Below are 109,748 nucleotides of genomic sequence, written 5' to 3' on the forward strand. Positions count from 1 at the left end.
GCGACCTGGAAGATCGGCGCGTCCTCATCCTTGTTGATGGCGATGATGGTCTTGGAGTCCTTCATCCCGGCGAGGTGCTGGATCGCGCCGGAGATGCCGATCGCGATATAGACTTCCGGTGCGACGATCTTGCCCGTCTGGCCGACCTGGTAGTCGTTGGGGACATAGCCCGCATCGACCGCCGCGCGGCTCGCACCCACGCCCGCGCCGAGCTTGTCGGCGAGCGGCATGATATATTCCTCGAAGGTCGCTGCGTCCTTGAGCGCGCGGCCGCCCGAGACGATCACCTTGGCGCTGGTCAGCTCGGGACGCTCGCTCTTGGCGAGCTCCTGGCCGACGAAGCTCGAGATTCCCGCATCGCCGGCGCCGGAGACCGCCTCGACCGTGCCCGAACCGCCTTCGGCGCCGGCCTTGTCGAAAGCCGTGCCGCGCACGGTGATGACCAGCTTGGGATCGCTCGATTCGACCGTCGCGATCGCGTTGCCGGCATAGATCGGACGAGTGAAGGTCTTCTCCCCCTCGATCGACAGGATGTCGGAGATCTGCATCACGTCGAGCAATGCGGCAACGCGCGGGGCGATGTTCTTGCCGGTGGTCGTGGCAGGAGCGAGAAAGGCGTCGTGGTCCTTCATCAGCTCGGCCGCGAGCGGCGCGACGTTCTCGGCCAGCTGGTGCTCGTAGGCGGGATCGTCGGCGACGTGGACCTTGCCCACCCCTTCGATCTTCGCGGCCGCCTCGGCCGCCGCGCTGCAGCCGCTGCCGGCAACCAGCAGGTGCACTTCGCCGAGCTTGGCGGCGGCGGTGACCGCGGACAGCGTTGCGTCCTTTACCGAAGCGTTGTCGTGTTCGACCAGAACCAGCGTTTTCATCGTCTCTTCCCTAAATTCCGTTGTCCCGCAGCGCTCGAGGTGGTGAGCGGCCCTTCGATCCTTCGGCGTGGCTCAGGATCCGGGGCGAACGGGAGCAGACCTGCTAAGCTCAAGCGATCCCAAGCGCCTTGATCTTGGCGACCAGCTCGTCGACGTCGGCGACCTTCACACCCGCCTGCCGCACCGGCGGTTCGGAGACATTGGTCGTCTTGAGACGCGGCGCAGTGTCGACGCCGTAATCGGCGGGGCTTTTGGTATCGAGCGGCTTCTGCTTCGCCTTCATGATGTTCGGCAGCGAAGCATAGCGCGGCTCGTTCAGGCGCAGGTCGGTGGTGACGATCGCCGGAAGCGTGAGCTTGACTGTCTCGAGGCCGCCGTCGATCTCGCGCTTCACGGTGACGCTCTCGCCGTCGATCTCGACGTCGTTGGCGAAGGTGCCCTGCGGCCGGCCGGTCAGCGCGGCCAGCATCTGGCCGGTCTGGTTCGAATCGTCGTCGATCGCCTGCTTGCCCAGGATCACCAGGCCTGGCTGCTCCGCCTCGTAGATCGCCTTGAGGATCTTGGCGACCGCCAACGGCTCGACCTCGTCATCGGTCTGGACCAGGATCGCACGGTCGGCGCCCATCGCGAGCGCGGTGCGCAGCGTTTCCTGGGCCTTGGCCGGACCGATCGAAACCGCGACCACTTCCTCGGCCTTGCCGGCTTCCTTGATTCGCAGCGCTTCCTCGACCGCGATCTCGTCGAACGGGTTCATGCTCATCTTGACGTTCGCAAGATCGACACCCGTACCGTCCGCCTTCACCCGAGGCTTCACGTTGTAGTCGATCACCCGTTTCACGGGCACGAGGATCTTCATGGGGGGTCCTTCCTCTCGATTGGCGCGGGGTCCGCGTAGCTTGCGTTTACGTAAGCGTCAAGCACGGGACTCACCGGCCGCTGATCCAACTTCGCCTCTCCCTTGCGTTCCACGTCGGCGTGGTCAACCCCATTCCCGTGCGCTTTACCGGCGACGCGGGTAGGCGTAGTCTGGCACTTGCCCGTTCAGGGAAGGGGCAAGCCATGCTTCGACACAGTCTGTTTCTGCTTATCGCTACACTGGCTGCTCCGCTGGCGGCCCAGGAAACGCGCGTTGCGGCGGACGCCCATGTGCCGCCACCAGCCACGATCGACGAGGCGGCCTGGCTTATCGGTCATTGGGTGGGCACCGGCATCGATGGTGCCCCGACGGCCGAGACCTGGCTACCGCCGATGGGCGGCACGATGGTCGGGCTGTTCGCGCAGGAAAATCCTCGGGGCGGGCTGATGTTCACCGAGCATATGTATCTGCTCGAAGAGGAGGGGAGCCTCGCCCTCAAGCTCAAGCACTTCAATGCAGATCTGACGGGCTGGGAGGAAAAGGACGAGATGGTCCGCTTCCCATTGATCTCGATCGAGCCCTGCGCAGCCTACTTCAGTGCGCTGACATATCGCTGCGACGGAGAAAACGGACTGCTGGTTGCCGTCCGGATGAAGAGCGAAGGAGACGAGGTGGAAGAACTCGTCTTCCGCCTTACGCGCCGCGAACAGGCGGCACGAGCGGAGCCGACGCCCTAGCGCCGGCTCCGTACACGATTCAGGCCGCCTGCTTGACCTCGGCGACGATCTTCCTCGCCGCGTCGCCAAGATCGTCTGCGCTGACGATCGGCAGACCCGAGTTGTCGAGGATTTCCTTGCCCTGCTCGACGTTGGTGCCTTCGAGACGGACGACCAGCGGGACGGAAAGGTTCACGTCCTTGGCCGCGGCGACGATGCCGTCGGCGATCACGTCGCACTTCATGATCCCGCCGAAGATGTTGACCAGGATGCCCTCGACCGCCGGGTCCTTGAGGATGATCTTGAACGCCGCGGTCACCTTCTCGCGGTTCGCGCCGCCGCCGACATCGAGGAAGTTCGCCGGGAAGGCGCCGTTGAGCTTGATGATGTCCATCGTCGCCATGGCGAGGCCGGCGCCGTTGACCATGCAGCCGATGCTGCCGTCGAGCTTGATGTAGGCAAGATCGTACTCGCTCGCCTCCACCTCGGCCGGGTCCTCTTCGGTCACGTCGCGCAGCGCCTCGACGTCCTTGTGCCGGTAGAGCGCGTTCGAATCGAAGCTCATCTTGGTGTCGAGCACCAGCAGTTTGCCGTCTTCGGTCTCGACCAGCGGATTGATCTCGAGCATTTCGCAGTCGAGATCCATGAACGCGGTGTAGAGCTGGCGGCTCAGCTTCTGAGCCTGCTTGTTGAGGTCGCCCGTCAGGTTGAGCGCGAAGGCGACTGCGCGGCCGTGGTGCGGCATGAAGCCCTGTGCCGGATCGATCGTGATGGTGGTGATCTTCTCGGGCGTGTCGTGCGCGACCTGCTCGATGTCCATCCCGCCTTCGGTGGAGACGATCATCGCGACCCGGCCGCTGGCGCGGTCAACCAGCATCGAGAGGTAGTATTCGGATGCGATGTCGACGCCATCAGTCACATAGAGCCGGTTCACTTGCTTGCCCGCCTCGCCGGTCTGCACGGTCACCAGCGTGTTGCCGAGCATCTCCTTGGCGTTGGCCTCGACCTCCTCGACCGATTTGGCGAGCCGCACGCCGCCCTTGGCGTCCGGACCGAGCTCCTTGAACTTGCCCTTGCCGCGCCCACCGGCGTGGATCTGCGCCTTCACCACGTAAAGCGGCCCCGGAAGCTGCTTCGCCCCTGCGACCGCTTCCTCCACCGTCAGAGCGGCGTAGCCGGCGGGAATCCCGATCCCGTACTTCGCGAGCAGTTCCTTGGCCTGGTATTCGTGGATGTTCATGGTGGTGCGCTTTCCGCTTGTTGTTCGGGAGGGATCGGAGGTTTGCGTCCGCGCCTAAGCATGGATTCCCGCGCTTGAAAAGTGTCGCGTCCGCTCCCAACGGTGTTGGACGATGATAGACCGTTCCCGTCTGGAGAGTATCGTCCGCGAAGCCGGGCGAATTGCGCTCGCCGCATGGCCGGGGGCGGGGCACACGGTCGAGACCTGGGAGAAGACGCCCGGCAACCCGGTCTGCGCAGCCGATCTCGCCGTCGACACCTTTCTCAAGCGCGAACTCGGCCGCCTGCTGCCCGCGGCCGGCTGGCTGTCGGAGGAAACCGCCGACGATCCCGCGCGACTCGGCAAGGGCCTGATCTGGCTGGTCGACCCGATCGACGGCACGCGCGATTTCATTCGCGGGCGCACCGGATGGGCGGTCTCGGTGGCGCTGATCAGCGAGCGGCGGCCCCTGATCGGCATGCTCGCGGCGCCGGCGCGCGAAGAGGACTGGATCGGGATTTCCGGCCAGGGCTCCTGGCGCAACGGCGAACGGCTTCGGGTTTCGAACCGCACGGAGTTTGCGAGCGCGCGCGTGCCGGCCGATTCGCTGCCGAAGGAGGATCGCGACCTGCAGATGGTCGACAAGCCAAACTCGATCGCTCTACGCGCAGCAATGGTCGCGGCCGACGAGGCGGACCTGCTAGCCACGCTGCGCTGGGGCTTCGAATGGGACATCGCCGCCGCCGCTCTCATCGCGCGCGAGGCGGGAGCGGCGATTAGCGACGCGTTCGGGCAGCCGCTGAATTACAACAAGCGCGATCCGCGCGCTTTCGGCCTGCTGATCAGCGCACCGGGCATCCATGCCGCTGCAGTAGAGCGGCTGGCGGAACGCGCGGCAAAGCTCGCCCGCTGATACAAAAAGGGGCCGATCCGAAGACCGACCCCTCTTTCCGCCCGGGTGGACGGAAGCCGTAAGCGCCTTACTGGTTCCGAGCGGCGTCGATCTCTTCCTGACTGAGCGGAATGATCTTGATCTCGACCCGGCGGTTGAGACGGCGGCCGTCCTCGGTCGAGTTGTCGGCGACCGGCATCGTCTCGCCGAAACCCTGCCAGCGGATACGCGCCGTGTTGACGCCCTGGCTGGTCAGGTAATTGGCGACGGTCTGTGCGCGGCGTTCCGAAAGACCCTGGTTGAACGAATCCGAACCGGTCGAATCGGTGTGGCCGTAAACGTCGATCAGGCTGTTGGGATACTGCTTGAGGCTCGCCGCCACGTCGTTGAGCGTCGAGCGGAAAGCCGGCTTCAACGTGGCGCTGCCGACATCGAACGTCACACCGTCGGGCAGGTTGACGAGAATCGCCTGGCCGTTGTCGACTTCGGTCACGTCCACGCCCGAACCAGCGGTCGATTCGCGCAGTTCCTTGATCTGCTGGTCCATCTTGTAGCCGACCACGCCGCCGATCGCGCCGCCGCCGACCGCGCCGATGATGCGCCCGGTCTTACCGCCGATCAGTCCGCCGAGCAGCGCGCCCGCGGCTGCGCCGCCGACCCCGCCGATCGCCGTGCGCGAAATCTTCCGTTCACCGGTGTTGGGGTCGGTCACGCAGGCGGAAACGCTCACCAGCGAAAGCGCGGCAAAGCTGGCAACGATCATTCTCGACTTTTTCATGGGATTTCCCCTCTTGCTGCAAACTCGTCGTGCCCCACGCAAAAGGGGCCGGCGCGCAGACCTGCGCCATATCACGCTAAAACACCATAACGCCTCACCCGTTCCCCGGCGAATGGCAATCGGCATGCGACAGGCTGGCGCGGACCCGCATTTATGCTAGCGGAAGGGCGTGACACCCTTCCCCTGGCCAGACCTGTTGATCATCGCGGGACTTATCGTGCTCAACGGCGTGTTCGCCATGTCCGAGCTCGCCATCGTCTCGGCCAAGACCGCGCGGCTTCAGGGGGCAGCCGACAAGGGCAGCCGCGCCGCGCAGACCGCGCTCGCGCTGGCGGCCGATCCGGGCAAGTTCCTCTCCACGGTGCAGATCGGGATCACTCTGGTCGGGATCGTCGCCGGTGCCTATTCGGGCGCCAGCCTGGGCGGGCCCGTGGGCGAGCGGCTCGAGGCGCTGGGGCTGCCCGCCCGGTACGCCGACGAGGCCGGTTTCGCAGTGGTGATCGCGCTGACGACCTATGCCAGCCTGGTGGTCGGCGAGCTGGTGCCCAAGCAGGTCGCGCTGCGCGCCGCCGTGCCGATCGCTCTGACCATGGCGCGGCCGATGGCGGTAATCGCGCGGATCGCGGCGCCGCTCGTCTGGTTGCTCGACACGTCCTCCGGCCTGCTCATACGCATCCTTGGGGTGCGGTTGGGCGGTCAATCGAGCGTAACGGCGGAGGAACTGCATATGATCTTCGCCGAAGCCACGCGCTCGGGTGTGCTCGAGGTCAAGCAGCACCATATCCTCGCGGGCGTTGTTCGCCTCACCGATCGCCCCGTGCGGGAAGTGATGACGCCTCGGACCGAACTCGACTGGGTTGACGCCGATGCGGGTGAGACCGAGATACGCGCCGCCATCGAGGCCAGCCCCCATTCGCTACTGCCGGTCGCCGAAGGTTCGCCCGACCGCGTGATCGGCGTGATCAAGGTCCGTGACGTGCTTGCGCGGCTCGTCGCGGGCGAGACGATCTCCTTGCGCGCGATTATGCGGCAGGCCGAAGTCGTGCCCGATCAGCTCGACGCGATGGACGCGCTGCGCGTGCTGCAGCGATCGGAAGTCGCGATGGCGATGGTGCACGACGAGTACGGCCATCTCGACGGGATCGTGACTCCGGCCGATCTGCTGACGGCGATTGCGGGCCACTTCGCGAGCGACCGCGATGACGGCGATCGTCCGGGCATGGTCGAGCGGTCCGACGGCTCGCTGCTCGTCTCGGGCGCGCTGTCGGCCGACGACCTCGCCGACCGGCTGCGGATCGAATACGGCGAGGACCGCGAGTTCGCGACCGTCGCCGGCTATGTCCTGTCGGTGCTCAAGAACCTGCCGCGGGAAGGGGAGAGCTTCACCGACCAGGGCTGGTGCTTCGAGGTCGTCGACATGGATGGCCGCAAGATCGACAAGGTGCTGGTGAGCCGGGAGGAGTAGGAGTCTCTGTTTCCGCACAGGCATCCGCCTGTGCGATGTCCTCGGCCCTGCCGGGCCTGCGGGGGCGCAGTCGCGCTTGCGGTCGGCTGGCGCCGACCGGACCTTTCCCAGCCATGGCTGTCAGGCGATGTTCGGTCCCGCAGGAACCGCAAGGCCGACCGGCCGCCCGCAGCGACCGAAGGGAGCGAGGATATCGCACGCGCGGATGCGCGTGCGGAAAAACACAAACCCTTATCCCTGCGGGATCACCGCTTGCGCGAACTGGCCGTCACCCTCGGGGGCGGCGACGATGTCGCGGGTGACGCTACCCTTGGCGACCGTGTTGGTCTCCGGATCGCCGACTTCGGTGCGGATGCTCGGTTCGGCCGTCCCGGCACGGTCGAGCATGCTGGTTTCGACCGCGCTGCGCGGGGCAGGGCCGCCGAACAGAGCCTCGAGCGCCTGTTCGCCGGCGGTTTCCTCGGACGGGCGGGGCGCGCCGGGAGCGGGCGGGACCAGATTGAAATCGGGCGGCACGACCAGCGGGGCCTGGCGCTGCACGGCGAACTCGTCGGGCCGCTCGCGGCCGAGGATGCCTCCGGTGCTGCCGCAGGCGCCGAGCATTGCGCCCGCACCGGCGAGAAGGACGAAGGTGGCCGATTTACGCCCAGGGGTAAAAGTCATCTCAGCTCTCCGCGGCGCCAGGCGCCGACTTGTGTTCGGGTGTTGCCTCCTTGTCGCGCACGAAGAAGGCACGGGCAAGGATTATCAGGACGCCGATCGTAATCGCGGCATCGGCGATGTTGAAGATCAGGAACGGGCGGAACTCGCCGAAGTGCAGATCGGCATAGTCGATCACGTAGCCGAGCTCGTAGCGGTCCTTGATGTTGCCCAGCGCGCCGCCGAGGATCAGCGAAAGGCCGGCGATCTCGCCCAGCGCCTTCTCGCGCAGCATCCACACGGTCACGACGAGCGCGATCAGGCTGGTCACGCCAACGAGAATCCAGCGCATTTCCATCGAATCGGCCTGGAACATGCCGAGCGAAACGCCGAAGTTGTAGGTCAGCCGGAAATCGAAGAACGGCAGCAGTTCGACCACGTCGCCGCGCTCCATCGCGAGCGTTTGGGTGACGTAGCCCTTCATCGCCTGGTCCACCAGGAACAGGACGATCGCCCCCGCGAAGCCGATCAGGCGGTATCGGACAAGCTTGCTCATGCGGCGGCATCCAGTTCCGCGACGGCTTCGCCGCACCGTTCGCACAGCGCGCCGTCTTCCGCCACTTCGGGCAGGAGGCGCCAGCAGCGGCCGCACTTGTGATCGGTGGTGCGTGTCACGGTCACCGCGTCGCCCTGCCCGCGCACGACTGACGCGGTGATGAACAGCTCGGCCAGATCGGCGTCGGTGAAGCCGCTGGGCACGGCCTCGGCGGGCACCGCGACTTCGGCTTCGAGGCCGGAGCGGATCACTTTCTCCCGCCGCAGCGGTTCGATCGCTTCCATTACCCGCTCGCGCAATACGCGCAGGCTTTCGAAGCGCGCCGCGAGGTTCGCGTTCACCCATTCGCCGGGCAGCGGATGCAGTTCCTGCAGATGGACGCTGCCGCGTTCGGGGAAGCGCGTGGTCCAGGCTTCCTCGGCGGTAAAGACCAGCACCGGGGCGGCATAGCGGACGAGCGCGTGGAACAGGATGTCGAGCGTAGTGCGGTAGGCGCGGCGGCGCAGGTCGCCGGGCGCGTCGCAATAGAGGCTGTCCTTGCGGATATCGAAGAAGAAGGCCGACAGGTCCTCGTTCGCGAAGTCCACCAGCACGCGGGTATATTCGTTGAAGTCGAAGTCCGCGATCGCCTGCCGCAGCGTGGTATCGAGCGCGTGCAACTGACCCAGCACGTAGCGTTCGAGCTCCGGCATCTCCGCCGGTTCCACACCTTCGGCCTCGTAATCGAACCCCTCCAGCGCGCCGAGCATGTAGCGGAAGGTGTTGCGCAGCTTGCGGTACTGGTCGGCGACCCCTTTCAGGATCTCGTCGCCGATCCGGTGGTCCTCGGTAAAGTCGACCGACAGCGCCCACAGGCGGATGATGTCGGCCCCGTACTGCTCCATCACCTTGATCGGGTCGACCGTGTTGCCGAGCGACTTGGACATTTTCTTGCCGTCGCTCGCCATCGTGAACCCGTGGGTCAGCACGGCGTCGTACGGCGCGCGGCCGCGGGTGGCGCAGGATTCGAGCAGCGAGGACTGGAACCAGCCGCGGTGCTGGTCGGAGCCTTCGAGGTAGAGGTCCGCCGGCCACTTGAGGTCCGGCCAGCGGCCGCTCTCGAGCACGAAGGCGTGCGTGCAGCCCGAATCGAACCACACGTCGAGAATGTCGGTCACGCGCTCGTAGTCGGCCGGAGCGTAGCTCGGGCCGAGCAGGTCGGGCGCCGCTTCGTCGGCCCAGGCATCGACGCCCTTCTCCCGCACCGCGGCGACGATCCGGGCGTTGACCGCCGGATCGACGAGATATTCGCCGGTCTTGCGATCGACGAACAGCGTGATCGGCACGCCCCAGGCGCGCTGGCGGCTGAGCACCCAGTCGGGCCGCCCCTCGACCATCGAGCCGATGCGGTTGCGGCCTTTCTCGGGCACGAAGCGCGTGTCGGCGATCGCCTGCATCGCAAGCTGTCGCAGCGTCTCGAGCGGCTCCTGCGTACCGCCTTCATTCTCCCAGCGCTGCTCGGCGCCGGTATCGAGATGCTCGAGGATCGCCCGGTCCATCGGCACGAACCACTGCGGCGTGCAGCGGAAGATCACCTTGGCCTTGGAACGCCACGAATGCGGGTAGGAGTGGGTGTAGTCGGCACTGGCCGAAAGCAGCGCGCCCGCCTCCCGCAGGTCGGAGCAGATCGGGCCGTCAGGCGCGTTGAACTTCGGATTGATGACCGACATGCGCCGCTCGTCCTCGCCGCCGAGCCACAGCCAATCGTCGCGATAGCGCCCATCGGCCTCGACCACGAACTTGGGCCCGATGCCGTACGCCTTGGACAGCTCGAAATCGTCCTCGCCGTGATCGGGCGCCATATGGACGAGGCCCGTGCCGCTGTCGGTGGTGACGAAGTTGCCGGGCAGGAACGGCCGAGGCTCCGCGAAGAACCCGCCGAGGTGGTGCATCGGGTGGTGGGCGACGGTGCCGGCGAGGTCGGAGCCCCTGCCGGTCCATACTAGCGTCCAGCCACTACCGTCAGATAGCCACGGAGTCGTACCGGCGCGATGCGCGAAATCGTCCCAGAGATCAGTGGCAGTGAGAATGACGCGGCCGTTAACGCGCCACGCAGAATAGGAGATCTCAGGCCCATAAGCCAAAGCCTGGTTCACCGGAATCGTCCACGGCGTCGTGGTCCAGATCACCGCATGCGCGCCGACCAGCTCGGGGATCGGGCACTCGACAATCTCGAACGCCACGTCGATCTGGGTGGAGACGATATCCTCGTATTCGACCTCGGCCTCGGCCAGTGCGGTCTTCTCCACCGGGCTCCACATCACCGGCTTGGCGCCGCGGTAGACATTGCCGGATTCGGCGAACTTGAGCAGCTCCGACACGATCGTCGCTTCGGCCGCGAAGTCCATCGTCAGGTAGGGGTTGTCCCAGTCCCCATTCACGCCGAGGCGCTTCAACTGCTCGCGCTGTACGTCGACCCAGCGCTGGGCATAGGCGCGGCATTCGGCGCGGAACTCGGCTGCGGGGACCTCGTCCTTGTTCAGCTTCTTCTTGCGGTACTGCTCCTCGACCTTCCACTCGATCGGCAGGCCGTGGCAATCCCAGCCGGGCACGTAGGGCGCATCCTTGCCGAGCAGGCTCTGCGTGCGCACCACCATGTCCTTGAGCACGTGGTTGAGCGCGTGCCCGATATGCATGTCGCCGTTGGCGTAAGGCGGGCCGTCGTGGAGCACGAACTTCTCGCGACCGGCGCGCTCTTCGCGAAGCTTGCGGTAGAGGTTCTCCTCCTGCCAGCGCGCGAGAATGCCCGGCTCCTTCTGCGGAAGGCCGGCTTTCATCGGGAAATCGGTCTTCGGCAGAAAGACCGTGTCCTTGTAGTCGCGTTGCGGTTTCTGGGCGTCGTTCATGGAACAAGCGCCGCTAGAGGAAAGAAGGCGTGTAGGAAAGTGTTTCGGCCCGAAATAGGGTTGCGTCTGCCGATACCCCACGCCTCCCGGATCGCGGGCGCGGCGAATCGTGCCGCCGCGACGCGAATCGGTGCGAATCAGCGCGATTCGCGGCGGCGTTGCAGCGCGGCTTGCGCGGCGTCGATCTCGGCCTGGCTGCGGTCGTCGAAGCGGTTGATGAGAGCAGGGATCACGGTGAAGCCGTCCTCCACCATGGCATAGCCGTTGAAGCTCGCGGGAATCTCGCCGAGCTGTTCGGGAAGGTCGAGGCCGCCGAGCCGCCCGTCCTCGTGCGGGGTGACGATCACCACATGCGCGCCCGCTTCCTCCATCCGCGCGATCAGGCGGTTGGGCCAGCCGGCGAAGGTCCACTGGCGGTCGAGCGGAACCAGAAGCGTGCCGTTCTCGCATGCCTCCGGCACCAGGCCGAACCAGCCCCATGTGCGATAGGCGGCGCTGCAGGCCGCGGCGCTTTCCTCCGAAAACGCCCAGGCGCCGGGAAAATGCTCCGCGATGCGCGCGACGTGCGCCGGATCGCCCCGGAAGCCGTCGCGCGCGGCGACCGGATCGCGCCCGGCCTTGCGCAGCGCAGCCGCGAGCCGATCGGCCTCGGCCGGGTCCGCGCCGGTGAAATCGTAGAGCAGCCGCGCGCGGCGCGCGGCCCGGATCGCCTCGGCCAGCGTCGGGATCGCGCCGACACCCTCGCCGCGGAAGGGATAGGTCCTTCCGCCATCGATAGTGTAGCCGTAACCCGCATCGAGCGCCTTGAGCTGTGCCATCGTCAGGTCGCGGACCTTGCCCGTGCCATTGGTGCGGCAATCGACCATCGGGCCGTCGAACACGGCGATCTCGCCATCGGCGGTCGACGCGACGCCGATCGCGATCACATGCGCGCCGAGCTTGGCCGCACGCGCGATCGAACGCGCGGTGTTTCCGAGATAGTCGTGCACCGGCGGCTCGATCCCGCCGGCGGCACAAGTCTCGCGGCCGTTGGCGGCACGGTCGGGGAGCTGATGGATTCCGCGATGCGCTATCAGCTTGACCGCGCCCTTGGGCTCCGGCGCAAGCCAGCTCGCGTTGACGACGGTCAGCACGAGGAAAGCGAGGGCAAGGGCGAAAGCCAGGTAACGCAGCCAGCGCTTCACCTGAGCAGTTCCCGTGCCCTGTCGCAGTCGCGTTCCATCTGCGCCACGAGCGCCTTGAGCGAATCGAACTTCGCCTCCGGCCGCAGGAAGTGGTGGAACGCGACTTCGATCTCCTGCCCGTAGAGATCGCCCGAGAAATCGAAGAAATGCGGCTCCAGCAGCTCCTTGGGCGGCTCGAACTGCGGGCGCATGCCGATGTTGGCCGCGCCTTGGAGCACCTGGCCGGTGGCGAGCACGCGGCCGGTCACCGCGTAGATGCCGAACCGGGGCCGCAGGTAGTTCTCGATCGCGAGATTCGCGGTCGGATAGCCGATATCGCGCCCACGCTTGTCACCGTGCTCGACCACGCCGCGAATCGCGAACGGGCGTGTGAGGAGCGTGGCGGCGCCCTGCGGGTCACCCTCGCGCAGCGCCTCGCGGATGCGGCTGGAGGATATGGGCGCGCCGCCTTCCATCACCGGTTGCACCGCACGCGCGGCGATGCCGGCCTCGCGCCCGAGCTCGGCCAGCCGCGTGCGATCGCCCGCGCGCCCTTTGCCGAAGGTGAAGTCCTCCCCCGTCACCACGCCGGCGACGCCGAGCCTGTCGGCGAGCAGCACGCGCACGAAGTCCTCGGCCGTGGTGTTCGCCAGCTCGGCGTCGAAGTGGAACACCAGCATCGCCGTCGCTCCGGCAGCGAGATAGAGCTCCTGCCGCTGCTCCAGCGTGGTCAGGCGGAAAGGGGGCACTTCGGGCTTGAAGAAGCGCACCGGGTGCGGATCGAACGTGGCGATGATCGCCGGGCGGCCCTCGGCCCGTGCCCACTCGATCGCCTCGTGCGCGACGGCCTGGTGGCCCTTGTGGAAGCCGTCGAAGTTGCCCAGCGCGATGATCGCGCCGCGCAAGGGCTCGGGAATCCGCTCGCGATGGTCGAGCCACCTCATGGCGCGGGTTCCTGCGGTGCAATCCCCGCGCGCAGCACGCGCAGAGCATTGCCGCCCATGGCAGCGTGGATCTCGTCGGGGGTGAAGCCTTCGTCGAGCAGCGCCTGCGTCACCTGCACGAGCTGCGAGGTGTCGAAGCGCACGGTAGTCGCGCCGTCGTAATCACTGCCGAGCGCGACATGCTCGATCCCGACGAGATCGCGCACGTGCTTCATCGCGCGGGCGGCATCGCGAGGGCTGGTGCCGCAGACCGCCGCGTCCCAGTAGCCCACGCCGACCACGCCGCCGGTGCGCGCGACGCCGCGGATTTCCTCGTCCGAAAGGTTGCGGTTGACCTGGCAGGTCGCCTGCACGCCGCCGTGACTGGAAACGACCGGGCGCTGCGCCATAGCAAGGATGTCGGCGACGCAGGCATGGCTGCAGTGCGCGATGTCGACGACCATCCCAATAGCTTCCATCCGGCGGATCGCCTGGCGCCCTTTGGCGGTCAGGCCGCCTTTCTCGATCCCGTGCATCGATCCGGCGAGATCGTTGTCGAAGAAATGCGTCAGCCCCGCCATGCGGAAGCCCGCCGCGTGGAGCCGGTCGAGATTGCCGAGATCGCCCTCGAGGTTCTGCAGTCCCTCGATGCTGAGCATGGCGCCGACCGGTGTCGGCTGACCGGCGCGCCGTGCGAGCAGCGTCTGCACGTCCTGCGGTTGCGCGACTTTCATCAGGCGACCGTCCGATCCGGCCACCGCCCGGTCGAGCTTCTCGCCGTGATAGAGCGACCGCTGGAGTAGCGAGGTCCAGGTGCGGACCGGCTGGAGCTGGGCGATCGTCAGCGCGGTGATATTGTCGGTCTCGGCGCTGTTGGCGTCGTAGTTCTGGCCCTTGGGCGTCTTGGTAACGCTGGAAAAGACCTGCAGCGCGACGTTGCCGTCCTCCATTCGCGGCAGGTCCTCGTGCCCCCGGTCGGCGCGGTCGAGCAGGTCGCGGTCCCACAGCAGCGTATCCGAATGGAGATCGACGATCGTCAGCGTCGCATGAAGCGCCTTCGCCTCTTCGGAGACGGGAATCAGCGGCTGGCCGTCGACCTTGTTCATGTCGCGCTCGATCATTCCCGGCGCGAAGACGAAGAACCCGATCGCCGCGAGCACGACGAGCGCCAGCGCGCCCCACGCGATCTTGCGTTTCATTCCCCCGGTTCCCCTCTCCGCAACGTAACGAAATCGAACGCGGGCAGATCGCCCTCCGCCGCATGGGTCTCGCGCGCCGTTTCCGTCCACTCGGGCCCGAGCGGCGGCATGATGGTATCGCCGGCGTAATCGGCTTGAATCTCGGTAAGCTCGACCCGATCGCACAGCGGCAGGAACACGTCGAAAATCGCCGCCCCGCCGATCACCGCGATTTCCCCTTCGCCCGCCAGCGAAATCGCTTCTTCGGGCGTGGTTACGATTTCTGCGCCGGTGCTGTCCCAATCCTCGCGGCGGGTCAGCACGATATGGCGGCGGCCCGGCAGCAGGCCGGGCAGGCTCTCGAAGGTCTTGCGGCCCATGATCATGGGCTTGCCGATGGTCAGCGCCTTGAAGCGCTTGAGATCCGCCGGAATGTGCCAGGGCAGAGCGCCGCGATGGCCGATCACCCCGTTCGCCGCACGCGCGTAGATGCAGAACAGGCTCTGCGTCACGTCCGCATTACCGCTGGCCGATCCGCGTGATGTGGCCCATCTTGCGGCCCTCGCGCGCCTGGCGCTTGCCGTAGAGGTGCAGGTGCGCGCCCGGTTCGGCGAGGCATTCGTGCGCGCCGTCCGCGTCGCCGCCGATCACATTGGTCATGACGACCTGCGCCGCGGTGGTCGCGGTGTCGCCCAGCGGCAGACCGCAGATCGCGCGCACATGGTTTTCGAACTGGCTCGTCGCTGCGCCCTCGATCGTCCAGTGCCCCGAATTGTGCACGCGCGGCGCCATCTCGTTGAACACCGGGCCTTCCGGTGTGGCAAAGAATTCGAGCGTCAGCACGCCGACGTAGCCGAGCGCTTCGGCCACCTGTGCGGCAAGCTCGCGCGCTGGCGCGACCTGCGCTGCGATCGCCTCGTTCGCGGGGAGGGCCGAGGTCGCGAGGATGCCGCCGACGTGGGTGTTCTCGGCACTGTCCCAGAAGCGCACCTCGCCGTCGTGCCCGCGCACGAGGATCACCGAGAACTCGGCGGTAAACTCGACGAAGCCTTCGTAGATCGTCGGTGCGCCCGGCAGGCGGATCGCGTTGGCATCGCGCGCCGTCTGGATGCGCCACTGGCCCTTGCCATCGTAGCCGTCGCGCCGGGTCTTGAGGATGCCCGGCGCGCCGATCCGGTCGACCGCGGCGGCGAGCTCCTCGGCCGTGTCGACCGGCGCATAGGCCGCCGGCGTGCCGCCGAGGCTTTCGACGAAGCGCTTTTCCTTGAGCCGGTCCTGCGCCGTTTCCAGCGCGCGGGGGTGCGGTGCGAGCACGGTCTCGATGGCGGCGAGCGGGCCGACCGGCACGTTCTCGAACTCCCAGGTCACCACGTCGCAACTGGCAGCGAAATCGGCGAGCGCGGTCGCGTCGGTCCATGGAGCACACGTGAAGTCGGCGCTGACCTCGGCGGCGACGCTCTCGCGGCCGGGCGCGAAGACATGGCAGCGGTAGCCCAGTTGCGCGGCCGCGATGGCGATCATCCGGCCGAGCTGGCCGCCCCCGAGAATACCGATTGTCGCGCCTGGCAGGATCAAACTCTCACTTCCCTCATCCGTTTGCGCCCGGGCTCGCCGGAGCGGTGCTTGCGTGGTGGTGGTGCGCTAAAGGAAGAAGCGTCCCTTCGACAAGCGCGGGCCGAACGGAAATGAGGCGTGCCTCAATCCACCGGCCTTTCGCCCACCGCGGCACTGCGCGCGGCGCGCCAGTCCTGCAGGCGCTGCGAGAGAGCCTCGTCCGCCAGCGCAAGGATCGCGGCGGCGAGCAGCCCCGCGTTGGTCGCGCCCGCCTTGCCGATCGCCAGCGTCCCGGTCGGCACCCCGGCGGGCATCTGGACGATCGAGAGCAGGCTGTCCTGCCCCGACAGCGCTTTCGATTCGACCGGCACGCCGAGCACCGGCAGGTGCGTCAGCGCGCTCAGCATGCCCGGGAGGTGCGCCGCACCGCCCGCGCCGGCGACGATCACCTGGAAGCCCTGATCGGCCGCGCCCTTGCCGAATTCGTACATGCGATCGGGCGTGCGGTGCGCGGAAACGATCAGCGTCTCGTACGCCACGTCGAGCTCGTCCAGCACGTCCGCGGCGCACTTCATGGTCGGCCAGTCGGACTGGCTGCCCATGACGATAGCGACTTTGGCTCCCCCTGCGGTCATCTCAGCGGTCCTTCAGGTAGTGGCGCTCGCCGGGCTTCATCGCGGCGTCGAATTCATAAACGATCGGCTCGCCGGTCGGAATCTCGAGCCCGGTGATGTCCTCGTCCGAAATGTTCGAGAGGTGCTTGACCAGCGCGCGCAGCGAATTGCCGTGGGCGGAGACGATCACCGTCTCGCCGCTCGTGAGAACGGGCAGGATCTCGCCCTCCCAATAGGGCAGCACGCGTTCGATCGTGAGCTTGAGGCTCTCGGTCCGCGGCACCGCGATCCCGGCATAGCGCGGATCGGCGGCGAGGTCGTAGTCGGTCCCTTCTTCCATCACCGGCGGCGGAGTGTCGAAGCTGCGGCGCCAGATATGAACCTGTTCGTCGCCATGCCGCTCGCGCGTCTCCTGCTTGTCGAGCCCGGTGAGGCCGCCGTAATGCCGCTCGTTCAGGCGCCAGTCCTTGGTCTCGGGGATCCACAGCCGTCCGCAGGCCTCGAGCGCCAGATGCAGCGTCTTGATCGCGCGGATCTGGAGCGAGGTGAACGCGCAGGTCGGCAGCAGGCCCTTTTCCGCCAGCAGTTCGCCCGCCGCGATCGCTTCGGCCACGCCCTTCTCGGTCAGGTCGACGTCCCACCAGCCGGTGAAGCGATTTTCGAGGTTCCACTGGCTCTGGCCATGGCGGACGAGAATGAGCGTCGGCAAGGAAAGGCTCCTCATGCGTTCGGGAGCGAGTGCGGTTAGCTTTTCGTATCCGGCTTGGAAAGCCCGCTCTGGTCCGATTCGCCCGGCGGGGCGGTGCGCAATTCGCGCGACTGCGCCTTGCGGCGGCGCAGGTTCTCGCGCAGCTTGGCCGCGAGACGCTCCTCACGCGACAGATTCTTGCCGGCTTCCTCGGTCATGCGAAACGCCTTGCCGCCAATTGCACGCGGGCTCAAGCTTGGCTTGACTTTCCCCAAGGGGACGACAATAGCGCGCCCGCTTCTCCGAACGCTGCTGTAGCTCAGTGGTAGAGCGCACCCTTGGTAAGGGTGAGGTCGGGAGTTCAATCCTCCCCAGCAGCACCATATCTTCCAGTCCAAACGGGGCCTGTTAGTTTTTCGGCGAAGTGCCAGGCCAACGTCCTGTCCGTGAACAGCTTGGCCTCAAGCTGTCATTTTAACTTCTCGCAGATCAAAAAATCCGGGGCTGCGATCGGCATAGTAATCCCCACGCCTCAGGCGCAGTGTGTTGGTGACACAGCCAAGTCGCTGAAGGATGGTCCGCTTGCCTTTCTTGGCCCTTTGACATCACGTACCAGAGCGAGGTTAGGCGGCGGCTGCTTCGGCGCGAGCGACTTGAACTGTAAGTTGGAGTGGCCAAAAGAGTGTATCCGTATCCGGCGCTAGGCAGGTTCCCGCTCTTTCGTCCTGCTTTGCTGTGAATAAGGCGCTATTCACCGCACGCTTTGCGATGAATGTTGCGTGTGCGGCGATTGGAGCCTATAATCGCCGCAGGAGATGCGGCGATTATGTCCTTTATTCACGAGAATGCGAACTGGCCGCAGTTCGGCTGGAACAGTGATGTCCTGTCACCTGTGCTTGCCGCCCTGCGGTATCGCGAAGGGCAACTGATAGGCCGAATGCAAAGCCTGGGCTTCGCTTTTAGGCAGGAGGCAAGTCTAAAGACTTTGACCGACGATGTGGTCAAATCGTCCGCGATCGAAGGAGAAAACTTGAACCCTGAGGAAGTTCGGTCGTCTATCGCGCGTCGCCTGGGGTTGGATATAGGCGGGCTCGTTGAATCGAGCCGAAACGTTGACGGCATCGTTGAGATGATGCTCGATGCCACCCAAAGGTTCGCAGAGCCATTAACCCGCGAACGTCTCTTCGGCTGGCATGCCGCACTGTTTCCTACCGGGCGGAGCGGAATGCAAAGAATAACCGTCGGTGACTGGCGGCCTGAAGAAGCCGGGGCAATGCAGGTGATCTCTGGTCCCTACGGACGGGAGAAGGTTCATTTTGAAGCGCCCACAGCTGACAGGCTTCAGTCCGAAATGGCCAGATTTCTGGAGTGGTTCAACGCTCCCTTCTCAACTGACCCCGTCCTGCGAGCCGGGATCGCGCATTTCTGGTTCGTCACTATTCATCCCTTCGAAGATGGCAATGGACGCATCGCGCGTGCCATCGCCGACATGTCGCTTGCGCGCGCCGATGGCAGCAAGGACCGCTTTTACAGTATGTCCGCTCAGATCGAGGCCGAGAGGAGAGATTATTACGATCGGCTCGAAACGCAGCAAAGGAATGGGCTGGATATAACGCCGTGGCTGAACTGGTTCCTCGATTGCCTAGGCCGCGCCCTCGACAGGGCCGAGGCGATTCTGGAAGCGGTACTCTACAAGGCTAAGCTCTGGGACAAGGTCAACCATCACCCGGTGAATCAGCGGCAACGACTGGTCATCGATCGGATGCTCGAAGATGGCTGGGAAGGCCATCTGAACACGTCGAAGTATGCTAAGCTCGCAAAATGCTCGACCGACACTGCCTTGCGAGACATTCGAGACCTCCTTCAAGCTGGCGTTCTGTTCCAGAATGTAGGCGGAGGCCGGAGTACGAGTTACAGACTGGCTGGCGCCGGGGACCTCTAGCTCTGCTGATCTGATCCCCCCTCATCGTCCTAGCTAAACCATAATTCGGCCCTGAGCGGCGCTCATCATAGGGAAGCACGCCCTCCTTCTACCCGCTAGCGCAACAAACCCTTGCTGCGCCAAGCCGTCTTAGCCATGTAAGGCACCATGGACGAAAGCGACGCGCTGACCCCGCTGCATCCGAACCACGTCAAAGTGATGCGGGTGGCGACGCTGCTCGCCGCGGTTCCGTTCGTGATTGGCGCGCTCGTGCTCGAGGTCGCCGACGTCTTGCCGACCGGCGTGTTCATCGTGCCCGTGCTGCTCGCCGCTGCATTCATCGTGATCCGCGTGCCGCTGCGGCGCTATGCGGCGCGGGGCTTTGTGATGAGTGAGGACCGGCTGCGCGTCGTGCGGGGGCTGTGGTTCCGCTCGGACAGCGTGGTACCGTTCGGGCGGGTGCAGCATATCGACGTTCACCAGGGGCCGCTGGAGCGTGCCTATGGCCTGGCGACGCTGACGCTGCATACGGCTGGATCGCACAACGCCTCGGTCTCGCTGCCGGGGCTTGCCGACGCGGACGCGCGGGCCATGCGCGAGACGATCCGGGCGCAGATCAGGCGCGACACGATGTGACCGAGTCGGCCGACACTCCCGGCAGCGGTGAACGGCGAACCGAACCGGTAGGCCTGGTCCTCAGCGCGATCTCGGGCCTGCGGCAGACTGTCCCCGCCGTGCTCGCGATGATCTTCGTACTGCGCGATCAGGGTCACTGGCTGCTCGCCGCAGTGCCGCTCGCGCTCGTGCTGCTGGGGGTGAGCGTGTTCGTGGCTTGGCTCCAGTGGCACCGGCTGACCTACCGCGTCGGCGCGGAGGACATTCGTGTCGAGAGCGGAGTGCTCAGCCGCGCGGCGCGTTCGGTGCCTTACGAGCGGATCCAGGACGTCAGCCTCGAGCAGGGGCTGCTCGCGCGGATGGCCGGTCTGGTCGAGGTGCGCTTCGAGACCGGCGCCGGCGGTAAGGACGAGCTCAAGCTTGCCTATCTCAAGGAAGCCGAAGGCGAGCGGCTGCGCGAAGTCGTCCGCGAACGCAAAGATGGCGCAGCCGTCGAAGCGGGCGAGGCCGAAGCCGGCGCAGGCGAACTCGCCCCCGAAGTCCTGTTCGCAATGACACCGCGCCGGCTGGTTACCTTCGGGCTGTTCGAATTCTCGCTCGCGGTCGTTGCGGTCGTCGCCGGTGCGGTGCAGCAGTTCGATTTCCTCCTGCCGTTCGATCCGTGGGACTTCGACGAATGGCAGGAACGGCTGGCGGGCCCAGGGTCGTGGCTGGCGGGCCTTGGGAGAACCGCGCAGATCGTCGGCGGGATCATCGCTGCCGGGTCGCTGCTCCTGCTCGGCTTCGCGACGGGGCTGGTCCGCACCGTGCTGCGCGACTGGGGCTTCACGCTGGAGCGGACCGCCAAGGGCTTCCGCCGCCGCCGCGGACTGCTCACCCGCACCGATGTGGTTATGCCCGCCCACCGCGTGCAGGCGCTCGCATTCCGCACGGGAATCGTCCGCCGCCGATTCGGTTGGCACGGGCTCAAGTTCGTCAGCCTCGCGCAGGATGCCGGCGCGTCGAGCCACGATGTCGCGCCCTTCGCCCGGTGGCACGAACTCGAACCGATCGCGCGCGCCGCGGGCTTTGCCATGCCGACCGAGGACCTCGACTGGCATCGGGCGGCATTGCGCTACCGCATCGATTCCGCGCTGCTGGCAGGCGTAATCACCGGAGGAATCGCACTTGCGGTGCTGGTCGCGCTCTCGACGACGGACGCCGCCAGCCCGCTCTTCGCGCTGATCCCGCTCGGCATCGCGCTGCCGCTGGCGGCCTGGCAGTGGTTCCTCTGGCGGTTCGAACGGCACACGCTCGACGATGCGCAAGTCTATGCACGCCACGGCTGGCTAGCGCCGCGCACCGATGTCGCCTCGCGCGTCAAGCTGCACTCGGCCGAGATCGCGCAGGGGCCGATCGCGCGCCGGCGCGGCTATGCCACGCTGCACCTCGGGCTGGCTGGCGGGAAGCTGGCGATCGAGGGCATGCCGCTCGCCCGGGCGCGGGAACTGCGCGCGGCGATCCTGCACAGCATTACCGCGCAGGACTTTTCGCGCATCAACTAGCGGTCGGGGCGCGCAAGGCAGCCCATTCGGGATGGCGGCGGAACTGCGCCTCGACGTAGGAGCATTGCGGCTCGATCGTGAAGCCTTCCGCCTTCGCATCGGCGATCAGGGCCTCGACCAGCGCCGCTGCGACGCCGCGCCCGCCGATTTCGGGCGGGACCAGCGTATGGTCGGCGATCCGTGCATTGCCGCGTGCCTTCCATGTCAGCCGCCCGACATGGTCGCTGCCCGGCACGTGCGCGCGATACTCGCCGTGCACCGGTGCGTCGCCCGGGCCGGGATGGCGGGTAATCTCGAGACCTTCGATGGCCATGAATGTCGCTCCTCTTGCGCTGAACGCTGCGGCGGCTAGACGCGTTCCGCTATGTCCAGCGCCAAGCAGTTCCTCTCCGATAACGCCGCCGCGGTCCACCCGAAGGTGTGGGACGCGATGCGCGCGGCCGATGTGCCCGATTCGCCTTACGATGGCGATGCGCTTTCCCAGCGGCTCGACGAGGCGTTTTCGGCCCTGTTCGGGCGCGACTGCGCGGCGATCTGGGCCGCGACGGGAACGGCGGCCAACTGCCTCGCGCTCGCGACGCTGGTCCAGCCGCACGGCGGTGTCGTCTGTCACCGCGAGGCGCATATCGAAATGGACGAGGGCGGTGCGCCCGGTTTCTACCTCCACGGCGCCAAGCTGCTGCTCGCCGACGGAGAGGCGGCCAAGCTCACGCCCGAAGCGATTCGCACGGTGATCGACCCGATCCGCGACGACGTCCACCAGGTACAGCCGCATGCGATTTCGGTCACCCAGGCGAGCGAATACGGCTGCTGCTACCTACCGGACGAGCTTCGGGCGATTGCCGCGTTGGCGAAGGAGCGCGGCCTCGGTCTGCACGTCGATGGTGCGCGCTTCGGCAACGCGGTCGCCTTCCTCGGCTGCTCGCCGGCGGAAGCCGTCGGCCCTGCGGATGCGCTGAGCTTCGGCTGCATCAAGAACGGCGCGATGAGCGCGGAGGCGATCGTGTTCTTCGATCCCGCCGCCGCCGATCTCGCGCGCTATCGCCGCAAGCGGGCGGGGCATTTGCAGTCGAAGGGGCGGTTCCTCGCGGCGCAATTGCTGGCCATGCTCGAAGGCGACTTGTGGCTCGACAACGCGCGCGCGGCCAACGCAGCCGCGCGCGAGATCGCCTCTGCCTGCGGCGAGCGGCTGATGCACCCGGTCGAGGCAAACGAGCTGTTCGTCCGTCTCACCCCGGCCGAGCGCGAGGCGCTGCGCGCGCAGGGCTTCGCCTTCTACGACTGGGGCGCCGATGCCGCGCGCTTCGTTACCGCCTGGAACAGCGATCCCGCCGCCGCGGCGGCGCTGGCGCGCGCGATCGGCGGCCTGTGAGCGAAACCACGGAGGGAGCGAAGCCGCACGCGCTGCTGCGCCTGCGCATCGCGCTGCCTTTCGCTCTCGTCGCGCTGATCTGGGGATCGACCTGGTACGTCATCACCGGGCAGATCGATGCCGTGCCGGCGAGCTGGTCGGTCGCATATCGCTTCGCGCTTGCGACACCCGCGATGTTTGCCGTGGCGCTGCTGATGCGGCGGAGCCTGCGCGTGAGTCGTGCCGGACACATGCTCGCAGTGCTGATCGGTCTGACGCAGTTCTGCGGCAACTTCAATTTCGTCTATCGGGCGGAGCTGCACCTGACCTCGGGCGTGGTCGCGGTGATGTTCGGCATGCTCATGGTCCCCAACGCGCTGCTCGGCCGCTGGCTGCTCGGGCAGCGGGTGACGGGGCGGTTCCTGCTCGGCAGCGCGATCGCGATCGCGGGCATCGCGCTGCTCCTGCTGCACGAGGGACGGATCTCGCCGCTGGGCGGCAACGTGCTCCTCGGCGTGCTGCTCGCGGTGGGCGGTATCCTCTCGGCGTCGATCGCCAACGTCGTCCAGGCGAACGAGACCGGACGGGCGCTGCCGATGGCCAGCCTGCTCGCCTGGTCGATGCTCTACGGTACGGCGTTTGATGTCCTGATCGCCTGGACCACCGCCGGGCCACCGGTCTTCCCCACAGCCCCCGCGTTCTGGGCCGGGACCGCCTGGCTCGCGCTGGCGGGATCGGTGGTGACGTTCCCGCTCTACTACACGATCGTGCGTCAGATCGGTGCCGGGCGGGCGGCTTACAACGGGGTGCTGGTGATCGTCATCGCCATGCTGATCTCGACCGTGGTGGAAGGCTACCAGTGGTCGCTGCTGGCCGGTGCCGGTGCGGTTCTGGGCATGGCGGGGATGATCCTGGCCCTGCGCGCGCGGCAGGTTTGATTCACGCCAGGCTCGCAAGCCCCTCTCGATAGGTCGGATAGCGCGGCTGCCACCCCAGCACGCGTTTGGCCTTGCCGTTCGCGACGCGGCGGTTCTCAGCGTAAAAGGCACGAGCAGGGGCTGACAGGCCCGCCTCGTCCAGCGATCGGAGCGGCGGCGGTTCCTGCCCGAGCAGTCGGCAGGCTTCCTCGATCACCGCATTCTGGCTCGCGGGCAGATCGTCGGCGAGGTTGTAGGCGCCCGGCGGTGCGTCGAGCGCGGCGAGCACGCCCGAGACGATGTCGTCGACATGGATGCGGCTGAAGACCTGGCCCGGCATGTCGATCCGGTGCGCCTTGCTCTCGCGCACGCGGTCGAGGGCGCTGCGCACCGGGCCGTAGATGCCGGGCAGGCGGAACACCCGCGCGCCGCGGACCAGCCATGCCGCGTCGGCCTCCGCGCGGGCGGTGCGCCGGCCGGACCCGACAGGTGCACTCTCGTCGACCCACGCCCCTCCGGTGTTCCCGTAGACTCCTGTGGAGGACAGGTAACCCAACCACTGTCCGCCGAGCGCATCGGCATAGCGCGTCAGCACCGGATCGGCCTCGTCAGCCGGGGGGACCGACGAGAGAACATGCGTCGCCCCCGTCAGCGCCGCGCGGACTGCCGCCTCGTCGTCGAAGGCAACCGCGCCGCCGCGCCCGGTGCCGGTCACCGCCCATCCGCGGCTTTCCAGCGCACTGGCGACACGGCTGGCGGTGTAGCCGAGGCCGAAAATGAACATCCTATCCATCCCTGCGTTCTAGCCGATGACGCCCGCAGCGAAACCGCCTAGGAGGATCGCCATGGACATCGCACGCACACCCTCGACGCCCGACGGAAATCCGCAGCTCGCCGACGCCGCGCCCGAGCCAAAGGAGCCGCCACTGATCCGGCGCGAGGATTACCGGCCGTTTCCCTGGCTGGTGCCTGAAATCGCGCTCGATTTCGATCTCGGGCTCGAGGCGACCAGGGTGACCGCGACGCTCACTGTCGCGCGCAATGCCCGCGCCGATGCATCGCAGATCATCCGTCTCAACGGCGACGGGCTGCAGCCCCTCTCGGTCGCGGTCGACGGTGAACTGGTGAACGACTGGACCATGGACGGCGGCGACCTCATGCTCCCTCTGCCGGGCGAGGCGCACGAGGTCGCGATCGTCACCGAGATCGATCCGTCCGCCAACTCGCAGCTCATGGGTCTCTACGCTTCGAACGGCATGCTCTGCACGCAGTGCGAGGCGGAGGGTTTTCGCCGCATCACGTTCTTCCCCGATCGGCCCGACGTGCTTTCGATCTACCGCGTGCGGATGGAAGGTTCGAAGGCGCAGTTCCCGGTCCTCCTGTCGAACGGCAACAAGGTCGCCGAAGGAGAAGGCGAGGGCGACCGGCACTGGGCCGAGTGGCATGATCCCTGGCCCAAGCCGAGCTATCTCTTCGCGCTGGTCGCGGGCGATCTCGTCGCCCGTTCGGACAGCTTCGCCACGATGAGCGGGCGCGAGGTCGCACTCAACGTCTGGGTTCGCGCCGAGGACCTGCCGCGCACCGGGCATGCGATGGAATCGCTCAAGAAATCGATGAAATGGGACGAGGAGACGTTCGGGCGCGAATACGATCTCGACCTGTTCAACATCGTCGCCGTCGGCGATTTCAACATGGGAGCGATGGAGAACAAGGGCCTCAACGTCTTCAACACGAAGTACGTGCTGGCCGACCCCGAAACCGCGACCGACGGCGATTTCGACGCGATCGAGGGGGTGATCGCGCACGAGTACTTCCACAATTGGTCGGGCAACCGCGTGACCTGCCGCGACTGGTTCCAGCTCTCGCTCAAGGAAGGCTTCACGGTCCTGCGCGACCAGCTCTTCAGCCAGGACATGCAGGGCGAGGCGGTCAAGCGGATCGAGGATGTGCGCGTGCTGCGCTCGGTCCAGTTTCCCGAGGATTCGGGGCCGCTGGCGCATCCGATCCGGCCGGACAGTTTTCGCGAGATCTCCAACTTCTACACCGCGACCATCTACAACAAGGGCGCCGAGGTCATCCGCATGATGCGGACCATGGCCGGTCCACAGGCGTTCCGGCAGGGCACCGACCTCTACTTCGACCGCCACGACGGCGAGGCGGCGACCTGCGAGGATTTCGTCAAAGCGATGGAAGACGGCGCGGGGCTCGATCTGGCGAAGTTCCGCCTGTGGTATTCGCAGGCGGGCACGCCGAAGGTGAGCGCCGTCGTCTCGCACGACGGAGACGTCGCAACGCTTACGCTGCGCCAGCAGGTGCCGCCGACCCCGGGCCAGCCGGCCAAGCACCCGATGCCGATCCCGCTCAAGCTCGCGCTGTTCGACCGCGAGAGCGCCACGCACGGGGGCGAGCGGCTCGTCATGCTCGACGGGGCCGAGAAGACCATCGCGTTCGAGGGCTTTGCGCAGCCGCCCGTGCTGTCGATCAACCGCGGCTTCTCCGCCCCGGTGTCGATCGAGCGGCACGTTCCGCGGGAGGATCTCGTGTTCCTCGCCGCGCGCGACGACGACGCCTTTGCGCGTTCGGAAGCGATGCAGGAACTGGTCGTCGGCCATCTCGTGGCGGCTGCTGGCGAAGGGCTCGACGAGGGCGAGCGGGGCGAGGGCCGCGCGGCAATCCGCGAGGCATTGGCTGCGATCCTTACGGATCCTGCGCTCGACGATCTCATGCGCGGCGAGCTGATGGTACTGCCGGGCGAGACCTACCTGGCCGAGCAGATGCTGGTCGCCGATCCCGGCCGCATCCATGCCGAGCGCGAGAGCCTCAAGGCATGGCTGGCGAGCGAGCTGGGACGCGAGCTGCGCGACATCCACGCGCGGGCGAGCAGCGTGCCCTACAGTCTCGACAGGGACGCCCGCGGTGCGCGCAAGGTGAAGACGCTGGCGCTATCGCTCCTTGCTGCGGGTGACCCGGAGCAGACGGCGGATCTCGCGGCGGACCAGTACGACGCGGCCGACAACATGACCGACCGGCAGGGTGCACTCATGGTCCTCGCCGGCCTTCCCAGCGCCGCGCGGACCGATCGGTTGATCGACTTCTATCGCCGCTACCGCGAGAACCCGCTGGTAATCGACAAGTGGTTCAGCCTTCAGGCGATGTCGCTCCACCCGGACGCGATCGAGCATGTCAGGGCGCTGCGCCAGCACGAGGACTTCACGCTGCGCAACCCGAACCGGGTGCGCGCGCTCTACATGGCCTTTGCCGGCAATCCGCACGCGTTCCACGCGGCGAGCGGGGAGGGCTATCGCATGATAGCGGACCTGATCCTCGAACTCGACCCGATCAACGCGCAGACGGCGGCACGCTTCGTACCCCCGCTCGGCCGCTGGCGGCGCATGGAGCCGGGACGTGCGGCATTGATGCGGGCCGAACTCGAACGAATCGCGGCCGCGCCGCAGCTCTCGCGCGATACCCACGAGCAGGTAACCCGGTCGCTTGGCTGAGGCGTTGCGATCGGAGCTGCTCGGCGAGGTGCCGCACGGGTTCATGACCCGCAGCGGCGGCGTTTCGAAGGGGCCGGCCGCGGGGCTGCAATGCGGCTTCGGTGCGGACGACGATCCGCAGGCGGTGCGCGAGAACCGCCGGCTGGCGGTCGAGACCGTCCTGCCCGGCGCCGACCTCGTCAGCGTCCACCAGATTCACTCGTCCGGTGTCGTGGTGGTCGAGGAGCCGTGGGGCGACGACCAGCGGCCCCGGGCCGATGCACTGGTCACGCGGCGGCCGGGGACGCTGCTCGGCATCGTCACCGCGGACTGCGCACCGGTTCTGCTGGCGGATCACGCCGCGGGCGTGGTCGGCGCGGCACATGCGGGCTGGCGCGGGGCCCATGCCGGCGTGATCGAGAACACGGTCGACGCAATGGTCGCACTCGGGGCCCAGCGTACGCGGATCGCGGCGGCAGTGGGGCCGTGCATCGCGCAGGCCAGCTACGAGGTCGACGAGAGTTTCCGCGCGCAGTTCGGGGATGAGGACGCCCGCTTCTTCGCGCCCGGCGAGGCGGGCCGCTGGCAGTTCGACTTGCCCGGCTACGTCGTCACGCGGTTGCAAGCGGCGGGGGTCGGCACGGCCGAAGCCCTTGGTCTCGATACGTACGCCGATCCCGCGCGCTTCTACTCCTATCGCCGCGCGACGCACCAGGGAGAAGCGACCTACGGGCGGCTGATCTCGCTCGTGGGGATAGCGCGCTGAGAGCATTCCGCATTTCCAAAAAGGCGGTTGGCAGCGCTGGCTTTCGAGTCTACAGGCCGCGCAAACCGGCACCGCAGGGGGCCTCGCCTGCTCTTGCGCAGGTTGCGGCCGCATGGGGGTTCTCTCCATCGGCAGCGGGGTCGGATCCGGGCAAGACACGTCTGAATCAAGGCAGGGCTAATGGCTGATACGACTGGCGCCGCGACACCCGATATAGTCGCCGAACCCCAGGTTGAGGGGGGCGATGACGGGGTCCGCCGGCGCGACTTCATCAATATCGCGGCGGTCAGCGCCGCGGGTTTCGGCGGGGTGGCGGTGCTCTATCCGCTGATCAGCCAGATGGCGCCTTCGGCCGACGTCCTCGCGGAAAGCAGCACCGAAGTCGACGTGTCGGCGATCGAGCCGGGCCAGGCGATCAAGGCCATCTTCCGCAAGCAGCCGCTGTTCGTGCGCCGCCTGACGGACAAGGAAATCGCGGAAGCGAACGCGGTCAACATATCGTCGCTGCGCGATCCGCAGACGCTCGCCGAGCGGACCAAGGAAGGGCATCAGGACCTGCTCGTCACGATGGGCGTGTGCACCCACCTCGGCTGCGTGCCGCTGGGTGCCGCCGAAGGTGAGAACAAGGGCGAGTTCGGCGGTTATTTCTGCCCGTGCCACGGCTCCCACTACGACACGGCCGCGCGCATCCGCAAAGGCCCGGCACCGCTCAACCTCCAGGTGCCGGAGTATGAATTCACTTCCGACACCGTGATCACGGTCGGCTGAGGAGCGAGAGACAGAACATGAGCTTCCCCTGGGCCAAGGAATACACTCCGGCCAATCCGGTCATGAAATTCCTCGACGAGAAGCTGCCCCTGCCGCGGCTCGTCTACAACGCGGTGGGCGCCGGCTATCCGGTGCCGCGCAATCTCAACTACATGTGGAATTTCGGCGTCCTCGCCGGGTTCTTCCTGGTGCTGCAGATCGTCACCGGCGTGGTGCTGGCGATGCACTATGCAGCCGATGCGACGGTCGCCTTCGGCAAAGTCGAGCACATCATGCGCGACGTGAACTGGGGCTGGCTGATGCGCTATTCCCACGCCAACGGCGCCAGCTTCTTCTTCATCGTCATCTACCTGCACATCTTCCGCGGGTTCTACTACTCCTCCTACAAGGCGCCGCGCGAGATGGTGTGGCTGCTGGGCGTGGTGATCTTCCTGCTGATGATGGCGACCGCGTTCATGGGCTACGTCCTGCCGTGGGGCCAGATGAGCTTCTGGGGCGCGAAGGTCATCACCGGCCTGTTCGGCGCGATCCCGGTGGTCGGCGAGCCGCTGCAGGTCTGGCTGCTGGGCGGCTTCGCGCCCGACGACGCGGCGCTCAATCGCTTCTTCAGCCTGCACTTCCTGCTGCCCTTCGTGATCGCCGGCGTGGTGATCCTGCACATCTGGGCGCTGCACATCCCCGGCTCCTCCAACCCGACCGGCGTGGAAGTTAAGGGCGAGAGCGACACCGTGCCGTTCCACCCGTACTACACGGCGAAGGACGGCTTCGGGCTCGGCGTGGTTCTGGTCCTGTTCGCGGTGATGCTCTTCTTCCTGCCGAACTACCTCGGTCACCCGGACAACTACATCGAGGCGAACCCGCTCTCGACCCCGGCGCACATCGTGCCCGAATGGTACTTCTGGCCGTTCTACGCGATCCTGCGCGCTTTCACCTTCGACTTCATCCTGCCGGCGAAGCTGTGGGGCGTGCTGGCGATGTTCGCAGCGATCCTGATGTGGTTCTTCCTGCCCTGGCTCGACCGTTCGCCGGTGCGCAGCGGTCACTATCGTCCGCTGTTCCGCAAGTTCTTCTGGTTCGGTCTGATCCCGGTGATGGCGGTGCTGTTCTACTGCGGCGGCGCCCCGGCCGAAGAACCCTACGTGATGCTGAGCCAGATCGCGACGGCCTACTACTTCCTCCACTTCCTGGTGATCCTGCCGCTGGTCTCCTCGTTCGAGAAGCCCGAGCCGCTGCCCTATTCGATCACCGAAGCGGTGCTGGGATCGGACAAGAAGGCCGTGCTCGGCGAAAACACGACGCCTGCGACCTGAGTTGAGGACGAGAGAAAGAGAAACGCAATGATCCGGCCTATCGCAATCCTCGTCGGTCTCGGCTTCAGCTTCGTCGTGCTGCTGGCGTTCGTCACCGGCGCCTACACCTGGGCGACCGAAGAGGCGCAGCACACCGCGGAGCACGAGTTCCACCTCGCACCGCACAGCCCGGAGGGCGGCTTCGCGCATGACGGTCCGCTCGGAACCTGGGACGTGGCGCAGCTCCAGCGCGGCTACCAGGTCTACAAGGAAGTCTGCGCCGCCTGCCACAGCCTCAAGTACGTCGCCTTCCGCGATCTCGCGGGGCTCGGCTACGACGAAGGGCAGATCAAGGCCGAGGCGGCGAGCTACCAGGTGCCGGGCATCGATCCGAACACCGGCGAAGCGACGTTCCGCCCGGGCCTGCCGACCGACTACTTTCCCTCGCCCTATCCGAACGCGGTCGCGGCGGCGGCGGCGAACAACAATGCGGTTCCGCCCGACCTCTCGCTGATGACCAAGGCGCGTCATCACGGGCCGGAGTACGTCTACTCCCTGTTGACCGGCTTCGGCCCGATCCCGGCGGAGCTGAAGCAGGAGTTCCCCGACTTCACGACGCCGACGGGCCTCCACTTCAACCGCTACTTCCCGAACCTCAACCTGGCGATGGCGCCGCCGCTGACCGCCGATGGTCAGGTGACCTACGCCGAAGGCAATCCGGAGCCGACCATCCGTCAGATGGCCGCCGACGTGGCTGCCTTCCTGACCTGGACCGCCGAGCCGAAGCTGGTCGAGCGGCGTCAGACCGGCTGGCCGGTGCTGGGCTTCCTGATCTTCGCGACGATCCTCGCCTTCCTCGCCAAGAAGCAGGTCTGGTCGAGCATGACGCCCGGGCGCAAGGACGACTGATCTCCTCGCCCGCGAAACGCGATTGCGCCCCTCCATCCCGGCGATGCGAGGGGCGCTTTCATTTCGGGAGGACCGGATGAGCCCCGACGACCTCAAGGCGCTGGTCCGCACGGTGCCGGACTTCCCCGCGCGCGGCGTCCAATTTCGCGACGTGACCACGCTGATCGCGCACGGCGAAGGTTTCGCTGCGGCGGTCGAGCATCTGGCGGAGCGCGCACGGGCGGCTGGTGCGGAGGCAATCGCGGGGATGGAAGCGCGCGGCTTCATCTTCGGGGCCGCCGTAGCCGTCCGGCTGGGGATCGGCTTCGTGCCGGTGCGCAAGCCGGGCAAGCTGCCGGTCGCCACGATCGGCATCGACTACGCACTCGAATACGGCAGCGACCGGTTGGAGATCGATCCGGGCGCGATCGCTCCGGGCCAGAATGTCGTCATCGTCGACGATTTGATCGCCACCGGCGGCACCGCGCTCGCGGCCGCGGAACTGCTGCGCGGGGCCGGCGCGCGGGTCGAGCACGCGCTGTTCGCGATCGATCTTCGCGAGCTGGGCGGGGCCGCGAAGTTGCGCGCGGCGGGCGTCGCCGTCGAGGCGCTGATGGACTTCGCGGGCAAATAGCGGGATAGAACGGCGAGCCCGCGCATTGCTAGTGCGAGGCCGGCCCACACGATCACCCGGGGGGTAATGGAAGAACAGGCATTCGTCATCGCGCTCGTCGGCGTGCTCGGCATTGGCGCGCAGTGGATTGCCTGGCGCACGGGCTGGCCTGCGATCGTGTTGATGCTCGCGGCCGGCTTCCTCGCCGGGCCGATCCTGGACCTGTTCGATCCGGAAGCCGCATTCGGAGAGCTGCTTGAGCCGATGGTCGCCATCGGTGTTGCGCTTATCCTGTTCGAAGGCGGTCTCAATCTCGACCTGCGCGAGCTGCGCCACGCGGGCGACGGCGTCTGGCGGCTGGTGCTGTTCGGCGTACCGATCGGCTGGCTGCTCGGAAGTCTTGCGGGATACTATGTGGCGGGACTGGTCTGGCCCGTCGCGATCCTGTTCGGCGGTATTCTCGTGGTCACCGGCCCCACGGTCGTCCTGCCCCTGCTCCGCCAGTCGAAGATCCAGCCGCGCCCCGCCGCCACGCTCAAGTGGGAGGCGATCGTCAACGATCCGCTCGGCGCGTTGTGCGCGGTGATCGCCTACGAATACTTCCGCCTGACCGCCGCCGCCCCCGACGCGACGCTTTTCGAGGTCGTCCCGCCGATGATCATCGCCGTCCTTCTGGCGGGCGGGATCGGCTATGCCGCAGCCCGGGTCGTCGCCTGGACGTTCCCTCGGGGGCTGGTTCCCGAGTATCTCAAGGCGCCGGTGCTCCTGACGCTCGTCATCGGCGTGTTCGTGCTGTCGAACGCGATCGAGCACGAAGCGGGGCTGATGGCGGTCACCGTGATGGGCGTGGCGCTTGCCAACATGAACGTCACCAGCCTGCGCTCGATCCATCACTTCAAGGAGAACATTGCGCTCATCCTGGTTTCGGGCATCTTCATCGTGCTGTCCGCTTCGCTCGACTATCAGGAACTGAGCTACCTCAACTGGCGCTTCGGGCTGTTCCTGCTCGCGCTGCTGTTCCTCGTGCGCCCGTTGACCATTCTCATCAGCCTGCTGTTCAGCTCGGTGCCGTGGAACGAGCGGCTGCTGCTTGCATGGATTGCGCCGCGCGGCATCGTCATGGTCGCGATTTCCGGCCTCTTCGCCCTGCGCCTGTCGGAGCTCGGCTACGCCGACGGTGAAGTCCTGATCGGCCTCAGCTTCGCGGTGGTGGTGGTGACGATCGTGGCACACGGTTTTACGATCGACCTCGTGGCGCGCTGGCTGGGGGTAAAGGGCAGTTCGCGCCCGGGCCTCCTGATCGTGGGGAGCACGCCCTGGACGATCGCCCTCGCGCAGGAGATGCACACGCTCAAGACCCCGGTGATGGTGGTCGATTCGAGCTGGCAGCGGCTTGCCCCCGCGCGGCGTGCGGGCCTGCCGTTCTATCACGGCGAGATCCTCAACGAAGCGACCGAGCACAATCTCGATCTCACCCCGTTTCAGGTGCTCGTCGCCGCGACCGAGAACGAAGCCTACAACACGCTCGTGTGCAACGAGTTCGCCTACGAGATCGGCCGCGACACGGTGTACCAGCTCGGCGAGGCGGTGAGCGAAGACGACCGCCACGCCATTCCGCCGTCGCTGCGGGGCCGCGCGCTGTTCGAATCGGGTTTCGGCGTGGCCGACGTCAACGAGCGCCAGGCGCAAGGCTGGATCTTCCGCAAGACCAAGCTGTCCGACGAGTTCAAGTTCGAGGATGCGCGCGAACTTCTGCCGGAATCCGGCCACCTGCTGCTCCTGCTGCGCAAGGACGGCACGCTGCGCTTCTTCACCCACGCTTCGCGTCCCGAGCCCCGCCCTGGCGACACCGTCATATCCTTCACCCCGCCCAAGAGCCGGACGGCGGGTGATCAGGCGGAGCGGCCGGGAAAAGGCGAGGGGGGGACGCAACCGGCATGATGATGAGGACCGACATGATGAGACCATTGGTCGCGATGACGGCGGCGATCGCTCTGGCGGGCTGCGACCGGGGCGAACCGCCTCCGCCGCCCGAGCCGACCCCCGAGGTGCCGCCGACCCCGGCGTCGATCATCCGGCCCGACGTCGAGATCGAACGGCCGGAGCCGGAGCTCAAGCCTCTGGAAGCGAGCGTCACCTTCGCCGAAGCCGGCGGCGAACTGTCGGCAGCGGCACTGGAAGATCTCGAAACGATCCTCGAATCGCCGCAGATGGCGGAAGGCGGCGCAATCGTGCTGCGCGGCCATACCGATTCGAGCGGAGACGACGAGGCCAACCTGCGTGTGTCCCGCAAGCGTGCGGAAATGGTGCGCGATTGGCTGGTCGAGCACGGCGTGGCCGAGGAGCGTATCACCGTGATTGCCATCGGCGAGCAGCGCCCGATCGCGCCCAATGCCAAGCTCGACGGAACGCCGGACGAGGCAGGCCGCGCGGCCAACCGGCGCGTCGATGTCTCGATTGCGCTGCCCGATGTTGTGGCTGAAGAAGCGGACGAAGGCGAAGCGGCGCAATCCCACGCGACCTCGCAGGTCGACTAGGGTCAGCCGATCCGGCGCACTTCCTCGAGCACCCGTTCGGTCCATTGTGTTCTGCAGATGAGGAGGTCTGGGAGTTCGGTGTCTGGTTGGTTGTAGAGGAGGGGTGAGCCGTCGATGCGTGAGCAGTGGAGGCCGTGAGCTTTGGCGACGGCGACGGGTGCGCAGTTGTCCCACTGGTACTGTCCGCCGGAGTGGAGGTAGATTTCGGCCTGGCCGCGCACGACGGCCATGGCCTTGGCGCCGGCGGAGCCCATGGCGATGAGTTCGCCGCCGATCGCCTCGGCGACGGCGAGCGCTTCCTTGGCAGGCCGGGTGCGGCTGACCACGAGGCGCGGTGTGGCGGCGGGTTCGGGGAGCGGAGCGACCCGGTCGCTGCGCAGCACGACGCCGCCGTTCAGGCCGGGCAGCGCGACCGCGCCCACTTTGGCTTCGCCGTCGATGGAGAGCCCGACATGGACCGCCCAGTCGTCGCGCTTCTCGCCGTACTCGCGGGTCCCGTCGACCGGGTCGATTATCCATACCCGCGACTTCTCGCGCCGGAGCAGCGTATCGCGGCTTTCTTCCGACAGCACGCCATCGTCGGGCCGCTGGGCATGCAAGGCGTGCAGCAGGAAGCGGTTCGAGACCTCGTCGCCCGCGCTGCCGAGCGCCTTGCCTTCGAACAGCCCGTTCTCGCGCACTTCGATCAGGATGCGCCCGGCGGCAGCGGCGATCTGCGCGGCGAGTTCGGCGTCCGTCATGGTCATTGCGCCCTCGATCACTTCAGGGGGAGGATCCTGGAGACGATGTAGTCGGCCGCTTCCTCGACGCTCATGTCGACGGTGTTGACGCGGATCTCGGCGTTCTCGGGCTCTTCGTAAGGGCTATCGATCCCGGTGAAGTTCTTCAGCGTGCCCTCGCGCGCCTTCTTGTACAGGCCCTTCACGTCGCGTGCTTCGGCGACATCGAGCGGGGTGTCGACGAAGATCTCGATGAACTCGCCGTCCTCCATCATCTCGCGGACCATGCGCCGCTCGGCGCGGAACGGGCTGATGAACGCGGTGAGGACGATCAGGCCGGCATCGGTCATCAGCCGGGCGACCTCGCCCACCCGGCGGATGTTCTCGATCCGGTCGGCTTCGGTAAAGCCGAGGTCCTTGTTGAGCCCGTGACGCACGTTGTCGCCATCGAGCAGGAACGTGTGCCGGTTCATCAGGTTGAGCTTCTGCTCGACCGCATTGGCGATGGTCGACTTGCCCGATCCCGAAAGCCCGGTGAACCACAGCACGCGCGGGCGCTGGTTCTTCAGGCCTGCGTGATCCTCACGATCGATCGTGACCGGCTGCCAGTGGACGTTCTGCGCACGCCGCAGGCTGAAGTGCAGCATGCCGGCGCCCACGGTCGCATTGGTCATCTTGTCGATCAGGATGAACCCGCCCAGCGCTCGGCTGTCGGCATAGGGCTCGAACACGATCGGCCGCTCGGTGCGCAGCTCGGCGACACCGATGGCGTTGAGGCCGAGCGTCCTGGCCGCGAGATGCTCCCCCGGACTTCCGACGGCGTTGACGTTGATCTCGTACTTGGGCTCCTGCACCGTGGCGGTCACGGTCTGGGCGGCCAGCTTGAGCCAGTAGCCGCGCCCGGGCTTCAATGCCTCGTCGCTCATCCACACGATCGTCGCTTCGAACTGGTCGGAGGCCTGCGGCGGATCGCCCGCCGCGGCGATGACATCGCCGCGCGAGCAGTCGATCTCGTCGGCGAGGGTCAAGGTCACCGACTGGCCGGCGACCGCTTCCTCGCGCTCGCCGTCAAAGGTGACAATCGACTTGATCGTGCTGGTCTTGCCGGAAGGCACGATGCGCACCGTATCGCCCGGCTTCACCGTGCCGCCGGCGATCAGTCCGGAGAAGCCGCGGAAGTCGAGGTTGGGGCGGTTGACCCATTGCACCGGCATGCGAAAGCCGCGCGCCTGCGCTGCGGCATTGGCGATCTCGACCGTCTCGAGATGCTCGACCAGGCTCGGCCCTTCGTACCAGGGCGTATTGGGCGAGGGGGCGGCGGTGATGTTGTCGCCCTTGAAGCCCGAGATCGGGATCGCGGTGAAATCCTCGATGCCGATCTCCTCGGCAAAGGCGCGGTAATCGGCGACGATCGCCTCGAAGGTGTCCCGGTCGTAGTCCACCAGGTCCATCTTGTTCACCGCCAGCACCAGGTGGCGGATGCCGATCAGGTGCGCGAGGTACGAGTGGCGCCGGGTCTGGACCAGCACGCCCTTGCGCGCATCGACCAGGATCACCGCGAGATCGGCGGTCGAGGCGCCGGTGACCATGTTGCGCGTGTACTGCTCATGGCCCGGCGTGTCGGCGACGATGAACTTGCGCTTCTCGGTCGCGAAAAAGCGGTAGGCGACATCGATCGTGATGCCCTGTTCGCGCTCGGCGGCGAGGCCGTCGACCAGCAGCGCGAAGTCGAGTTCCTGCCCCTGGGTGCCGACCCTCTTCGAATCCGACTCCAGACTGGCGAGCTGGTCCTCGAAGATCATCTTCGAATCGTACAGCAGCCGTCCGATCAGGGTCGACTTGCCGTCGTCCACGCTGCCGCAGGTGATGAACCGCAGCAGCCCCTTGTTCTGGTGCTGCTCGAGATAGGCGTCGATATCCTCGGCGATCAGGCTGTCGGCCCGGTAGGCGGGCTCGGGCGAAGCGTCGTGGGTCATCAGAAATACCCCTCCTGCTTCTTCTTCTCCATCCCGGCGCCGCCTTCGTCCTTGTCGATCGCGCGGCCCTGGCGCTCGCTGGTGGTGGTCAGCAGCATCTCCTGCACCACTTCGCTCAAGCTTGCCGCCTCGCTCTCGACCGCGCCGGTCAGCGGATAGCAGCCGAGAGTGCGGAAGCGGATCGAGCGCATGACCGGCTCCTCGCCCGGCTCCAGCGGGAAACGCTCGTCGTCGACCATCAGCAGCAGGCCGTCGCGCTCCACAGTCGGGCGCGGCGCGGCGAGGTAGAGCGGGACGATCTCGATCCCCTCGGCCATGATGTACTGCCAGATGTCGAGCTCGGTCCAGTTGGACAGCGGGAATACCCGGATGCTCTCGCCCTTGGCCTTCTTCGCGTTGTAGAGGTTCCACAGCTCGGGGCGCTGGTTCTTCGGGTCCCACCCGTGGCTGGCGGTGCGGAACGAGAAGATCCGCTCCTTCGCCCGGCTCTTCTCCTCGTCGCGCCGCGCGCCGCCGAAGGCCGCGTCGAAGCCGTAGTGGTCGAGCGCCTGCTTTAACCCTTGCGTCTTCCACATGTCGGTGTGCAGCGGCCCGTGGTCGAACGGGTTGATCCCGCGCTCCAGCGCCTCCGGGTTGCGCCACACCAGCAGCTCCATGCCTGCGGTCTCCGCCATCCGGTCGCGCAGCGCGTACATGTCGCGGAACTTCCAGGTCGTATCCACATGCAGCAGCGGAAACGGCGGCGGCGAGGGATAAAACGCCTTGCGCGCCAGGTGCAGCATCACCGCGCTGTCCTTGCCCACCGAATACAACATCACAGGCCGCGACGCCTCCGCCGCAACCTCCCGCATAATGTGTATGCTCTCGGCCTCAAGCCGCTCCAAATGTGTCAAATGCATCGACAATGTCTCGAATGCGATCTCTGCAAGACAGGGGAAGGGACGCAGGACTGGCTAAAGGATCGGTGCCGAAGGGCAAAAGGGATTTGCTTGAAAGGGACGAAGCGATCGTGTCCCGCGCCGGCAGCCGCAAACGGGATGTTGACGAATCCGCGCGGATGATGGCAAGCGGATCGGCACCAAGCGGGTATAGCTTAGTGGTAAAGCCCCAGCCTTCCAAGCTGGTTATGCGGGTTCGATTCCCGCTACCCGCTCCATTCTTCCCCTTTCGACGTTTTCTCCGCCCCTCTGTGCGGTCGGTGTGCGCACGCCATCGGTAGTTCTCCTCGAGCTCGGAACCAAGACCGGGCGCGGCCCATTGCCTTGAGCAAAGGAGATTTTTTGATGGCGACCCGATTTATCGATCGCAGCGAACCGCAGCGATCGCAGTTTCTGACCGACAGCTTCCAGCGCGGGCTCGCGCACTGGAACCGCGAGCGCCTGCAACCCGGATTTCCTGGCGAGGCATGGCAGCGCGAGCTCGAGCGCGACGTGCGGATGCAGCGGCTCGAAGGCGCATTCCTCGAAGGCCTGCGGGCGGAAGTCAGCGCCGAAGCGGCGGAGGCGCCGACCGATCCGGATGGATTCGTCGACTGGTTCGAAGGGCTGAAGGACACCGGTCCCGGCCAGGGCGACCCGCTGTTTCCGTGGCTGGCGGAAGAGGCGGATATCGACCAGTTCCGCTGGTTCTTCGAACAGGAAGCGGCCGGAGAGGCCGGCTTCGACGACCTCGTGGCGATGACGCAGGTCAAGCTGCCCGTGCGCCCCAAGCTCGAACTCGCCCGCAACTACTGGGACGAGATGGGCCACGGTGTCGAGAAGGGCATGCACGGGCCGATGCTCGACGCGCTGGTCGAGACGCTCCGGGTCGATCCGGTGATCGAGAACACCGTGTGGGAGAGCCTGGCGCTTGCCAACGCGATGACGGCCATGGCGGTCAATCGGCGCTACGCCTGGCACTCGGTCGGCGCCCTCGGCGTTATCGAGCTTACCGCGCCCGGCCGGGCGGCGCTGGTCACCGAAGGCCTTCGGCGGCTCGGCTTCTCGGGCAAGGAACGGCGCTACTTTGCGCTCCATGCCGTGCTCGACGTCAAACATAGCGAGGACTGGAACCGCGAAGCGATCCGCCCTGCGGTAGAAGAGGATCCGGCGCGCGCCGCTGCGATGGCAGAAGGCGCGCTGATCCGGCTCAAGTGCGGCGAGCGCTGCTTCGAGGCCTATCGCACGCAGCTATGGGGCTGAGGGCCGCCGGTTACGCCTTGCCGATGGCCATATTGTCGATCAGGCGCGTGCCGCCGATCCGCGCAGCGACGAGCAGGCGGGCCGGGGCCTCGCCGAGACGGTCCAGCCGCGTGAGGCTCGCCGTATCGGCGATGGCGGCATAGTCGACCAAGGAGAAGCCGGCCTCCATCAGGGCCTGCTCCAGCGCCTGCATGGTGGCCCGCACGTCCGCGCCCGCCTCGATCCGCTCGATCGCTTCGCGCATCGCCCGGGGCAGCGTCGCCGCCGCTTCGCGTTGCTCGGGCGAGAGGTAGCGGTTGCGGCTCGACATCGCGAGCCCGTCCGCTTCGCGCACGGTCGGCACACCGAGAATGGCATCCACGTGCGGAGCGGTGAGGTCGAGGTCGCGGGCCATGCGGCGGATCACCGCGAGTTGCTGCCAGTCCTTCTCGCCGAACAGCGCGGCATCGGGCCGCACCTGATTGAACAGCTTGCAGACGACGGTCGCGACCCCGTCGAAATGGCCGGGGCGGGTCGCGCCGCAGAAGTCCTCGCTCACGCCGGCGACCGAGATCGTCGTGGCGAACCCTTCCGGATACATCTGCGCGACATTCGGTGCCCAGAGCAGGTCGACGCCCTCCGCCTCCAGCAGGCGCGCGTCCTCCTCCATCTGGCGCGGATAGGCGTCGAGATCCTCGTTCGGACCGAACTGCGTCGGGTTGACGAAGATCGATACCGCGACGCGGTCTGCACGCGCCCTGGCTTCGCGCACGAGCGTCAGATGCCCCTCGTGCAGCGCGCCCATCGTCGGCACCAGGGCCAGGCTTTCGCCGGCATCGCGGAAGGCCGCGACGGCCGTTCTCAACACATCAAGCTCGGTCGCGGTTTGCACGTCTCCGGGGCCTCCGATAAAGCGAGCGCGGGGGCCGCTTAGCCGCTGGCGCCCGGCAATGACAACAGACAGAAAGCTTGCCGTAGTGTCCGCCAAAGTGTCGCAGCGCCGCCCGCACCGGATCGTGTTCGCCAACGAGAAAGGCGGGACCGGCAAGTCGACCACTGCGGTCCACGTGGCAGTTGCGCTCGCCTATCGCGGGGCCAAGGTCGCCGCGCTCGACATCGATTCGCGCCAGCGCACCATGGACCGCTACTTCGAAAATCGCGCCGAGACCGAGGAACGGCGGAACGCTGCATTGCCCAGCGCACGGTGCGAGGTGTTCCGCGGACAGTCGACCCAGGAGTTCGACGAGGCGCTCGAACGGCTGGGCGAGGGGGCGGACTTCATCGTCATCGATACGCCCGGGCGCGACGATCCGCTCGCGCGCCATGCCGCGATCGGAGCCGATACGCTGGTCACGCCGCTCAACGACAGCTTCGTCGATTTCGATCTGATCGGCCAGGTCGACCCCGAGACGTTCAAGGTCCGCCGTCTGAGCTTCTATGCCGAGCTGATCTGGGACACGCGCAAGACGCGTGCGCTCGAGCGCCGGCAGGAGATCGACTGGGTCGTCGTGCGCAACCGCACCGGCCACGTCGAGGCGCGCAACATGCAGCGCATCGAGCGGGCGCTTGCCGAACTCTCGAAGCGGGCTGGCTTTCGCGTGGCGCGAGGCCTGTCGGAGCGCGTGATCTACCGCGAACTCTTCCCCTCCGGCCTGACGCTGCTCGATAAGGGGCACCTCGGCGAGCTCGGCACCAGCCATCTCGTCGCGCGGCAGGAGCTGCGCTCGCTGGTCGCCGGCCTGAACCTGCCCGCACCGGCGAGCAAGGCGGCAGAGCTGGAGCCGGCCTGACCCATGCTGCGGCTGATCGTCATCCTTGCGGTCGTGGCGATCGGCTGCCGGATGATCTTCGGCAAGTGGCCGTGGGCCTACCTGCAGCCGGTTTCGACGCGCAGTCAGGCGCTGTACCGGGCGCGCAAGCTGCTGGGCGTCGGTGCTCGTGCCGATCGCGGGGAAATAATCGCAGCCCACAAGCGTTTGGTGGCCATGGTCCACCCCGACAGGGGCGGGACCAGTGATCAGGTGCACGAGGCGAATGCCGCGCGCGACCTCCTGCTCAACGAACTGACCGACCAACGCTGAAGGGAGCATATGGCCTACAACTTCGACCCGACCATCCTGCGCGAATACGATATCCGCGGTATCATCGGCCAAACGCTCGGCCCTGATGACGCGCGCGCGATCGGACGCAGCTTCGCCACTCTCTTGCGCGAGGCCGGCGGCAGCAAGGTCGCGGTCGGCTACGACGGCCGCGTAAGCTCGCCGACGCTGGAGCACGCGCTGATCGAAGGGCTCACGGCCAGTGGGTGCGATGTCGTGCGGGTCGGCATGGGGCCGACGCCGATGCTCTACTACGCCGAAGCCTCAGCCGAAGAAGTACACGGCGGCATTCAGATAACCGGCAGCCACAATCCCCCCAACTACAACGGCTTCAAGATGGTCTTTCAGGGACGGCCGTTCTTCGGGGAGGATATCCAGCGGCTCGGCCGCGTCGCTGCGGACGGTGCCTGGTGCGACGGAACCGGGACGATCGAGGAACGCGCGATCCTGGAGGAGTACGTCGAGCGACTGCTCTCCGGCCTCGGCGGTGTGGAGCCGACCGCGCTCGAGGGGCTGCGCGTCGGCTGGGACGCCGGCAACGGCGCCGCGGGGCCCGCGCTCGAGGCGCTCGCTGCCCGCCTTCCGGGCGAGCATTACCTCCTCTACACCGACGTCAACGGCGACTTTCCCAATCATCATCCCGATCCCACGGTCGAAGCGAATCTGGCGGACCTGCGCGCGCTCGTCGCGGAGAAGAACCTCGACTTCGGCATCGCGTTCGATGGCGACGGCGACCGCATCGGCGCGATCGACGGCGAAGGCCGCGTGATCTGGGGTGATCAGTTACTGATGATCTACGCCGAAGACCTCCTCGCAAGACTACCTAATGCGACGGTCATCGCCGACGTGAAGGCCAGCCGCGCGCTGTTCGACCACGTCTCGCAGCACGGCGGGCAGCCGGTGATGTGGAAGACCGGCCATTCGCTGATCAAGTCCAAGATGAAGGAAACCGGCGCACCGCTCGCAGGCGAGATGAGCGGGCACGTGTTCTTCGCCGACGATTACTACGGTTACGACGACGCGCTCTATGCCGGCGTCCGCCTGCTCGCTGCGAGCGCGCGGCTCGGCCGCTCCGTGACCGAGTTGCGCGGCGCGATGCCGGCGATGGTCAATACCCCCGAGATGCGCTTCCAGGTCGACGAGACGCGCAAGTTCGCCGCAATTGACGAGGTCAAGGCGCGACTGGCGGACAGCCCTGCGGACGTCGACGGCACCGATGGGGTGCGCGTGACCACCGCGGACGGCTGGTGGTTGCTGCGTGCCTCCAACACGCAGGACGTCCTCGTCGCCCGCGCCGAAAGCGAAAACGAGGAGGGGCTCGGTCGGCTGATGGCGCAGATCGACGAGCAGCTCGCGCTCTCGGGCTTGGAACGCGGGGCGCAGGCAGGACACTAGATCCCGCATGGAAAGGGAGGAACGATGAAGAATGGTATTCTGGCGACCATCCTGCTATTTGCGGCCGTGCCCGTGCAGGCACAGGACGAGGGTCCGCCGCCTGCCGACACATCGCAGGACATAGAGGCGCTGGCGTCCGCGTTCGGCGAGATGTTCCCGGCCGAGCCGCTCACGCCCGAGCAGGAGGCGCGCCTGCCGATGGCGCAGGCCGTCGTCGCGCATATCTTTCCGCCGGGCACTTACGCACGGATGATGGATGAGATGATGGGGCCGACGATGGATTCGATCCTCGGCTCGATGGCGCAGATTCCGGTCGCGCAGCTTGCCGCCATCGCCGGTATGGAACAGTCGCAGGTCGCCGCGATGGGCGAGGCGAAGCTGGGCGAAGTCATGGCGATCGTCGATCCCGCGTACGAGCGCCGCAACGCGGTCGCCTCGGATGTCATGATGGAGATGATGGGCGATGTGATGAAGCGGATCGAGCCGTCCTATCGCGAGGGGCTGGCACGCGCCTACGCCGTGCGCTTCGAGCCCTCCGATCTTGCCGAGCTCGATCGCTTCTTCCAGACACCGGTGGGCGGCCGATATGCCGCGGAATCGATGCTCATCTATGCCGACCCGCAGGTCATGTCCGCCATGAACGAAGTCATGCCCGCGGTGCTCGAGATGATGCCGGCGATGATGGAGCAGATGCAACAGCGCATGGCGGACCTGCCGGAGCCGCGCAAGATGTCCGACCTGAGCGATGCCGAGCTGCAGCGTTTGTCGGAGCTGCTCGGAGTACCGGCGGCGGACCTGAGGGCCAACGCGGCCGAGGTCGAAGCTGCCGAAAGCGAAGATGCCGGCGACGGCGTGTGATGCAAGAAGGGCCCGGATCGCCGGGCCCTTCGCTTTGCAACGACAGAGGTCCGAGGTGGATCAGATCTCGGTATTTTCGTCCAGCGTCCTGCCGGCATTCTCGCTGCGGTAACTGCGCCGGTCGACCCGCAGGTTGTTCTGCACATGTCCGACGCCGGACACGTCTTCTGCGCAGTCTTCCGCACGGCGCTTGTCGAAGCGGCTGTCCACCGTGCCGTCGAGCGTGACCTCGCCGTTCTCGACCGACACCTGAATCCCGCTGGCATCGAGATCCCAGTCGTCGGTCAGCGTATCGCACACGTCCTCCAGGATGCGCTGATCCGAACGGGTATAATTGGCCGGGCCGCGGCCGCGGTGATCCATCCGCCGGCGGCGCGCGGCGTCCTCGTCGCCGAACCAGCTCGCGACCTCGTCGCCCGCGCGGTCGAGGAAGCCTCGCTCCTCGTAGCGGTCGGTAAAGCCGCGGCGCGGCTCCGCATCGTATGTGCCCGATCCATAGGCGGCCGACATGCCGCCGAACCCAGCACCGTATCCGCCGTAAGGCAGCCGATTGCCGGCCGAGAAGTCGCCGCCGGCCTGGTCAATCGCGGTGAAGCTGGAGAAGCCGCGCCCTTCGCCGGTGTCGTACCGCGCGGGGCCGTAGCTCGAGTGATAGCGGGACTGCCGCGCGCCGTGTGGATCGTCGCGCTCCTGCTCGCGCCAGCCGCGGCTCTGTGGACCGCTATAATCGTCGCGGTAGCTGCGGCGTTCGTCCATCTGGGGCGTAAGCGGCTCGTCATAGCGATGCTCGCGGTAGTCCGGCTGTCCGTAGCGGTCCGCCTCGAACTGTTCGGCCTGCGTATAGTAGTCCTCGCGGTCGTAGCTGCCGCGGCGCCGGTCGCCGTATCGGTCGCCCGGGCGATAATCGTTCCTGTAAGCCATCGGTCTCTCCTGAAGGTTCTCGGGAATCTCCGGCGCGGCGCCCTGGGAGAAGGGCCGCGTCGCCCTGCTGCATGAAATCAATGCGTGAGCGCACCGATCGTTGCCCGGCCGGGCGCATGCGAACCGCATTTCGGCGATGGGGCGCCGTGCGATCACCGGAACCTTTCGCATCGCACGGGAATCTGGTGCAGTGGAAGCCATGCACGACCGTCGCTCCGCACATGCCTGAGGCGCAGATCCCGCCCGAGATCGCGGCCTGGTTCGACGCGCGCGGCTGGCGGGTGCGGCGGCACCAGGCGGATATGCTGGCGGCGAGCGAGGCAGGGCGGCACGCGCTGCTGGTGGCCGATACGGGGGCGGGCAAGACGCTGGCGGGCTTCCTGCCGACGCTGGCGGATTTCTGCCCTTCGCGGCTCGCGGGCGGTGCGCCGCCGGAGGGACTGCACACGCTTTACGTCTCGCCGCTCAAGGCGCTCGCGCACGACGTGCAGCGCAATCTTCTCGCTCCGGTCGAGGAGATGGGCCTGCCGCTGCGGATCGAGACGCGCAGCGGCGATACCCCGGCCGACCGCAAGCGGCGCCAACGCGGGCGGCCGCCCCATATCCTGCTGACGACACCGGAATCGCTCTCGCTGCTGCTCAGCTATCCGGAGAGCTTCGCCATGTTCGCCGGGCTTAAGCGTATTGTGATCGATGAGGTGCACGCCTTCGCGACCGGCAAGCGCGGCGATCTGCTCGCGCTGTCGCTCACGCGGCTGCAGGCGATCGCCCCGGCTATGCAGTGCGCGGCACTCTCGGCGACGGTCGCTGATCCGGAGGGTTTCCGCGAATGGCTTGCCCCCTGGGGCGAGATCGACTCGGTCGCCCTGGTCGAGGGGGAGAAGGGCGCGCCGCCGGAGGTCGAAATCCTCCTACCGGAGGAGGAGCGCGTGCCTTGGGGCGGGCACGCGGGGCGCTGGGCGATTCCGCAGCTCTACGAGGAGATCCAGCGCAACCGGACCACGCTGGTCTTCACCAACACGCGCTTTCTGGCCGAGTTCGTGTTCCAGCTCCTGTGGGAGGTGAACGACGACAATCTGCCGATCGGTATCCACCACGGTTCGCTGTCGAAGGAGGCGCGGCGCAAGGTCGAAGGGGCGATGGCGCGGGGCGAGCTGCGCGCGCTGGTGGCCACGGCCAGCCTCGATCTCGGCGTCGACTGGGGAGATATCGACTGCGTGGTGCAGATGGGCGCGCCGAAGGGTTCCTCGCGCCTGCTCCAGCGCATCGGGCGAGCGAATCACCGATTGGACCAGCCGAGCCGGGCCATCCTCGTGCCCGGCAACCGCTTCGAGTTTCTCGAGGCGACCGCGGCCAAGGACGCTGTCGATCAGGGGCAGCGCGACGGCGAGGACTTTCGCCCGGGCGGGCTCGATGTGCTGGCGCAGCACGTCATGGCCTGTGCCTGCGCCGCGCCGTTCGACGAGAAGGCGCTGCTGGCGGAAGTGCGTGCCTCGCTCGCCTATGCCTGGGTCGATGAGGCCGTGTGGCAGCGCGTGCTGGGCTTCGTCGAGAACGGCGGTTACGCGCTGCGGGCATACGACCGGTTCAAGCGCATCGTCCGGGACCGGAACGGCGTCTGGCGGCTGACACACCCGGAACATGCGCAGCGGCATCGGATGAACGCGGGGATCATCGTCGATTCGGAAATGCTCACCGTGCGGTTCAAGAATGGCCGCCAGCTCGGCAAAGTGGAGGAGCGCTTCGCCGCCTCGCTCTCGCCGGGCGATACGTTCTTCTTTGCCGGCATGAGCCTGGAGGTCGAGCGGGTGAAGGATATGGAAGTCACCGTGCGCGCCGCGAAGAAGTCGGCCACTATCCCTTCCTACGGCGGCCAGCGGCTGCCGCTGACAACGCACCTGGCGGAGCGGGTGCAGGCGATGCTGGTCGATCGTGCGGGCTGGGCGCGCTTCCCCGACGATGTACGCGAATGGCTCGAAGTGCAGGATTGGCGCAGCCGCTTGCCCGGCCCGGGCGAACTGCTGGTGGAGAGCTTCCCGCACGCGAAGAAGCACTACAGCGTCTATTACACTTTTGAAGGGTGGAACGCGAACCAGAGCCTCGGCATGCTGATCACGCGTCGGATGGAGGATCGCGGGCTGCTGCCCGGCGGCTTCGTCGCCAACGACTATTCGCTCGCCGTATGGGGCTTGAAGCCGGTCGCGGATCCTGCTCCGCTACTGTCGCCCGACATTCTCGCGCACGAGTTCGTCGACTGGGTGCAGGATTCGCACCTGCTGCGCCGCGCGTTCCGCGAAGTTGCGGTGATCGCGGGGCTCGTTGAGCGTCAGCATCCCGGCAAGCGCAAGACCGGCAAGCAGGTCACTTTCTCGACCGACCTGATCTACGACGTGCTGCGCAAGTACGAGCCCGATCACGTCCTGCTGGAGGCCGCGTGGGCCGATGCGCGCGCACGTCTGACCGACGTCGGACGTCTCGCGAGCCTGCTCGAGCGGTCGGCCGAGCAACTGGTCCATGTCGAACTCGATCGTGTGAGCCCGCTGGCGGTGCCGGTCATGACGATGATCGGGCGAGAGGCGTTGCCACAGGGGTCGGTCGACGAGGAGCTTCTGCTGGAGGCGGAGAGCCTCGCTGCCGCCGCGATGCGGGTGGATGCGGCGGAAGACGAGGCAGACTAGAACCCTGGTCCTGCTCAGCGCGCGGCGAAGGTCCGGTACTTCTCGTTGCCGACGAAACCGAAGCGGGTGATTCCCGCCGTCTCGATCGCGTGCAGCGTGCGTGCCGCCGCGTCGTAGCTTGCGTGCGATACCGGTTCGAACTGCAGTTCCGGCTCGACCGGCATGCGCCGGGTTTCCGCCAGAAGTGCACCGAGCTGCGCACTGTTCACGGCACTGCCGTTCCATAGGACCCGATCGGCGCCGTCGATGACGATGCGGTTCTTCACTTTGTTGATCGCCGGACAATTCGTGCAGTCGCGCGGCAGGTCCACTTCGACCGAATGGGTCGCCGCCGGAATAGTGATCACGAACATGATCAGGAGGACGAGCATTACGTCGATGAGCGGGGTGGTGTTGATCTCGCCCAGGGGGCGGCTGTCGGGTCCTCGCATCGCACTTCTCCCACAGTTATGGAACATCATACCATAACATAGCGGAGTCGCCAATTGCACCCACAGGCCTGACGCATGCAACAAAAAAGGGGGCGGATCGCTCCGCCCCCTTTATCGTGTTCGTTGTGCGTCCGGATCAGCCGGTAGGATTGGCCGGACCACCGGTGTTGAACGTCCGGTACTTCTCGTTGCCGACGAAACCGAACTTGGTGACGCCGGAAACCTTGATGATGTTCAGCACCTTGGCCGAGAGATCGTAGCTCGCGAACTGCTCCGGCTCGAACTGCAGTTCGGGCTCGGGGTCGATCGACTTGCTGATCTCGAGATTGCGGACCAGTTCGCTCTGATCGATCGCATCCCCATTCCAGAGGATCTCGCCCATCTGGGTGATGACGATCTTGTTCTTGATCGGATCGATCTGGTCTTCCGGCGGCGGATTCGGGTTCGGCGCCGGAAGATCGATGTCGACCGAGTGCGTCGCAACCGGGATCGTGATGATGAACATGATGAGGAGCACGAGCATGACGTCGATCAGCGGCGTCGTGTTCATCTCCATCATCGGGGTGCCGTCGTCGCGGCCGCCTGACATTGCCATGGTTGGCTACTCCTGATTTCTATCCGCGGACCGGATCACGCGTTCGGATCGACGGGGTTCGAGATGAAGCCGATCGTGGGGTAACCGGCCGCCTGGACGTTGTAGATCGCGCCCGCGACACACTGCCACGGTGCGTTCACGTCGCCGCGGATGTGGACCTGCGGGATCTTGTCGGGATCCTCCATGATCGCCTCGGGGCCACCGGCGCGCTGCACGATCGCGTCGAGCCGCTCGAACGCCCGGTCGTAGAGTTCCTGCGAATCCACGGGGGTCGTGTTGTTGAAGTAAACCCGGCATTCGCCTTCACGCGACGCGCCTGCGAAACCCGGTTCGCCTGCACTGAGGCCGGCAGCATCGGTGGTGCTCACGGTCAGCTGCAGGTTCTCGACCTTGTCCTTGGATTCGGTCGATTCAAACACCGGGATGCGGAGCTTTTCGATCGTCTGGATCGCAACCGGCACCGCGATGAGGAAGATGATGAGGAGCACCAGCATCACGTCCACGAGCGGCGTAGTGTTGATCTCCGACATCGGCCTTTCGTCGCCGCCGCCTCCCGTCGAAATCGCCATGACTATATCCTATCCAACTTGTCTATTTCGAAGGTCACACCGGGCCGGCCGCAACCGACCCGGTGTCACGGCTCTATCAGCGCTTCGTCGTGGTGGTCGTGCCCGCAACCGGCTTGGTCGCCGGAGCGGTGGCCGCAGCCTTGCCCGCCTGCTGGGTCGACGTCTTGGTCAGCACCGCCGGCTTCACCGCACCCTTCGAATTGATGTTCGCGAGGATGTCGGTCGAGAAGCCCGAAAGCAGCTCGGCGATACGCTTGTTGCGGCTCTGCAGCCAGTTGTAGGCGAGCACCGCGGGAACGGCGACGAGCAGACCGATGGCGGTCATGATCAGCGCCTCACCGACCGGACCGGCGACCTTGTCGATCGAGGCCGAGCCGGCGATGCCGATGTTGATCAGCGCGCGGTAGATGCCGATGACGGTGCCGAGCAGACCGACGAACGGTGCGGTCGCGCCGACGGTCGCGAGGAACGGCAGGCCGCCCGCGAGCTTGGAGTTGATCGACGCTTCCGAACGCGCCAGCGAGCCGTGCAGCCAGTCGTGCGCTTCGAGGCTGTCGGTCATCTTGCTGTGCGCGTCTTCAGCGGCGAGGCCGTCGTCGACGAGTTGGCGCCATGCGCTGTTCTTGTCGAGCTTGGTGGCGCCCTCACGAAGGGTGCCCGCGCGCCAGAACTGGCCGCGCACGTTCTTGTACTCGCTGAAAATCTTCCGCTGCTCGAGCAGCTTGGTAATCAGAATGTAGAACGATCCGACCGACATGATGACGAGCACGCCGAAGATCGACCAGGCGATCACGCCGCCCTGTTCCATGGCTTCCAGGAAGCCGAAGGAGTTCTGGGGGGCAGCCTCTCCGGCGGCGGCAAGAAGTTCGATAAGCATTGCGAAAGTCCTCTCAGAAAGAAGTAGATTGGGAAGAAGTGTCTCGCCGCCGCGCCTGGCGCGGCGGCGGGAAGCAGCTAGTTCGGGATCTCCCAGCGAACGGTGCTCGAGTAGGTCCCAGAGACCTCGTCACCGTTGCCGTTGGTCGCCGGACGGAAGCGGGCGCGCCGCTCGATAAGGTTGCAAGTCGCTTCCTTGAGCTCCGACGGTGCAGAACCACCGGTGATCGAGCACGATTCGACACGGCCGTTCGTTCCCACGCGTACGGTGAACGACGCGGTGCCGGTGTATTCGCGGCTGATCCAGCTGCTACGATAGTCCGACGTCGTCACCCAGCTGCCGGGATTGTTCCGCGGCTCGGGGTTCTTCGGCGGGAACCGCGGCGGCGGGGGTGGCGGCGGAGCCGGCGGGGCCGGCGGCGGCACGCGCAGAACGGGCGGTGCCGGCGGCGGAATCGTCGGCTGCGTCCGGATCGGCGGCGGAGCCGGCGCGATACTGATCGGCGGCGGCGGTGCGACCGGCGGCGGCGGTGCGGTGTCAGGTTCGGGCGGTGGCGGCGGCTCGTCTTCCGGCTCGGGTGGCGGCGGTTCCTCGATATCAACCGTCGTCACGCGTTCGACCACCTGGGTAACCGCCTCGTAGGCCAGACCGGTGATCAGCGCATATCCGATCAGGATATGGACGATCGCCACTATGACCAGGGCGACGACCCGGTTCCCGCTCATTTGTTGGTCAGCGTAGGCCATTCAGTCGCATCACTCCATCGTCTCTCGCCGAGGGTAGCCCCGGCAATTCTCCTCACGACAAGCAAATCCCTTGCCAGAGGGCAATCCCAAATGTCCACCCTGCCGGCCGAACTTCGAAAAACGCGAAGGCCGATGGGCCCAGGCGCCGCGAGGCCAGCATGGGCCGGTTTGCCGCACATCTTGTTGTCTGTTGCGGCAAACTGCCGCGAGCTTTAGCTTCGATGCCCTAGGGGCGCAAACGCTTTATCGGTTAACCGCGAATTCACGATCGCAAGAGTGAATGGAAACGGAACGGCGTCACGCTTCGCGCATTCCAAAAAATGCCTCAAAACTGGAATTTTATGGCCGACATGCATCATTTCACCAAGTTCAAGCTCGCGCTCGCCGCAGGCCTCGCGATGGCTGCCGCGCCGGCGGCTGCGCAGCAGGCACCCGCGGCCGGTGCGCCGACTTATGCCGATCTGGTCGACCTCGCGGACCCGGCCGATCTCGTCATCCGCGCGCAGATTCGCGAGCAGGCCTTGCTCCGTCCGGAACGCGCGCCCGGCGTGCGCCCCGGCTATGGGCGACTCTATGTCGAGGCACGCACGCTCGCGCTGATCTCCGGCTCGGAGCCGATCGGCGAATCGATCCGCTACCTGGTCGACGTGCCGCTGGACGAGGATGGCGATCCCCCCAAGCTCAAGAAGCAGGAGGTGGTGCTCTTCGCCCGTTCGGCGGGCCGGCCGGGCGAGATCCAGCTCATCGCGCCCACCGCCCAGTTGCGGTGGAGCGAAGCGCTCGCGGGGCGCCTGCGTCCGATCCTCACGGAGCTGACGGCTGCCGATGCGCCGCCTTCCGTGCTCGGCGTGCGCGATATTCTCTCGATGCCCGGCAATCTCGCCGGCGAATCCGAAACCCAGATGTTCCTGAACACCGACGGTGACGGACCGGTCTCGATCACGGTCATCCGCCGCCCGAACATGGCGCCGGTATGGGGTGTGTCGTGGACCGAGATCGTCGACCAGGCCGCCCGTCCGCCGTCCCGGGACACGCTCGCCTGGTACCGGATCGCCTGCTTCCTGCCCGACGATCTCCCGGCCGAGGCCAACATCGCGCAAGACCCGGCCTCCCGCGCGCAGGCCGAGGAGGACTTCCGCTTCGTGCAGCAGAGCCTCGGGCCCTGCCGGCGCAACCGCAGCTAGCGCGCGCCAAAGTGAAACTGGTTCCCATGCCGCCGCCTCACGGGTTAGGGGCGGCGCCATGAAACGCGTCGCCAATCAACGCCGCCGCCATGGCTGAGCCGCTGCGCATCGCGCTGGCCGGGCTCGGCACAGTGGGGGCGGGCGTGATCCGCCTGCTCGAAACCAACGCCGCTCTGCTGCGTGCCCGCTCCGGGCGCGAGATGCGGATCGTCGCCGTCAGTGCGCGCGAGCGCCACAAGGACCGCGGCGTCGATCTCTCGCCCTTCGCCTGGGTCGATGACATGGCCGAACTCGCCGCGCGCGATGATGTCGACGTGGTGGTGGAGCTGGTTGGCGGATCGGACGGGCCTGCTCTGGCGCTGGCCCGCAAGGCCATCGCTTCGGACAAGGCGCTGGTCACCGCGAACAAGGCAATGGTCGCGCACCACGGGGCCGAACTGGCCGCCGCCGCCGAACGGGCGGGGACGGCGCTCAAGTTCGAAGCGGCGGTCGCGGGCGGTATTCCTGTGGTCAAGGCGCTGCGCGAAGGCGCGGCCGCGAACGCCATCGGGCGCATCTACGGCATTCTCAACGGCACCTCGAACTACATCCTCTCGACCATGGAGGCGACCGGCGCCGGCTTCGGCGAGACGCTGGCCGAGGCACAGAGGAAGGGGTTCGCCGAGGCCGATCCCGCCTTCGACATCGAAGGCACCGACGCCGCGCACAAGCTCGCGATCCTGGCCGCGATCTGCTTCGGCGCCGAGGTCGATTTCGCCGGCGTGACCTGCGAGGGCATCACCCGCGTGCGGGCCGAGGACATCGCCCGCGCCGACACACTCGGCTACGTCGTGCGCCTGATCGGCATGGCCGACCTGGAAGCGGGAGATGACGGCACGACCGCGCTGCTCCAGCGGGTCAGGCCATGCCTCGTTCCCAAGGGCCACCCGCTCGCGCACGTCACCGGAGCGACCAACGCGGTCGTGGCCGAGGGCAATTTCTCCGGGCGCCTGCTGTTCCAGGGCGCGGGCGCGGGTGCCGGGCCAACCGCGAGCGCAGTCGTCGCCGACCTGATCGACATCGCGCGAGGGGAGATCGGCGCGCCGTTCTCGATCCCTTCGGCCGAGATGGCGCCTATGCCGCGCGCCGAGGCAGGGCACCGCACCGGCCGCACCTACCTGCGTTTCACGGTCGCCGACCGCCCGGGCGTGTTGGCCGAAATGACCGCCGCGATGCGCGACGCGGGCGTCTCGATCGAAAGCCTGATCCAGCAGGGCCGGCAGGAGGAAGGCGGCGAGGTCCTCGTCGCAATGGTCGCGCATGAGGGTCCCGAGCGGAACGTGCAGCACGCGCTCGAGCTTCTGCGCGGCTCCGACAGCTTCACTGCCCCGCCGCTGTCGATGCAGATCCTCGGGGACTGATCTCTACTGCGGCGGCGGGTCCGCTGTGGGTTCCGGCTCTTCGGAAGCCGGCTCCTCCGGCTCGGGCTCCCCGTCGTAGCCGCGCGGCGCAAGCCCGCGCCCGACGCGCGCGGCGTCGGAGCCGGGCGGGGTCTCGGGCAGCTCCTCGAAGTCGATCATGTAGGCGGGCGGCGCCGGGCACGGCGGAATCACGCACATGCCGGAGATGGTGGCGGGTCCCTTGAAGATTCCCGGCCCGGAAACGTCGGGCGCCTTGGGATCGCCCTTGTTCATCGTCGCCGCGGCGTATTCGTTCTCGGAGTCTTCGTCGGAGCGGATGCGAAACTGCGATTGTTCCTCCAGCCGCGCGCAGACGACGATCTCGTCTCCCTCGGGCTGCTCGCAATCGGGTTGTGGGGCCGCAGGCGGCGGCGGGCCATAGGCGTCGCGGGTCGCCTCGAACGCCTGCTCCACCGGATCGGTCACACCCGGGTCCGGATCGCCCGTCTGCGCCGCGGCGGGTGCGGCGAAGAGGAGGCAGGCGGCAAACGCCAGGTGGTTTCTCGACATTCCCGCTCCCGCTGTCTAAGCGCGCTTCCAAGCACTCCCGGAGGACTGAATCCAGTATGAATAGCAAGAATCCGCCTGCCGGCTCGCAGCTCGATCGCGTCCTCGTGCTTGAACTCGTCCGCGTCACCGAAGCCGCCGCGATCGCCGCGAGCGAGCTGATCGGGCGCGGCGACGAGAAGGCGGCCGATGCCGCCGCGGTCGAGGCGATGCGCCACGCTTTCGACCAGCTCGATATCGACGGCACCGTAGTCATCGGCGAGGGCGAGCGCGACGAGGCGCCGATGCTCTACATCGGGGAGAAGGTGGGCGGCGCCCCGGGCAAGGGGCCGAAGATCGACATTGCGCTCGATCCGCTGGAAGGGACCACGATCACCGCCAAGGCCGGCCCCAATGCGCTCGCGGTGCTCGCCGCGGCAGAAGAGGGCTGCCTGCTCAACGCGCCCGACACCTACATGGACAAGCTCGCGGTCGGGCCCGGCTATCCGGAAGGGATCATCGATCTGGCCAAGACGCCGACCGAGAACGTCTGCGCCGTGGCCGCAGCCAAGGGCGTCGAGCCCAAGGACATCATCGTCTGCGTGCTCGACCGGCCCCGGCACGCCGATCTGATCGCCGAGCTGCGCGGGCTCGGCTGCGGCGTGGTGCTGATCGGCGACGGCGACGTTGCCGGGGTGATCGCGACGACCAATCCGGAAACCACGATCGACATGTACATGGGCCAGGGTGGAGCGCCCGAAGGCGTGCTCGCAGCCGCCGCGCTGCGCTGCGTCGGCGGGCAGTTCAACGGCCGCCTGGTGTTCCGCAACGAGGACGAGAAGCGCCGCGCGGCCAAGTGGGGCATCGAGGACCTCGACCGGATCTACAAGCTGGAGGATCTCGCCAAGGGCGACTGCATCTTCGCCGCCACCGGCGTCACCTCGGGCTCGCTGCTCGAGGGCGTGAAGCGCCTGCGCGGCGGCAAGATGACCACCGAAAGCGTCGTCATGCGCGCCAGCAGCGGCACCGTCCGCTGGATCAAGGGCGAGCACCGGTTGGTCTGATCGTCCCTATTTGCGCCTTACGGCGAAAACGGGGAGGATCGGGTGCCCCCTGTTGCAATCGCGTGACGCCCGGCTAAGCGGGGCGGACCGATTCCCGCCGCAGCAACCGAAGGTACCCCGCGCGATGAAGATCATGTCCGGCAACTCGAACCTGCCGCTCGCGCGGGCGGTCGCCGCCTATCTCGAGATGCCGCTGACCGACGCCAGCGTCCGCCGCTTCGCCGACGAGGAGGTCTTCGTCGAGATCCACGAGAACGTGCGCGGCGAGGATGTCTTCCTGATCCAGCCGACCAGCTTCCCGGCCAACGACAACCTGATGGAGCTGCTGATCTGCATCGACGCGCTCAAGCGCGCCTCGGCCAAGCGGATCACGGCGGTCGTGCCCTACTTCGGCTATGCCCGGCAGGACCGGAAGCCCGGCCCGCGCACACCGATCTCGGCCAAGCTGGTCGCCAACCTGATCACCCATTCGGGGGCCGACCGCGTGCTTGCGGTCGATCTCCACGCCGGGCAGATCCAGGGCTTCTTCGACATCCCCACCGACAACCTCTACGCCGCACCAGTCATGGCCGCCGACATCCAGGCGCGCTACGGCGACCGTGACCTGATGGTCGTCAGCCCCGACGTTGGCGGCGTGGTCCGCGCCCGCGCGCTGGCCAAGCGGCTCGACAACGCGCCGCTCGCGATCGTCGACAAGCGCCGCGACCGCCCGGGCGAGAGCGAGGTCATGAACATCATCGGCCAGGTCAAGGGGCGGCACTGCATCCTGATCGACGACATCGTCGATTCGGGCGGCACGCTGTGCAACGCGGCGCAGGCCCTGCTCGATCAGGGTGCTACCTCGGTTGCGGCCTATATCACTCACGGCGTTCTCTCGGGCGGCGCGGTGGCGCGGGTCGACGGCTCGGCGCTGACCGAGCTGGTCATCACCGACACGATCCGCCCGACCGACGCGGCACAGGACTCCGCCAAGATCCGCATCCTCACGGTCGCCCCGCTGATCGGCGAAGCCGTCCGCCGCATCGCCGACGAGAGCTCGGTCTCCAGCCTGTTCGATTGATGGTGAGCGTCAGCGATCTCGCGCTCGCCAACCGGCTGGCCGATGCCGCCGGAGAGGCGATCCGGCCGCTGTTCCGGGGCGAATGGGCGGAAGAGCGCAAGAGCGATGCGACGTTCGTGACCGAAGCGGACCGCGCCGCCGAGGCGGCAATGCGCGCGATCATCGAAAGCGAGCGGCCCGACGACGGAATTATCGGCGAGGAATACGGCAACCGCAATCCGGGTGCCGCGCGCCAGTGGGTGCTCGATCCGATCGACGGCACGACCAGCTTCATCGCCGGGCGGCCGATCTTCGGCACGCTGATCGCGCTGATGGAAGGCGGCTGGCCGGTGCTCGGCGTGATCGACCAGCCGGTGCTGCGCGAGCGCTGGGTCGGGCGCGTCGGTCACGAGACGACTTTCAACGGCAAGCCGGTTCGTTCGGCGTCCTGTCCGGAGCTCTCCAACGCGGTGCTTGGCACGACCAGCCCGCATTGCTTTTCGGGTGAGCAGGTCGATGCCTTCATGAGCCTCGCCAAGGCGGTGGCCGAGCGGAAGATCGTCTATGGCGGCGATTGCTACAGCTACGGTCTCGTCGCCTCGGGCCATATGGACCTGGTGTGCGAGGCCGGCCTGCAACTGCATGATTTCGCGGCGCTCGTGCCAGTGGTCGAAGGCGCCGGCGGAACGATGTGCGACTGGCAGGGCGAACCGCTCAACGCCCATTCGACCGGCGAAGTGCTTGCGATCGGCGATCCTGCGCGGCTCGAGGACGTGATCGAGGCGATGGCCGGTGCTGCGCCCGGGGCAGGACACGGGCACTCGCACGGTTAGCCAAATGCTAAGCCCTGCGCGCTAACCCTCGCGCGCATGGCGACGACAGCTTTCGACGGCGGCCTTTTCCCCGAGCCCGAAGCCCCGCGTGCACGTGGGGCCTGGGTGCGCCTGGCAGCCGCGTTCCCTTTCGCGCTGATGATGCTCGTCTCGCTGATCGAGCTGGCGCTAGCCGACCGCAAGTACGGCCTGTTCACCGGCGGTTTCGGCCAGTCGCGGGCGGTTGACGCGCCGGGAGAGATCGCACTGTTCCTGGCAGGCTATGCCGCTGCGCAGGCGGTGATCGGGCTGGCCGGATGGGCGCTCTCGCTGCACCTCGCGCGTCGCGGCCCCGCCTGGGCACCGTGCTTCGTCTTCGCGCTGGTGGGCGGCGCGCTGTTCTGCGGGCTGCTGGCCGCGCAGTACCAACTCCATTCCTACTTCAGCGATGCGGTCGGCTTCGCCCTTCTCAAGCAACTCGGCGGCGGGAGCCTGGTCGACGCGATCCTGTTCGGACTGAGCGAGATCGGTGTGGCGCTGCTCGCGCTCGCCGCGCTGGCGGCGGGCGCCTGGGCCGCATGGAAGCTGCTCGCGCGGCTGCTGCCGCCGGACATGCAGCGCTTGAGCGCCCCTCGGCGCTCGCTGTATGTCGCGGCGATCGTCCTATTTCTCACCGCTGCCTTCGCCATCCCGCGCACCGGCAACGACGCGGCTTTCGGGCTCAACCGCACGCTCGCCTGGCAGGCGCTCACGGGCACGCTCGACCTCGCGAGCGACGTGGACCTCGACGGCTATGGTCTGTTCGGCATCCAGCACGACACGGCGCCGTTCGACGGCAGCCGCCATCCGCTCGCTCTAGACGTACCCGGCAATGGCGTGGACGAGGACGGCTACGGCGGCGATCTCGCGCTCGTGCCGCTCGCGGCGCCGCTCGGACCTCAGGTCTTCACGGGGGATCGTCCGCACGTGGTGATCGTGGTGATGGAATCGACCCGCGGCGACGTGCTTGGCAAGCGCATAAACGGCAAGCCGGTCGCGCCAAACCTAGAGGTGCTCGCGGCGGCGGGCAGTGCGGCCTATCCCGCCTACAGCCACGTCGGCTTCACCACCGAATCGCTCAAGTCGATCTTCTCCGGCCAGCTCGCCCCGCGCACGGGCGACCCGTCGCTGTTCCGCGACCTGAAGGCGAGCGGCTATCGCATCGGGGTGTTCTCGGGCCAACCGGAGGATTTCGGCGGCATTTCCGAAACGGTCGGCATGCGCGAGAGCGCCGACGTCTATGTCGATGCCGAGGGTTTGCGCGACAAGCGCGCGTTCGACTTCGCCGCACAAGGCAGCCTGCTAGTCGACGAAAGCCACCTGCTCGCCGCCTTCGACCGAACGCTCGGTAAAGAGGATTGGCAGGCACGGCCTCACTTCGCCTATTTCAACTTTCAGTCGCCGCACTTCCCTTATCATCACGACGGCGTTCCGGCGCGCGTCACCGACGCGCCCATCGAGCGCGGTGCGATCGGTGCCGCCCGTGCGGAGGACGTGCAGGCGACGTACTGGAATGCGGTCGCCAACGCCGATGCCTGGCTCGGCGAAGTCGTCCGGCGGCTCAAGGCCAAGGGTGTGTGGGACGATACCCTGCTGATCGTCACCGGCGATCACGGCGAAGACTTGTTCGAGGACGGCTTTCTCGGCCACGGCCACGTGATCAACACGCGCCAGTTCGGCACGATGCTGGTCGCCAACCGGCCGGGTCTTCTGCCGCCTGCGCCGCTCGCGCTGGCCGACTATCGCGCGATCCTGACCGCGGCGCTCCGCGGCGAATCGCCGTCCGCGCCGGCAGCCGCTCCTTTCCTCCACATCGGTCCGCTCGACACGCCGACCGCGATCGGGCTGGCGGGGAAAGGCACGCTCACCCGCCTGCGCCTCGACACCGGCGAGGCCTGTCTGGTTGAACGCCACAAATGCGCCCCGCACACGACTTTCACCGGCGCGGCCAAGGCGCGGATCGAGGCCCTGATCGCCCGCTGGGGGTCCGAACGCTGGCGCGCACGCCAGCGCGGCGAGCGCTGAGAAGCCGTTTCTACGCCCGGACGCGCTACGCGAACGAGCGCCCGTTCATCGCGCTTGCCATTTGCCCCGTTTGTGCCTAATGGCGCGCGCTTCACCGACACGCATACATCTGCCGGTCTGGCCGAAAGGGCTGCCAGGGCTGGCTAGGACGTGTTTCTGAAACAGGAGACGAAAATGCCCAAACTGAAGACCAAGAGCGGCGTGAAGAAGCGCTTCAAGCTCACCGCGACCGGCAAGGTCAAGCATGGTGTCGCCGGCAAGCGCCACCGCCTGATCAGCCACAACGCCAAGTACATCCGCCAGAACCGCGGCACCACCGTCCTGTCCGATGCGGACAGCCGCACGGTGAAGAAGTGGGCCCCCTACGGCCTCGATTGAGCCCGGTTTTTGGATTTAGGAGTACCAGCACATGCCTCGCATCAAACGCGGCGTTACCACGCGCCAGAAGCACAAGCGGATTCTCGACCAGGCCAAGGGCTATCGCGGTCGCCGCAAGAACACCATTCGCATCGCCCGCCAGGCGGTCGAGAAGGCCGGGCAGTATGCCTACCGCGACCGCAAGGTTAAGAAGCGCAACTTTCGCGCGCTGTGGATCCAGCGCATCAATGCGGCGGTTCGCGCCGAGGGCCTGACCTACTCGCAGTTCATGCACGGCGTTAAGCTCGCCGGCATCGAGCTCGACCGCAAGGTCATGGCCGACCTGGCGATGAACGAAGGCGGCGCCTTCCAGTCGATCATCGCCCAGGCGAAGAAGGCCCTTCCGGCCTGACGCATTAGAGTTTCGAACCCATCGATGCTCAAGAGAGGGCGCGGCAGGCACATCGCCTTCCGCGCCCTCTAAGTTTTTTGGGGCCTAGTCGCTTCCCACCGCTCCCTGCCATCGGTATCCTGCGCAGGCAGGGGGCAAAACGGGCGCGAGCAACAGGGATGGCGACGCAATGCGACATCGCGGTGCGCTTCCACGCACCGCCAGCGGATCTCGCGAGGTTCTTCACGACCTTCTACCGGGTCGAGATCACCGTCGCGCACGGCGAGCGGGTGGCCGATGCCTTGCAGCCCGAATGGGGCAACTTGCGCTTCTTCACAGGCGATCTGCCCGTCACCCGCTCGGTGAGCGGAGACGAAGTCCGCGGCGCCGACTTCGTCCCCACCGGCCCCAGCACGAGCCCGCTTGAATTCACGCTGGGCAACACGCGCATCTGGGGCATCGGGCTTCTGCCGCTGGGCTGGAGCACGTTCATCGACTGCCCCGCCGATCGGATGGCCAATCGCGTGTTCGACGGCCGTGCCGAGCCGGCCTTCGCACCTTTCGTACCGCTCGCGGACGAGCTGACCGGCAGTGCGGAGCGCGAGAGCCGCGAATACGACCGGCTGGTCGCGTTCTTCCGCCATGAAGCGCCCCGGCACGGCCCCGAAGACCCGCGCATTCAGGCGATCCACGCGATGCTGCTGGAGGAAGACCTGCCCGACGTCGCCACACTGGCCGAGCGGACGGGCCTCAACCAGCGCACGCTCGAGCGGATTTCGCACCGTGCGTTCGGCTTTTCGCCCAAGCTGCTCCTGCGGCGCCAGCGCTTCATGCGCAGCCTCGCCGCCTTCATGGTCCAGCCCGATGCGCGCTGGAGCGGCTCGATCGACGGGCGCTATTGCGACCAGTCCCATTTCGTGCGCGATTGCCACGCGTTCCTCGGCATGGCGCCGAGCGAATATGCGGCGATGGATCATCCCGTCATAGCCAGCTTCCTGCGCGAACGTCTCCGCCTCCACGGCAGCCCGGTGCAGACGCTCGATAGCCCCGGTCGCGGCTGACGCTGGCCCGCGCGCGCGATGGCGCTTTGCGTTGGCGCGGATTTGGCGCTAGCGGGCCATCGCGATGAGTGAACTGCAAACCCGCAAGGACCAAGCGATCGCGGCCATCGACGCCGCCGAAACTCTGGACGCGCTCGAGGCGCTGCGTGTCGAGGCGCTGGGCAAGCAAGGCTGGATCAGCCTGCTGCTCAAGACGCTCGGCCAGATGTCACCCGAGGAGCGGCAGAGCCAGGCGCCGGCGATCCAGGCGGCGCGGGGCGAAGTCGCCGATGCGATCGCCGCGCGCAAGGCCGCGCTGGAGAATGCCGAGCTGGACCGCCGGCTGGCGAGCGAGACGCTCGACCTCTCGCTGCCCGCACCCCAGGCGCCGCGTGGCTCGGTCCATCCGGTCAGCCAGGTGATGGACGAACTGGCGGAGATCTTCGCCGACCTCGGCTTCTCGGTCGCCACCGGCCCGGAAATCGAGAACGACTGGCACAACTTCACCGCGCTCAATATGGCCGAGACCCATCCGGCGCGGGCGATGCACGACACGTTCTACTTTCCCGATCGCGACGCGGAGGGTCGGCAGATGCTGCTGCGCACGCACACCTCGCCGGTACAGATCCGCAGCATGGCGGAACAGGGCGCTCCGATCCGGATCATCGCGCCGGGCCGCGTCTATCGCTCCGACAGCGACGCGACGCACACGCCGATGTTCCACCAGATCGAAGGCCTGGTGATCGACCGTGACATCCATCTGGGGCACCTCAAGTGGACGCTGGAGACTTTCCTCAAGGCCTTCTTCGAACGCGACGATATCGTGCTCCGCCTGCGCCCGAGCTACTTCCCCTTCACCGAACCGTCGGTGGAGGTCGATGTCGGCTGGCAAGAGGTGAACGCCAATGGAATCAGGCGCCGCGTGCTCGGCGGCGATGGCGACGCCCCCGGTCACGGGTGGATGGAGCTGCTCGGCAGCGGCATGGTCAATCGCCGGGTGCTCGAATTCGCCGGGCTCGATCCTGATGAGTGGCAGGGGTTCGCCTGGGGGCTGGGCGTCGACCGCCTTGCCATGCTGAAGTACGGCATGGACGATTTGCGTGCCTTCTTCGACGGCGACGCACGCTGGCTCGCCCACTATGGCTTCTCGGCGTTCGATCAGCCGTCCCTCTCGGCCGGCGTGGGAGCGCGCGCATGAAGTTCTCGCTCGAATGGCTGAAGGACTACCTCGAGACCGAGGCGAGCGCCGCACAGATCGCGGCCACGCTCAATGCGATCGGGCATGAGGTCGAGGAGATCGAGGACCCGGCCGAACGGCTCGCCGGTTTCCGGGTGGCCGAAGTCCTGACTGCCGGTCCGCATCCCGATGCCGACAAGCTGCAGGTACTCACCGTCTCCACCGGCGAGGGCGCGCCGCTGCAGGTCGTGTGCGGCGCGCCCAATGCGCGGGCCGGCATGAAGGGCGTGCTCGGCCTGCCCGGCGCGGTGGTGCCCGCGAACGGCATGGAGCTGCGCAAGAGCGCGATCCGCGGGGTCGAATCGAACGGCATGATGTGCTCGGTGCGCGAGCTAGAACTGGGCGACGAGCATAGCGGCATCATCGAACTGCCGGCCGACGCGCCGGTGGGAACGGCCTTCGCCGACTATCACGGCGCGAGCCCGGTGTTCGACGTTGCGATCACGCCCAACCGCCCGGACTGCATGGGCGTCTACGGCATCGCCCGCGATCTGGCGGCGGCCGGGCTGGGCACGCTCAAGCCTGTAACAGTGCCCGGGATTGCAGGCACGGGCGCTTGCCCGGTGGATATCCGCACCGACGATCCCGAAGGCTGCCCCGCGTTCTATGGTCGGGTGATCAAGGGGGTGCGCAATGACGCAAGCCCCGAATGGATGCAGCGGCGGTTGCTCGCCGCGGGCCAGCGGCCGATCAGCGCGATCGTCGACCTTACCAACTATCTGATGCTCGGCTTCGGCCGGCCGGCACATGCCTACGACCTGGCGAAGCTGAGCGACCCGGTGGTCGCGCGGCGCGCCAGGGCCGGCGAGAAGGTGCTCGCGCTCAACGAGAAGACCTACACGCTCGACGAAACGATGACCGTGATCGCCGACGACGCCGGCGTCCACGACATCGCCGGCATCATGGGCGGCGAGCATTCGGGGGTGAGCGAAGGCACGACCGACGTGCTCCTCGAGATCGCCTATTTCGACCCCGAACGGATCGGGGTGACGGGCCGCAAGCTCGGCCTCACCTCGGATGCGCGCACGCGTTTCGAACGAGGGGTGGACCCAGCCTTCCTCGACGACGGGCTGGCTCTGCTGACCGGACTGATCCTGGAAATCTGCGGCGGCGAGGCGAGCGAGATCGTGCGCGCGGGGGCGCCCCCGATCACGCCGAAGGTGATCGCTTTCGACCCGGCGCTGACGCGGCGGCTCGGCGGAATCGAGATCGCCGAGGCCGAGCAGCGCCGCATTCTCGAAGCGCTCGATTTCCGCGTCGACGACGGCTGGCAGGTCACTTGCCCTTTGCGCCGTCACGACATCGAAGGGCCGGCCGACCTCGTCGAGGAGGTCGTCCGCATCCATGGTCTCGACAAAGTCGAAAGCGTCGCGCTGCCACGGGCTGAAGGGGTGGCGAAGCCGACCGCCACACCGTTGCAGCAGATCGAGCGCAAGCTGCGCCGCACGGCCGCCGCACGCGGTCTGAATGAGGCGGTGACTTGGTCCTTCCTTCCCGAAGCCGACGCCGACCACTTCGCGGAAGGCAACGGCGGTCTGTGGATTCTCGAGAACCCGATCAGCGAGGACATGAAGGCCATGCGCCCATCGCTGCTCCCCGGCTTGCTCGCCGCGGCCAAGCGCAACGCGGATCGGGGCGCTGCCGGCGCCCGCCTGTTCGAGATCGGCCGCCGCTATTTCCGTGGGCAAGGTGGGGCAAGCGACGAGCGCCCGACGCTCGGCGTGATCCTCGCCGGCGAGAAGACGCCGCGCGGCTGGGCGACGGGCAAGGCGCAGGGCGTCGATGCCTACGATGCCAAGGCCGAGGCCGAAGCCCTGCTCGAAGCCGCCGGGGCACCGGTCGGCAATCTGATGGTCATGGGCGAGGCGGGGCCGCAGTTCCATCCCGGACAGTCGGCGACCCTGCGGCTCGGCCCCAAGAACGTGCTGGCCCGCTTCGGCGCGCTGCACCCGAACACGATCAAGGCATTCGACATCGAAGGGCCGGTCGTCGCGGTCGAGATCTTCCTTGAGGCAATCCCCGCGAAGAAGGGCGGCGGCACCTTCGCTCGCCAGGCCTATGCGCCGCCCGCATTGCAGCCGGTCACACGCGACTTCGCCTTCCTCGTTCCGGCCGATCTAGCGGCCGGTGATCTCGTGCGCGCGGTCAAGGGCGCGGACAAGCAGGCGATCGTCGATGCGCGGGTGTTCGACGTTTTTGCCGGACAGGGCGTGCCCGAGGGCCGGAAATCGGTCGCGGTCGAGGTCGTGCTGCAACCGGGCGAGAAGAGCTTCACCGACGGGGAAATCAAGGCGATCTCCGACCGGATCGTCGCCGCGGCGGGCAAGCAGGGCGCGGAGTTGCGAGCATGAGCAGGACGGCACTCGTCACCGGAGCGACCGCCGGAATCGGAGAAGCCTGCGTGCGCACCCTCGTCGCCAGCGGCTGGCGCTGCATCGCCACCGGCCGCCGGGCGGAGCGGCTGGAGAAGCTGGTCGCCGAACTTGGGGCGGACAAAGTCCATGCCGCGGTGTTCGACGTGCGCGACGAGGCGGCGCGCGACGCCGCGCTCGATGCGTTGCCGGAAGCGTTCGCGGGTATCGATTTGCTGGTGAACAACGCCGGCCTCGCGCTCGGCACCGCACCTGCTCAGGACGCCAGCCTGGCGGACTGGAAGACCATGATCGAGACCAACGTGACGGCGCTTGTCTCGCTCACACACAAGCTCCTCCCAGGCCTGATCGGGCGCAAGGGCGGGGTGGTCAATATCTCGTCCGTAGCGGCGAACTACCCGTACACCGGCGGCAACGTCTACGGCGGGACCAAGGCTTTCGTGCGCCAGTTCGCGCTCGGCCTGCGCGCCGACCTGCACGGCACCGGCGTGCGCGTGACCTCGATCGAGCCCGGCATGGTGGAGACCGAGTTCACCCTGGTGCGTACCGGCGGGAACCACGAGGCACATGAGCGGCTCTATGGCGGCGCGGACCCGATGACGGCCGAAGACATCGCGGAAACCGTCCGCTGGGTCGCCGAGCTGCCGCCACACCTCAACATCAACACGCTCGAACTGATGCCGGTGAGCCAGAGCTTCGCCGGCTTCCAGGTCGCGCGGGAGAACTGAGCGGGTCTATTCGCCCCAGCCGTCGGCGGCATCGCCGGCGCTGCGGCCCCAGTCGTCGCCGTACTCGCGTTCGAATTCCGCCTCCTGTTGGTAGCGCGAGAATTCCGCGGCTGCCTCGTTCGCGGCGTCGATCCGTTCCGACATGCCGGGCACTGCTCCCATCATGCCTTTCGCCATCGGCGGCGTGCCGAAAGTCATGTCGAACGGGCGCCCCTTGATCGCGGCGGCGACGTGCTCCTCGGCCAGCTTCTCCATCATTCCCATGGCGAAGCCATTGGCCTTCATCGCCGCGCCGGCCCGATCCTTGTTTCGCCCCTCAGGTGGCCGGATTTCGGTGGCGACGCGGGTGCCCGTGCCGTCAGGCGTCAGCGTGGTGACGAAGCGCATCAGCTCGCTGCCATTCCGGTCGAGCAGTGCAGTGACGACCGTGTTGCGGTCGGGCTGCGAGACACGGCTGTTGACGACCGTGCTGCCGAGCACATGAACCGGCAGATAGGCCGACTTGAGCGCCGAGCTCACCTCTTGCGGCGTCTTCTCGTAATACTCGCCCGTGCCGCAGCCCGCGAGAAGCATGGCGCCCGCGCAGGCGAGAAGGATGGATTTCATACGCATGATGCGATTCCCCTGCCCGACCCTTCGGGACCGGTAGCACCGGGCCATTGCCGATCGGTTCAGCCGCGCAGCGCGCGTGATGCCGTATCGGCACCTCTCCAGCGAGTGGACGAAATCGCTCTGCGCGGCTACGGGCGCCGGCCATGTCCAACCGCCGCACCTTCGCCATCATCTCCCACCCCGACGCGGGCAAGACCACGCTGACCGAGAAGCTGCTGCTTCAGGGCGGCGCGATCCATCTCGCGGGCGAGGTCAAGGCGCGGGGGCAGGCGCGGCGGGCGCGGTCGGACTGGATGAAGATCGAGCAGCAGCGCGGTATCTCGGTGACCAGCTCGGTCATGACCTTCGAGCGGGACGGGATCACCTTCAACCTGCTCGACACGCCGGGGCACGAGGACTTCTCGGAAGACACCTACCGCACGCTGACCGCGGTCGATTCGGCGATCATGGTGATCGACGCGGCCAAGGGGATCGAGCCGCAGACGCGCAAGCTGTTCGAGGTCTGCCGCCTGCGTTCGGTGCCGATCATCACCTTCGTCAACAAGGTCGACCGCGAGGGCAAGAGCGGCTTCGAACTGCTCGACGAAGTGGCCGATACGCTGGCGCTCGACGTGTCGCCGCAGGGCTGGCCGGTCGGCATGGGCGGCACCTTCCAGGGCGTTCTCGACTTCGCGTCCGGCGAAGTCAGCCGGCCGGAAGGGCCGAGCAAGGAGTTCCGGGGCAAGCGCGAAGCCGATGCCGCGCTCCCCGACGAGGTCGCTGAGGAGGCCGAGCTGGCGCGGATCGGCTATCCCGAATTCGATCTCGAAGCCTACCGCAACGGTGATCTCACGCCGGTCTATTTCGGCAGCGCGCTCAAGAACTTCGGCGTCACCGAACTGATCGAGGCGATCGCGACTCATGCCCCGCCGCCGCGCCCCCAGCCGGCGGGCGAGGAGCAGGTGAGCCCTGAGCGGGACGAGGTCACCGGCTTCATCTTCAAGGTCCAGGCCAACATGGACCCGAACCACCGTGACCGCATCGCTTTCATGCGGCAGGTCTCCGGCACCTTCAAACGCGGCATGAAGCTGACCCCGAGCGGGCTGGGCAAGCCGATCGCGATCCACTCGCCGATCCTGTTCTTCGCGCAGGATCGGGAGCTGGCCGATACGGCGGAAGCGGGCGACATCATCGGCATTCCCAACCACGGCACGCTGCGCGTCGGCGACACGCTGAGCGAGAAGAACCAGATCCGATTTACCGGCCTGCCCAACTTCGCACCGGAAATCCTGCGGCGGGTGGTGCTCAAGGATCCGACCAAGACCAAGCAGCTTCGCAAGGCGCTCGACGACTTGTCCGAAGAGGGCGTGATCCAGGTCTTCTATCCCGAGATCGGCGCGCAGTGGATCGTCGGGGTCGTGGGTCAGCTCCAGCTCGATGTGCTCGTCAGCCGGCTGGAGGCGGAATACAAGGTCGAGGCCAACCTCGAGCCCGCCCCCTTCGCCACGGCCCGCTGGCTCAAGGGTGATGCCAAGACGCTGGGGGAGTTCGAGGGCTTCAACCGCGCCAATCTCGCGCGCGACCGCGACGGCGATCTGGTCTTCATGGCCAAGAGCCCGTGGGACGTCGGCTACCAGCAGGAAAAGAACCCGGACCTGACTTTCTCTGCCACCAAGGAGCGGTGACAGGCCGGTCGCAGGGCCCTAGAACGCTGCCGATGGGCGATCCTGCAGATATGCCGCGCCGCGACCGACCATGCGGTGCACTCGGCACCGATCGGCGCTAGGCCGCGTTTCTTCTCCCGTGCAGCTCAGGTTCGCCAGCTACAATATTCACAAGGCCGTCGGGCTCGACCGGCGGCGCGATCCCGACCGGATCATTTCCGTGCTGCGCGAGATCGACGCCGATGTGATCGCCTTGCAGGAAGTCGACCGCCGGATCGGCGACCGGGCGAGCGTGCTGTCGCGCGCCGCGCTCGACGACACACCGTGGAAGCCGGTCCAACTCGCGAAGAGGCCGCGCAGCCTCGGCTGGCACGGCAATGCGATCCTGGTACGCCGCGAATACGACGTGATCGAGGCCGAGCCGCTCGACCTGCCCACGCTGGAGCCGCGCGGGGCGGTCCGAGCCGATGTCGAGTGCGAAGGGCGCCGTCTTCGCGTGATAGGGACGCACCTCGACCTCTCCGGCCTCAGGCGGCGCGACCAGATCAAGGCCATTTTGGCGCATCACGGCGAGTGCGAGACCGGCTGCCCGACCGTGGTGCTCGGCGATTTCAACCAGTGGGGTGCGCGCAGCGGAGCGATGCGTGAGTTCGGCGATGGCTGGCAACTGCTCGATCCGGGGCGCAGCTTCCCCAGCCGCCAGCCGGTGGCGAGGCTCGACCGGATCATCGCCTCGGGCGAATGGGATGTGCACACGGCCGCGGTCCACCACAGCGCGCTGGCCGTGCAGGCGTCCGACCATCTACCGGTCTGGGCCATGCTTGAAATGCATAAATAGTAGGCACAGCCTAAAGTATGAGCAGATAAGTGGGGCTGGGCGCAACCGAATTGCGCACTCCGGTCTGCAAATAAAGAAAAATTCCCAACTGGCACGCGTTTTGCTGCCTTTGATGGAGCCGGGGTGTTCCGGCGGACAGCCAGGGGGGATCGATGAAATTCATCATCGCCATCATCAAGCCGTTCAAGCTCGACGAAGTGCGCGAGGCGCTCGGAGCGATCGGCATCGCCGGCATGACCGTATCCGAGGTCAAGGGTTTCGGACGGCAGAAGGGCCAGACGGAAATCTACCGCGGGGCCGAATACTCCACCAACATGCTGCCCAAGGTGAAGATCGAGATCGCGGCCAGCGACGATCTTGCGCCGCAAGTGGTCGAGACGATCACGCAGACGGCGAGCACGAAGAGCATCGGTGACGGAAAGGTCTTCGTCTTCGATCTCGCCGAGGCGACCCGCATCCGCACCGGCGAAACAGGGGATACCGCGTTGTGAGCGCGGCAAGAGACAAGAGGGACCAGACGATGATCCGCAACATGCTTTGCGGTGCAGGCGCGCTCGGCGCCGCGCTGTTCGCCGCCGCGCCCGCATTCGCGCAGGACGCGGCCGCCGTGCCCAATCCGGGCAACAACGCATGGATGATGACCGCGACGGTCCTCGTCCTGATGATGATCCTGCCCGGCCTCGCGCTGTTCTACGGCGGGCTCACGCGGCAGAAGAACATGCTCTCGACGATGACCCAGGTCGGCGCCACCGCGGCGCTGGCCATGCTCATCTGGGTCATGTGGGGCTATTCGCTCGCTTTCGGCGACACGACCTATGAAGGCACGCTGGGCCTGTTCATCAGCGGGGGCAGCTACTTCCTCGCCGGAACCGACGCGAGCAGCACCGCCGCGACCTTCACCGACGAAGTCATCAGCAAGTACGTCTTCATCAGCTTCCAGATGACGTTCGCCGCGATCACCGCTGCGCTGTTCCTCGGTTCCACGGCCGAGCGGCTTAAGTTCTCCGCGCTGATGGCCTTCGTGCCGATCTGGCTGACGATCGTCTATTTTCCGATCGCACATATGGTTTGGGCAGGCGGCGGGCTGCTGTTCGAGGACGGCGCTCTGGACTTCGCCGGAGGAACGGTGGTCCACATCAATGCCGGCGTCTCGGGGCTGGTGCTCGCGTACCTGCTCGGCAAGCGCCGCGGCTATCCGGCCGAGCCGATGCCGCCGCACTCGATGACGCTGACGATGGTCGGCACCGGCCTGCTGTGGGTTGGCTGGTTCGGATTCAACGCCGGCTCGGCGCTGGAAGCCGACGGTTCAGCGGGTCTGGCGATGATCAACACGTTCGTCGCCACCGCGGCTGCGGCACTGGCCTGGATGGTGATCGAGCGGCTCGCGGGTCACAAGGGGTCCGCGCTCGGCTTCTGCTCGGGCGTGATCGCCGGCCTCGTCGCGGTGACCCCGGCGGCCGGCAACTCGGGCCCGTTCGGCGCGATCCTGCTCGGCATCCTCTCCTCGACGGTGTGCTACTTTGCCGTGGCGAAAGTGAAGGCGAAGTTCGGGTACGACGACTCGCTCGACGCTTTCGGCATCCACGGCGTGGGCGGCATCGTCGGTGCGATCGGCACGGCGGTGGTCTATCAGCCCTTCCTGGGCGGCCCCGGCGACGGCTCGACCGCCCTCGGCGCGCAGCTCGGCATCCAGGTGTTCAGTGTGCTCGTCACGATCCTCTGGGCGGGCGTCGGCACGCTTGTGGCCGGACTGATCGTCAAGGCGCTGATGGGCCTCAGGGTTTCGGAAGAGACCGAAGTCGACGGGCTCGACATCTCCGAGCACGGGGAGCGCGCCTACAACTGACACACAAGTTCGGCGGACCGGAGGCTCTCCTCTCCATCTTCGGTCCGCCCGCCAGTGTTCCTCCTGCGAACACCGCCTTCATGGGCCGGAGCCAGCCGCTCCGGCCCTTTTTTTGTGCCTCAAGTGCCGGCGCGCGCATCCGCGCGCTTGGCTATCCTCCGCGCGGAGCGCTCCGGTGGGCGGTCGCCCTTGCGATCCGCCTGCGGCGGACCGGGACATTTGCGCAGCCAAAAAGGGGAGGATTGCTCAGGCTCAGGCCAGGCTGCGGTTCATGAAATCCGCGCAGCGCTCACCGATCATGATGCTGGGTGCATTGGTGTTGCCACCGATGAGCCGAGGCATGATGGAGGCGTCGGCGACCCACAGGCCGTCGATTCCGCGGGCCTTGAGCGTGGGATCGACCACCACATCCTCGTCCGCGCCCATTCGGCAGGTCCCGACTGGGTGATAGACGGTGTCGGCCCGGTTGCGGATCAGCTCGTCGAGCGCATCGTCGTCGGCGAGATCGATCGGGTAGCGGTCTTTCGGGCGGTATCCGCTCATCGGCGGGGCGTCGACGATCCGATGCGACAGCCGCACGCCGGCGCGCAGCACGGCCATGTCGCGCTCGTCGGCGAGAAAGTTGGGATCGATCACCGGAGCCGCGGCCGCATCGGACGAAGCGAGCCGCACGGTTCCCCGGCTCTCGGGCCGCAGCACGCAGGCGTGGAGCGAGAAGCCGTGGCCTTTGACTTTGGTCCGCCCGTGATCTTCGAGCATGGCCGGCACGAAGTGCCATTGCACGTCGGGTGCCGGGGAATCGGGCATGACGCGCCAGAACCCGCCCGCCTCGGCATAAGGCGTGGTCATCACGCCGGTCCGGCGGCGGCGGTGCTCCGCGATTGCCTTCAACATGCGCCATGTGCCGGCGAGGCTGTCGCCGATGAAGTCGCGGCTCTCGGTCTCCCAGCTCGAGACGTAGTCGATATGGTCCTGCAAGTCGCTGCCAACTGCGGGGCGATCCCGCACGACCTCGATCCCGTGCTCCCGCAAATGTCCGGCGGGACCGATGCCGGAGAGCATCAGAATCTGCGGACTGTTGAAGGCGCCGGCGGAGAGCACGACGCCGCCCCGCGCGCGCAGCGTCTCGCGCTTGCCGCCGCGCCGGATGGTCACGCCGGTTGCGCGGCCATCCTCGATCATGATCCGCTCCACCAGCGTTCCCGTCATCACCGCAAGGTTCGCGTGATCGCGCAGCGGTTCGACATAGGCCCGCGCCGCGGACCAGCGCTCGCCGCCCTTCTGGGTCACCTGGTAGAGCCCGAAGCCTTCCTGCTTCGCCCCGTTGAAGTCGTGGTTCACCGGAAGCTGCAGCGCGGCCGCGCTGTCGACGAAAGCCATGCTGCCGGGGTTGGGCCATTTCTGGTCGGAGACGCATAGGGGGCCGTCGCCGCCATGGAATTCGTCCGCGCCGCGCACATTGCCCTCGGCGCGCTTGAAGTACGGCAGCACGTCCTTGTACGCCCAACCGGCGCAACCGAGCGCGGCCCAGTTGTCGTAGTCCCATGCGTGCCCGCGGATATAGATCATCGCGTTGATCGCGCTCGATCCGCCAAGGCCACGCCCGCGCGGCTGATAGCCGGTCCTGCCGTTCAGCCCCTTCTGCGGCACCGTTTCGTAGCGGTAGTTCGCCGCCTTGGGCAGGAAGGGCATGAAGCCCGGCGTCTTGACCAGGAAGTTGTCGTTCGTCCCGCCCGCTTCGAGCAGGCAGACCTTGCGCCTGCCGTCCTCCGCCAGCCGCCCGGCGACCGCGCTGCCCGCGCTACCGCCGCCGATCACGATCACGTCGAATTCCGCCATATTCCATCCTCCCCGGGAGAATGGTTAGGCAGGCTCGCCCTCCGCGGCAATCGGGTTTTCGTTTGGAACCTTTCGTTCGCCGCCGTGCCCCTGGCGCCAGCGCGCGCGGATCATGTCCGAAGTTTCGCGGCTGCCATCGTGCGACCAGCCGGGCTCGCGCAGGAGGTAGGACAGCTTGTGTCGCCACGGTGCACGCCAGATGTCCTCCAGCATGCCGACCCATTCGTGGAACACCGACCACAGCAGGTTGAACGAACCGAGCTGCTTCACGATGCCGTAGCGAATCCGCTCCTCGTCGTTCTCTGGCTCGAAAGTGCCGAACATCCGGTCCCACACGATGAACACGCCGGCATAGTTGCGGTCGAGGTAGCGCGGGTTGGTCGCGTGGTGCACGCGGTGGTGGCTGGGGGTGTTCATCACCGCCTCGAACCAGCGCGGCATCCGCTGAATCGCCTCGGTATGGATCCAGAACTGGTAGATCAGATTGAATCCGGCGCAGATCGCGATCATCGCCGGGTGGAAACCGACCAGCGCCAGCGGTAGCTTGAACGCGAAGCCGAGCGTGAAGGCGCCGGTCCAGGTCTGCCGTAGCGCGGTGCTGAGGTTGTAGTGCTGGCTTGAATGATGATTGACGTGGCTGGCCCAGAACCAGCGCACGCGATGCCCCGCGCGGTGGACCCAGTAGTAGGCGAGATCGTCGAGCACGAAGCAGGCGATCCACGCCCACCAGGCCCAGCCGATGTCGAACAGACGGTACTCGTAGGCGGCGAGGAAGACGAGCAGGGCGAATCCGCCGAACAGCACGCCGGCGACCGTACTGCCGAGCCCGAAGGCGAGGCTCGTCAGCGTGTCTTTCGGTTCATAGGCTTCCGGCCGCCGCTTCCACGCCCACAGCATCTCGGCGAGGACGAGCAGCACGAAGGCGGGGATCGCGTAATCGACGGGCGAAAAATCGGGCATGATGGACCGGTTCACAGCCTCCTGAGGCTTGCTGCCCAATACTGCGCCTGCGCGCCGAGGTCGAGCGTGACTTCGCCGAAGCGTCTCTCCGCCGTACCGACGACGAGCAGGTTCCGGTCGAGCCGCGCATGGGTATGGTCGGTCAGCAGCCGGGCAGCGAAGTGCGCCCCGTGGCGGCGTAGCAGCAGGACGCGATCGCCCGCGTCGCGCAGCAGCGCAGCATGGCCCGACCGGTCGATCGCCACGTCGACCGCCTCGAACCCGTACACCGCCTCTTCCGCCAGTTCGCGCGCATGGGCCTCGTCGCGGATCCGCAAGTCGCCACCGAGACGGAGCTTCCAGGCAAGCCCAGCGAGCGCGAGGATCGCAAGAAGCGAGCCGCCGAGGCGCAGGAGGAGGTCGAGGTCCATCGCTCGCGATCTGCCACGCACCCGCGGACCTGTCGAGCGGTCGACGTTTGCAAATCGGCAGGCGCGCTTTAGACCGTCCCCGACAGAGGGAGAGATCGATGAGGAAAGCCGCGTTTCTGTTCGCCGCCGCTGCGCTGGTGGCGCAGCCTGCCTTCGCGCAGACGTTCGATGCCGTGGAGGCGGTCGACGCGCAATACGACCGCACCGAACGGGTTGCGCGTCAGCTCTGGGAATGGGCGGAGGTCGGCTATCAGGAAACGAAGTCGAGCGCGCTGCTTCAGTCGGAGCTCGAGGCCAACGGCTTCACGGTGAAGAAAGGCGTCGCCGGCATCCCTACGGCGTTCGTCGCCGAATACGGCAACGAAGGTCCGGTGATTGCCGTTCTCGGCGAGTTCGATGCCTTGCCGGGCCTCAGCCAGTCGGCCTCGCCGCTGCGCGAGGCTGTGACCGGCAAGCACGCGGCGCACGCCTGCGGGCACAACCTGTTCGGTGCCGGCTCGCTCACCGCCGCCATCGCCGTGAAGCAATGGCTAGAGGCGACCGGTACCCCCGGCCGCATCCGGTTCTACGGCACCCCGGCCGAAGAAGGCGGATCGGGCAAAGTCTACATGACGCGCGCGGGGCTGTTCGACGACGTGGACATCGCGATCCACTGGCATGCCGACGACGAGAATAGCGCAGCGGCGCAGACCAGCCTCGCCAATCGCTCGGCCAAGTTCCGCTTCCGCGGACGCTCCGCGCATGCCGCGGGCGCGCCGGAGCAGGGCCGCTCGGCGCTCGACGGGGTCGAGGCGATGAACATGATGGTCAACATGATGCGCGAACACACGACGATGGATTCGCGCATCCACTACGTCATCACCGAAGGCGGAACCGCGCCGAATGTGATCCCCGACTTCGCCGAGGTGTTCTATTACGTGCGCCATTCGGACACCGCCGAGGTCGAGGCGATGTGGAAGCGGCTCGAAGCCGCCGCGCAAGGTGCCGCCATGGGCACCGGGACCGAAGTCGAATGGGAGATCATCCACGGCAACAACCCGCTGCTGGTGAACGAGACGCTGGCAAAGATGATGGACGCCAAGCTGCGGCGCGTCGGCGGCGTCGAATATACGGCGGAAGAACGGGGCTGGGCCGAGCAGCTTTCAAAGAGTTTGGGCGATGCGGCCGAGCCGCTTGCCAGCGCGGGTGAGATACAGCCGTACAAGAAGTCGCTCGGCTACGGTTCGACCGATGTCGGCGACGTTTCCTGGGCCACGCCCACGGTGGGCCTGCGCATCGCCACATGGGTGCCCGGCACATCGGCACACAGCTGGCAGTCGGCGGCGGCGAGCGGCACGACGATCGGCTACAAGGGCGCACAACTGGCGGCCAAGACGATGACGCTGGCCGCGATCGAGCTCTACACCAACCCCGAGCTTCGTGCGCAGGCCCGCGCCGAGTTCGACGCGGCTCGCGGGGAAAACTACGAGTACCGCTCGCTGCTCGGCGACCGTGATCCGCCGCTCGATTTCCGCAAGTGATCAGCCGCGGGCGCGGGCGGCGAGCATGTCGATCGCCGGGCGCACCGGCGTGATATCGTAGCCCGCGGCGGCGGCGGCGGCGGCGATCTCTTCCGGATCGCGCCCGTCTTGCGCCTGAGCAAGCGACCACAGCAGTGTGGAACGCGTGCCCGAGCGGCAATAGGCAAGCACTTTGCCGTTCGCCTCCGCGAGCGCATCGGCCATCGCTTGCACTTGCCGTTCGCCGAAGCCCGAGCCGCCGATGGGGATGGCGATATAGTCGAGCCCAGCGGCGCGCGCCGCGGCTTCGATTTCGGCGCCCGGGGTCTGGTCCTCCGATTCGCCATCGGGTCGGTTGTTGATCACCAGCGTCACCCCTTCGGCCCGGGCCGCCGCGATGTCTTCCAGGTCGATCTGCGGGCTCGCGAGAACCGTGTCGCTCAGCGTGCGGAAATCGCTCATTGCGATGTCTCCCGTGCGGTCTTCGCGCGCCGGTTGCGCTGCATCATGTTGAGCAGCTCGACCCCGACCGAGAAGGCCATAGCGGCGTAGATGTAACCTTTGGGAACGTGGAACCCGAAGCCGTCGGCGATCAGCACCAGGCCGATCATCACCAGGAAGGCGAGCGCGAGCATCACCAGCGTCGGGTTCTTCTCGATGAAGCGGGCCAGCGGATCGGCGGCGATCATCATGATACCGACGGTGATCACCACGGCGGTCACCATGATGGGAATATCGTCGGTCATGCCCACCGCGGTGAGGATCGAATCGACCGAGAAGACGATATCGATCGCGACGATCTGCGCGATCACCGCGCCGAAAGTGGCGGTCGCCGCAGCCGCGATGCCGGGCGTCTTGTCGAGCAGGTCGCCCGAAGGATCGGCAGGCTCCATCGAGTGGTGGATTTCCTTGGTCGCCTTCCACAGCAGAAAGAGACCGCCGATGAGCAGGATCATATCTCGGCCGGAGAACGCGGTCTCGAAGCTGGGCTCACCGTACTGGTTGGGCGCGCCCTCCAGCCCGAGATCGAACAGCGGCGTCTGCAGCGTCACGATCCAGCCGATCAGCATAAGCAGGCCGATCCGCATGATGAGAGCGAGCATGAGTCCGATGCGGCGCGCGCGCTGTTGCTGGTGCTCGGGCAGCTTGTTCGACAGGATCGCGATGAAGATCAGATTGTCGACCCCGAGGACGACCTCGAGTGCGATCAGGGTGAGCAATGCTGCCCATGCGGCCGGGTCGGAAAGGAGCGCGACGATGTCCATGCGCGCCTGATGCCCCAAGCGCGAGTCGCAGGCAAGCGTCCCTGAGAGCGCGAGGCGCAATGCCAAAATGTCACAATTTCGCGCCAAGGTGGGCGAAGCCGTTAAATCATTCGCGTGGGCATAATTTCTGCGCTATGGTTGGCGTTTGGCAGGTGGGGACCCAGCGCTTTTGCGTGTTGGCCACCGACGTGACCTTGCCGGGGCCCGTCCGTCCGGTAGGCATGGGAGAGTTCGGGGGCGGTGCGAAGGTACGTGTTGAACTATGGGTTACGATAGAGGCCGCCGGGGTCGCGGACGCGACAAGCGCGATGGTTTCGGTGAAGACGGGTTCGATCCTTTCGGTGGACCCGGCGGAGATTTCGGACAGGGCGGTTTCGGCGGCGATCGGTTCGGCGGCGGTGACCGCTTCGGTGGCGGCGGCGATCGCTTCGGCGGTGGCAGCGGCGGCGGAGGCGGTGGCCGTTTCGGCGGCGACCGCGGCGGACCACGCGGCGGCGGTGGCGGTGGCGGCGGTTTCAGCCGCATGCCGGCGCAGGTCGTCGGCACCGGCAAGGGCACGGTCAAGTTCTTCAATGGACAGAAGGGTTTCGGCTTCATCCAGCAGGAAGGCGGCGGTGAGGACGTGTTCGTCCATATCAGCGCGGTCGAACGTGCCGGCCTCGAAGGTCTCGGCGAGGGGCAGGAGCTCGAATTCAACCTGGTCGATCGCGGCGGCAAGATTTCGGCGCAGGATCTGCAGATCGTCGGCGACGTCGTGCCGGTGCAGGCGCGCAGCGACCGCGAGGATCGCGGCGGCGGCGCTCCGCAGCGCGAGCTGACCGGAGAGAAGGCGACCGGTACGGTCAAGTTCTTCAACGCGATGAAGGGCTTCGGCTTCCTCGTCCGCGACGACGGACAGCCGGATGCGTTCGTCCACATCAGCGCAGTCGAGCGTTCCGGGCTATCCGCCATCAACGAGGGCGAGCGCTACGAGTTCGATCTCGAGGTCGACCGACGAGGTAAGCACTCGGCGGTCAACCTGGTGCCCGTCCAGGGCTGACACGCTCGCTTCCCGCCCGATGTTTGACCGGGCCACGGCGAAAATCTAGACGGTGCGAATGGCGGCTCCGGGGCATAAGCTCGGGGGGCCGCCATTTGTCGTTTCCCGATCCCGATTCGAAGGATTCTGCCAATGTCGATCACCCCGCTCATGCCCGTCTATCCCCGCTGCGGTGTGCGCCCGGTGCGCGGCGATCACTGCCATCTGATCGACGAGGACGGCACGCGCTATCTCGATTTCGCGAGCGGCATCGCGGTCAACCTGCTCGGACACAGTCACGAAGGGTTGATCGGCGCCATTCAGCGCCAGGCGGCGACGCTGATGCACGTCTCCAACCTTTACGGCAGCCCCCAGGGTGAGGCGCTGGCGCAGCGGCTGGTGGACAAGACTTTCGCCGACACGGTGTTCTTCACCAACTCGGGCGCGGAGGCGGTCGAGTGCGCGATCAAGACCGCACGCGCCTACCATCAGGCGGCAGGCAGCGAAAACCGGCATGAACTGATCACTTTCACCAGCGCCTTCCACGGGCGGACGATGGCGACCATCAGCGCCTCCAATCAGGAGAAGATGCACAAGGGCTTCATGCCCCTGCTGGGTGGGTTCAAGTACGTCGAGTTCGACGACCTCGAAGGCGCGAAGGCGGCGATCGGCCCGAACACCGCCGGTTTCCTGGTCGAGCCGATCCAGGGGGAGGGCGGTATTCGCCCCGCATCGGACGCGTTCATGAAGGGGCTGCGCACCCTCGCGGACGAGAACGATCTGATGCTGGTGCTCGACGAGGTTCAGTGCGGCGTTGCGCGCACGGGCAAGCTCTACGCCTACGAGCACTACGGGATCGAGCCCGACATTCTCGCCACCGCGAAGGGCATCGGGGGCGGCTTTCCCCTCGGTGCATGTCTCGCGACCGAGAAGGCCGCGCGCGGCATGGGCTTCGGGACGCACGGCTCCACCTACGGTGGCAACCCGCTGGCGATGGCGGCGGGCACGGCGGTGATGGACGCGGTCGCGAACGACGAATTCCTCGCCGAAGTAACCGAGAAGGGCGAACGCATCCGCACCCGGCTCGAGCAGTTCATCGGCAACTATCCCGACTTGTTCGAGCTCGTGCGCGGCAAGGGGCTGATGCTCGGCCTCAAGATGAAGGTCGAGAGCCGGCCGTTCTTCGCCCACTTGCGCGATAACCATCAGTTGCTGACCGTTGCGGCGGGCGACAACACCCTGCGTGTCCTGCCGCCGCTGGTGATCGGCGATGCCGAGATCGAGGAGTTCTTCGACAAGCTCTCCGCCGGCGCCGCCGACTACGCAGTCCCCGAGCCGGCCTGATGGCCGTCCGCCACTTCCTCGACCTGTCGGACGCGGGGACCGATGCGCTTGCCGCAATGATCGACGACGCGCAGCAGCGCAAGGCCGCGCGCTGCGAGTGGCCCCGGGGCAAGGCCGATGCCGACGCTCCGCTCGCCGGGCACGTGCTGGCGATGGTGTTCGAGAAGAACTCGACCCGCACCCGGGTCAGCTTCGATATCGCCATGCGCCAGCTCGGCGGATCGACCCTGGTGCTCGATTCGGTTTCCAGCCAGCTCGGCCGAGGCGAGTCGATCGCCGATACTGCGCGCGTCCTAAGCCGCATGGCTGACGCGATCATGCTCCGCACCGACGATCACGCAAAGGCGGAGGAGATGGCGCGCCATGCCAGCGTGCCGGTGATCAACGGCCTGACGGACCGGTCGCATCCGTGCCAGATCGTCGCCGATCTCCTCACCGTGATCGAACACGGCAAGCCGCTGCCCGGGCTCGAACTCGCCTGGTTCGGCGACGGCAACAACGTGCTGCATTCGATTCTGGAGGCGGCCGGGCTGTTCAAGTTCAACGTCCGCGTCGCTACCCCGCCCGGCTACGAGCCCGATGGTAAATTCGTGGAGGCCGCTCGGGCGAACGGAGCGCAGATACGGCTGACGAACGACGCGGCCGAAGCCGCGGAGGGTGCCGACATCCTCGTGACCGACACCTGGGTCTCCATGGGACAGGAGCATGCCGAGGCGAAGCTGGCGGCGATGGCGCCGTTCCAGGTGGACGAGGCGCTGATGGCACGCGCCAAGCCCGAGGCGCGCTTCCTCCACTGCCTGCCCGCGCATGTGGGCGAGGAAGTGAGCGAAGGAGTGTTCGAAGGCCCGCAAGCGGTCGTGTTCGACGAGGCGGAGAACCGCATTCACGCGCAGAAGTCGGTCCTGCTCTGGTGCTTCGGAAAGCTTTGAGAGCGCTGGTGCCTTACTTTCGCTGACTCTCTGCCCATATGCGCGGCATGACGGACCAGACTGAAACCTTTTCCGACAAGCTGCTGGGCTTCACGATTCCGGCGCGCAACGCGCGCGGCAAGGCGGTGCGGCTGGACCGCGCGATCGACGAGATTCTCGCGGCCCACGATTACCCGCCCGCCATCACGCACCTGCTCGCGGAAGCGCTCGTGCTTGCGACGCTGATCGGCGGGTTGCTCAAGGACGAGAGCGGTCAATTGACCATGCAGGCGCAGACCGAAGGCGGGGTCGTGCGCTTGCTGGTGTGCGATTACCGCAATGGGCAGCTCCGCGGATACGTCGATTTCGACCGTGAGCGGCTGACCGAACTCGGCGCCAATCCTCCGCTCTCCGCGCTGTTTGGAAAGGGCTATCTCGCGATAACCTTCGATATGGCAGGTGGCGAGGGGCGCTATCAGGGTATCGTTCCGCTCGAAGGCGAGACACTGGCCGAAGCCTGCGAGGCCTATTTTGGGCAGTCGGAGCAGATCCCCACGCTGATCCGCGTCGCCGCGCGCGCCGGGGAGGATGGCTGCACGGCCGGGGGCCTGCTCGTTCAGCACCTGCCCGACGGCGAAGAAGGCCGCGAGCGGCTTCACGCACGGATGGATCATCCCGAGTGGGAACACGTCGTGGCGCTCGCTGGAAGCACCCGGCACGAAGAACTGATCGATCCCGCGCTTTCGCTGGAGGCCCTGGTGTGGCGGCTGTTTCACGAAGAAGAGGAAGTCCGCGTCCAGCCCGGCGCGCCGATTGCGCGCGGATGCCGCTGCTCGGCCGAGCACTACGAACAGATCATCGCTCGCTTTCCAGAGGAGGATCGGGCGGACATGCGCGATGAAAACGGAATGATTCTGATCGACTGTGCGTTCTGTTCGAAAGTGTTCGAAATCGAAGCGTGAACGGACTGTCGCATTCGTGCAACGACTTGCCCTTACGATCATGATACATATTTAACTGTCAGGCAGGTTGTCTGGAGATCGATCAATGCTCAAGTCGTCCGTCGCTGCACTTCGGTCGATTGTCATAGTCGCGGGGCTGGCGGCGGGTGTTGCGGTCGCCGCGCAATCGCCGAGCCTGTCCATGCTCGGTCGGCTCGAACCGGGACAGTGGCAGTTGCGTTTCCGCGACGGCAGCCCGGCGCAGCAGATCTGCCTCAAGACCGGACGCGAACTGATCCAACTGCGCCATCAGAACAGCAAGTGCTCGCGCTATGTGATCGAGGACGGGAGCGATGAAGTGACCGTCCAGTACACCTGCCGTGGCGCCAATTACGGGCGGACCAGTATTCGCCGGGAAACCGGCTCGCTGGCGCAGGTGGAAAGCCAGGGGATCGCCGGCGGCCTCCCGTTCCAGTTCACTGCCGAGGCGCGCCGGACGGGAACCTGCCGCTGACGGAAGCAGCGATGCTTCCCATTGCTCCGCCGGGATTTTCTCCCTAGCCCGGAAAAATGGGATCGAACGCGGACAATCGGCACGACGTCGCAGTGGTGCTGCTGTCCGGCGGGCTCGACTCGATGGTATCCGCTGCTCTCGCGCGCGAGCGCGGCTTCGCCCTGCATGCCCTGACGATCGACTACGGCCAGCGGCACAAGGTGGAGATCGAGGCGGCGCGGAACATCGCCGCCATGCTCGGTTGTATGCGGCATGTGGTCCTTCCGCTCGACCTCACTGTATTCGGCGGTTCGGCGCTGACCGACGATATCGAGGTGCCGACCGGCGGCGTGGGGGAGGACATCCCTGTTACTTACGTCCCGGCACGCAACATCGTGTTCCTGTCGCTGACGCTGGCCTGTGCCGAGGCGGCCGGCGCAAGCGACATCTTCATCGGCGTGAACGCGCTCGACTATTCCGGATATCCCGATTGCCGGCCTGAATTCATCGCGGCGTTCGAGGAGATGGCGCGGCTTGGCACGAAGGCCGGCGTCGAAGGGCGCGCGATCGCGATCAATGCCCCGCTGCAACACATGAGCAAGGCCGAGATCGCGGCCGAGGCGCACCGCCTGGGGTTGGACACGGGGCTGAGCTGGTCGTGCTACGCGCCCGGACCGACCGGCCGCGCATGCGGGGTATGCGACAGCTGCCGCTTGCGTCAAAAGGGATTCGCAGAAGCGGGGTTGGAGGATGGGATCAGCTATGAACGACAGCCAGACTGACGAGGCGCACGCGCCTGCCGAAGCGGAGCAGGTGCGGCAAACGGTACCGGCATATAGCTGGTACGCACTCGGCGTTCTGGTGGTCGTTTACGTCCTCAACTTCATCGATCGCCAGATTCTCTCGATCCTCGCGAACGACATTAAACTCGATCTGGGGGTGGAGGACGACTATCTCGGTTTCCTCTACGGCACCGCTTTCGCAGTGTTCTATGCGCTGTTCGGCATTCCGCTCGGCAGGCTTGCGGATAGTTGGAAGCGACTGCGGCTGATGAGCATCGGCCTCGCGCTATGGTCGGCGATGACCGCACTCTCCGGCTTCGCCCGCAATGCCGCGACGCTGACGGTGGCGCGCATCGGCGTCGGCGTGGGAGAGGCGACTGCGAGCCCCGCCGCCTATTCGCTGATCTCGGACTGGTTCCCGGCGCGGCTGCGCGCGACGGCGCTCGCGATCTATTCCTCGGGCCTCTACCTCGGCGGCGGCGTATCGCTGCTGATCGGCGGATTGGTGGTCGAGAACTGGAACGCGGCCTATCCCGACGGCGGACCGCTGGGGCTCGTAGGCTGGCAGGCCGCCTTCCTCTCGGTCGGCATTCCCGGCGTGCTGCTGGCGCTCTGGATCCTGACGCTGCGCGAGCCGATCCGCGGCGCGATGGACGGATTGCCGACTCCGGAAGACCCGCATCCGTTCCGGGGGTTCCTGGAGGAACTGGTGCAGGTGATCCCACCGTTCACCTTGATAGGCGCGGCGATGCGGGGGGTCGGCGCTCTGGCCGTCAACGTCGCCGGCGCGATCTTCTTCGCTGTGCTCGTGGTCCTGCTCTCATCGCTCGTTCCGGCGACCTCCGCGCTGGTGCCTGGCGTGTCCGACCAATGGCTGTTCCTCGGTGTCGGCTATTATGCGGTGTTCAGTTGGACGATGTCGCTCAAGTCGCGGGATCTGCCGACATTCCGGCTCACCTGGGGGTCGCCAGCGTTCCTCACGGTCGTGCTCGGCTACGGCACGGTTGCCTTCGTCGCCTATTCGGCGGCGTACTGGGGGGCGCCTTATGCGGAACGAGCGCTGGGCGCCGACAAGAGCGACCTTGGCTGGTTTCTCGGCGCGCCCTCGGCAGTGGCCGGGTTCCTCGGTGTGATCGGCGGCGGCCGAGTGGCGGACTTCCTGCTCGAACGCCGCCCGACCGGACGGGTCTGGGTGGTCATGTTCGGACTTCTGTCGTCGGTGCCGCCGCTCGTGCTCGCCTACAACACCTCGAGCCTGACGATCTTCTACATCGCGAGCTTTCTCGCCCAGATGACCTCGGCCTCGGCGCTCGGGGCGGCGGCGGCGAGCAGCCAGGCGCTGGTCCTGCCGCGCATGCGCGGTCTCGCGACGGCGATCTTCTTCCTCTCCACCACCTTGATCGGGCTCGGCATCGGGCCGTTCATGGCGGGCTACGTGTCCGCGGTCAGCGGAGACGACCTGACCGCGGGAATCATGTCCACCCTGGTCGCCGTTCCGATCGGCTTCGTGCTGCTCCTTGCGGCACTCAGGCTGGTGCCTGCCGCGGGCGCGACCGTAGTCGAGCGCGCACGCGCGGCAGGCGAGGAGTTGCGCTAGACGCGCGTCAGGTGCGTTCGAGCACGCCGCAGGCGAGGCGCGCGCCGGCGTTGCCCGTAGGATCGGTGCGGTAGTCGTCCGCATCGGCGTGCACGACCACTGCGGTGCCGTCGGCGTCGAACAGCGAATCGATGACGCTCTGCTCTTCGCTGCCGAGATCGGTCGTGGTCGACGCGGTGCCGTCGGCAGCAACGACGAGATTGGGGAGGTCGCCGAGATGGCTTCCGGCCGGATTCTCGCGGCCATGCTCGTTGCCGGCGGGATTGAGATGGCCGCCTGCCGAGGTGAAGTCGGGGGGTGTGCAGTCACCCGTCGTGTGAAGATGGAAGCCGTGGGTTCCCTCCGGGAGTCCCGTGGCCGCGATCTTAAGCGTGAGATTGCCGCCGTTGCCCAGCAATTCGACCGTTCCGGCGGGGGTGCCGTCGGCAAGCGCCAGGGAAGCCGATCCCACCGTCTCGTTCGAAGGGGCCTCAGCTGCGGCATCGGCGGAAGGAGTCTCGGTCGATGTGCTCTCTTCCGCGGTATCCGAAGCGGGAGAACACGCGGCGAGGGCAGCCACGGCGGTCAGGGCGATGGGAAGAGATAGACGAATCATGAAAGGCTCCTGTCTTGCGGGGACCCTAGCCTAACAAAAAAGGGGCCGGATTGCTCCGGCCCCTTCCATTGAAATCGTCGCTTTCGCGAGACTTACATGCCCGAACCCGGACCGTAGGTGATTTCCACCCGGCGGTTCTGAAGTTCGCGGACGCCGTCGGCGGTCGGAACGCGCGGCTGCGATTCGCCGAACGCTTCGCTCGAAATCCGCGCGTCGGGGATACCCCGGCCGCTGAGATACGAACGGACCGACGCGTTACGACGCTCGGCCAGACCCATGTTGTAGGTCTGCGTACCCGACCGGTCGGTGTGACCGGCGAGCATGACCGAAGCCGTGCCGCAGCTGCTGTAAGCCGACACCGCGTTGTCGAGAATGGTCGCTGCCTCGGGCGTGATGTCCGACTTGTCCCATTCGAAGAACACGATGTACGGGCCCTGGTTGCACACCGGTGCAGGCGGCGGCGGGGGCGGAGGCGGCGGAGGCGGCGGCGGCGGCGGCGGCGGCGGCGGCGGGGGCGGCGGAGCCGCGGGTTCGCCACCGAAGTTGTACGTCAGCGTGCCCAGGATCGAGTGCGACCGGAACCGCGTATCGGCTTGGCCACCAGCCGCGTCGACCAGCGAAACGTCTTCCGCGTTGAAGAAGCGATAGCGCAGGCCGACATCGATGTTGTCGGTCAGAGGCGCGCGAACGCCGGCAAGAGCCTGCCACGCGAAGCCGGTGTCCGAATCGTCGATGACGTTCGGGCCGCCGATCGTGGCGTCGAGGCTGGTGCGCGCAACACCGGCACCGGCACCGACGAAGCCCTGCAGGCCATCATCTTCACCGAAGTCGACGAGTCCGTTCAACATGAACGCAAGAGCGCTTGCGTCACCGCCGGCGTCGAACTGATCACCCTCGGCCGTCAGCGTGCTGATCGGCGCAGAGCGATAGCTGGCATCGGCTTCGAGGCGGAAGCCACCGAAGTCGTAGCCGACCACGCCGCCAAAGTCGTAGCCCGTGTCCGTGTCGGCACCAGCGGTATCGATAACGTCGCCGTCGGCGTCGACGATATCGAAGTCGAAGTCTTCGACGATCATCGGGCCACCTTGGCCTTCGATATACCACTGGCCGTCACGTGCGAGGGCCGGCGATGCAAGGGCCGTAGAGGCCATCGCCAATCCAATGACGAGTTTCCGCATTATATAATTCCCCTTTTCAGCGAAATAGAGCCACCGTGTGCTCTGTTTTCTAACTTTTCCCCAAGAGGGAGGCAAGCGGCCAATATCCCGAAACTGTTGCAATAATGCCTCGCTTTGGGATACTCCGGCCGAAATCTTGAACGAAAATGACCCTCCTGTGCCACCCCGAACGCGCGACCCCGGATTGGGTTCCTCATTCGGTGCGGGGTAAAATCCCTGCGAGGCGGAGAGTTTCGACAAGATTATCAATCGCGGCACGCGCCTCGGCGTCGATCGTCGTCCCTCCGTCGGGGCTCTCCGGTACACTCGCCCGCAACCATTCGCCGTAGTGGAGCGCGGCCCGCCCCGCGGCCCTTTCGAATACGTGTATCGTAGCCCGCAAGGTATCACCGAAGCGCGTCAGTCACGCCGAGCTGCACTGCAACGCCGATTATCACCAGTGCCAGCATCCCGCGCACCAGCCAGGCAAGCGTGGCGCGCCATACGCTCGCCTTCGCGTCGCGCCAAACTTGGAGCAGCTCACGCAGCTCGTCCAGATCGTCGCACGCGTCGGGATCGGCGAGGCCAGTGCGCGTGAGCGCGCGGTCCGCACCGAGTTCGGCCGCCTCCTCGACCAGTGCGCGCAGAGTCACCAGCTCGCAGCAGCCCGACTCGCTATCCGCGCGTGCTTCAGCCATTAGCCGGGCGATCGTATTCGTTCTGTCCATGTCAGATTACTCCCGGTGTGAAGATCGCGTGCTTCTCGTCCGCAGAGGGGAACAAGGCCGCGGAGCCTGCGCCTTTAGGCCCCCCCCCGCCCTTTGGCGGCGCCAGCACAGGATCGAGATTGATCGCGGCGCGGCCCCCAGATCCAGTCCATCGCGTGGGCCGGTGAGAAACTTGTCCGCGGCTGGCAGGAACGTCACCTTCGAGCTGAACCGAACCTTGGAAGTGCGCGCAAGCTCCGCCGGGAATGTCTTGCGCCACGCCCTGGCTGCAGCTGGACGGCTGCCAGCGGGCGAGAGTTCGCCTTTGTCATGATCGTTTCCATTAGAAAGAGAGGAGGGGCGGCTGCAACCGGACCTTCCTCGAATCACACTATCGCGATGGTCCGCCTCTCTAACCAAATATCGTCACGATGTCAAGAGAAAAGTGCCAAACAGGTTATTTCAATCGCCATTGCGCTCCCTTCATGGCTCGCCTAAGCGCCGCGGACTCCGCGAGGAACGAAGGGCTCAGGCGTGCTGCGCAAACTCTACGAATGGACCATGGAGAAGGCCTCCCATCCCCACGCCCAGGGGTGGCTGGCGCTGATCGCCTTCGTCGAGGCGAGCTTCTTCCCGATCCCGCCGCACCCGCTGCTCGGCCTGATGTGCCTGGCCGAGCCGAAGAAGGCGATTCGCTTCGCGCTGATCTGCACCTTCGCCTCGGTTCTGGGCGGGCTGTTCGGCTATGCCATCGGGTACTTCCTCTACGACACCGTCGGCACCGCGCTGCTTTCCGCGATCGGGCTGGCCGAGGAGTTCCCGGTCGCCGCCTGCCACTTGCGCGAGCGCGACTGGGAAGTGATCTTCCTCGCCGGCAGCACGCCGGTGCCGTTCAAGCTGCTGACGATCACCGCCGGCTTCATCGAGATGGCGCTGGTGCCGTTCATCCTCGCTAGCATCGCCGGCCGCGCGCTGATCTTCCTGACGGTCGGCGTGCTGTTCCGCCTGTTCGGCGCCCCGATCAAGCGGGTGATCGACGAATACCTGATCACCGTCACCACCGCGTTCGCGGTGCTGGTGGTCGGCGGCTTCCTCGCCTTGTCCTACCTCTCGGGCGGCGACGAGGCGGCGCAGGACAAGTGCGCCGCCGCGGCGATCGAAGCGGTATAGAGCGAACGCCTAACCCTCGAACGTCGTCTCCAGCGTGATCTCCGCCTTGAGCAGCTTGGAGATCGGGCAATTCGCCTTCGCCTCGGTGGCGAGCGTCTCGAATTCCTCGCGCCCGATGCCCTCGACCCGGCCTGTCAGCGTCAGGTCGGAGCGGGTGACGGTGAAGCCATCGCCTTCCTTCTCTAGCGTCACCTTGGCTTCGGTCTCGAGCGTACCCTGCTCATGTCCGGCGCGCGCCAGCGCGAAGCTCAGCGCCATGGTGAAGCAGCTCGCATGGGCGGCGGCGATCAGTTCCTCGGGATTGGTCCCCGGCGCGCCCTCGAACCGCGTGGCGAAGCCGTAGGGCTGATCCTTCAGCGCGCCCGACCCGGTCGAGACGCTGCCCTTGCCATCCTTGCCGAGCCCTTCGTAACGAGCACTGCCTTTGTTGACGGTTTTCATCGCTTCCGATCTCCTTCACATTCGAGACGACTGGCGGGCGTCAGCGTTCCGCGCTTTCGCGCCAGGCTTGCCAGTAATATGCGAGCTCGCCCGGAACGGATCGCGCGAACGCGGCGTCGAGCGGATAGTGCGGCATCGCCTGTGCGACTGCATCGAGCACCGCGTTGCCTTGCGCCCGATCCTTGCGCCGCTTGAGCGGGTTACGCTCGGCCTGATCGGCGAGCCACAGCTTGTGCAGGGCGAACCAGCGGGGGTCGGGCACCACCAGTCGGGCGGCGCTCCAGTCACGGCACGGGACGACCTGATTGACCGGGCGCCCGAGCAACAGCCATTCCTGAGACGGCAGTGAGATCGGGCGCGGTCGCTCGCGCGGGGCGAGCGTTTCGGCGCGCGACGGCGCGACCAGCAGATCGACTTCGTAGGTCGCGGCGTTCCGCGCTTGGCAATGTCGTTCGCTATTGACCGTAAAGGTCGGATCGACCGCTTTGAGTGCCGCCCATAGCCCTGCCTCCTCGGCTTGCTCTTCGGCGACCCACGCAAGATCGAAGTCTTCGGTCTCGTCGGGCGCATCTGCAATCGCGCCACCGGCCTCGATAGCGTAGGCCGGAAGGCAATTCGTCCCGATGATGAGCAAGGTTCCGTCGAGCAGCCGGCGTCGGTCAAGCTCACGCAGCAGTTCGCCCGCGGCGCTCGACAGCATCGGAAGATGCAGGGGACGCGCCATACGCCCGATCTCTTCGACCAACCCGCTGGCCTTCGTCAGGCGGTGCTGCAGGTCCGACTTGGCGGTGCGATAATCGGCGAGCCGTCGTTCCAGTTCGGGCGACATCCGGCCGAGGCTCTTGCCGTTGTTCGATCTGTCGATTGCCTCGTAGAGATATTCGTACTTGCCGACTCGTTTGCGCACGAGATTGTAAGGCAGCCGGGAGAGACCGCGCTGCGCCTCGATCATCGCCTCGTAGCGCGGCCGCAGGTTGATCAGGGCTCGCGCCTGCTCATCGCTGAAAGGACTGACCCGGTCTTCCATGAGCAACCATTTATCCTGCATCCTGATAAAATGCAAGAATGCAGGATAAATCGTTTTAGATCAGCAATTTAAATAATCCCCACAGCCTTCCCCGCGCGTTTGAACATGCCGAGGATTGTCTCGACTTCCTCTTCCGAATGTTCGGCACAGAGCGAGCAGCGGAGCAGGGTCATGTTGGCGGGGGTCGCCGGCGGGCGGGCGAGGTTGACGTAGAGGCCTTCCTTGAGCAGCGCCTCCCACATCGCGGCGCCGCGTTCGAGGTCGGGCATGATCACCGCGACGATCGCGCTCTGCGGTTCCTCGGTCCCGAGCTCGAAGCCAAGGTCCTTGAGACCGCCGTGCAGCCGCTTGGAATTCTCCCACAGGTGGGCGCGCTTGTTCGAACCGTGCATCAGCTTGCGGATGCTGGTCGCCGCGGTCGCGACCACGCTGGGCGGGAGCGAGGCGGTGAAGACGTAGGGCCGGCAGACCAGCCGCAGGATCTCGAACTTCGGGTGGTTGGAGACGCAGAAGCCGCCGACCGTGCCGACGCTCTTGGAGAAGGTGCCGATGATGAAGTCGACGTCGTCGATCACACCGGCCTGCTCGCACACGCCGCGGCCGTGCTCGCCGATGAAGCCCATCGAGTGCGCCTCGTCGACCAGTACCATCGCGCCGTACTTCTTGGCGACCGCGACCATCTCCTTGAGCGGCGCGATGTCGCCGAGCATCGAATAGACGCCTTCCAGCACGACCAGCTTGCCCGCGCCTTCGGGAATGCGGCGCAGGCGCTTCTCCATCGCCTCGAGGTCGTTGTGCTTGAACGGCACGACTTCCGCCTTGCCCATCGCGCATCCGTCCCAGATGCTTGCGTGGCTGTCGATGTCGAGGACGATGTAGTCGCCCTTGCCGGCGATCGTGGAGATGATGCCGAGGTTGGCCTGATAGCCGGTCGAGAACACCATGGCGTGGTCCATGGCGTAGAACTCGCGCAGCGCGTCCTCGCATTCCTTGTGGCCCTGGTAGGTGCCGTTCAGCACGCGGCTGCCGGTGGTTCCGCTGCCGAAATCCTCGAGCGCCTGCTTGCCCGCCTCGACCACGTCGGGGTCGAAGGTCATGCCCATGTAATTGTAGGTGCCGAGCAGGATCGTGTCGCGCCCGTTGCAGATCGCGCGGGTGGGCGAGAGGACTTTCTCCATCACCAGATTGAACGGATCCTCCTGCCCGGACGCGAGCAGCCCTTCGCGCATGGCGATCAGATCGTCGAACTTGCTGAACAGATCGCGCGACTCGCCTTCCAGCGTCTCGGGCTTGTCGGGCTGCGAAATACCCTCGCTCACCGGTCGGCCTGCAGCTTGTGCACCGCGCCGACGAGCTGCCCGTAGGTCTCGATCTCGGCCTGCTGGTTCATGGAGATGATCACGTCGAACTCGTCCTCGATCGCGGCGACGAAATCCATCACCGTCAGGCTGTCGAATTCGAGGTCGCCGGCGAACGTGGTCGCCTCGGTGATCTCGACGCCCTTCTTGTTGAACGGGTCGATCAGGCGGCGAATGGTCTGGTCGGTTTCGGGGCGGTCCATGTGCGGTGTTCCAATCTCGTAGCTTCGGGCAGGGGCGGCGCCCGTCATGTCAAAGCGGCGGCAAAGCGGGTCCGGCCCCCGCTTGTCAAGCCGGCACCAGCCGGCGGACCGCCGCCATGAACGGCCCGATCGAGACCGGCTTGGCGAGATAGTCGGCCGCGCCGGCGTCGCGAATCCGCTCCTCGTCGCCCTTGCCGGCATAGGCGGTCACCGCCAGCACCGGCACCTCGGCCAGCCCGCGCTCGCGCTTGAGCGCGGCGATCAGGTCGACGCCGGAGACGTTGGGGAGCTGGATGTCCATCAGCACCAGATCGGGCGCGAAGGCGCGCGCGGCGTCGAGCACGAACTCGCCGTCCGCCACCGGCTCGACCTCGAAGCCGTTCGCGCGCAGGACGTCGCAGAACAGTTTCCGGTTGAGGTCGTTGTCCTCGACAACCAGTATTCTCTTTGCCACAGCCTCGCTCACGTCGGGCGCTCCCCTTGCTGCCCAACGCCTTATGCCTCCCGGAGGACGCTGACAATTATTCGCGAGACTCGATCGAACGACCATGCCCCGGGCGACGCCGATTCGCTGGCGCTCGCCGCGCTCGGCTGGGTGCTGCAGGATGACGACCGGGCGCAGCGGCTGCTCTCGCTGACCGGGCTCACGCCCGAGATCCTGCGCGAGCGGCTGACCGACCGGGGGGTGCTTGCCGCCGTTCTCGAATTTCTCGCCAATCACGAGCCCGATCTCGTGCTCGCGGCCGACGCGCTGAACGTCGCGCCCGAGACGCTGATCGAGGCGCACAGGAGCCTTTCGCAATGAGCCGCCCGCTGATCATCTCCGACTGCGACGAAGTGCTGCTGCACATGGTGGCGCACTTCCGCGACTGGCTCGGCGAGAGCGAGCGGGTCGACTTCACCATCGGCAGCAACAACTTCGCCGAAGCCATGCGCTGGCGCGAGAGCGGCGAGCGGGTGGAGGAGCGCGACATATGGCGCCTGCTCGGCCGCTTCTTCGACACCGAGATGGACCGCCAGCTCCCGATCGCAGGCGCGGTCGACGGCGTCGCGGCGCTGGCCGAGCATGCCGACGTGGTGATCCTGACCAACCTCAACGACGAACGGCGGGAACGCCGCGCGCGCCAGCTTGCCGATCACGGGATCGCGGCGCGGGTCTTCACCAATCAGGGCCCCAAGGGGCCGGCGCTCAAGGCGATCGTCGAGGAATATGCGCCGAGCCGCGCGATCTTCATCGACGATCTGCCGCAGCATCACCGCTCTGCTGCGGAGACCGTGCCGGACGTCGTGCGGCTGCACCTCTGCGGCGAGCCGCAGCTCGCCCCGCACATCGACTGCGCGCACCGCGCGGGCCACGCCCACGCCCGGATCGACGCCTGGGGCGAGGCGCTGCCTTGGCTGCTCGAACAACTGAACTTCGAAACACAGGATAAGGAACACGCATGAGCATCGAAGCGAAACTTGCCGAACTGGGAATCACGCTGCCGGAAGCCGCGGCGCCGGTCGCGAGCTATGTTCCGGTGGTGGTCGCGGGCGGACTCGCCCATGTCTCGGGCCAGCTGCCGTTCGTCGACGGCAAGCTGGTGACCGGGCGGCTGGGCGAGGACCTCGCACTCGACCAGGGTGCCGCGGCGGCGCGCGCCTGCGGCCTGATGATCCTGGCGCAGCTCAAGGCCGCGCTCGGCTCGCTCGACCGGGTGGAGCGGATCGTCAAGCTCGGCGCCTTCGTCAATTCGGCGGGCGACTTCACCGACCAGCCCAAAGTCGCCAACGGCGTGTCGGATCTGATGCTGGAAGTCTTCGGCGACGCCGGCCGCCACGCCCGCGCCGCGGTCGGCGTGCCGGCGCTCCCGCTCGGCGCCGCGGTCGAGGTCGACGCGATCGTCGCCGTGAGGGACTGAGCTGAACCCGATCGACGCCTGGCGGGCACCGGCCCCTGATCCCCGGCGCGTCGAATGGCTCGCCCAGTGGACCTATGCCCACCGCGGACTCCATTCGTCCGGCGTGCCGGAGAACTCGCCTTCGGCCTTCGCCGAGGCGATGGCGCGCGGCCTCGCGATCGAGTGCGACGTCCAGCGCACCGGCGATGGCCGGGCGGCGGTGTTCCATGACTGGGAGCTCGACCGGCTGACCGACGAGCGCGGCCCGGTGATCCGCCGCCCGCTGGCGGAGATCGAACGGATCGCGCTCGCGGGCAGCAGCGACCGCGTTCCCTCGCTCGAACGGATGCTGGCCCAGGTCGGGGGCAGGGTGCCCGTGCTGATCGAGCTCAAGTCGAAGCGCGAGCGGCGAGTCGCGCCGCTGTGCCTCGCCGTGCGCCGCGCGCTCGACGGCTACCGCGGCCCGCATGCGGTGATGAGCTTCGACCCGCGTGTGTCGCGCTGGTTCTCGGTCCACGCGCCCCGCACGGTCCGCGGGCTGGTCGTGACCGAGGAGGACGACAAGGGCGTCGTCGGCCTGTGGCGGCGGCATGCGGCGCTGTGGCATGCCCGGCCGGACTTCCTTGCCTACGACGTGCGCGACCTGCCCAGCCGCTTTGCCGCGGGCCAGCGCAAGCGCGGTATCCCGGTCCTGACCTGGACCGTTCGCTCGCCCGAACTTCGCGAGCGCGCCGCGCTGCACGCCGACGCGCCGATCGCGGAAGGAGACGGATTGGCGTGAGTGACGGCCAGCCGCGCGTGCGCACCGCCGAATCGGTCGGCTCGCTGCCGCGCGCCGAATGGGACGCGCTCGCCGGCACGGACAATCCGTTCGTCTCCTACGACTTCCTCACCGCGCTCGAGGATTCGGGCAGCGTCGGGCCGGAGACGGGCTGGCTGCCGCTGCCGATCGTGGTCGAGCGCGGGCCCGATCACAGGCTCGCCGCCGCCATGCCGGCCTACGTCAAGTCGCACAGCCAGGGCGAATACGTGTTCGATCACGCCTGGGCCGACGCCTACGAGCGCGCGGGCGGGGCCTATTACCCCAAGCTGCAGATCGCTGTCCCGTTCACACCCGCCACGGGGCCGCGGCTGCTGGCCGCCACGCCGGGCGACGCGGAGGTGCTTCTGCGCGCGGCCGAATGGGTCTGCGGCCATTTCAAGCTCTCCTCCGCCCACGCGACTTTCATCGAACCCGAACAGCGCGCGCTGTTCGAGCAGGCGAGGTGGATGCTGCGCAGCGACATCCAGTTCCACTGGGAGAACCGCGGCTACGACAGCTTCGATGCGTTCCTCGGCGCGCTCAGCTCGCGCAAGCGCAAGGCGATCCGCAAGGAACGCGCCGCGGCGCAGGAAGGGCTGGAGATCCGCCACCTCAGCGGCGACGCGATCCGGCCCGAGCATTGGGATGCGTTCTGGGAATTCTACCAGGACACCGGCGCGCGCAAGTGGGGCCATCCCTACCTGACGCGCGAGGCCTTTACCCTGCTGGGCGAGCGGATGGCGGACCGGATCCTGCTGGTCTTCGCTTACGAAGACGGCGTGCCGATCGCCGGCGCGCTCAACGTTATCGGCGGGACGACGCTGTTCGGCCGCTACTGGGGCTGCACCGCCGAGCGGCGCTTCCTCCATTTCGAGCTGTGCTACTACCAGGCGATCGACGCCGCGATCGAGCGCGGGCTCGCACGGGTCGAGGCCGGCGCGCAAGGTGGGCACAAGCTCATGCGCGGTTACGAGCCGGTCGAGACCTGGTCGGCGCACTGGATCGCCGATCCCGGCTTCCGCGAGGCGGTGGCCGATTTTCTCGAGCGCGAACGCGAAGGCGTCTCGCTCGATCGCTCGTTCATGGCCGAGCGGACGCCGTTCCGGAAAGACTAGGGTTCTGGCCCTAGGCGACCTTGCGCTCGCCGGTGCCGAGCCAGTTGCGCGCGCGGCGCTGCGCCTCGGCGATCTCGCGAGCGGTCATTTCCTCCGACACCTCGGCCCGGCAGCCGGGAGCGGCCTCGTGCCCGCCCAGCGCGGCGAGATTGAACCACTTGTGCGCCTCGACCAGATCGCACGGCGCACCGTGGCTGCCGGTCGAGAAAGCCACGCCGAGATCGAAATAGGCGGCCGGATCGCCGTGCGCCGCTGCGGTGAGGCAGTGCGCGACCAGCATATCGGCGGCGGTCGTGTCGGCGGGCATCGCCATGCCGCCCTCTATCGGAATCAGTTCCATCGTAAGTCCCCCCAAATACCGGCGATCCCCATCGCCCGTAGGCCGACTTTTCGGCGGTCATGGTCAACAAACCGTTAACGCCGCGAGGAACCTTGCTGCAGACAGCCGGACCCGTTCGGCTCACCTTAATTTTCACCGGGCTAGCGCGCGGCCATCGATTGTCGCTTGTGCGTGCTTTTGCCCCCGCCTATAGGCGCGCCCAACGCGAAGGTCCGGGTCGCCGGAATGTACCGAACGGCCTGAAACAAGCGCCGGCTATGGCCGGCAGGGGTTGAGAGGCAACTATGGCGTCCGCGATGTCCAGCGACATCGAAGTTCTCGAAAAGGCCCGGAAATCGATCGCGGCGGACTACGTGCCGCGCGAAGACGAGCCTTACATGAGCGAGCAGCAGGTCAACTTCTTCCGCAAGCTCCTGCTCGAATGGAAACGGTCGATCCTCGACGCCTCCTCGGCGACGCTGCAATCGTTGCAGGATGGGCCGATCCGGGAACCCGATCTCAACGACCGCGCGTCGAGCGAGGCGGACTGGGGAATCGAGCTGCGCACCCGCGACCGGCAGCGCAAGCTGATCGCCAAGATCGACGCCGCGCTGCGCCGGATCGATGCCGGCGAATACGGCTATTGCGAGGTGACGGGCGATCCGATCGGCATCCGCCGCCTGATCGCGCGGCCCGTCGCGACAATGACGGTCGAGGCGCAGGAAGCGCACGAGCGGCGCGAGAAGATCTCCCGCGACGATTGATCGCGGGCAGGCTTCGACCGGCGGGCAAACAGGCTTAAAGCTTCCTTAGCCAATCCTGCCTAATCCGATTCGGGCCCGCGGGTCGCCTGCCGCGAGCAGATCGAGAGACCGAGGAAAGGACCGGGACCGCGAATGTCCGGCGTCGACACCAGACACATCCCACGCGACAGCCTGTTCCTGCTCGCCTCGCTTCGCCTGGACGGCGACGCGGCGGAGCATCGCGTCAAGGTCCGCAATCTTTCCGCCGGCGGCATGATGGCCGAAGGCGACGTGCGGGTGGAGCGGGGCGTGCGTCTGTCGGTCGATCTGCGCAACATCGGCTGGGTCGGCGGCACCGTGGCCTGGGTTCAGGACAAGCGCTTCGGCATCGCCTTTTCCGAAGAGATCGACGCCAGCCGCGTGCGCGCGCCGGTCGGTTCGTCGGATGCCGACACCCCGCGCTTCACCAAGCCCGCTTCGATCATGCCGCTGCACGCCGCGGTCGATCCCTCGCGCCTGCGCAAGCTCTGATCCGCGCTGTTCGCGGCTGACCTCGCCTGGTTTGCTTGCTAGGCCGTCGCGGAGATGAGAATCCGCACCCTGGCCCTTTCCCTCTTCGCGCTCCTCGCGCTCGCCGGCTGCGGCGGCGCGGGTAACGATGATCTGGTCGATGTCGTCTTCATCGGTCAGCCGGAAGAGCTGGAGGAGGACGGGCTGCGCCTCTCCTCCGCCGGGCAGCACTTGCGCGCCGCGACCGCGGATGGGCTCGTGTCGCTCGATGCGAACGGCAACGTCGTGCCCGCGGTCGCCGAGCGCTGGATCGTTACCGACGACGGGCTGAGCTACATCTTTCGCCTGCGCAATTCGGACTGGGCAGACGGCACGCCGATCGACTCGGAGGATGTCCGCGCCGAACTGGGGCGGACGATCGCCCGGCTCAGCGGCACCTCGCTCGGACTCGATCTCGCCAAGATCCGCGAAGTGCGGGCGATGACGGGGCGGGTGATCGAGATTCGCCTGTGGAGCCCGATGCCCGATTTGCTGCAGGTGCTCGCTCAGCCCGAACTCGGGCTGCGCCGCAACGGGCGCGGCACCGGGCCGATGGCGGTCAACCGCACCGACGACGCCTGGATCCTGCAGCCGCGACCGCCGGAAACGCGCGGTCTGCCGGCCGATCCCGAATGGCGCCAGCGCATCCGCCAGCTTCGCCTGCGCGCGCTGCCGGCCGAGCAGGCAGTCGCGGCATTCGAATCGGGCGGCGCCGATCTCGTGCTCAATGGCCGGCTCGCCGATCTCCCGCTGGCCGACGTCGGTGCGCTCTCGCGCGGGACCGTCCGGCTTGACGCGGCGCTCGGTCTGTTCGGCCTGCGCGTCCATTCGCGCGAGGGCCTGCTGGCCGATGCCGCGCGGCGGGAGGCGGTGGCAATGGCGATCGACCGCGACACGCTGCTCCAGCCGTTCAATATCGGCGGGTGGATTCCCACCACCCGGATCGTCGCGCCGGGCCTGCCTGACGATATCGGGACGATCGACGAGCGCTGGACCGACCTTACGCTGGAGGAACGCCGCGCACAGGCGGCGCAGCGGATCGCCGCGTGGCGCGGAGAGGGCGAGGACCGCGCCGCCCGGGTCACCATCGCGCTGCCGCCGGGTCCCGGGTCCGACCTGCTGTTCCGCGAACTGGCGGCCGACCTGGCCGCGATCGGAATCCGCCTCGAGCGGGTCGAGGATTCGGACGACGCGGATTTGACGCTGGTCGACCGGGTCGCGCGCTACGGCAGTGCACGCTGGTTCCTCAACCAGTTCAACTGCGCGCTCAATACCGGCCGGTGCGTGCCCGAAGCCGATGCCAGGGTGGCCGAGGCGCGGTCGCAAGCCGACCCCATGGTGCGCGCTGCACTGTTCGCCGAAGCCGAGGCCGAGCTTGCCGCGAGCAACGTCTATATTCCTATCGGTGCGCCGATCCGCTGGTCGCTGGTTCGCGGCGGGATCGAAGGGTTCCAGGAGAACCGGTGGAACGTCCATCCCTTGCTCCCGCTCGCGCTCCGTCCCATCTAGGGGTGTAAGGAGAAACGCATGGACGAGCGCCAGCAACCCCGCGCGATGGGCATCGAACTGCCTCTCGGCACCGACCCGCAGTCGGTCCGCAAGCGGATCGAGGCGATGGAGATGCTGCTCGAGCGCAGCTTTCGCATTCCCGGGATCAACTATCCGGTCGGGCTCGACTCGATCGCGGGGCTGGTGCCGGTGGTCGGCGATTTGGTGACCGCGGCGATGGGCGCCTACATCGTGTGGGAAGCGCGCAACCTCGGCCTGCCCAAGTGGAAGCTGTGGCGCATGGCGGGCAACGTCGCGTTCGATACCGCAGTCGGCGCGATCCCGATCGCGGGCGACGCCTTCGACCTGCTGTTCCGCTCCAACACGCGCAACCTGAAGATCGTCCGCAAGCATCTCGACAAGCATCATCCTGCGACGCGCGTGATCGAGGGGTAGTTTCATTGGTGACCGGTTCGCGGTAGAGGCCGCCCATGGCCCGCGACGTCACCTATTCCTCCTATCTCGACCTCGACCGCATCCTCGCGGCGCAGCACCCGGTCTCGGGCGCGCACGACGAGATGCTGTTCATCATCGTCCACCAGGCGAGCGAGCTGTGGCTCAAGCTCTGCCTGCACGAGCTTCAGTCCGCGCGCGAGCACATCGCCGCCGACACGCTGCGCCCGGCGTTCAAGATGCTCGCCCGCGTCGCCCGCGCACAGGGGCAGTTGATCCAGAGCTGGGACGTGCTCTCGACGATGACGCCGCACGACTATTCGACCGTGCGGCCTCATCTCGGCGGTTCGAGCGGGTTCCAGTCGGCGCAGTACCGGCTGATGGAATTCCTCCTCGGCGGCCGCAATCCGGACATGGTGACGATCCACGAGGCGACGCCGGACGTGGCCGAGGCACTGCGCGCCGAGCTCGCCCGCCCGAGCCTCTATGCCGAGGCGATCGGCCTGCTCGCCCGGCGCGGGTTCGCAATCCCGGACGAGGTGCTCGCACGCGACCACGACGGCCCGTGGGAGCATTCGCCCGCGGTCGAGGCGGCCTGGGCCGAGATCTACCGAGAGCCCTCGGCGCACTGGGATCTCTATGAGCTCGCCGAGAAGCTGGTCGATCTCGAATACCATTTCCAGCGCTGGCGCTTCGGCCACCTGAAGACGGTCGAGCGCATCATTGGCTTCAAGCGCGGCACTGGTGGCACGCCCGGCGTACCCTATCTCGAAGGCGTGCTGAAGCAGGCGTTCTTTCCCGAACTGCTCAGCGTGAGGACGGCGATCTGATGCTGGCCGAAGCCCGCGCCCGCGACGCCGCCGATCCGCTGCGCGACTACCGCGCGCGCTTCGATCTGCCCCAGGGCGTGATCTACCTCGACGGCAACTCGCTCGGGGCGCTGCCGAAAGCCACCGCCGGCCGGATGGCGCAGGTGATCCGAGGCGAATGGGGCGAGGGGCTGATTCGCAGCTGGAACAGCGCGGACTGGATCGGCATGCCGCAGCGCGTCGGCGGCAAGATCGCCCCGCTGATCGGCGCGGCGCCGGACGAGGTGATTGCTTGCGACAGCACTTCGGTGAACCTGTTCAAGCTGATCGCGGCGGCGCTTCGCATGCAACCAGGGCGCAAGGTCGTGCTGTCCGAGCCGGGCAATTTCCCGACCGACCTCTACATGATCGCCGGGCTCGAGGCGCAGGGCCTCGCCGAACGCCGCCTCGTCCCGCGCGAGCGGATCGCCGGGGCGCTGGACGGCGACGTGGCGCTGCTGCTGCTGACCCATGTCCACTACAAGACCGGCGCGGTGTTCGACATGGCCGCGCTCACCCGCGCCGCGCACGAGGCCGGCGCGCTGGTCCTGTGGGACCTGTCGCACAGCGCCGGCGCGATTCCCGTCGACCTCAACGGGTGCGGGGCCGATTTCGCGGTCGGCTGCGGCTACAAGTACCTGAATGGCGGCCCCGGCGCTCCGGCGTTCGCCTACGCCGCACGCCGCCACCACGAGGCGCTGGAGCAGCCCCTGACCGGCTGGATGGGCCACGCCGCGCCCTTCGCCTTTTCGGACGACTATGCCCCTGCGGCGGGCGTAGATCGCCTGCTGACCGGCACCCCGCCGATCCTCGGTCTTGCGGCGCTCGAAGTCGGCATCGAACTGGCCGCCGAAATCGGGATCGAACGCCTGGCGGCGAAGTCGCGCGCGCTGTCGGAATTCTTCCGCACCTGCCTCGACCGCGCGGGCGTCGAACTCGATCTCGTCAGTCCCGCCGACCCGGAGCAGCGCGGCAGCCAACTCTCCTTCCGCCACCCGGAAGCCTACGCGATCTGCCAGGCCCTGATCGCTCGCGGCGTCATCGGCGACTTCCGCGACCCCGACATCCTCCGCCTCGGCTTCGCTCCGGCCTACGTCTCGTTCGAGGATGTGGCCCAGGCAGCGCAGCACCTCGCCGAAGTGCTCAAGACCGGCGAATGGCAGCGCGAGGAATTCCGCGAGCGGGCGGCGGTGACGTGATCGAATGGTTTAAAATCATCGGATTCTCGGTCATCGCCGCAATCATATATGGCATTCTGCATGACCTGATCACCGCGCATGTGGCGCTCGAATACTTCACGATCGCCCATCCCCCGGTCTTTCCCACACGAAACCCCATGTTGCTGGCATTTGGCTGGGGCGTGATCGCGACTTGGTGGTCGGTCTGGGGCTTGGCATCGCGCTTGCAGGCTGCGCCCGACTGGGCCGCTGGCCCCGTCTCGGGTTGCATGCGGTGCGCCCGCGCATTCTGCGGGTGATCGGCCTGATGGCGGGAGCGGCCATCCTGTCCGCCTTGGCCGGGTCGGTCCTCATGGCGAGTGGAGCGAACGCAATCGGGCCATGGGCAAATGAAGTTCCGGAAGGGCGGCACGTGCCGTTCGCGGCCGCCGCCTGGGCGCACTCGGCGAGTTATCTCGTTGGTATTCTGGGCGGGCTGCTCGCCTGCTGGCGCACGGCGCGGGAGCGGCAAAGCTGCTCCTACGATCACTCCTCCAGCTCGATGTCCCAATAGAGCCAGTCGCGCCAGGTTTCGTGGAGGTAGTTGGGCGGGAAGGCCTTGCCGCGTTCCTGCAGCTGCCAGCTCGTCGGGCGGATCGGGCTGACGTGCGGCATGTGGGCCTGGCGAGGCGTGCGGCCGCCCTTCTTCATGTTGCACGGCGCGCAGGCGGTGATGATGTTCTCCCACGTCGTCTTGCCGCCCAGACGGCGGGGCACGACGTGGTCGAAGGTCAGGTGCTGCGGGCTGCCGCAGTACTGGCAGGCGAAGCGGTCGCGCAGGAACACGTTGAAGCGCGTGAAGGCGGGGAATTCCGAATGCTTCACGTACTGCTTGAGCGCGATCACGCTCGGGATCTTCATGTCGAGCGAGGGCGAGTGGACCTCCCGCTCGTACGTCGCGACCACATCCACCCGGTCGAGGAAGATCGCCTTGATCGCGGTCTGCCAGGGCCACAGGCTCAGCGGATAGTACGAGAGCGGCGTGAAGTCGGCGTTGAGGACGAGCGCCGGGCATGCCGACAAGCTGCGTGTCGGATCTTCCTCGGCGCTCCTGAACCGCGCCGCCCGTTCGATCAGTTCGGCCTTGAACACCTGCGCGTGTCCTCCCTGATACGTCGAAGGGAGCACTTGCCGCAAAAGGCGTCAAGACTGTTACAGGAGCGGAATCCACAAGCTTTTTCCGCGAGTCGCGGCATTTGCGTCACGGAGGCAACCGCTGATCGTCACCCGCTTCGCCCCCAGCCCGAACGGTTCGCTGCATCTCGGGCACGCCTTTTCGGCGATCGTCGCGCACGATCTCGCCCGGGAGCGTGGCGGGCGTTTCCTGCTCAGGATCGAGGATATCGACGGCGCGCGCAGTAGACCGGAACTCGCGGAGGAATTCCGTGCCGATCTCGCCTGGCTCGGGCTGGAATGGCATGAAGTCGCGCCGCAGTCGGCCCGCCTCGCGAGCTACGTTGCGGCCGCCGACCGGTTGCGGAATGAAGGCCTGCTCTATCCCTGCACCTGCACCCGGGCCGAGATCGCGGCGGCTGCCAAAGCCATCGGACTCGAAGGCCCGGTCTATCCCGGAACCTGCAAGGGCCGCGCCGTCGACGCAAGCGAGCCGGTCGTCTGGCGGCTCGACGTGGCTGAGGCGCTGGCGCGCACCGGCCCGCTGAGCTGGACCGACGAGCGCGCCGGCGTCCAGCAGGCCGATCCTGCGCGCCTCGGCGACGTGGTGCTGGTGCGCAAGGATCGCGAGACTCCGGCGAGCTACCACTTGGCCGCCACGCTCGACGATGCGGTCGATGACGTCACGCTGGTGACGCGCGGGCGAGACCTGTTCGCCGCGACCCATATCCACCGTCTGCTTCAGGCGCTGCTCAGCCTGCCCGTGCCGACCTGGCACCATCACCCGCTGCTCCTGGACCGCGAGGGCCGGAAGCTGGCCAAGCGCCGCAATTCGCCCTCGCTGGCCGACCGCCGCCGGGCGGACGAGGACGGCCTCACACTCGCGGCCGATCTGCGTGCCGGGCGCTTCCCCGCTGGCATTTCGCTCGGCGAGTGACTAGGTTACGCAGATGACCACTTTCTTCGTCATCGTCCTCGTCGTCCTCATGGGACTGGTCGTCTATTCGCTGGTGCGCGGCATCATTGCCTTCCTCAAGAGCACCAAGATGGACCTCGAGCGCGAGGATACCGGCGTCGCGACCGAGATGCAGTTGATGCAGAACAAGATGATGTTCGCGCGCATCAAGTATCAGGCGCTGGCGGTGCTGGTCGTGGCGGTCCTGCTCGCCGTTTCCAGCTAGGCGGCACCGGCCCCCCCCGCGTGGTCAAGCTCAACAAGATCTACACCCGCACCGGCGACGACGGCACCACCGGGCTTGTCGACGGTTCGCGCACGGCCAAGCATTCGCTGCGCATCGCCGCGATCGGCAAAGTCGACAGTGCTAACAGCGCGCTCGGGCTCGCGGCGGTCGCGCTCGCGGATGGCGACCATGCCGCGACGATCTATCGGATTCAGAACGACCTGTTCGATCTTGGGGCCGACCTCGCCACCCCGGGGGAGGACTTCGCGCCGTCCGAGATGACTCTGCGGATCGTGCAGGCGCAAGTCGACTGGCTGGAGGGCCGGATCGACCGCATCAACGCGCGGCTCGAGCCGCTCAGGAGCTTCGTGCTCCCGGGCGGCACCGAAGCGGCCGCGCGCGTCCATGTCGCCCGTGCCTCGGCGCGCGAGGCCGAGCGGGCGATGACCGCGCTGGCGGAACACGAGCCGGCCAATCCCGCGGCGCTCGCCTATATCAACCGCCTGTCCGACTATCTCTTCGTCCTCGCCCGCGCGCTCAATGCGGACGGAGCGGACGACGTGAAATGGGTGCCCGGCGCCAACCGCTAGCCAGCGTGCCGCCGAGCGGCTAACAGCCCCCTTCTGCTGCAACTGCGAAGGGTTTTGCGATGCGAAAGGTCGGGATCATCGGGGCGGGCCAGATGGGCTCCGGCATAGCGCAGACGGTCGCGCAGCACGGTATCGAAGTGGTGCTCGCGGACGTCGAACTGAGCGTCGCCGAAAAGGCCAGGGCCGGGATCGACCGCACGCTCCGCAAGCTCGTCGACAAGGGCAAGATCGAGGGTGCTGCGGCGGACGCGGCGCTGGGCCGCATCACGCCGGTCGCCGATTATCAGCCGATGGCCGACGCCGAACTGATTATCGAGGCCGCGACCGAGCGCGAGGAGATCAAGCGCGCGATCTTCGAAGCGGCGGGCGAGATCCTCGGGCAGGACGCGATCCTCGCCAGCAACACCAGCTCGATTCCGATCACCCGCATGGCGGGCTGGTCGCCCGATCCGGCGCGCTTCATCGGGCTGCATTTCTTCAATCCCGTGCCGGTGATGGGGCTGATCGAAGTCATCCCCGGTCTCGCGACCTCCGACGAGACGACCGCCCGCACCCGCGCTTTCGCCGAGAGACTGGGCAAGGAAGTCGTGCTCTCGCAGGACGAGCCCGGCTTCGTCGTCAACCGCATTCTCCTGCCGATGCTCAACGAGGCGGTGTTCGTGCTCGGGCAGGGCACGGCCAGCATCGAGGACATCGACAAGGGTTGCCGGCTCGGCCTCAACCATCCGATGGGTCCGCTGCAGCTTGCCGACTTCGTCGGCCTCGACACCTGCTTCGAGATCATCCAGGTGCTCCACAAGACCACCGGCGATCCCAAGTACCGCCCGGCGCCGCTGCTGGTGAAATATGTCGAGGCGGGCTGGCTCGGCCGCAAGACCGGCCGCGGCTTCTACGACTATTCGGGCGAAGAGCCGGTTCCGACGCGCTGAACGGAGGAACGGCTGGTGCGCGCCATCCGTTGGCCATGCGAAGGAGAATTCGCATGGCCGACAAACCCGTGAAAAGCCAGGAAGAGCGCCAGGCCGACCTCGCGCCCGAGACGCACAACGACGAGCAGGACGATCATCTCTCGCAGACCCAGGAAGTCGCGGACGAGGCGATGGAGCCTTCCGAACGCAGTCCGACGGAAAGCGAGAAGGACGACAACTCCAGCGGCCTGATGAACGATTCGACCCAGGACACGGTGGACCGCATGCGGGACATGGAAAGCTCCGGCCGGATCGACATGGGCGCTTATCGCGGCGAGCCGAACCACGACGACAACGTCGACAAGTATGGCAAGGCGCACAAGCCCGACGGGCTGCGGGGCGACGGGACCTAGTTCGACAGACTCCCGTCGTTGAGCAGCCACAGCCCCGCGATCAGGATCCCCGCCCCCAGCATTACCGCGAAGGCCAGCAACCGGAAATTGGGCGAGGACGGTTGTTCGATGACATGCGGGTGAAGCCGCTCCAGCGTACGGCAGGCGCGCCGCTGGGCGGAAAACGCGAGCGCGGCGCCCGCGAGGACGAACAGCGTGGCGATCGCCTTGGCCAGCCATGGCGGCTCGAGTTCGCCGAACAGCGCGCGGAATGCGATGCCGATGCCGATCGCGGCGAAAGCCGTGCGGATCCACCCGGCGAACGTGCGCTCCATCGCCATAATGTTGCGGTCTTCGGCGTATTTCGTCCGCTCGACCGCGAGCTCGCTACGATCCGGGTCCTTCGCCATCGTAAGGAAGCATAGGCGCCTCCGCTTCAGCTTCAAGAACCACGCCGTCGTCCGGCATTTCGTGCACGATCGGCGGCGTGGTGTCGAACCCCTCGGCCTCGTCGATCAGCTCTGCCTCGGGCGTGAAGCTCCCGCGGTCGACTGGCTCGCGGAACTCGCGCTCGGGCGGGGCAAGCTCGGGAGACGGCATCTCCTCCGGCATCTCGACCGTTTCGCGCGGCCCCGGCTCCCCTGCGCGTTGGCGGTCCGCCATCCGGTCGAGCAGTCCGCCGCTGTCCTCGCTGCCCACGAGCGCGGCCGCGGCGAGCAGGATCAGCCCGGCAAGGGCGAGCGCCGCCCATCGGTTGCGGAACGGGTCGAAATACATCGCGAGAGAGCGGATAGCGGCGAATGCTTAAGGTTCGGTGGAGGCCGCATCCTGCTTGAGCGCGTAGAGCGCATCGAGCGCATCGCGCGGGGAGAGCGCATCGACGTCGAGCTCCCGCAGCCGCTCGCGCAGGGTGTCGCATTGTTCCTCTTCCGCCGCGTTCGCCGCCGCAAACAACGGCAGGTCGCCGAGCCCTGCAGCCAGCCCGCCCGTCTCCGCACGGCCCTTCTCCAGCCGGTCGAGGACCGACTTCGCGCGCGCCACGACCGCGTCCGGCACGCCGGCAAGGCGCGCAACCGCGAGGCCGTAGCTGCGGTCCGCCGGTCCCTCGGCCAGCTCGTGCAGCAGCACCAGATCGCCCTTCCACTCGCGCGCGCGGACATGGTGGAGGCTCAGCGCCTCGCAGGTCTCCGCCAGCCGCGACAGCTCGTGGTAATGCGTCGCGAACAGGCAGCGGCAGCGGTTGGTCTCGTGCACCGCTTCGACCACGGCCCAGGCGAGCGCGAGCCCATCGTAGGTCGAGGTACCGCGCCCGACTTCGTCGAGGATCACGAAGCTGCGCTCGGTCGCCTGGCTGAGGATCGCCGCGGTCTCGACCATCTCGACCATGAAGGTCGAGCGCCCGCGCGCGAGGTTGTCCGACGCGCCGACGCGGCTGAACAGGCGGTCGACCAGCCCGATCCGCGCCGATACGGCAGGCACGAAGCAGCCGGCCTGCGCCAACAGCACGATCAGCGCATTCTGCCGCAGGAAGGTCGACTTGCCGCCCATGTTCGGCCCGCCGATCAGCCACAACCGGTCCTGATCGTCGAGCCGGCAGTCGTTGGCGACGAAGCGCTCGCCGCCTTTCGCCAGCGCCTGTTCGACCACCGGATGGCGGCCCCCGGCGATCTCGAGGCAGCGATCCTCCAGGATCTCAGCGCGGCACCAGTCGCCCTCGGCCGCGCGCTCGGCATTGCCGGCGGCGACGTCCAGCCGGGCGAGGGCGGCCGCGGTCGCCGCGATCGCCTCGCGTGCGTCGATCACTGCGGCGGTGAGGTCCTCGAAATGGGCCTCCTCGGCCGCCAGCGCATGGCCGCCGGCTTCGGCGATTCGCGCGGCTTCCTCGTGCAGGCCGAGCGAATTGAAGCGCACCGCGCCGGCCATGGTCTGGCGGTGGGTGAAGCCGCTGTCGGAGGCCATCAGCGCATCGGCGTGCTTGGCCGGCACTTCGATGAAGTAGCCGAGCACGCCGTTGTGCTTGATCTTGAGCGCGGCGATGCCGGTGTCCTCGCGGTAGCGCCCTTCGAGCGCGGCGATCGCACGGCGGGCGCTACCGGACGTCTGCCGCAGTTCGTCGAGCGCCGCGTCGTAGCCTTCGGCGATGAACCCGCCGTTCTGCCGCTCGGTCGGCGGCGCGGGCACGAGTGCGCGCTGGAGCAGGTCGACCAGCGCGCCGTGGCCGCCCATGGCCGGCAGCAGGCGTTCCAGCAGGGCGGGTCGGTCGGGCTTGCCCTGCAAGTGATCGCGGATGCGCCGCGCTTCGGCGAGGCCGTCGCGCACCTGGCCGAGATCGCGTGGGGATCCGCGCCCGGCGACGATCCGGCCGAGCGCGCGGCCGATGTCGGGCAGGGCGCGCAGAACCTCGCGCAAGTCGGCACGCAGCAGCGGATCGGCGTGGAGCCAGCCGACCAGCGCCAGCCGCGCCTCGATCGCGCCGCGATCGGTCAGCGGCGCGGAGAGATCGTCCGCCAGTTGCCGCGCGCCTGCACCGGTCGCGCAGCGGTCGATCGCCGCGATCAGGCTGCCCTGTCGCCCGCCGCGCTGCGCTTCGAGGATCTCGAGGCTCGCCCGCGTCGCCTCGTCCATCGCCATCGCCGAATCGCTCTCTCGCGCGACCGGCGGCAGGAGCAGCGGCATCGTGCCGCGCCCTGCATGGTCGAGATAGGCAAGCAGCCCGCCGGCCGCCGCCAGCATCGGCCGCGTGAACGCGCCGAAGCCGTCGAGCGTCGCCACCCCGTGCACCGCCTTGAGCCGCGCCTCGCCTGCGTCACTCGCGAAATCCTGCCGCGCGCGTTCGATCGCCTCGGCCGGCCGCGCATCCCAATCCTCGGGCGCGACGACTTCGCTCGGGCCGAGTCGGGCGAGTGCGGCGCCGAGCCGGTCGGCGGCGCATTCCTCCAGCTCCATCCGTCCCGTGGAGATATCGACCGCCGCAATGCCGATCGTGCCGCGCAGTTCGCACACCGCGACGAGCATGTTCGCGCGGCGCGGCTCCAGCAGGGCCTCTTCGGTCAGCGTGCCCGCCGTGACGAAGCGCACGATGTCGCGCCGCACCAGCGCCTTCGAGCCGCCGCGCTTCTTCGCTTCTTCGGGCGTCTCGACCTGCTCGGCGATCGCGACGCGGCAACCGGCCTTGATCAGCCGGGCGAGATAGCCTTCCGCCGAATGGGCAGGCACGCCGCACATCGGCACCGCTTCGCCGCCATGCTCGCCGCGCGTGGTCAGCGCAATGTCGAGGATCGCGGCGGCCTGGCGCGCGTCGTCGAAGAACAGCTCGAAGAAGTCGCCCATGCGGTAGAACAGCAGGCACCCTTCGGCCTCGCGCTTGAGCGCGTGGTACTGTTCCATCATCGGGGTCGACTTGCCCGCCATGCGCAGGGGCCTAGCGCCGCCTCGCGCGATTCGGAAAGGGCAGCGGCGCGCCTTTCCCCTACCGCTCGCGCGGCGAGTGTGTTTAAGGGGCCCCACAGTTCAGGAGACACGCACTTTGGCCGAAGAAAAACAGGCGAGCTTCACCGCGCGCGAGGCGCTGTTCTATCACGAGACGATCCGGCCGGGTAAGATCGAGATCATCGCGTCGAAGCCGATGGCAACCCAGCGCGACCTCAGCCTCGCCTACTCGCCGGGCGTCGCCGCGCCGGTGGAAGCCATCGCCGAAGACCCCGCCAATGCCGCGCGCTACACCGCGCGTTCGAACCTCGTCGCGGTGATCTCCAACGGCACCGCCATCCTCGGCCTCGGCAATCTCGGCGCGCTGGCGTCGAAGCCGGTGATGGAAGGCAAGGCGGTGCTGTTCAAGCGCTTCGCCGATGTCGATTCGATCGACATCGAGCTCGACACCGAAGACCCGGACAAGTTCATCGAAGCGGTCGCGCTGATGGAGCCGAGCTTCGGCGGCATCAACCTGGAAGACATCAAGGCGCCCGAGTGCTTCATCATCGAGCAGGCCCTGCGCGAACGGATGAACATTCCGGTCATGCACGACGACCAGCACGGCACCGCGATCATCGCCGCCGCGGGCCTGATCAACGCCTGCTACCTGACCGGGCGCGATTTCAAGGACGTGCGGATGGTGGTCAACGGCGCGGGCGCTTCGGCGCTCGCCTGCACCGCGCTGATCAAGGCGATCGGGGTGCCGCACGATCATGTGATCGTCTGCGACCGGTCGGGCCCGATCTACCGCGGCCGCACCGATTCGATGGACCAGTGGAAAAGCGCCCACGCGGTCGACACCGATGCGCGCAGCCTCGAGGAAGCGCTGGTCGGCGCCGACATCTTCCTCGGCCTCAGCGCCGCCGGCGCGCTCAAGCCCGAATGGGTCGACGGGATGGCCGAGCAGCCGATCATCTTCGCGATGGCCAATCCGGTGCCGGAGATCATGCCCGACGAGGCCAAGGCCGTGCGTCCCGACGCGATCATCGCCACCGGCCGCAGCGACTTTCCGAACCAGGTCAACAACGTGCTCGGCTTCCCCTTCATCTTCCGCGGCGCGCTCGACGTGCAGGCGACTGCGATCAACGAGGAGATGAAAATCGCCGCGGCGCATGCCATTGCCGAACTCGCGCGCGAACGCGTGCCCGACGAAGTCGCCGCCGCCTACGGCAAGAACCATGCCTTCGGCACCGACTACATCATCCCCGCGCCGTTCGATCCGCGGCTGATGGAAGTGGTCTCCTCCGCGGTCGCCCAGGCGGCCATGGACACGGGCGTCGCGCTGGCGCCGATCGCCGACATGAACGCCTACCGCATGTCGCTGAAGGCGCGGCTCAACCCGACGACTTCGGCCCTGACCAACACCTACGAGCTGGCCCGCGCCAATCCGAAGCGGGTCGTCTTCGCCGAGGCGGAGGAGGACGTGGTGCTGCGCGCGGCGATCCAGTTCCGCGATTTCGGCTACGGTACGCCGGTGCTCGTCGGGCGGACCGAGAAGGTCAGGGAGAAGCTGATCGAGCTGCAAGTCGACGATCCGGACGAGTGGGAGATCCAGAACTCGGCCGATTCCGAGCACGTGCCGCAGATGGTCGACTATCTCTACCAGCGGCTCCAGCGCAGAGGCCGCACCGAACGTGACGTGCGCCGCACCGTCAACCAGGACCGCAACGTCTTCGCCGCGCTGCTGGTCGCGCTGGGCCACGGCGATGCGATGATCTCCGGCCTCACGCGCACGTTCTCGCAGACCGCGCGCGAGGTGAACCTGGTGCTCGATCCGAAGCCGGGGCAGGTGCCGTTCGGCATCCACATGATGATCGGCAAGAATCACACGACCTTCCTCGCCGACACGACGATCAACGAGCGGCCGACCGCGGAACAGCTCGCGCATATCGCCCGCGAGACTGCGGCGGTTGCCCGGCGCATGGGCCACGAACCGCGCGTTGCGTTCCTGTCCTACTCGACCTTCGGCAATCCGCCGGGGCAGTGGCTGGGCAATATCCGCGAGGCGGTGGCGATCCTCGATTCCGAGAATCCGTCCTTCGAATACGAAGGCGAAATGGCGCCCGACGCTGCGCTCAATCCCAAGGTCATGGAGCTCTATCCCTTCAGCCGCCTGTCGGGCCCGGCCAACGTGCTGATCATGCCAGGGCTGCAGTCGGCCAACCTATCGGCCAAGCTGCTGCGCGAACTGGCCGGCGACGCGACGATCGGCCCGATGTTGATCGGCATGGAAAAGCCGGTCCAGATCGCGCCGATGACCGCCATCGCACCCGACGTGTTGACCCTGTCGGTGCTGGCGGCGGCCGGAGTGGTCGGCTGACCGCGCTTTAGAAGGCGATCAGGCGGCCGGCGAGGATGGCGGCCGTCCACAGGGCGATCGACAGCGCCGCGGAGCTGCGCAGGCGCCTACCGATCGGCGCGTCGTCGCGGACGAAGGCTCTCCATGCCGTGCTGCGGTGGACCAGGATTGCGTGCGCGGTGCCGAGGCCGACCAGCGACACTTTGCTGAGGAAGGCGGTGTTGGCCGCGTAGTCGAGCGGCTCGACCGTGAAGAGCAGCAACCCGGTCAGCACCGCGAGTGCGAGGCCCGAGGCCGCCACGCGGGGAAGGACGAGGGCGAGGGGCCGCGCCGGTATCGCCGAAAACGCGCCGAGCAGCCTGAGGTCGAGCGCGAGAATCGATCCGAACAGCGTCGCCAGACCGAGGATATGCGCGGCGTTGACGAGCGGATAGACGTAGCGCGAGGCAGCGAGCGCTTCGGCCATGGGCGAAGCCTCGAGCCACGCGAGCGCCGCCTCGATCATCGCGTGCGGATCAGCCCGCGGGTTTCAGCGTCTTGGGCCGGTCCGGATAGACGTCGTAGGTCTTGCCGCCGACCGTGATCGTCTCCGCCTTGAACGCGAGCTCGCCGGCATCGCGCGAGCGGTGCCCGGTCAGCACGGCCTTGTCGCCCGGCTTGGCTACGCCTTTCACGAAGCCCGCTCTGGTCGAGGCCGAGGGCGGGGCGAGGTCCACGTCCCACACCCCCTGCGCGTTGCGCAGCTCGAGGCTGGTGTGCGGATTGCCGTAGTCGATCGACACGATCGTGCCCGAGAGGCGGCTTTCCTTCTCCTCGGTCCAGTTCCATCCGTGGTGGGCCATCGCTACGGCCGGAATCATCAGCGCGGCTGCCGCGAGAACCTTGAGGGGGCGCAAGCTGGGCATGGTCTCTCTCCAGTCGGTGGATTCGGCGATAGCAGGATTCGGTCGGTTTGTCGCTCCGTTCGAGACGATCCGTCAGCCCGCCTCGACATAGTCGGACAGGTCGACGAAGTGTTGTTTCGGGCGCGCCGGATCGATCAGCACCCGAATATCCCCGCCACGAAGCTGCTCCGACAGGTCGACCCAGATCGCATCGCTCTTGAAGCTTTGTAGCTTGCCCGTCGTGGGGTGTGTCGCCTGCCCGACCACGCGCCAGGGATGACGGCCGTTCACGCGGGTGCTGGTGTCGCGGTAGCATTCGACGAATTTGGCGCTGATCGGGACTCCGCTGTCCTTGAGCCGGGCGACGATGCGGCGGCGGCGGATAAAGAAGAACAGCAACCCGCCGCCGAGCACGGCAAACACGCCGCCCATCCCGCCAAACACCAGCGGCAGGAAATAGCGGTCCAGGAATCCGTCGATCATCGCCCGGCCCGGCGCGGCGGGATCGTAGATGACGGACACGGTCTCGCCGCGCGAATAGGCAGGCGGGCTGCTGCCGACACTGCCGACGAACTCGTGCCGCGTACCCTTGGCGTCATGAAATTCGACCACCGGGCGATAAGTGGATCCGCTATCGGAATCGTAACGGCGCGAGAGGTCTATGACCGTCCCGCTCGCCTGCGTTCCCGCCTCCGCCAGCGCGCGGTCGCCCGCCCAGGCCCATAGCCCGACCGCAGCGAAGACGAGCCCGAAGGCCAGGAAGGCGGCACCGATCCATGCAAAGATCCTGGGCATCGGTGTCTATTGTCTCATTTTCGCCGATAGCGAAAGTACCAGACCTTAGTGGTCATACTATCATAATACATTGATATATAATAATTAAGTGGCATTTTTTGATGCCTATTTTCTCGGCTAGCAATCACC

At 67.0% G+C, this 109,748-nt stretch carries 115 protein-coding genes and 2 tRNA genes; 67 read left to right on the plus strand and 50 right to left on the minus strand.

The genetic code is table 11. The annotated features are described in order from the left end of the window. Positions 1-869: electron transfer flavoprotein subunit alpha/FixB family protein (locus D2V04_RS10240; RefSeq protein ID WP_147391810.1), on the minus strand; the 869-nt coding region annotated here is incomplete at its 3' end. Positions 870-978: 109 nt separating this feature from the next. Then, the gene (locus tag D2V04_RS10245) at positions 979-1,725 is read right to left on the minus strand and encodes an electron transfer flavoprotein subunit beta/FixA family protein (protein ID WP_119512998.1); all 747 of its coding nucleotides are present in this window, start codon (positions 1,723-1,725) and stop codon (positions 979-981) included. A 203-nt stretch (positions 1,726-1,928) separates the two neighbouring features. On the opposite strand from D2V04_RS10245, the gene D2V04_RS10250 reads away from it, so the two are divergent. Beyond that, positions 1,929-2,462: a DUF6265 family protein gene (locus D2V04_RS10250; protein ID WP_182849731.1), complete on the plus strand. Its 534-nt coding sequence runs from the start codon at positions 1,929-1,931 to the stop codon at positions 2,460-2,462. A gap of 19 nt (positions 2,463-2,481) precedes the next feature. Here D2V04_RS10250 and sucC read toward each other — a convergent pair whose 3' ends face one another. After that, a complete protein-coding gene (gene sucC / locus D2V04_RS10255) occupies positions 2,482-3,681 on the minus strand; it encodes an ADP-forming succinate--CoA ligase subunit beta (RefSeq protein ID WP_119513608.1) in 1,200 nt (399 codons plus the stop codon). 112 nt (positions 3,682-3,793) lie between these two features. On the opposite strand from sucC, the gene D2V04_RS10260 reads away from it, so the two are divergent. Beyond that, a complete protein-coding gene (locus D2V04_RS10260; protein ID WP_119513609.1) occupies positions 3,794-4,573 on the plus strand; it encodes a 3'(2'),5'-bisphosphate nucleotidase CysQ in 780 nt (259 codons plus the stop codon). Positions 4,574-4,640: 67 nt separating this feature from the next. Here D2V04_RS10260 and D2V04_RS10265 read toward each other — a convergent pair whose 3' ends face one another. Further along, on the minus strand, positions 4,641-5,330 hold the full coding sequence (locus tag D2V04_RS10265; protein ID WP_119513610.1) for an OmpA family protein: 690 nt from the start codon (positions 5,328-5,330) through the stop codon (positions 4,641-4,643). A gap of 169 nt (positions 5,331-5,499) precedes the next feature. Here D2V04_RS10265 and D2V04_RS10270 point away from each other — a divergent pair, with 169 nt between their 5' ends. Then, positions 5,500-6,795, plus strand: coding sequence for a hemolysin family protein (locus tag D2V04_RS10270; RefSeq protein WP_119513611.1), 1,296 nt, complete (start codon positions 5,500-5,502; stop codon positions 6,793-6,795). 231 nt (positions 6,796-7,026) lie between these two features. Here D2V04_RS10270 and D2V04_RS10275 read toward each other — a convergent pair whose 3' ends face one another. The 11 genes from D2V04_RS10275 to D2V04_RS17950 all read right to left on the minus strand — a co-directional run bounded on the left by D2V04_RS10275 (position 7,027) and on the right by D2V04_RS17950 (position 17,213). After that, complete coding sequence (locus D2V04_RS10275; protein ID WP_119513612.1) at positions 7,027-7,458, minus strand: DUF3035 domain-containing protein; 432 nt, start codon at positions 7,456-7,458, stop codon at positions 7,027-7,029. A 1-nt stretch (position 7,459) separates the two neighbouring features. After that, the gene (gene lspA / locus D2V04_RS10280) at positions 7,460-7,990 is read right to left on the minus strand and encodes a signal peptidase II (RefSeq protein ID WP_119513613.1); all 531 of its coding nucleotides are present in this window, start codon (positions 7,988-7,990) and stop codon (positions 7,460-7,462) included. Next, on the minus strand, positions 7,987-10,875 hold the full coding sequence (ileS, locus tag D2V04_RS10285; protein ID WP_119513614.1) for an isoleucine--tRNA ligase: 2,889 nt from the start codon (positions 10,873-10,875) through the stop codon (positions 7,987-7,989). Before ileS ends, lspA begins: the two co-directional genes overlap by 4 nt. Before the next feature lie 137 nt (positions 10,876-11,012). Then, positions 11,013-12,059, minus strand: coding sequence for a glycerophosphodiester phosphodiesterase family protein (locus D2V04_RS10290; protein ID WP_182849732.1), 1,047 nt, complete (start codon positions 12,057-12,059; stop codon positions 11,013-11,015). After that, the gene (locus D2V04_RS10295; protein WP_119513616.1) at positions 12,056-12,982 is read right to left on the minus strand and encodes a bifunctional riboflavin kinase/FAD synthetase; all 927 of its coding nucleotides are present in this window, start codon (positions 12,980-12,982) and stop codon (positions 12,056-12,058) included. Before D2V04_RS10295 ends, D2V04_RS10290 begins: the two co-directional genes overlap by 4 nt. Beyond that, positions 12,979-14,160, minus strand: coding sequence for a dipeptidase (locus D2V04_RS10300; RefSeq protein ID WP_119513617.1), 1,182 nt, complete (start codon positions 14,158-14,160; stop codon positions 12,979-12,981). The genes D2V04_RS10295 and D2V04_RS10300 overlap by 4 nt, the downstream gene beginning before the upstream one ends. Then, positions 14,157-14,651 carry a dihydrofolate reductase gene (locus D2V04_RS10305; protein WP_119513618.1) on the minus strand — a complete coding sequence of 165 codons (495 nt, stop codon included), beginning with the start codon at positions 14,649-14,651 and terminating at the stop codon, positions 14,157-14,159. Before D2V04_RS10305 ends, D2V04_RS10300 begins: the two co-directional genes overlap by 4 nt. A 7-nt stretch (positions 14,652-14,658) precedes the next feature. After that, entirely contained in the window at positions 14,659-15,714 is a 1,056-nt protein-coding gene (locus tag D2V04_RS10310) for a 5-(carboxyamino)imidazole ribonucleotide synthase (RefSeq protein WP_119513619.1), read from the minus strand. A gap of 122 nt (positions 15,715-15,836) precedes the next feature. Beyond that, positions 15,837-16,328, minus strand: a complete 492-nt coding sequence (gene purE / locus D2V04_RS10315) for a 5-(carboxyamino)imidazole ribonucleotide mutase (RefSeq protein ID WP_119513620.1) — start codon at positions 16,326-16,328, stop codon at positions 15,837-15,839. A gap of 1 nt (position 16,329) precedes the next feature. After that, a complete protein-coding gene (gpmA, locus tag D2V04_RS10320; RefSeq protein WP_119513621.1) occupies positions 16,330-17,016 on the minus strand; it encodes a 2,3-diphosphoglycerate-dependent phosphoglycerate mutase in 687 nt (228 codons plus the stop codon). Positions 17,017-17,051: 35 nt separating this feature from the next. Then, positions 17,052-17,213 carry a hypothetical protein gene (locus D2V04_RS17950; protein ID WP_182849733.1) on the minus strand — a complete coding sequence of 54 codons (162 nt, stop codon included), beginning with the start codon at positions 17,211-17,213 and terminating at the stop codon, positions 17,052-17,054. Positions 17,214-17,303: 90 nt separating this feature from the next. Between D2V04_RS17950 and D2V04_RS10325 the strand changes: the two genes are divergently transcribed. The 4 genes from D2V04_RS10325 to D2V04_RS10340 all read left to right on the plus strand — a co-directional run bounded on the left by D2V04_RS10325 (position 17,304) and on the right by D2V04_RS10340 (position 21,075). After that, a tRNA-Thr gene (locus D2V04_RS10325) sits at positions 17,304-17,378 on the plus strand. 443 nt (positions 17,379-17,821) lie between these two features. Beyond that, positions 17,822-18,937, plus strand: a complete 1,116-nt coding sequence (locus D2V04_RS10330; protein ID WP_119513709.1) for a Fic family protein — start codon at positions 17,822-17,824, stop codon at positions 18,935-18,937. Positions 18,938-19,084: 147 nt separating this feature from the next. Continuing rightward, positions 19,085-19,552, plus strand: a complete 468-nt coding sequence (locus tag D2V04_RS10335) for a PH domain-containing protein (protein ID WP_228766371.1) — start codon at positions 19,085-19,087, stop codon at positions 19,550-19,552. Continuing rightward, entirely contained in the window at positions 19,549-21,075 is a 1,527-nt protein-coding gene (locus D2V04_RS10340; protein ID WP_228766372.1) for a PH domain-containing protein, read from the plus strand. Before D2V04_RS10335 ends, D2V04_RS10340 begins: the two co-directional genes overlap by 4 nt. Here D2V04_RS10340 and D2V04_RS10345 read toward each other — a convergent pair. Further along, positions 21,068-21,388 carry a GNAT family N-acetyltransferase gene (locus D2V04_RS10345; protein ID WP_119513622.1) on the minus strand — a complete coding sequence of 107 codons (321 nt, stop codon included), beginning with the start codon at positions 21,386-21,388 and terminating at the stop codon, positions 21,068-21,070. The two genes, D2V04_RS10340 and D2V04_RS10345, sit on opposite strands and share 8 nt — an antisense overlap. Before the next feature lie 51 nt (positions 21,389-21,439). On the opposite strand from D2V04_RS10345, the gene D2V04_RS10350 reads away from it, so the two are divergent. Then, positions 21,440-22,447 (plus strand): threonine aldolase family protein, encoded by a 1,008-nt coding sequence (locus D2V04_RS10350; RefSeq protein WP_119513623.1) that lies wholly within the window; start codon positions 21,440-21,442, stop codon positions 22,445-22,447. Continuing rightward, the gene (locus D2V04_RS10355; protein ID WP_119513624.1) at positions 22,444-23,364 is read left to right on the plus strand and encodes a DMT family transporter; all 921 of its coding nucleotides are present in this window, start codon (positions 22,444-22,446) and stop codon (positions 23,362-23,364) included. The genes D2V04_RS10350 and D2V04_RS10355 overlap by 4 nt, the downstream gene beginning before the upstream one ends. Before the next feature lies 1 nt (position 23,365). On the opposite strand, the gene D2V04_RS10360 is transcribed toward D2V04_RS10355, so the two are convergent. Beyond that, entirely contained in the window at positions 23,366-24,136 is a 771-nt protein-coding gene (locus D2V04_RS10360) for a Rossmann-fold NAD(P)-binding domain-containing protein (RefSeq protein WP_119513625.1), read from the minus strand. A 52-nt stretch (positions 24,137-24,188) separates the two neighbouring features. Here D2V04_RS10360 and pepN point away from each other — a divergent pair, with 52 nt between their 5' ends. From pepN to D2V04_RS10400, 8 genes are all read left to right on the plus strand, one after another. Continuing rightward, positions 24,189-26,843: an aminopeptidase N gene (pepN, locus tag D2V04_RS10365; RefSeq protein WP_119513626.1), complete on the plus strand. Its 2,655-nt coding sequence runs from the start codon at positions 24,189-24,191 to the stop codon at positions 26,841-26,843. Between the two features lie 43 nt (positions 26,844-26,886). Next, positions 26,887-27,588: a peptidoglycan editing factor PgeF gene (pgeF, locus tag D2V04_RS10370; protein WP_119513712.1), complete on the plus strand. Its 702-nt coding sequence runs from the start codon at positions 26,887-26,889 to the stop codon at positions 27,586-27,588. A 180-nt stretch (positions 27,589-27,768) separates the two neighbouring features. Next, the gene (gene petA, locus D2V04_RS10375) at positions 27,769-28,356 is read left to right on the plus strand and encodes a ubiquinol-cytochrome c reductase iron-sulfur subunit (RefSeq protein WP_119513627.1); all 588 of its coding nucleotides are present in this window, start codon (positions 27,769-27,771) and stop codon (positions 28,354-28,356) included. A 17-nt stretch (positions 28,357-28,373) separates the two neighbouring features. Continuing rightward, on the plus strand, positions 28,374-29,666 hold the full coding sequence (locus tag D2V04_RS10380; protein WP_119513628.1) for a cytochrome b: 1,293 nt from the start codon (positions 28,374-28,376) through the stop codon (positions 29,664-29,666). Positions 29,667-29,693: 27 nt separating this feature from the next. Continuing rightward, positions 29,694-30,554: a cytochrome c1 gene (locus D2V04_RS10385; protein ID WP_119513629.1), complete on the plus strand. Its 861-nt coding sequence runs from the start codon at positions 29,694-29,696 to the stop codon at positions 30,552-30,554. A gap of 76 nt (positions 30,555-30,630) precedes the next feature. Continuing rightward, a complete protein-coding gene (locus D2V04_RS10390) occupies positions 30,631-31,167 on the plus strand; it encodes an adenine phosphoribosyltransferase (RefSeq protein WP_119513630.1) in 537 nt (178 codons plus the stop codon). A gap of 66 nt (positions 31,168-31,233) precedes the next feature. Further along, entirely contained in the window at positions 31,234-33,087 is a 1,854-nt protein-coding gene (locus D2V04_RS10395; RefSeq protein WP_119513631.1) for a cation:proton antiporter, read from the plus strand. Between the two features lie 17 nt (positions 33,088-33,104). Beyond that, positions 33,105-33,683 carry an OmpA family protein gene (locus D2V04_RS10400; protein WP_182849734.1) on the plus strand — a complete coding sequence of 193 codons (579 nt, stop codon included), beginning with the start codon at positions 33,105-33,107 and terminating at the stop codon, positions 33,681-33,683. A 2-nt stretch (positions 33,684-33,685) separates the two neighbouring features. Here the strand turns inward: D2V04_RS10400 and D2V04_RS10405 are convergent, their stop codons facing one another. The 3 genes from D2V04_RS10405 to cysD are packed head-to-tail and all read right to left on the minus strand — an operon-like array spanning position 33,686 to position 37,277. Continuing rightward, the gene (locus tag D2V04_RS10405; protein WP_119513713.1) at positions 33,686-34,423 is read right to left on the minus strand and encodes a 3'(2'),5'-bisphosphate nucleotidase CysQ; all 738 of its coding nucleotides are present in this window, start codon (positions 34,421-34,423) and stop codon (positions 33,686-33,688) included. 17 nt (positions 34,424-34,440) lie between these two features. After that, entirely contained in the window at positions 34,441-36,378 is a 1,938-nt protein-coding gene (gene cysN, locus D2V04_RS10410) for a sulfate adenylyltransferase subunit CysN (RefSeq protein ID WP_119513633.1), read from the minus strand. After that, the gene (cysD, locus tag D2V04_RS10415) at positions 36,378-37,277 is read right to left on the minus strand and encodes a sulfate adenylyltransferase subunit CysD (RefSeq protein ID WP_119513634.1); all 900 of its coding nucleotides are present in this window, start codon (positions 37,275-37,277) and stop codon (positions 36,378-36,380) included. Before cysD ends, cysN begins: the two co-directional genes overlap by 1 nt. A 183-nt stretch (positions 37,278-37,460) precedes the next feature. On the opposite strand from cysD, the gene D2V04_RS10420 reads away from it, so the two are divergent. Then, positions 37,461-37,534, plus strand: a tRNA-Gly gene (locus tag D2V04_RS10420). A 127-nt stretch (positions 37,535-37,661) separates the two neighbouring features. Next, positions 37,662-38,558: an iron-containing redox enzyme family protein gene (locus tag D2V04_RS10425; RefSeq protein ID WP_119513635.1), complete on the plus strand. Its 897-nt coding sequence runs from the start codon at positions 37,662-37,664 to the stop codon at positions 38,556-38,558. A 10-nt stretch (positions 38,559-38,568) separates the two neighbouring features. On the opposite strand, the gene panC is transcribed toward D2V04_RS10425, so the two are convergent. Further along, positions 38,569-39,429 carry a pantoate--beta-alanine ligase gene (gene panC / locus D2V04_RS10430; RefSeq protein ID WP_119513636.1) on the minus strand — a complete coding sequence of 287 codons (861 nt, stop codon included), beginning with the start codon at positions 39,427-39,429 and terminating at the stop codon, positions 38,569-38,571. Positions 39,430-39,487: 58 nt separating this feature from the next. Here panC and D2V04_RS10435 point away from each other — a divergent pair, with 58 nt between their 5' ends. The 4 genes from D2V04_RS10435 to D2V04_RS10450 are packed head-to-tail and all read left to right on the plus strand — an operon-like array spanning position 39,488 to position 42,889. Beyond that, positions 39,488-40,327, plus strand: coding sequence for a division plane positioning ATPase MipZ (locus tag D2V04_RS10435; RefSeq protein ID WP_119513637.1), 840 nt, complete (start codon positions 39,488-39,490; stop codon positions 40,325-40,327). Positions 40,328-40,330: 3 nt separating this feature from the next. Continuing rightward, complete coding sequence (locus D2V04_RS10440) at positions 40,331-40,618, plus strand: J domain-containing protein (RefSeq protein WP_119513638.1); 288 nt, start codon at positions 40,331-40,333, stop codon at positions 40,616-40,618. A 9-nt stretch (positions 40,619-40,627) separates the two neighbouring features. Further along, complete coding sequence (gene pgmG / locus D2V04_RS10445) at positions 40,628-42,031, plus strand: phosphoglucomutase/phosphomannomutase PgmG (protein ID WP_119513639.1); 1,404 nt, start codon at positions 40,628-40,630, stop codon at positions 42,029-42,031. 24 nt (positions 42,032-42,055) lie between these two features. Further along, entirely contained in the window at positions 42,056-42,889 is an 834-nt protein-coding gene (locus tag D2V04_RS10450; protein ID WP_119513640.1) for a DUF2059 domain-containing protein, read from the plus strand. A gap of 60 nt (positions 42,890-42,949) precedes the next feature. On the opposite strand, the gene D2V04_RS10455 is transcribed toward D2V04_RS10450, so the two are convergent. Continuing rightward, positions 42,950-43,810, minus strand: a complete 861-nt coding sequence (locus D2V04_RS10455; protein ID WP_228766373.1) for a BON domain-containing protein — start codon at positions 43,808-43,810, stop codon at positions 42,950-42,952. 221 nt (positions 43,811-44,031) lie between these two features. Between D2V04_RS10455 and D2V04_RS10460 the strand changes: the two genes are divergently transcribed. Further along, positions 44,032-46,488 carry a ligase-associated DNA damage response DEXH box helicase gene (locus tag D2V04_RS10460; protein WP_119513641.1) on the plus strand — a complete coding sequence of 819 codons (2,457 nt, stop codon included), beginning with the start codon at positions 44,032-44,034 and terminating at the stop codon, positions 46,486-46,488. 14 nt (positions 46,489-46,502) lie between these two features. On the opposite strand, the gene D2V04_RS10465 is transcribed toward D2V04_RS10460, so the two are convergent. From D2V04_RS10465 to D2V04_RS10485, 5 genes are all read right to left on the minus strand, one after another. Next, complete coding sequence (locus D2V04_RS10465; RefSeq protein WP_119513642.1) at positions 46,503-46,919, minus strand: ExbD/TolR family protein; 417 nt, start codon at positions 46,917-46,919, stop codon at positions 46,503-46,505. 136 nt (positions 46,920-47,055) lie between these two features. Next, the gene (locus tag D2V04_RS10470; protein WP_119513643.1) at positions 47,056-47,514 is read right to left on the minus strand and encodes an ExbD/TolR family protein; all 459 of its coding nucleotides are present in this window, start codon (positions 47,512-47,514) and stop codon (positions 47,056-47,058) included. Between the two features lie 35 nt (positions 47,515-47,549). Beyond that, the gene (locus tag D2V04_RS10475; protein ID WP_182849735.1) at positions 47,550-48,083 is read right to left on the minus strand and encodes an ExbD/TolR family protein; all 534 of its coding nucleotides are present in this window, start codon (positions 48,081-48,083) and stop codon (positions 47,550-47,552) included. A gap of 76 nt (positions 48,084-48,159) precedes the next feature. Beyond that, positions 48,160-48,960, minus strand: coding sequence for a MotA/TolQ/ExbB proton channel family protein (locus D2V04_RS10480; protein ID WP_119513644.1), 801 nt, complete (start codon positions 48,958-48,960; stop codon positions 48,160-48,162). 77 nt (positions 48,961-49,037) lie between these two features. Beyond that, positions 49,038-49,685: an energy transducer TonB gene (locus tag D2V04_RS10485; RefSeq protein WP_119513645.1), complete on the minus strand. Its 648-nt coding sequence runs from the start codon at positions 49,683-49,685 to the stop codon at positions 49,038-49,040. A gap of 362 nt (positions 49,686-50,047) precedes the next feature. On the opposite strand from D2V04_RS10485, the gene D2V04_RS10490 reads away from it, so the two are divergent. Both D2V04_RS10490 and D2V04_RS10495 read left to right on the plus strand, forming a co-directional pair. Then, the gene (locus tag D2V04_RS10490; protein ID WP_324186875.1) at positions 50,048-50,890 is read left to right on the plus strand and encodes a hypothetical protein; all 843 of its coding nucleotides are present in this window, start codon (positions 50,048-50,050) and stop codon (positions 50,888-50,890) included. Between the two features lie 89 nt (positions 50,891-50,979). Continuing rightward, on the plus strand, positions 50,980-52,290 hold the full coding sequence (locus tag D2V04_RS10495; RefSeq protein WP_119513646.1) for a homoserine dehydrogenase: 1,311 nt from the start codon (positions 50,980-50,982) through the stop codon (positions 52,288-52,290). A gap of 3 nt (positions 52,291-52,293) precedes the next feature. Here D2V04_RS10495 and D2V04_RS10500 read toward each other — a convergent pair whose 3' ends face one another. Further along, complete coding sequence (locus D2V04_RS10500) at positions 52,294-52,839, minus strand: hypothetical protein (protein ID WP_119513647.1); 546 nt, start codon at positions 52,837-52,839, stop codon at positions 52,294-52,296. A 56-nt stretch (positions 52,840-52,895) separates the two neighbouring features. Between D2V04_RS10500 and glpX the strand changes: the two genes are divergently transcribed. The 10 genes from glpX to D2V04_RS10550 all read left to right on the plus strand — a co-directional run bounded on the left by glpX (position 52,896) and on the right by D2V04_RS10550 (position 63,919). Continuing rightward, on the plus strand, positions 52,896-53,879 hold the full coding sequence (glpX, locus tag D2V04_RS10505) for a class II fructose-bisphosphatase (RefSeq protein ID WP_119513648.1): 984 nt from the start codon (positions 52,896-52,898) through the stop codon (positions 53,877-53,879). A gap of 124 nt (positions 53,880-54,003) precedes the next feature. Further along, entirely contained in the window at positions 54,004-54,939 is a 936-nt protein-coding gene (locus tag D2V04_RS10510; protein ID WP_119513649.1) for a ribose-phosphate pyrophosphokinase, read from the plus strand. After that, positions 54,939-55,751 carry a histidinol-phosphatase gene (gene hisN, locus D2V04_RS10515; RefSeq protein WP_119513650.1) on the plus strand — a complete coding sequence of 271 codons (813 nt, stop codon included), beginning with the start codon at positions 54,939-54,941 and terminating at the stop codon, positions 55,749-55,751. Before D2V04_RS10510 ends, hisN begins: the two co-directional genes overlap by 1 nt. 36 nt (positions 55,752-55,787) lie before the next feature. Beyond that, on the plus strand, positions 55,788-57,794 hold the full coding sequence (locus tag D2V04_RS10520) for an LTA synthase family protein (protein WP_119513651.1): 2,007 nt from the start codon (positions 55,788-55,790) through the stop codon (positions 57,792-57,794). A gap of 174 nt (positions 57,795-57,968) precedes the next feature. After that, complete coding sequence (gene rpmI / locus D2V04_RS10525; RefSeq protein ID WP_119513717.1) at positions 57,969-58,172, plus strand: 50S ribosomal protein L35; 204 nt, start codon at positions 57,969-57,971, stop codon at positions 58,170-58,172. 31 nt (positions 58,173-58,203) lie between these two features. After that, complete coding sequence (rplT, locus tag D2V04_RS10530; protein WP_119513652.1) at positions 58,204-58,563, plus strand: 50S ribosomal protein L20; 360 nt, start codon at positions 58,204-58,206, stop codon at positions 58,561-58,563. Between the two features lie 158 nt (positions 58,564-58,721). Next, the gene (locus D2V04_RS10535) at positions 58,722-59,603 is read left to right on the plus strand and encodes an AraC family transcriptional regulator (protein WP_119513653.1); all 882 of its coding nucleotides are present in this window, start codon (positions 58,722-58,724) and stop codon (positions 59,601-59,603) included. Positions 59,604-59,667: 64 nt separating this feature from the next. Next, positions 59,668-60,780, plus strand: coding sequence for a phenylalanine--tRNA ligase subunit alpha (gene pheS / locus D2V04_RS10540; RefSeq protein WP_119513654.1), 1,113 nt, complete (start codon positions 59,668-59,670; stop codon positions 60,778-60,780). Then, complete coding sequence (gene pheT / locus D2V04_RS10545) at positions 60,777-63,170, plus strand: phenylalanine--tRNA ligase subunit beta (protein WP_119513655.1); 2,394 nt, start codon at positions 60,777-60,779, stop codon at positions 63,168-63,170. Before pheS ends, pheT begins: the two co-directional genes overlap by 4 nt. After that, positions 63,167-63,919 carry an SDR family NAD(P)-dependent oxidoreductase gene (locus tag D2V04_RS10550; RefSeq protein ID WP_119513656.1) on the plus strand — a complete coding sequence of 251 codons (753 nt, stop codon included), beginning with the start codon at positions 63,167-63,169 and terminating at the stop codon, positions 63,917-63,919. The genes pheT and D2V04_RS10550 overlap by 4 nt, the downstream gene beginning before the upstream one ends. Positions 63,920-63,925: 6 nt before the next feature. Here the strand turns inward: D2V04_RS10550 and D2V04_RS10555 are convergent, their stop codons facing one another. Then, positions 63,926-64,531: a hypothetical protein gene (locus tag D2V04_RS10555; RefSeq protein ID WP_147391811.1), complete on the minus strand. Its 606-nt coding sequence runs from the start codon at positions 64,529-64,531 to the stop codon at positions 63,926-63,928. A 143-nt stretch (positions 64,532-64,674) separates the two neighbouring features. On the opposite strand from D2V04_RS10555, the gene D2V04_RS10560 reads away from it, so the two are divergent. The 4 genes from D2V04_RS10560 (at position 64,675) to D2V04_RS10575 (ending at position 68,858) form a co-directional block, all read left to right on the plus strand. Beyond that, complete coding sequence (locus D2V04_RS10560; RefSeq protein WP_119513658.1) at positions 64,675-66,195, plus strand: peptide chain release factor 3; 1,521 nt, start codon at positions 64,675-64,677, stop codon at positions 66,193-66,195. 118 nt (positions 66,196-66,313) lie between these two features. Then, positions 66,314-67,012: an endonuclease/exonuclease/phosphatase family protein gene (locus D2V04_RS10565; RefSeq protein ID WP_119513659.1), complete on the plus strand. Its 699-nt coding sequence runs from the start codon at positions 66,314-66,316 to the stop codon at positions 67,010-67,012. Positions 67,013-67,164: 152 nt separating this feature from the next. Continuing rightward, the gene (locus D2V04_RS10570) at positions 67,165-67,503 is read left to right on the plus strand and encodes a P-II family nitrogen regulator (protein WP_119513660.1); all 339 of its coding nucleotides are present in this window, start codon (positions 67,165-67,167) and stop codon (positions 67,501-67,503) included. 29 nt (positions 67,504-67,532) lie between these two features. Beyond that, positions 67,533-68,858, plus strand: a complete 1,326-nt coding sequence (locus D2V04_RS10575) for an ammonium transporter (RefSeq protein ID WP_119513661.1) — start codon at positions 67,533-67,535, stop codon at positions 68,856-68,858. A 252-nt stretch (positions 68,859-69,110) separates the two neighbouring features. Here D2V04_RS10575 and D2V04_RS10580 read toward each other — a convergent pair whose 3' ends face one another. Genes D2V04_RS10580 through D2V04_RS10590 form a run of 3 tightly spaced genes read right to left on the minus strand, consistent with a single transcriptional unit; the run spans position 69,111 to position 72,067 of the window. After that, positions 69,111-70,697, minus strand: coding sequence for a GMC family oxidoreductase (locus D2V04_RS10580; RefSeq protein WP_119513662.1), 1,587 nt, complete (start codon positions 70,695-70,697; stop codon positions 69,111-69,113). Positions 70,698-70,721: 24 nt separating this feature from the next. Beyond that, entirely contained in the window at positions 70,722-71,657 is a 936-nt protein-coding gene (locus D2V04_RS10585; RefSeq protein WP_119513663.1) for a sterol desaturase family protein, read from the minus strand. An 11-nt stretch (positions 71,658-71,668) separates the two neighbouring features. Then, the gene (locus tag D2V04_RS10590; RefSeq protein ID WP_119513664.1) at positions 71,669-72,067 is read right to left on the minus strand and encodes a hypothetical protein; all 399 of its coding nucleotides are present in this window, start codon (positions 72,065-72,067) and stop codon (positions 71,669-71,671) included. A 98-nt stretch (positions 72,068-72,165) separates the two neighbouring features. On the opposite strand from D2V04_RS10590, the gene D2V04_RS10595 reads away from it, so the two are divergent. Next, positions 72,166-73,587 (plus strand): amidohydrolase, encoded by a 1,422-nt coding sequence (locus D2V04_RS10595; RefSeq protein WP_119513665.1) that lies wholly within the window; start codon positions 72,166-72,168, stop codon positions 73,585-73,587. Here D2V04_RS10595 and D2V04_RS10600 read toward each other — a convergent pair whose 3' ends face one another. Both D2V04_RS10600 and D2V04_RS10605 read right to left on the minus strand, forming a co-directional pair. Continuing rightward, positions 73,588-74,028, minus strand: a complete 441-nt coding sequence (locus D2V04_RS10600; RefSeq protein WP_119513666.1) for a TIGR01244 family sulfur transferase — start codon at positions 74,026-74,028, stop codon at positions 73,588-73,590. Then, positions 74,025-74,831: a TerC family protein gene (locus D2V04_RS10605; protein WP_119513667.1), complete on the minus strand. Its 807-nt coding sequence runs from the start codon at positions 74,829-74,831 to the stop codon at positions 74,025-74,027. The genes D2V04_RS10600 and D2V04_RS10605 overlap by 4 nt, the downstream gene beginning before the upstream one ends. Before the next feature lie 262 nt (positions 74,832-75,093). Here D2V04_RS10605 and D2V04_RS18360 point away from each other — a divergent pair, with 262 nt between their 5' ends. The 7 genes from D2V04_RS18360 (at position 75,094) to D2V04_RS10640 (ending at position 81,914) form a co-directional block, all read left to right on the plus strand. Further along, positions 75,094-75,870 (plus strand): cold-shock protein, encoded by a 777-nt coding sequence (locus D2V04_RS18360; RefSeq protein WP_119513668.1) that lies wholly within the window; start codon positions 75,094-75,096, stop codon positions 75,868-75,870. 132 nt (positions 75,871-76,002) lie between these two features. Continuing rightward, positions 76,003-77,193, plus strand: coding sequence for an aspartate aminotransferase family protein (locus tag D2V04_RS10615; RefSeq protein ID WP_119513669.1), 1,191 nt, complete (start codon positions 76,003-76,005; stop codon positions 77,191-77,193). Next, positions 77,193-78,122: an ornithine carbamoyltransferase gene (argF, locus tag D2V04_RS10620; protein ID WP_119513670.1), complete on the plus strand. Its 930-nt coding sequence runs from the start codon at positions 77,193-77,195 to the stop codon at positions 78,120-78,122. Before D2V04_RS10615 ends, argF begins: the two co-directional genes overlap by 1 nt. A 47-nt stretch (positions 78,123-78,169) precedes the next feature. Further along, a complete protein-coding gene (gene hslO / locus D2V04_RS10625; RefSeq protein WP_119513718.1) occupies positions 78,170-79,063 on the plus strand; it encodes an Hsp33 family molecular chaperone HslO in 894 nt (297 codons plus the stop codon). Between the two features lie 85 nt (positions 79,064-79,148). Beyond that, positions 79,149-79,556 carry a DUF3617 domain-containing protein gene (locus D2V04_RS10630; protein WP_119513671.1) on the plus strand — a complete coding sequence of 136 codons (408 nt, stop codon included), beginning with the start codon at positions 79,149-79,151 and terminating at the stop codon, positions 79,554-79,556. A 56-nt stretch (positions 79,557-79,612) separates the two neighbouring features. Beyond that, on the plus strand, positions 79,613-80,317 hold the full coding sequence (gene queC, locus D2V04_RS10635) for a 7-cyano-7-deazaguanine synthase QueC (protein WP_119513672.1): 705 nt from the start codon (positions 79,613-79,615) through the stop codon (positions 80,315-80,317). Beyond that, complete coding sequence (locus D2V04_RS10640) at positions 80,298-81,914, plus strand: spinster family MFS transporter (protein ID WP_119513673.1); 1,617 nt, start codon at positions 80,298-80,300, stop codon at positions 81,912-81,914. The genes queC and D2V04_RS10640 overlap by 20 nt, the downstream gene beginning before the upstream one ends. A 7-nt stretch (positions 81,915-81,921) precedes the next feature. Here the strand turns inward: D2V04_RS10640 and D2V04_RS10645 are convergent, their stop codons facing one another. From D2V04_RS10645 to D2V04_RS10655, 3 genes are all read right to left on the minus strand, one after another. Beyond that, entirely contained in the window at positions 81,922-82,509 is a 588-nt protein-coding gene (locus D2V04_RS10645) for a superoxide dismutase family protein (protein WP_119513674.1), read from the minus strand. A gap of 92 nt (positions 82,510-82,601) precedes the next feature. Continuing rightward, positions 82,602-83,687 (minus strand): OmpA family protein, encoded by a 1,086-nt coding sequence (locus D2V04_RS10650; RefSeq protein WP_119513675.1) that lies wholly within the window; start codon positions 83,685-83,687, stop codon positions 82,602-82,604. Positions 83,688-84,073: 386 nt separating this feature from the next. Beyond that, a complete protein-coding gene (locus tag D2V04_RS10655) occupies positions 84,074-84,394 on the minus strand; it encodes a DUF6127 family protein (RefSeq protein ID WP_119513676.1) in 321 nt (106 codons plus the stop codon). A 513-nt stretch (positions 84,395-84,907) separates the two neighbouring features. Here D2V04_RS10655 and D2V04_RS10660 point away from each other — a divergent pair. Beyond that, positions 84,908-85,543 carry a YqaA family protein gene (locus tag D2V04_RS10660; protein WP_119513677.1) on the plus strand — a complete coding sequence of 212 codons (636 nt, stop codon included), beginning with the start codon at positions 84,908-84,910 and terminating at the stop codon, positions 85,541-85,543. Between the two features lie 9 nt (positions 85,544-85,552). Here the strand turns inward: D2V04_RS10660 and D2V04_RS10665 are convergent, their stop codons facing one another. The 5 genes from D2V04_RS10665 to D2V04_RS10685 all read right to left on the minus strand — a co-directional run bounded on the left by D2V04_RS10665 (position 85,553) and on the right by D2V04_RS10685 (position 89,026). Then, complete coding sequence (locus D2V04_RS10665; protein ID WP_119513678.1) at positions 85,553-85,984, minus strand: OsmC family protein; 432 nt, start codon at positions 85,982-85,984, stop codon at positions 85,553-85,555. A gap of 40 nt (positions 85,985-86,024) precedes the next feature. Beyond that, entirely contained in the window at positions 86,025-87,011 is a 987-nt protein-coding gene (locus D2V04_RS10670; protein ID WP_182849737.1) for a GSU2403 family nucleotidyltransferase fold protein, read from the minus strand. 68 nt (positions 87,012-87,079) lie between these two features. Next, positions 87,080-88,330 carry a serine palmitoyltransferase gene (gene spt, locus D2V04_RS10675; RefSeq protein WP_119513680.1) on the minus strand — a complete coding sequence of 417 codons (1,251 nt, stop codon included), beginning with the start codon at positions 88,328-88,330 and terminating at the stop codon, positions 87,080-87,082. Further along, positions 88,327-88,572: an acyl carrier protein gene (locus D2V04_RS10680; RefSeq protein WP_119513681.1), complete on the minus strand. Its 246-nt coding sequence runs from the start codon at positions 88,570-88,572 to the stop codon at positions 88,327-88,329. The genes spt and D2V04_RS10680 overlap by 4 nt, the downstream gene beginning before the upstream one ends. 85 nt (positions 88,573-88,657) lie before the next feature. Next, the gene (locus tag D2V04_RS10685) at positions 88,658-89,026 is read right to left on the minus strand and encodes a response regulator (protein ID WP_119513719.1); all 369 of its coding nucleotides are present in this window, start codon (positions 89,024-89,026) and stop codon (positions 88,658-88,660) included. Between the two features lie 141 nt (positions 89,027-89,167). Here D2V04_RS10685 and D2V04_RS10690 point away from each other — a divergent pair, with 141 nt between their 5' ends. The 5 genes from D2V04_RS10690 (at position 89,168) to D2V04_RS10710 (ending at position 92,369) form a co-directional block, all read left to right on the plus strand. Further along, a complete protein-coding gene (locus tag D2V04_RS10690) occupies positions 89,168-89,377 on the plus strand; it encodes a DUF3572 family protein (protein WP_404825301.1) in 210 nt (69 codons plus the stop codon). After that, on the plus strand, positions 89,374-90,018 hold the full coding sequence (locus tag D2V04_RS10695; RefSeq protein ID WP_119513682.1) for an HAD family hydrolase: 645 nt from the start codon (positions 89,374-89,376) through the stop codon (positions 90,016-90,018). Before D2V04_RS10690 ends, D2V04_RS10695 begins: the two co-directional genes overlap by 4 nt. Next, positions 90,015-90,473 carry a RidA family protein gene (locus tag D2V04_RS10700; RefSeq protein ID WP_119513683.1) on the plus strand — a complete coding sequence of 153 codons (459 nt, stop codon included), beginning with the start codon at positions 90,015-90,017 and terminating at the stop codon, positions 90,471-90,473. Before D2V04_RS10695 ends, D2V04_RS10700 begins: the two co-directional genes overlap by 4 nt. Positions 90,474-90,576: 103 nt before the next feature. After that, positions 90,577-91,233 (plus strand): glycerophosphodiester phosphodiesterase family protein, encoded by a 657-nt coding sequence (locus D2V04_RS10705; RefSeq protein WP_228766374.1) that lies wholly within the window; start codon positions 90,577-90,579, stop codon positions 91,231-91,233. Then, positions 91,230-92,369, plus strand: a complete 1,140-nt coding sequence (locus D2V04_RS10710; RefSeq protein WP_119513685.1) for a GNAT family N-acetyltransferase — start codon at positions 91,230-91,232, stop codon at positions 92,367-92,369. The genes D2V04_RS10705 and D2V04_RS10710 overlap by 4 nt, the downstream gene beginning before the upstream one ends. 10 nt (positions 92,370-92,379) lie before the next feature. Here the strand turns inward: D2V04_RS10710 and D2V04_RS10715 are convergent, their stop codons facing one another. Next, positions 92,380-92,709: an SEL1-like repeat protein gene (locus tag D2V04_RS10715; protein WP_119513686.1), complete on the minus strand. Its 330-nt coding sequence runs from the start codon at positions 92,707-92,709 to the stop codon at positions 92,380-92,382. Positions 92,710-92,993: 284 nt separating this feature from the next. On the opposite strand from D2V04_RS10715, the gene dksA reads away from it, so the two are divergent. From dksA to D2V04_RS10750, 7 genes are all read left to right on the plus strand, one after another. Continuing rightward, entirely contained in the window at positions 92,994-93,452 is a 459-nt protein-coding gene (gene dksA / locus D2V04_RS10720; protein ID WP_119513687.1) for an RNA polymerase-binding protein DksA, read from the plus strand. A 132-nt stretch (positions 93,453-93,584) separates the two neighbouring features. Beyond that, the gene (locus D2V04_RS10725) at positions 93,585-93,962 is read left to right on the plus strand and encodes a PilZ domain-containing protein (RefSeq protein ID WP_119513688.1); all 378 of its coding nucleotides are present in this window, start codon (positions 93,585-93,587) and stop codon (positions 93,960-93,962) included. Between the two features lie 54 nt (positions 93,963-94,016). Continuing rightward, the gene (locus D2V04_RS10730) at positions 94,017-95,489 is read left to right on the plus strand and encodes an ABC transporter substrate-binding protein (RefSeq protein ID WP_119513689.1); all 1,473 of its coding nucleotides are present in this window, start codon (positions 94,017-94,019) and stop codon (positions 95,487-95,489) included. An 18-nt stretch (positions 95,490-95,507) separates the two neighbouring features. Beyond that, positions 95,508-95,924 carry a DUF4112 domain-containing protein gene (locus D2V04_RS10735; RefSeq protein WP_119513690.1) on the plus strand — a complete coding sequence of 139 codons (417 nt, stop codon included), beginning with the start codon at positions 95,508-95,510 and terminating at the stop codon, positions 95,922-95,924. A gap of 35 nt (positions 95,925-95,959) precedes the next feature. Beyond that, positions 95,960-96,751 carry a tryptophan 2,3-dioxygenase gene (locus D2V04_RS10740; protein ID WP_119513691.1) on the plus strand — a complete coding sequence of 264 codons (792 nt, stop codon included), beginning with the start codon at positions 95,960-95,962 and terminating at the stop codon, positions 96,749-96,751. Then, positions 96,751-97,968: a kynureninase gene (kynU, locus tag D2V04_RS10745; protein WP_119513692.1), complete on the plus strand. Its 1,218-nt coding sequence runs from the start codon at positions 96,751-96,753 to the stop codon at positions 97,966-97,968. Before D2V04_RS10740 ends, kynU begins: the two co-directional genes overlap by 1 nt. Beyond that, a complete protein-coding gene (locus tag D2V04_RS10750; RefSeq protein ID WP_119513693.1) occupies positions 97,965-98,246 on the plus strand; it encodes a hypothetical protein in 282 nt (93 codons plus the stop codon). The genes kynU and D2V04_RS10750 overlap by 4 nt, the downstream gene beginning before the upstream one ends. Before the next feature lie 226 nt (positions 98,247-98,472). On the opposite strand, the gene D2V04_RS10760 is transcribed toward D2V04_RS10750, so the two are convergent. Further along, positions 98,473-99,078 (minus strand): HNH endonuclease, encoded by a 606-nt coding sequence (locus D2V04_RS10760; RefSeq protein WP_119513721.1) that lies wholly within the window; start codon positions 99,076-99,078, stop codon positions 98,473-98,475. 124 nt (positions 99,079-99,202) lie between these two features. Between D2V04_RS10760 and gluQRS the strand changes: the two genes are divergently transcribed. The 5 genes from gluQRS to D2V04_RS10785 are packed head-to-tail and all read left to right on the plus strand — an operon-like array spanning position 99,203 to position 102,191. Next, entirely contained in the window at positions 99,203-100,036 is an 834-nt protein-coding gene (gluQRS, locus tag D2V04_RS10765; RefSeq protein ID WP_119513695.1) for a tRNA glutamyl-Q(34) synthetase GluQRS, read from the plus strand. A 13-nt stretch (positions 100,037-100,049) separates the two neighbouring features. Beyond that, a complete protein-coding gene (locus D2V04_RS10770) occupies positions 100,050-100,280 on the plus strand; it encodes an HIG1 domain-containing protein (protein WP_119513696.1) in 231 nt (76 codons plus the stop codon). Between the two features lie 20 nt (positions 100,281-100,300). Then, positions 100,301-100,870 (plus strand): cob(I)yrinic acid a,c-diamide adenosyltransferase, encoded by a 570-nt coding sequence (locus D2V04_RS10775; RefSeq protein ID WP_119513697.1) that lies wholly within the window; start codon positions 100,301-100,303, stop codon positions 100,868-100,870. Positions 100,871-100,929: 59 nt separating this feature from the next. Beyond that, positions 100,930-101,799 (plus strand): 3-hydroxybutyryl-CoA dehydrogenase, encoded by an 870-nt coding sequence (locus tag D2V04_RS10780; protein WP_119513698.1) that lies wholly within the window; start codon positions 100,930-100,932, stop codon positions 101,797-101,799. A gap of 53 nt (positions 101,800-101,852) precedes the next feature. Beyond that, complete coding sequence (locus D2V04_RS10785; RefSeq protein ID WP_119513699.1) at positions 101,853-102,191, plus strand: hypothetical protein; 339 nt, start codon at positions 101,853-101,855, stop codon at positions 102,189-102,191. Here D2V04_RS10785 and D2V04_RS10790 read toward each other — a convergent pair. The 3 genes from D2V04_RS10790 to mutS are packed head-to-tail and all read right to left on the minus strand — an operon-like array spanning position 102,188 to position 105,581. Next, positions 102,188-102,580: a YidH family protein gene (locus tag D2V04_RS10790; protein ID WP_119513700.1), complete on the minus strand. Its 393-nt coding sequence runs from the start codon at positions 102,578-102,580 to the stop codon at positions 102,188-102,190. The two genes, D2V04_RS10785 and D2V04_RS10790, sit on opposite strands and share 4 nt — an antisense overlap. Continuing rightward, positions 102,558-102,947 (minus strand): hypothetical protein, encoded by a 390-nt coding sequence (locus D2V04_RS10795; RefSeq protein WP_119513701.1) that lies wholly within the window; start codon positions 102,945-102,947, stop codon positions 102,558-102,560. Before D2V04_RS10795 ends, D2V04_RS10790 begins: the two co-directional genes overlap by 23 nt. Positions 102,948-102,974: 27 nt before the next feature. Further along, the gene (mutS, locus tag D2V04_RS10800) at positions 102,975-105,581 is read right to left on the minus strand and encodes a DNA mismatch repair protein MutS (RefSeq protein WP_119513702.1); all 2,607 of its coding nucleotides are present in this window, start codon (positions 105,579-105,581) and stop codon (positions 102,975-102,977) included. 115 nt (positions 105,582-105,696) lie between these two features. Between mutS and D2V04_RS10805 the strand changes: the two genes are divergently transcribed. Then, positions 105,697-107,961 carry an NADP-dependent malic enzyme gene (locus D2V04_RS10805; RefSeq protein WP_119513703.1) on the plus strand — a complete coding sequence of 755 codons (2,265 nt, stop codon included), beginning with the start codon at positions 105,697-105,699 and terminating at the stop codon, positions 107,959-107,961. 7 nt (positions 107,962-107,968) lie between these two features. On the opposite strand, the gene D2V04_RS10810 is transcribed toward D2V04_RS10805, so the two are convergent. The 3 genes from D2V04_RS10810 to D2V04_RS10820 all read right to left on the minus strand — a co-directional run bounded on the left by D2V04_RS10810 (position 107,969) and on the right by D2V04_RS10820 (position 109,619). Continuing rightward, positions 107,969-108,406 carry a hypothetical protein gene (locus D2V04_RS10810; RefSeq protein ID WP_228766375.1) on the minus strand — a complete coding sequence of 146 codons (438 nt, stop codon included), beginning with the start codon at positions 108,404-108,406 and terminating at the stop codon, positions 107,969-107,971. 49 nt (positions 108,407-108,455) lie between these two features. After that, entirely contained in the window at positions 108,456-108,845 is a 390-nt protein-coding gene (locus tag D2V04_RS10815; RefSeq protein WP_119513705.1) for a DUF6152 family protein, read from the minus strand. Between the two features lie 72 nt (positions 108,846-108,917). After that, positions 108,918-109,619 (minus strand): DUF3592 domain-containing protein, encoded by a 702-nt coding sequence (locus D2V04_RS10820; protein WP_119513706.1) that lies wholly within the window; start codon positions 109,617-109,619, stop codon positions 108,918-108,920. Positions 109,620-109,748: the final 129 nt, after the last annotated feature.

Source organism: Pelagerythrobacter aerophilus (assembly GCF_003581645.1).
GTDB classification, from domain to species: domain Bacteria; phylum Pseudomonadota; class Alphaproteobacteria; order Sphingomonadales; family Sphingomonadaceae; genus Pelagerythrobacter; species Pelagerythrobacter aerophilus.

Bases quoted from the DNA above. Each gene is read 5' to 3' on its own strand.
- D2V04_RS10245 (WP_119512998.1), bottom strand. From the start codon at position 1,725: ATGAAGATCCTCGTGCCCGTGAAACGGGTGATCGACTACAACGTGAAG.
- D2V04_RS10250 (WP_182849731.1), top strand. From the start codon at position 1,929: ATGCTTCGACACAGTCTGTTTCTGCTTATCGCTACACTGGCTGCTCCG.
- sucC (WP_119513608.1), bottom strand. From the start codon at position 3,681: ATGAACATCCACGAATACCAGGCCAAGGAACTGCTCGCGAAGTACGGG.
- D2V04_RS10260 (WP_119513609.1), top strand. From the start codon at position 3,794: ATGATAGACCGTTCCCGTCTGGAGAGTATCGTCCGCGAAGCCGGGCGA.
- D2V04_RS10265 (WP_119513610.1), bottom strand. From the start codon at position 5,330: ATGAAAAAGTCGAGAATGATCGTTGCCAGCTTTGCCGCGCTTTCGCTG.
- D2V04_RS10275 (WP_119513612.1), bottom strand. From the start codon at position 7,458: ATGACTTTTACCCCTGGGCGTAAATCGGCCACCTTCGTCCTTCTCGCC.
- lspA (WP_119513613.1), bottom strand. From the start codon at position 7,990: ATGAGCAAGCTTGTCCGATACCGCCTGATCGGCTTCGCGGGGGCGATC.
- ileS (WP_119513614.1), bottom strand. From the start codon at position 10,875: ATGAACGACGCCCAGAAACCGCAACGCGACTACAAGGACACGGTCTTT.
- D2V04_RS10295 (WP_119513616.1), bottom strand. From the start codon at position 12,982: ATGAGGTGGCTCGACCATCGCGAGCGGATTCCCGAGCCCTTGCGCGGC.
- D2V04_RS10300 (WP_119513617.1), bottom strand. From the start codon at position 14,160: ATGAAACGCAAGATCGCGTGGGGCGCGCTGGCGCTCGTCGTGCTCGCG.
- purE (WP_119513620.1), bottom strand. From the start codon at position 16,328: ATGACCGCAGGGGGAGCCAAAGTCGCTATCGTCATGGGCAGCCAGTCC.
- D2V04_RS17950 (WP_182849733.1), bottom strand. From the start codon at position 17,213: ATGACCGAGGAAGCCGGCAAGAATCTGTCGCGTGAGGAGCGTCTCGCG.
- D2V04_RS10330 (WP_119513709.1), top strand. From the start codon at position 17,822: ATGTCCTTTATTCACGAGAATGCGAACTGGCCGCAGTTCGGCTGGAAC.
- D2V04_RS10335 (WP_228766371.1), top strand. From the start codon at position 19,085: ATGGACGAAAGCGACGCGCTGACCCCGCTGCATCCGAACCACGTCAAA.
- D2V04_RS10345 (WP_119513622.1), bottom strand. From the start codon at position 21,388: ATGGCCATCGAAGGTCTCGAGATTACCCGCCATCCCGGCCCGGGCGAC.
- D2V04_RS10350 (WP_119513623.1), top strand. From the start codon at position 21,440: ATGTCCAGCGCCAAGCAGTTCCTCTCCGATAACGCCGCCGCGGTCCAC.
- D2V04_RS10360 (WP_119513625.1), bottom strand. From the start codon at position 24,136: ATGGATAGGATGTTCATTTTCGGCCTCGGCTACACCGCCAGCCGTGTC.
- pepN (WP_119513626.1), top strand. From the start codon at position 24,189: ATGGACATCGCACGCACACCCTCGACGCCCGACGGAAATCCGCAGCTC.
- pgeF (WP_119513712.1), top strand. From the start codon at position 26,887: ATGACCCGCAGCGGCGGCGTTTCGAAGGGGCCGGCCGCGGGGCTGCAA.
- petA (WP_119513627.1), top strand. From the start codon at position 27,769: ATGGCTGATACGACTGGCGCCGCGACACCCGATATAGTCGCCGAACCC.
- D2V04_RS10380 (WP_119513628.1), top strand. From the start codon at position 28,374: ATGAGCTTCCCCTGGGCCAAGGAATACACTCCGGCCAATCCGGTCATG.
- D2V04_RS10385 (WP_119513629.1), top strand. From the start codon at position 29,694: ATGATCCGGCCTATCGCAATCCTCGTCGGTCTCGGCTTCAGCTTCGTC.
- D2V04_RS10390 (WP_119513630.1), top strand. From the start codon at position 30,631: ATGAGCCCCGACGACCTCAAGGCGCTGGTCCGCACGGTGCCGGACTTC.
- D2V04_RS10395 (WP_119513631.1), top strand. From the start codon at position 31,234: ATGGAAGAACAGGCATTCGTCATCGCGCTCGTCGGCGTGCTCGGCATT.
- D2V04_RS10400 (WP_182849734.1), top strand. From the start codon at position 33,105: ATGAGACCATTGGTCGCGATGACGGCGGCGATCGCTCTGGCGGGCTGC.
- D2V04_RS10405 (WP_119513713.1), bottom strand. From the start codon at position 34,423: ATGACGGACGCCGAACTCGCCGCGCAGATCGCCGCTGCCGCCGGGCGC.
- cysN (WP_119513633.1), bottom strand. From the start codon at position 36,378: ATGACCCACGACGCTTCGCCCGAGCCCGCCTACCGGGCCGACAGCCTG.
- cysD (WP_119513634.1), bottom strand. From the start codon at position 37,277: ATGCATTTGACACATTTGGAGCGGCTTGAGGCCGAGAGCATACACATT.
- D2V04_RS10425 (WP_119513635.1), top strand. From the start codon at position 37,662: ATGGCGACCCGATTTATCGATCGCAGCGAACCGCAGCGATCGCAGTTT.
- D2V04_RS10435 (WP_119513637.1), top strand. From the start codon at position 39,488: ATGACAACAGACAGAAAGCTTGCCGTAGTGTCCGCCAAAGTGTCGCAG.
- D2V04_RS10440 (WP_119513638.1), top strand. From the start codon at position 40,331: ATGCTGCGGCTGATCGTCATCCTTGCGGTCGTGGCGATCGGCTGCCGG.
- pgmG (WP_119513639.1), top strand. From the start codon at position 40,628: ATGGCCTACAACTTCGACCCGACCATCCTGCGCGAATACGATATCCGC.
- D2V04_RS10450 (WP_119513640.1), top strand. From the start codon at position 42,056: ATGAAGAATGGTATTCTGGCGACCATCCTGCTATTTGCGGCCGTGCCC.
- D2V04_RS10455 (WP_228766373.1), bottom strand. From the start codon at position 43,810: ATGGCTTACAGGAACGATTATCGCCCGGGCGACCGATACGGCGACCGG.
- D2V04_RS10460 (WP_119513641.1), top strand. From the start codon at position 44,032: ATGCCTGAGGCGCAGATCCCGCCCGAGATCGCGGCCTGGTTCGACGCG.
- D2V04_RS10465 (WP_119513642.1), bottom strand. From the start codon at position 46,919: ATGCGAGGACCCGACAGCCGCCCCCTGGGCGAGATCAACACCACCCCG.
- D2V04_RS10470 (WP_119513643.1), bottom strand. From the start codon at position 47,514: ATGGCAATGTCAGGCGGCCGCGACGACGGCACCCCGATGATGGAGATG.
- D2V04_RS10475 (WP_182849735.1), bottom strand. From the start codon at position 48,083: ATGGCGATTTCGACGGGAGGCGGCGGCGACGAAAGGCCGATGTCGGAG.
- D2V04_RS10480 (WP_119513644.1), bottom strand. From the start codon at position 48,960: ATGCTTATCGAACTTCTTGCCGCCGCCGGAGAGGCTGCCCCCCAGAAC.
- D2V04_RS10485 (WP_119513645.1), bottom strand. From the start codon at position 49,685: ATGAGCGGGAACCGGGTCGTCGCCCTGGTCATAGTGGCGATCGTCCAT.
- D2V04_RS10490 (WP_324186875.1), top strand. From the start codon at position 50,048: ATGGCCGACATGCATCATTTCACCAAGTTCAAGCTCGCGCTCGCCGCA.
- D2V04_RS10495 (WP_119513646.1), top strand. From the start codon at position 50,980: ATGGCTGAGCCGCTGCGCATCGCGCTGGCCGGGCTCGGCACAGTGGGG.
- D2V04_RS10500 (WP_119513647.1), bottom strand. From the start codon at position 52,839: ATGTCGAGAAACCACCTGGCGTTTGCCGCCTGCCTCCTCTTCGCCGCA.
- glpX (WP_119513648.1), top strand. From the start codon at position 52,896: ATGAATAGCAAGAATCCGCCTGCCGGCTCGCAGCTCGATCGCGTCCTC.
- D2V04_RS10510 (WP_119513649.1), top strand. From the start codon at position 54,004: ATGAAGATCATGTCCGGCAACTCGAACCTGCCGCTCGCGCGGGCGGTC.
- hisN (WP_119513650.1), top strand. From the start codon at position 54,939: ATGGTGAGCGTCAGCGATCTCGCGCTCGCCAACCGGCTGGCCGATGCC.
- D2V04_RS10520 (WP_119513651.1), top strand. From the start codon at position 55,788: ATGGCGACGACAGCTTTCGACGGCGGCCTTTTCCCCGAGCCCGAAGCC.
- rpmI (WP_119513717.1), top strand. From the start codon at position 57,969: ATGCCCAAACTGAAGACCAAGAGCGGCGTGAAGAAGCGCTTCAAGCTC.
- rplT (WP_119513652.1), top strand. From the start codon at position 58,204: ATGCCTCGCATCAAACGCGGCGTTACCACGCGCCAGAAGCACAAGCGG.
- D2V04_RS10535 (WP_119513653.1), top strand. From the start codon at position 58,722: ATGGCGACGCAATGCGACATCGCGGTGCGCTTCCACGCACCGCCAGCG.
- pheS (WP_119513654.1), top strand. From the start codon at position 59,668: ATGAGTGAACTGCAAACCCGCAAGGACCAAGCGATCGCGGCCATCGAC.
- pheT (WP_119513655.1), top strand. From the start codon at position 60,777: ATGAAGTTCTCGCTCGAATGGCTGAAGGACTACCTCGAGACCGAGGCG.
- D2V04_RS10550 (WP_119513656.1), top strand. From the start codon at position 63,167: ATGAGCAGGACGGCACTCGTCACCGGAGCGACCGCCGGAATCGGAGAA.
- D2V04_RS10555 (WP_147391811.1), bottom strand. From the start codon at position 64,531: ATGCGTATGAAATCCATCCTTCTCGCCTGCGCGGGCGCCATGCTTCTC.
- D2V04_RS10560 (WP_119513658.1), top strand. From the start codon at position 64,675: ATGTCCAACCGCCGCACCTTCGCCATCATCTCCCACCCCGACGCGGGC.
- D2V04_RS10570 (WP_119513660.1), top strand. From the start codon at position 67,165: ATGAAATTCATCATCGCCATCATCAAGCCGTTCAAGCTCGACGAAGTG.
- D2V04_RS10575 (WP_119513661.1), top strand. From the start codon at position 67,533: ATGATCCGCAACATGCTTTGCGGTGCAGGCGCGCTCGGCGCCGCGCTG.
- D2V04_RS10580 (WP_119513662.1), bottom strand. From the start codon at position 70,697: ATGGCGGAATTCGACGTGATCGTGATCGGCGGCGGTAGCGCGGGCAGC.
- D2V04_RS10585 (WP_119513663.1), bottom strand. From the start codon at position 71,657: ATGCCCGATTTTTCGCCCGTCGATTACGCGATCCCCGCCTTCGTGCTG.
- D2V04_RS10590 (WP_119513664.1), bottom strand. From the start codon at position 72,067: ATGGACCTCGACCTCCTCCTGCGCCTCGGCGGCTCGCTTCTTGCGATC.
- D2V04_RS10595 (WP_119513665.1), top strand. From the start codon at position 72,166: ATGAGGAAAGCCGCGTTTCTGTTCGCCGCCGCTGCGCTGGTGGCGCAG.
- D2V04_RS10600 (WP_119513666.1), bottom strand. From the start codon at position 74,028: ATGAGCGATTTCCGCACGCTGAGCGACACGGTTCTCGCGAGCCCGCAG.
- D2V04_RS10605 (WP_119513667.1), bottom strand. From the start codon at position 74,831: ATGGACATCGTCGCGCTCCTTTCCGACCCGGCCGCATGGGCAGCATTG.
- D2V04_RS18360 (WP_119513668.1), top strand. From the start codon at position 75,094: ATGGGTTACGATAGAGGCCGCCGGGGTCGCGGACGCGACAAGCGCGAT.
- D2V04_RS10615 (WP_119513669.1), top strand. From the start codon at position 76,003: ATGTCGATCACCCCGCTCATGCCCGTCTATCCCCGCTGCGGTGTGCGC.
- argF (WP_119513670.1), top strand. From the start codon at position 77,193: ATGGCCGTCCGCCACTTCCTCGACCTGTCGGACGCGGGGACCGATGCG.
- hslO (WP_119513718.1), top strand. From the start codon at position 78,170: ATGACGGACCAGACTGAAACCTTTTCCGACAAGCTGCTGGGCTTCACG.
- D2V04_RS10630 (WP_119513671.1), top strand. From the start codon at position 79,149: ATGCTCAAGTCGTCCGTCGCTGCACTTCGGTCGATTGTCATAGTCGCG.
- queC (WP_119513672.1), top strand. From the start codon at position 79,613: ATGGGATCGAACGCGGACAATCGGCACGACGTCGCAGTGGTGCTGCTG.
- D2V04_RS10640 (WP_119513673.1), top strand. From the start codon at position 80,298: ATGAACGACAGCCAGACTGACGAGGCGCACGCGCCTGCCGAAGCGGAG.
- D2V04_RS10645 (WP_119513674.1), bottom strand. From the start codon at position 82,509: ATGATTCGTCTATCTCTTCCCATCGCCCTGACCGCCGTGGCTGCCCTC.
- D2V04_RS10650 (WP_119513675.1), bottom strand. From the start codon at position 83,687: ATGCGGAAACTCGTCATTGGATTGGCGATGGCCTCTACGGCCCTTGCA.
- D2V04_RS10655 (WP_119513676.1), bottom strand. From the start codon at position 84,394: ATGGACAGAACGAATACGATCGCCCGGCTAATGGCTGAAGCACGCGCG.
- D2V04_RS10665 (WP_119513678.1), bottom strand. From the start codon at position 85,984: ATGAAAACCGTCAACAAAGGCAGTGCTCGTTACGAAGGGCTCGGCAAG.
- D2V04_RS10670 (WP_182849737.1), bottom strand. From the start codon at position 87,011: ATGGAAGACCGGGTCAGTCCTTTCAGCGATGAGCAGGCGCGAGCCCTG.
- D2V04_RS10680 (WP_119513681.1), bottom strand. From the start codon at position 88,572: ATGGACCGCCCCGAAACCGACCAGACCATTCGCCGCCTGATCGACCCG.
- D2V04_RS10695 (WP_119513682.1), top strand. From the start codon at position 89,374: ATGAGCCGCCCGCTGATCATCTCCGACTGCGACGAAGTGCTGCTGCAC.
- D2V04_RS10700 (WP_119513683.1), top strand. From the start codon at position 90,015: ATGAGCATCGAAGCGAAACTTGCCGAACTGGGAATCACGCTGCCGGAA.
- D2V04_RS10715 (WP_119513686.1), bottom strand. From the start codon at position 92,709: ATGGAACTGATTCCGATAGAGGGCGGCATGGCGATGCCCGCCGACACG.
- dksA (WP_119513687.1), top strand. From the start codon at position 92,994: ATGGCGTCCGCGATGTCCAGCGACATCGAAGTTCTCGAAAAGGCCCGG.
- D2V04_RS10725 (WP_119513688.1), top strand. From the start codon at position 93,585: ATGTCCGGCGTCGACACCAGACACATCCCACGCGACAGCCTGTTCCTG.
- D2V04_RS10730 (WP_119513689.1), top strand. From the start codon at position 94,017: ATGAGAATCCGCACCCTGGCCCTTTCCCTCTTCGCGCTCCTCGCGCTC.
- D2V04_RS10735 (WP_119513690.1), top strand. From the start codon at position 95,508: ATGGACGAGCGCCAGCAACCCCGCGCGATGGGCATCGAACTGCCTCTC.
- D2V04_RS10740 (WP_119513691.1), top strand. From the start codon at position 95,960: ATGGCCCGCGACGTCACCTATTCCTCCTATCTCGACCTCGACCGCATC.
- kynU (WP_119513692.1), top strand. From the start codon at position 96,751: ATGCTGGCCGAAGCCCGCGCCCGCGACGCCGCCGATCCGCTGCGCGAC.
- D2V04_RS10770 (WP_119513696.1), top strand. From the start codon at position 100,050: ATGACCACTTTCTTCGTCATCGTCCTCGTCGTCCTCATGGGACTGGTC.
- D2V04_RS10780 (WP_119513698.1), top strand. From the start codon at position 100,930: ATGCGAAAGGTCGGGATCATCGGGGCGGGCCAGATGGGCTCCGGCATA.
- D2V04_RS10785 (WP_119513699.1), top strand. From the start codon at position 101,853: ATGGCCGACAAACCCGTGAAAAGCCAGGAAGAGCGCCAGGCCGACCTC.
- D2V04_RS10790 (WP_119513700.1), bottom strand. From the start codon at position 102,580: ATGGCGAAGGACCCGGATCGTAGCGAGCTCGCGGTCGAGCGGACGAAA.
- D2V04_RS10795 (WP_119513701.1), bottom strand. From the start codon at position 102,947: ATGTATTTCGACCCGTTCCGCAACCGATGGGCGGCGCTCGCCCTTGCC.
- mutS (WP_119513702.1), bottom strand. From the start codon at position 105,581: ATGGCGGGCAAGTCGACCCCGATGATGGAACAGTACCACGCGCTCAAG.
- D2V04_RS10810 (WP_228766375.1), bottom strand. From the start codon at position 108,406: ATGGCCGAAGCGCTCGCTGCCTCGCGCTACGTCTATCCGCTCGTCAAC.
- D2V04_RS10815 (WP_119513705.1), bottom strand. From the start codon at position 108,845: ATGCCCAGCTTGCGCCCCCTCAAGGTTCTCGCGGCAGCCGCGCTGATG.
- D2V04_RS10820 (WP_119513706.1), bottom strand. From the start codon at position 109,619: ATGCCCAGGATCTTTGCATGGATCGGTGCCGCCTTCCTGGCCTTCGGG.